The 115,343-nt window shown below is 62.2% G+C and carries 89 protein-coding genes, 1 tRNA gene and 1 pseudogene (2 of these 91 only partly in view); 48 read left to right on the forward strand and 43 right to left on the reverse strand.

Going from position 1 to position 115,343, the window contains the following annotated elements; all coding sequences use genetic code 11:
- The 10 genes from IRI77_RS15760 to IRI77_RS15805 all read right to left on the reverse strand — a co-directional run.
- On the reverse strand, window positions 1-3,057 hold the 5' portion of the coding sequence (locus tag IRI77_RS15760; protein WP_194452999.1) for an efflux RND transporter permease subunit. It extends 66 nt beyond the left edge of the window; the window shows 3,057 of its 3,123 coding nt (coding positions 1-3,057); its start codon is at window positions 3,055-3,057; its stop codon lies beyond the left edge, outside the window.
- Window positions 3,057-4,271 carry an efflux RND transporter periplasmic adaptor subunit gene (locus IRI77_RS15765; protein WP_194453000.1) on the reverse strand — a complete coding sequence of 405 codons (1,215 nt, stop codon included), beginning with the start codon at window positions 4,269-4,271 and terminating at the stop codon, window positions 3,057-3,059. Before IRI77_RS15765 ends, IRI77_RS15760 begins: the two co-directional genes overlap by 1 nt.
- The gene (locus IRI77_RS15770) at window positions 4,268-4,978 is read right to left on the reverse strand and encodes an RraA family protein (RefSeq protein WP_194453001.1); all 711 of its coding nucleotides are present in this window, start codon (window positions 4,976-4,978) and stop codon (window positions 4,268-4,270) included. Before IRI77_RS15770 ends, IRI77_RS15765 begins: the two co-directional genes overlap by 4 nt.
- Window positions 4,979-5,052: 74 nt before the next feature.
- Window positions 5,053-5,703, reverse strand: a complete 651-nt coding sequence (locus IRI77_RS15775; protein ID WP_194453002.1) for a response regulator — start codon at window positions 5,701-5,703, stop codon at window positions 5,053-5,055.
- Complete coding sequence (locus IRI77_RS15780) at window positions 5,700-7,064, reverse strand: sensor histidine kinase (RefSeq protein ID WP_228486835.1); 1,365 nt, start codon at window positions 7,062-7,064, stop codon at window positions 5,700-5,702. The genes IRI77_RS15775 and IRI77_RS15780 overlap by 4 nt, the downstream gene beginning before the upstream one ends.
- A gap of 138 nt (window positions 7,065-7,202) precedes the next feature.
- A complete protein-coding gene (locus IRI77_RS15785; RefSeq protein WP_194453004.1) occupies window positions 7,203-8,012 on the reverse strand; it encodes a DUF4097 family beta strand repeat-containing protein in 810 nt (269 codons plus the stop codon).
- Window positions 8,013-8,022: 10 nt separating this feature from the next.
- Window positions 8,023-8,841: a DUF4097 family beta strand repeat-containing protein gene (locus tag IRI77_RS15790; protein ID WP_194453005.1), complete on the reverse strand. Its 819-nt coding sequence runs from the start codon at window positions 8,839-8,841 to the stop codon at window positions 8,023-8,025.
- 64 nt (window positions 8,842-8,905) lie between these two features.
- On the reverse strand, window positions 8,906-9,715 hold the full coding sequence (locus IRI77_RS15795; RefSeq protein ID WP_194453675.1) for a HEAT repeat domain-containing protein: 810 nt from the start codon (window positions 9,713-9,715) through the stop codon (window positions 8,906-8,908).
- Window positions 9,699-10,304, reverse strand: coding sequence for an RNA polymerase sigma factor (locus IRI77_RS15800; RefSeq protein ID WP_194453006.1), 606 nt, complete (start codon window positions 10,302-10,304; stop codon window positions 9,699-9,701). The genes IRI77_RS15795 and IRI77_RS15800 overlap by 17 nt, the downstream gene beginning before the upstream one ends.
- A gap of 187 nt (window positions 10,305-10,491) precedes the next feature.
- Window positions 10,492-10,878, reverse strand: a complete 387-nt coding sequence (locus IRI77_RS15805) for an OmpA family protein (RefSeq protein ID WP_194453007.1) — start codon at window positions 10,876-10,878, stop codon at window positions 10,492-10,494.
- Window positions 10,879-11,276: 398 nt separating this feature from the next.
- Here IRI77_RS15805 and IRI77_RS15810 point away from each other — a divergent pair, with 398 nt between their 5' ends.
- The 3 genes from IRI77_RS15810 (at window position 11,277) to IRI77_RS15820 (ending at window position 14,202) form a co-directional block, all read left to right on the forward strand.
- Entirely contained in the window at window positions 11,277-11,927 is a 651-nt protein-coding gene (locus tag IRI77_RS15810) for a response regulator (RefSeq protein WP_194453008.1), read from the forward strand.
- Between the two features lie 220 nt (window positions 11,928-12,147).
- Entirely contained in the window at window positions 12,148-13,497 is a 1,350-nt protein-coding gene (locus tag IRI77_RS15815) for a glycosyltransferase family protein (protein WP_194453009.1), read from the forward strand.
- A gap of 3 nt (window positions 13,498-13,500) precedes the next feature.
- Window positions 13,501-14,202: a mechanosensitive ion channel family protein gene (locus tag IRI77_RS15820; RefSeq protein ID WP_194453010.1), complete on the forward strand. Its 702-nt coding sequence runs from the start codon at window positions 13,501-13,503 to the stop codon at window positions 14,200-14,202.
- On the opposite strand, the gene IRI77_RS15825 is transcribed toward IRI77_RS15820, so the two are convergent.
- The gene (locus tag IRI77_RS15825; protein ID WP_194453011.1) at window positions 14,199-14,981 is read right to left on the reverse strand and encodes an HAD-IIB family hydrolase; all 783 of its coding nucleotides are present in this window, start codon (window positions 14,979-14,981) and stop codon (window positions 14,199-14,201) included. The genes IRI77_RS15820 and IRI77_RS15825 overlap by 4 nt on opposite strands.
- Window positions 14,982-15,093: 112 nt before the next feature.
- Between IRI77_RS15825 and IRI77_RS15830 the strand changes: the two genes are divergently transcribed.
- The gene (locus IRI77_RS15830; protein WP_194453012.1) at window positions 15,094-15,375 is read left to right on the forward strand and encodes a hypothetical protein; all 282 of its coding nucleotides are present in this window, start codon (window positions 15,094-15,096) and stop codon (window positions 15,373-15,375) included.
- Between the two features lie 6 nt (window positions 15,376-15,381).
- Here IRI77_RS15830 and IRI77_RS15835 read toward each other — a convergent pair whose 3' ends face one another.
- The 10 genes from IRI77_RS15835 to IRI77_RS15880 form a co-directional block, all read right to left on the reverse strand.
- The gene (locus IRI77_RS15835; RefSeq protein WP_194453013.1) at window positions 15,382-15,825 is read right to left on the reverse strand and encodes a thioredoxin family protein; all 444 of its coding nucleotides are present in this window, start codon (window positions 15,823-15,825) and stop codon (window positions 15,382-15,384) included.
- Window positions 15,826-15,838: 13 nt separating this feature from the next.
- Window positions 15,839-17,251 (reverse strand): M23 family metallopeptidase, encoded by a 1,413-nt coding sequence (locus IRI77_RS15840; RefSeq protein WP_194453014.1) that lies wholly within the window; start codon window positions 17,249-17,251, stop codon window positions 15,839-15,841.
- A 141-nt stretch (window positions 17,252-17,392) separates the two neighbouring features.
- A complete protein-coding gene (locus IRI77_RS15845; RefSeq protein WP_194453015.1) occupies window positions 17,393-18,763 on the reverse strand; it encodes a mandelate racemase/muconate lactonizing enzyme family protein in 1,371 nt (456 codons plus the stop codon).
- A 1-nt stretch (window position 18,764) separates the two neighbouring features.
- Complete coding sequence (locus tag IRI77_RS15850; protein WP_194453016.1) at window positions 18,765-19,676, reverse strand: RraA family protein; 912 nt, start codon at window positions 19,674-19,676, stop codon at window positions 18,765-18,767.
- Window positions 19,677-19,731: 55 nt separating this feature from the next.
- The gene (locus tag IRI77_RS15855) at window positions 19,732-21,378 is read right to left on the reverse strand and encodes an L-lactate permease (RefSeq protein WP_194453017.1); all 1,647 of its coding nucleotides are present in this window, start codon (window positions 21,376-21,378) and stop codon (window positions 19,732-19,734) included.
- Between the two features lie 998 nt (window positions 21,379-22,376).
- Window positions 22,377-23,084 carry a hypothetical protein gene (locus tag IRI77_RS15860; protein WP_194453018.1) on the reverse strand — a complete coding sequence of 236 codons (708 nt, stop codon included), beginning with the start codon at window positions 23,082-23,084 and terminating at the stop codon, window positions 22,377-22,379.
- Window positions 23,085-23,936: 852 nt separating this feature from the next.
- Window positions 23,937-24,335 carry a hypothetical protein gene (locus IRI77_RS15865; RefSeq protein WP_194451262.1) on the reverse strand — a complete coding sequence of 133 codons (399 nt, stop codon included), beginning with the start codon at window positions 24,333-24,335 and terminating at the stop codon, window positions 23,937-23,939.
- A gap of 343 nt (window positions 24,336-24,678) precedes the next feature.
- On the reverse strand, window positions 24,679-25,227 hold the full coding sequence (locus IRI77_RS15870) for an L-lactate permease (protein ID WP_194453019.1): 549 nt from the start codon (window positions 25,225-25,227) through the stop codon (window positions 24,679-24,681).
- Window positions 25,228-26,064: 837 nt separating this feature from the next.
- Complete coding sequence (locus IRI77_RS15875) at window positions 26,065-26,772, reverse strand: hypothetical protein (RefSeq protein ID WP_194453020.1); 708 nt, start codon at window positions 26,770-26,772, stop codon at window positions 26,065-26,067.
- Between the two features lie 782 nt (window positions 26,773-27,554).
- Entirely contained in the window at window positions 27,555-28,028 is a 474-nt protein-coding gene (locus IRI77_RS15880; protein WP_194453021.1) for a hypothetical protein, read from the reverse strand.
- 458 nt (window positions 28,029-28,486) lie between these two features.
- On the opposite strand from IRI77_RS15880, the gene IRI77_RS15885 reads away from it, so the two are divergent.
- From IRI77_RS15885 to IRI77_RS15935, 11 genes and pseudogenes are all read left to right on the forward strand, one after another.
- Entirely contained in the window at window positions 28,487-30,763 is a 2,277-nt protein-coding gene (locus IRI77_RS15885) for an RHS repeat-associated core domain-containing protein (protein WP_194453022.1), read from the forward strand.
- An 894-nt stretch (window positions 30,764-31,657) separates the two neighbouring features.
- A complete protein-coding gene (locus tag IRI77_RS15890) occupies window positions 31,658-32,077 on the forward strand; it encodes a hypothetical protein (RefSeq protein ID WP_194453023.1) in 420 nt (139 codons plus the stop codon).
- A 133-nt stretch (window positions 32,078-32,210) separates the two neighbouring features.
- Entirely contained in the window at window positions 32,211-34,367 is a 2,157-nt protein-coding gene (locus IRI77_RS15895) for an RHS repeat-associated core domain-containing protein (RefSeq protein WP_194453024.1), read from the forward strand.
- Window positions 34,368-34,395: 28 nt separating this feature from the next.
- Entirely contained in the window at window positions 34,396-35,016 is a 621-nt protein-coding gene (locus tag IRI77_RS15900) for a carboxypeptidase-like regulatory domain-containing protein (RefSeq protein WP_194453025.1), read from the forward strand.
- Between the two features lie 442 nt (window positions 35,017-35,458).
- Entirely contained in the window at window positions 35,459-37,597 is a 2,139-nt protein-coding gene (locus IRI77_RS15905) for an RHS repeat-associated core domain-containing protein (RefSeq protein WP_194453026.1), read from the forward strand.
- Between the two features lie 847 nt (window positions 37,598-38,444).
- On the forward strand, window positions 38,445-38,909 hold the full coding sequence (locus tag IRI77_RS15910; RefSeq protein WP_194453027.1) for a hypothetical protein: 465 nt from the start codon (window positions 38,445-38,447) through the stop codon (window positions 38,907-38,909).
- Between the two features lie 367 nt (window positions 38,910-39,276).
- Window positions 39,277-41,409 carry an RHS repeat-associated core domain-containing protein gene (locus IRI77_RS15915; RefSeq protein ID WP_194453028.1) on the forward strand — a complete coding sequence of 711 codons (2,133 nt, stop codon included), beginning with the start codon at window positions 39,277-39,279 and terminating at the stop codon, window positions 41,407-41,409.
- Entirely contained in the window at window positions 41,396-42,241 is an 846-nt protein-coding gene (locus tag IRI77_RS15920) for a hypothetical protein (RefSeq protein ID WP_194453029.1), read from the forward strand. The genes IRI77_RS15915 and IRI77_RS15920 overlap by 14 nt, the downstream gene beginning before the upstream one ends.
- A 179-nt stretch (window positions 42,242-42,420) precedes the next feature.
- Window positions 42,421-43,158, forward strand: a pseudogene (locus IRI77_RS15925) (IS256 family transposase); the annotation flags it as partial.
- Between the two features lie 509 nt (window positions 43,159-43,667).
- Complete coding sequence (locus tag IRI77_RS15930) at window positions 43,668-45,335, forward strand: RHS repeat protein (protein ID WP_194453031.1); 1,668 nt, start codon at window positions 43,668-43,670, stop codon at window positions 45,333-45,335.
- Window positions 45,336-46,199: 864 nt separating this feature from the next.
- Window positions 46,200-46,778 (forward strand): LOG family protein, encoded by a 579-nt coding sequence (locus IRI77_RS15935; protein WP_194453032.1) that lies wholly within the window; start codon window positions 46,200-46,202, stop codon window positions 46,776-46,778.
- Between the two features lie 278 nt (window positions 46,779-47,056).
- On the opposite strand, the gene IRI77_RS15940 is transcribed toward IRI77_RS15935, so the two are convergent.
- From IRI77_RS15940 to add, 3 genes are read right to left on the reverse strand one after another with little or no spacing between them, the layout of a single operon-like run.
- Entirely contained in the window at window positions 47,057-49,288 is a 2,232-nt protein-coding gene (locus IRI77_RS15940) for a hypothetical protein (RefSeq protein ID WP_194453033.1), read from the reverse strand.
- A complete protein-coding gene (locus IRI77_RS15945; protein ID WP_194453034.1) occupies window positions 49,285-50,025 on the reverse strand; it encodes a DUF3142 domain-containing protein in 741 nt (246 codons plus the stop codon). The genes IRI77_RS15940 and IRI77_RS15945 overlap by 4 nt, the downstream gene beginning before the upstream one ends.
- Before the next feature lie 20 nt (window positions 50,026-50,045).
- Window positions 50,046-50,981 (reverse strand): adenosine deaminase, encoded by a 936-nt coding sequence (gene add / locus IRI77_RS15950; protein ID WP_194453035.1) that lies wholly within the window; start codon window positions 50,979-50,981, stop codon window positions 50,046-50,048.
- A 19-nt stretch (window positions 50,982-51,000) separates the two neighbouring features.
- Between add and glgB the strand changes: the two genes are divergently transcribed.
- The 4 genes from glgB (at window position 51,001) to IRI77_RS15970 (ending at window position 56,913) form a co-directional block, all read left to right on the forward strand.
- On the forward strand, window positions 51,001-53,166 hold the full coding sequence (gene glgB / locus IRI77_RS15955; RefSeq protein ID WP_194453036.1) for a 1,4-alpha-glucan branching protein GlgB: 2,166 nt from the start codon (window positions 51,001-51,003) through the stop codon (window positions 53,164-53,166).
- 97 nt (window positions 53,167-53,263) lie between these two features.
- Entirely contained in the window at window positions 53,264-54,196 is a 933-nt protein-coding gene (locus IRI77_RS15960) for a hypothetical protein (RefSeq protein WP_194453037.1), read from the forward strand.
- Between the two features lie 162 nt (window positions 54,197-54,358).
- The gene (locus tag IRI77_RS15965; protein ID WP_194453038.1) at window positions 54,359-55,990 is read left to right on the forward strand and encodes an alkaline phosphatase family protein; all 1,632 of its coding nucleotides are present in this window, start codon (window positions 54,359-54,361) and stop codon (window positions 55,988-55,990) included.
- A 44-nt stretch (window positions 55,991-56,034) separates the two neighbouring features.
- Window positions 56,035-56,913, forward strand: coding sequence for a sugar phosphate isomerase/epimerase family protein (locus IRI77_RS15970; RefSeq protein ID WP_194453039.1), 879 nt, complete (start codon window positions 56,035-56,037; stop codon window positions 56,911-56,913).
- A gap of 40 nt (window positions 56,914-56,953) precedes the next feature.
- On the opposite strand, the gene IRI77_RS15975 is transcribed toward IRI77_RS15970, so the two are convergent.
- Window positions 56,954-57,595: a hypothetical protein gene (locus IRI77_RS15975; protein ID WP_194453040.1), complete on the reverse strand. Its 642-nt coding sequence runs from the start codon at window positions 57,593-57,595 to the stop codon at window positions 56,954-56,956.
- Between the two features lie 72 nt (window positions 57,596-57,667).
- On the opposite strand from IRI77_RS15975, the gene IRI77_RS15980 reads away from it, so the two are divergent.
- Window positions 57,668-58,594 carry a DUF6807 domain-containing protein gene (locus IRI77_RS15980; protein ID WP_194453041.1) on the forward strand — a complete coding sequence of 309 codons (927 nt, stop codon included), beginning with the start codon at window positions 57,668-57,670 and terminating at the stop codon, window positions 58,592-58,594.
- Between the two features lie 347 nt (window positions 58,595-58,941).
- Here IRI77_RS15980 and IRI77_RS15985 read toward each other — a convergent pair whose 3' ends face one another.
- Window positions 58,942-59,841, reverse strand: coding sequence for a PEP-CTERM sorting domain-containing protein (locus IRI77_RS15985; RefSeq protein ID WP_194453042.1), 900 nt, complete (start codon window positions 59,839-59,841; stop codon window positions 58,942-58,944).
- 881 nt (window positions 59,842-60,722) lie between these two features.
- Here IRI77_RS15985 and IRI77_RS15990 point away from each other — a divergent pair.
- A complete protein-coding gene (locus tag IRI77_RS15990) occupies window positions 60,723-62,921 on the forward strand; it encodes a hypothetical protein (protein ID WP_194453043.1) in 2,199 nt (732 codons plus the stop codon).
- Window positions 62,922-62,987: 66 nt separating this feature from the next.
- Here IRI77_RS15990 and IRI77_RS15995 read toward each other — a convergent pair whose 3' ends face one another.
- From IRI77_RS15995 to IRI77_RS16005, 3 genes are read right to left on the reverse strand one after another with little or no spacing between them, the layout of a single operon-like run.
- Window positions 62,988-65,048, reverse strand: coding sequence for an NHL domain-containing protein (locus IRI77_RS15995; protein WP_194453044.1), 2,061 nt, complete (start codon window positions 65,046-65,048; stop codon window positions 62,988-62,990).
- 11 nt (window positions 65,049-65,059) lie between these two features.
- The gene (locus tag IRI77_RS16000) at window positions 65,060-65,923 is read right to left on the reverse strand and encodes an outer membrane beta-barrel protein (protein WP_194453045.1); all 864 of its coding nucleotides are present in this window, start codon (window positions 65,921-65,923) and stop codon (window positions 65,060-65,062) included.
- A gap of 15 nt (window positions 65,924-65,938) precedes the next feature.
- The gene (locus IRI77_RS16005; RefSeq protein WP_194453046.1) at window positions 65,939-69,049 is read right to left on the reverse strand and encodes a TonB-dependent receptor; all 3,111 of its coding nucleotides are present in this window, start codon (window positions 69,047-69,049) and stop codon (window positions 65,939-65,941) included.
- A 613-nt stretch (window positions 69,050-69,662) separates the two neighbouring features.
- Between IRI77_RS16005 and IRI77_RS16010 the strand changes: the two genes are divergently transcribed.
- From IRI77_RS16010 to IRI77_RS16060, 11 genes are all read left to right on the forward strand, one after another.
- A complete protein-coding gene (locus IRI77_RS16010; RefSeq protein WP_194453047.1) occupies window positions 69,663-70,688 on the forward strand; it encodes a phosphotransferase family protein in 1,026 nt (341 codons plus the stop codon).
- 21 nt (window positions 70,689-70,709) lie between these two features.
- Entirely contained in the window at window positions 70,710-71,429 is a 720-nt protein-coding gene (locus tag IRI77_RS16015; protein WP_194453048.1) for a histidine phosphatase family protein, read from the forward strand.
- 11 nt (window positions 71,430-71,440) lie between these two features.
- The gene (locus tag IRI77_RS16020; RefSeq protein WP_194453049.1) at window positions 71,441-72,637 is read left to right on the forward strand and encodes an acyl-CoA dehydrogenase family protein; all 1,197 of its coding nucleotides are present in this window, start codon (window positions 71,441-71,443) and stop codon (window positions 72,635-72,637) included.
- A 10-nt stretch (window positions 72,638-72,647) separates the two neighbouring features.
- Window positions 72,648-73,457 carry an NAD-dependent epimerase/dehydratase family protein gene (locus IRI77_RS16025; protein ID WP_194453050.1) on the forward strand — a complete coding sequence of 270 codons (810 nt, stop codon included), beginning with the start codon at window positions 72,648-72,650 and terminating at the stop codon, window positions 73,455-73,457.
- Between the two features lie 247 nt (window positions 73,458-73,704).
- Window positions 73,705-76,749: a TonB-dependent receptor gene (locus tag IRI77_RS16030; protein ID WP_194453051.1), complete on the forward strand. Its 3,045-nt coding sequence runs from the start codon at window positions 73,705-73,707 to the stop codon at window positions 76,747-76,749.
- 285 nt (window positions 76,750-77,034) lie between these two features.
- Window positions 77,035-78,780 carry a hypothetical protein gene (locus IRI77_RS16035; RefSeq protein WP_194453052.1) on the forward strand — a complete coding sequence of 582 codons (1,746 nt, stop codon included), beginning with the start codon at window positions 77,035-77,037 and terminating at the stop codon, window positions 78,778-78,780.
- Window positions 78,781-79,788 (forward strand): tetratricopeptide repeat protein, encoded by a 1,008-nt coding sequence (locus tag IRI77_RS16040; protein ID WP_194453053.1) that lies wholly within the window; start codon window positions 78,781-78,783, stop codon window positions 79,786-79,788.
- The gene (locus tag IRI77_RS16045) at window positions 79,785-80,672 is read left to right on the forward strand and encodes a pseudouridine synthase (RefSeq protein WP_194453054.1); all 888 of its coding nucleotides are present in this window, start codon (window positions 79,785-79,787) and stop codon (window positions 80,670-80,672) included. Before IRI77_RS16040 ends, IRI77_RS16045 begins: the two co-directional genes overlap by 4 nt.
- A 34-nt stretch (window positions 80,673-80,706) precedes the next feature.
- Window positions 80,707-81,471: a c-type cytochrome gene (locus tag IRI77_RS16050; protein ID WP_194453055.1), complete on the forward strand. Its 765-nt coding sequence runs from the start codon at window positions 80,707-80,709 to the stop codon at window positions 81,469-81,471.
- A complete protein-coding gene (locus IRI77_RS16055) occupies window positions 81,468-83,057 on the forward strand; it encodes a PQQ-dependent dehydrogenase, methanol/ethanol family (protein ID WP_194453056.1) in 1,590 nt (529 codons plus the stop codon). Before IRI77_RS16050 ends, IRI77_RS16055 begins: the two co-directional genes overlap by 4 nt.
- Window positions 83,058-83,171: 114 nt before the next feature.
- Window positions 83,172-83,699 (forward strand): DUF2199 domain-containing protein, encoded by a 528-nt coding sequence (locus IRI77_RS16060; protein WP_228486758.1) that lies wholly within the window; start codon window positions 83,172-83,174, stop codon window positions 83,697-83,699.
- A 58-nt stretch (window positions 83,700-83,757) separates the two neighbouring features.
- On the opposite strand, the gene IRI77_RS16065 is transcribed toward IRI77_RS16060, so the two are convergent.
- The gene (locus IRI77_RS16065; protein ID WP_194453058.1) at window positions 83,758-84,480 is read right to left on the reverse strand and encodes a YciI family protein; all 723 of its coding nucleotides are present in this window, start codon (window positions 84,478-84,480) and stop codon (window positions 83,758-83,760) included.
- Window positions 84,481-84,626: 146 nt separating this feature from the next.
- Between IRI77_RS16065 and IRI77_RS16070 the strand changes: the two genes are divergently transcribed.
- The 3 genes from IRI77_RS16070 to IRI77_RS16080 are packed head-to-tail and all read left to right on the forward strand — an operon-like array spanning window position 84,627 to window position 87,883.
- A complete protein-coding gene (locus IRI77_RS16070; protein WP_194453059.1) occupies window positions 84,627-85,016 on the forward strand; it encodes a BlaI/MecI/CopY family transcriptional regulator in 390 nt (129 codons plus the stop codon).
- 1 nt (window position 85,017) lies between these two features.
- Window positions 85,018-86,796: a M56 family metallopeptidase gene (locus tag IRI77_RS16075; RefSeq protein ID WP_194453060.1), complete on the forward strand. Its 1,779-nt coding sequence runs from the start codon at window positions 85,018-85,020 to the stop codon at window positions 86,794-86,796.
- A 40-nt stretch (window positions 86,797-86,836) separates the two neighbouring features.
- Window positions 86,837-87,883, forward strand: coding sequence for a hypothetical protein (locus IRI77_RS16080; protein ID WP_194453061.1), 1,047 nt, complete (start codon window positions 86,837-86,839; stop codon window positions 87,881-87,883).
- Between the two features lie 49 nt (window positions 87,884-87,932).
- On the opposite strand, the gene IRI77_RS16085 is transcribed toward IRI77_RS16080, so the two are convergent.
- On the reverse strand, window positions 87,933-88,976 hold the full coding sequence (locus IRI77_RS16085; RefSeq protein WP_228486759.1) for an alpha/beta hydrolase family protein: 1,044 nt from the start codon (window positions 88,974-88,976) through the stop codon (window positions 87,933-87,935).
- A gap of 63 nt (window positions 88,977-89,039) precedes the next feature.
- Here IRI77_RS16085 and IRI77_RS16090 point away from each other — a divergent pair.
- A tRNA-Cys gene (locus IRI77_RS16090) sits at window positions 89,040-89,132 on the forward strand.
- A gap of 6 nt (window positions 89,133-89,138) precedes the next feature.
- On the opposite strand, the gene IRI77_RS16095 is transcribed toward IRI77_RS16090, so the two are convergent.
- A complete protein-coding gene (locus tag IRI77_RS16095; RefSeq protein ID WP_194453062.1) occupies window positions 89,139-89,729 on the reverse strand; it encodes a TetR/AcrR family transcriptional regulator in 591 nt (196 codons plus the stop codon).
- A gap of 115 nt (window positions 89,730-89,844) precedes the next feature.
- On the opposite strand from IRI77_RS16095, the gene IRI77_RS16100 reads away from it, so the two are divergent.
- From IRI77_RS16100 to IRI77_RS16110, 3 genes are all read left to right on the forward strand, one after another.
- Window positions 89,845-90,231 (forward strand): hypothetical protein, encoded by a 387-nt coding sequence (locus tag IRI77_RS16100; RefSeq protein ID WP_194453063.1) that lies wholly within the window; start codon window positions 89,845-89,847, stop codon window positions 90,229-90,231.
- Window positions 90,232-90,305: 74 nt separating this feature from the next.
- Window positions 90,306-90,647, forward strand: a complete 342-nt coding sequence (locus tag IRI77_RS16105) for a PadR family transcriptional regulator (RefSeq protein WP_194453064.1) — start codon at window positions 90,306-90,308, stop codon at window positions 90,645-90,647.
- A complete protein-coding gene (locus IRI77_RS16110) occupies window positions 90,644-93,232 on the forward strand; it encodes an ADOP family duplicated permease (protein WP_194453065.1) in 2,589 nt (862 codons plus the stop codon). Before IRI77_RS16105 ends, IRI77_RS16110 begins: the two co-directional genes overlap by 4 nt.
- Before the next feature lie 3 nt (window positions 93,233-93,235).
- On the opposite strand, the gene IRI77_RS16115 is transcribed toward IRI77_RS16110, so the two are convergent.
- The 3 genes from IRI77_RS16115 to IRI77_RS16125 form a co-directional block, all read right to left on the reverse strand.
- Window positions 93,236-94,006 carry an SDR family NAD(P)-dependent oxidoreductase gene (locus IRI77_RS16115; protein WP_194453066.1) on the reverse strand — a complete coding sequence of 257 codons (771 nt, stop codon included), beginning with the start codon at window positions 94,004-94,006 and terminating at the stop codon, window positions 93,236-93,238.
- 65 nt (window positions 94,007-94,071) lie between these two features.
- Complete coding sequence (locus IRI77_RS16120) at window positions 94,072-94,473, reverse strand: GtrA family protein (RefSeq protein ID WP_194453067.1); 402 nt, start codon at window positions 94,471-94,473, stop codon at window positions 94,072-94,074.
- A complete protein-coding gene (locus IRI77_RS16125) occupies window positions 94,470-95,171 on the reverse strand; it encodes a CDP-alcohol phosphatidyltransferase family protein (protein WP_194453068.1) in 702 nt (233 codons plus the stop codon). The genes IRI77_RS16120 and IRI77_RS16125 overlap by 4 nt, the downstream gene beginning before the upstream one ends.
- Before the next feature lie 127 nt (window positions 95,172-95,298).
- Here IRI77_RS16125 and IRI77_RS16130 point away from each other — a divergent pair, with 127 nt between their 5' ends.
- The 4 genes from IRI77_RS16130 to IRI77_RS16145 all read left to right on the forward strand — a co-directional run bounded on the left by IRI77_RS16130 (window position 95,299) and on the right by IRI77_RS16145 (window position 99,187).
- Window positions 95,299-96,060, forward strand: coding sequence for an energy transducer TonB (locus IRI77_RS16130; RefSeq protein WP_194453069.1), 762 nt, complete (start codon window positions 95,299-95,301; stop codon window positions 96,058-96,060).
- 126 nt (window positions 96,061-96,186) lie between these two features.
- Window positions 96,187-97,182 carry a ThuA domain-containing protein gene (locus tag IRI77_RS16135; protein WP_228486760.1) on the forward strand — a complete coding sequence of 332 codons (996 nt, stop codon included), beginning with the start codon at window positions 96,187-96,189 and terminating at the stop codon, window positions 97,180-97,182.
- Window positions 97,179-98,171, forward strand: coding sequence for a 3-hydroxyacyl-CoA dehydrogenase family protein (locus IRI77_RS16140; RefSeq protein ID WP_194453071.1), 993 nt, complete (start codon window positions 97,179-97,181; stop codon window positions 98,169-98,171). Before IRI77_RS16135 ends, IRI77_RS16140 begins: the two co-directional genes overlap by 4 nt.
- A gap of 65 nt (window positions 98,172-98,236) precedes the next feature.
- Window positions 98,237-99,187 (forward strand): DUF6807 domain-containing protein, encoded by a 951-nt coding sequence (locus IRI77_RS16145; RefSeq protein WP_194453072.1) that lies wholly within the window; start codon window positions 98,237-98,239, stop codon window positions 99,185-99,187.
- A 98-nt stretch (window positions 99,188-99,285) separates the two neighbouring features.
- Here the strand turns inward: IRI77_RS16145 and IRI77_RS16150 are convergent, their stop codons facing one another.
- Both IRI77_RS16150 and IRI77_RS16155 read right to left on the reverse strand, forming a co-directional pair.
- Complete coding sequence (locus tag IRI77_RS16150; protein ID WP_194453073.1) at window positions 99,286-100,269, reverse strand: M20/M25/M40 family metallo-hydrolase; 984 nt, start codon at window positions 100,267-100,269, stop codon at window positions 99,286-99,288.
- A 93-nt stretch (window positions 100,270-100,362) separates the two neighbouring features.
- Window positions 100,363-101,337: an alpha/beta fold hydrolase gene (locus tag IRI77_RS16155; RefSeq protein ID WP_194453074.1), complete on the reverse strand. Its 975-nt coding sequence runs from the start codon at window positions 101,335-101,337 to the stop codon at window positions 100,363-100,365.
- 122 nt (window positions 101,338-101,459) lie between these two features.
- On the opposite strand from IRI77_RS16155, the gene IRI77_RS16160 reads away from it, so the two are divergent.
- Window positions 101,460-102,380, forward strand: coding sequence for a helix-turn-helix domain-containing protein (locus IRI77_RS16160; protein ID WP_194453075.1), 921 nt, complete (start codon window positions 101,460-101,462; stop codon window positions 102,378-102,380).
- A gap of 218 nt (window positions 102,381-102,598) precedes the next feature.
- On the opposite strand, the gene IRI77_RS16165 is transcribed toward IRI77_RS16160, so the two are convergent.
- The gene (locus tag IRI77_RS16165; protein ID WP_194453076.1) at window positions 102,599-103,054 is read right to left on the reverse strand and encodes an ester cyclase; all 456 of its coding nucleotides are present in this window, start codon (window positions 103,052-103,054) and stop codon (window positions 102,599-102,601) included.
- A 68-nt stretch (window positions 103,055-103,122) separates the two neighbouring features.
- A complete protein-coding gene (locus IRI77_RS16170) occupies window positions 103,123-104,853 on the reverse strand; it encodes an ankyrin repeat domain-containing protein (protein WP_194453077.1) in 1,731 nt (576 codons plus the stop codon).
- 265 nt (window positions 104,854-105,118) lie between these two features.
- Between IRI77_RS16170 and IRI77_RS16175 the strand changes: the two genes are divergently transcribed.
- Window positions 105,119-105,970: an aldo/keto reductase gene (locus IRI77_RS16175; RefSeq protein ID WP_194453078.1), complete on the forward strand. Its 852-nt coding sequence runs from the start codon at window positions 105,119-105,121 to the stop codon at window positions 105,968-105,970.
- 26 nt (window positions 105,971-105,996) lie between these two features.
- Here IRI77_RS16175 and IRI77_RS16180 read toward each other — a convergent pair whose 3' ends face one another.
- From IRI77_RS16180 to IRI77_RS38485, 3 genes are all read right to left on the reverse strand, one after another.
- Window positions 105,997-106,377, reverse strand: a complete 381-nt coding sequence (locus tag IRI77_RS16180) for an RNA-binding S4 domain-containing protein (protein WP_194453079.1) — start codon at window positions 106,375-106,377, stop codon at window positions 105,997-105,999.
- 54 nt (window positions 106,378-106,431) lie between these two features.
- On the reverse strand, window positions 106,432-109,101 hold the full coding sequence (locus IRI77_RS16185; RefSeq protein WP_194453080.1) for an ABC transporter permease: 2,670 nt from the start codon (window positions 109,099-109,101) through the stop codon (window positions 106,432-106,434).
- A gap of 131 nt (window positions 109,102-109,232) precedes the next feature.
- The gene (locus IRI77_RS38485) at window positions 109,233-109,436 is read right to left on the reverse strand and encodes a helix-turn-helix transcriptional regulator (protein ID WP_323745363.1); all 204 of its coding nucleotides are present in this window, start codon (window positions 109,434-109,436) and stop codon (window positions 109,233-109,235) included.
- A gap of 140 nt (window positions 109,437-109,576) precedes the next feature.
- On the opposite strand from IRI77_RS38485, the gene IRI77_RS16195 reads away from it, so the two are divergent.
- On the forward strand, window positions 109,577-111,076 hold the full coding sequence (locus tag IRI77_RS16195; protein ID WP_194453081.1) for an alkaline phosphatase D family protein: 1,500 nt from the start codon (window positions 109,577-109,579) through the stop codon (window positions 111,074-111,076).
- Between the two features lie 54 nt (window positions 111,077-111,130).
- Here IRI77_RS16195 and IRI77_RS16200 read toward each other — a convergent pair whose 3' ends face one another.
- Window positions 111,131-111,505: a nuclear transport factor 2 family protein gene (locus IRI77_RS16200; RefSeq protein ID WP_194453082.1), complete on the reverse strand. Its 375-nt coding sequence runs from the start codon at window positions 111,503-111,505 to the stop codon at window positions 111,131-111,133.
- Between the two features lie 104 nt (window positions 111,506-111,609).
- Here IRI77_RS16200 and IRI77_RS16205 point away from each other — a divergent pair, with 104 nt between their 5' ends.
- Together IRI77_RS16205 and IRI77_RS16210 are read left to right on the forward strand one after the other, a co-directional pair.
- Entirely contained in the window at window positions 111,610-112,395 is a 786-nt protein-coding gene (locus IRI77_RS16205; protein ID WP_194453083.1) for a helix-turn-helix domain-containing protein, read from the forward strand.
- Window positions 112,396-112,457: 62 nt separating this feature from the next.
- A protein-coding gene (locus IRI77_RS16210; RefSeq protein ID WP_194453084.1) for an outer membrane beta-barrel protein crosses the window boundary here: on the forward strand, window positions 112,458-115,343 show its 5' portion. The gene runs 372 nt beyond the window's last position; only the first 2,886 of its 3,258 coding nucleotides appear in the window; its start codon is at window positions 112,458-112,460; its stop codon lies off the right edge, out of view.

Below are 115,343 nucleotides of genomic sequence, written 5' to 3' on the forward strand. Positions count from 1 at the left end.
GAATACTGTCAACACCACGGAAAGAGTAAGACCTCCTATGATGGCCCGCGCCAGCGGCGCATAGGCCTCACTACCGGCACCCAACTTCAGGGCCATCGGCATCAAGCCGATGATCGTTGCGAGGGACGTCATCAGAACCGGCCGCAGCCTGACGCGGCAGGCCAAAGCCACTGCGGAACGCACATCCATTCCTTCATGCCGCAAGTGACGCGTGAACTCGACGATCAGGATACTGTTCGAGACCGCGATGCCCACCAGCATCACTACCCCCATCAGCGACATCACATTGAGCGTCGTGCCCGTCGCGACCAGCGTGATCAACACGCCGGCCAGGCCAGGGGGTACGGCCAGCAGAATGATGAGCGGATCGACGAACGACTGGAACTGCGCCACCAGGATCAGGTAGAGCAGCATCACCGCCAGCACGAGTCCAATCGAGAAACTTCGGAACGAAGCGCGCATGCCCTGCACCATGCCGCGCAGAGTCACCGCAACGCCTTTCGGAATCGGGGTGCCGGCAATGATCCCGTCGATCGAATTAGCCAGCTTGCCCAGGTCCTCATTCAACGGCCGGACGTAGACATCGATAACACGGCGCAACTGGAAGTGATCCACCTCCGTGGGCGAATCCACTCGCCTCGTCGTACTGATGGATTCCAACCGGGCCGGATTCTTCTGGCCCGGTCCGCGCAGCGGGATCGCCTTCAGATCCGCCAGCGACTTCACCTGATTCTCGCCATACTGGACTGTGAGCAGGTAGTCGTTGCCCGACTTCGGGTCGATCCAGAATGTCGGAGCGATCATCGCATTCGAGGTCAGCGCCGTAATCACATTACCCACTACTTCGCGCTGATCCAGCCCCATCTGCGCCGCGCGCACGCGGTCCACGTCTAGCTGCAGCGCCGGATAATCCAGATCCTGCGGGATGTAGAGGTCGGCCACGCCCGGCAGTTTCCGGATCTTCGCGGCCAACTGGGCAGCTGTCGAGTAGGAGTGCTCTAAATTCGAGCCATCCACCTGCACGTCGATCGGCGCCGGCAAACCCATATTCAACACCGCGTCCACCAGTCCGCCGGACTGGAAATAGGCGGTGACATCCGGCATCTCCTCGGCCAGTTTCGCCTTCACCCGAGCCATGTACTCAAAGCTGTTGACCTTGTGGTCTTCCTTCAGGCTCACCTGCACAAAGGCCGTGTGCATACCCGCGTTGGGAGTGTAGACAGCCGAGAAGTCGTAGTTGATACCGATGTTCGAAACGATGAGCTCCAACTCCTCGGGGGGAACGACCTGGCGCACAATCTGCTCGACGGCGGCGATGCGGGATTCCGTCCGTTGGATCCGTGTGCCCGACGGCAGTTTGATGTTCATCATGAACTGGCCCGCGTCTGTACGCGGGAAGAACGACATGCCCATCAGCGGCCACAATGCCAGGCTGATGGCGAACAGCGCCCCGAAACCCGCCAGCACGCGGATGGGGCGGTCGAGCACACGCGACACCGCTCCGTCATAAGAGACGAGCATCTTCTCAAACCGGGTATTGAAGCCCGCATTGAACCTCGCGAAGAACCCCGTCCCGGTGGACTGGGAATGCCCGTGAATGAAGCGCGCGCAGAAGAGCGGCACCACTGTCAGCGCCACCACATACGACGCCAGCAGGGAGATCACCACGGTCAGTGCGAGCGCCGAGAACAGGAACTTGCTGACGCCGTAAAGCAGCGTCACGGGGAAGAACACAATGGCTGTCGTCAAAGTCGCGGCCAGCACAGGCAATGCCACCTCGCGCCCGCCCTTCTCCGCCGCCACCTCCGGACTCTCACCCAACTCCAGGTGCCGGTAGATGTTCTCCAACACCACAACTGAGTTGTCAATCAGCCGGGAGAAGGCCAGCGCCAGGCCGCCCAGCACCATGCTGTTCACCGAACTCCCGCCCAGGGCGAGAATCACGAAGGTCGCCAGTGCGGAAAGCGGAATCGAGAAGAAGACCGCCGTCGTCGCCCGCATACTACCCAGGAAGAGCAGAATCATCAGGGAGGTCAGAAACAGGCCGATCGCACCTTCGTGCAGCAGCGTCTCAATGGCCGTCTTCACGAATACCGATTGATCGAACACCACCTTGCTGGTCAACTGCGCGGGAACGTCCACCAACTTCTTCAGCGCTTCGCGCATGCCGTCAACCACGGCGATCGTGTTCGTATCGCCGCCCTGCTTCAGCACGGGCACGTAAACCGACCTCTGCCCGTCCACGCGCACCACGTTCGTCTGGATCTGCTGCGCATCCTTGGCCGTGCCGATGTCCACGACGCGAACCGGCGTCAACCCCTCCATCTTTACAGGTAGCTGGTTGATGTCTTCCAGCGAGCGCAATTGGGAGTTCGTATAGATGTTGTAGTCCAGGTGGCCTACCTGAACGTCGCCGGCCGGCAGAATCAGGTTGCCCAGGTTGATGGCCCGCACAACATCCATCAGGCTGAGCTGGTGCGCCTCCAGGCGGTAGGGATCGGCGTACACCATGATCTGCCGCAAGCTGCCTCCGAAAGGCTGCGGCACCGACGCGCCAGGCACATTGGCAATCTGGTTGCGCACCTGGAACTGGGCCAGGTCGCGCATGGCCGTCTCCTGGATGCCCTCGCCCTTGAAGGTCACCAGGCACACCGGCAGGCTCGACGCGTCGAACTTCAGCACGATCGGCGGCAATGTGCCCGGCGGCAGGCGTCGCAGGTTCGCCATGGCCAGGTTACTGATGGAGGTCACGGCGGAGTCGGGATTCGAGCCCGGCTGGAAGTAGATCTTGATGATGCTGACGCCGGGCAGCGACCGCGACTCGATATGCTCCAGACCGCTCGCCAGGGTGAAGAACCGTTCGAAGCGGCTCGTGATGTCGGTTTCAATCTGCTCCGGCGGCATGCCCGAGTAGTAGGTCGCCACCACCACCACGGGAATGTTCATCGAAGGGAACATGTCCACCGGCATCTTGGACAGCGTATTAATGCCGAGGATCAGAATCGTCAGGCAGACAACGACAATGAAGTACGGCGTCTTGATCGCAAATCGGGACACTACTCGGCGCCCCCTTCCACCTTCGGCTTCACCGTCTGGCCCGGCATCAACTGTCCAGGGTTGCTCGTGATAACCATGTCTCCGGGCTCCAGCCCGTTCCGAACTTCAGCCAGCAGTGCTGTCTCTATTCCCGTCTGAACCTTGCGGATGGCCACCTTCCCGCCAGAGTCGACCACATAGACCGTACGCCCGCCGTCCTTCTCCTTGAGCGCCGACACCGGCACCGCCAGTGCGTCCTTGCTCGCCGCGAGGGTCAGGTCCACTTCGGCGAACATGCCCGGGATCAGTTCGCCCGCGGGATTGGGCACGTCCACTTCCGTTTCCATGGTTCTGGTAGCGGAATCGACCTTGTCCGAAGTGCGCGCGATCACTCCGCGGAAGGCCCTTTGCAGCGTGGGGATGCGGACATCCAGCGTGGCGCCCCGGCGCATCAGCCCGGCAGCCGACTCAGGTACCGGCATCACCAGCCTCAACAACTGGTTCTGCGAAAGCCGCACAATCGGCATGGCCTGCAAATGGCTGGCCGTGCCCGCCTGGATCATCGAGCCGTTGTCGGCGAAACGCTTGGTCACCACACCTGTGAAGGGCGCCGATACCCGCGCATAGCTCATTAACGTCCTCAGTTTTGTCTGTTCGGCCTCAGAGACACTGATCTGCTCCTGCGACGCAACCAGCGCGGATTTCGCCGCTGCCACCTGCGCCGCCGCCATAAGGTCGCGCCCCTGGGCGTCATCGATCTCCTGCTGTGCCACCAGGCCCGGCTGCGACTTCAGGACCTCCGCCAGGCGTGTGTACGCGAGATGAGTCATCTGGTTGGCCGACTCCGCCCTGCGCAACTCGTCCTTAGCCTTGGCGAGTTCGGCCCGGTTGCGCTGGATGGAGGCCGCCGCCCTTACCAGGTCATCCTGCATCTCAGGCACTTCCAGCACCGCCAGCAGTTGGCCCTGCGTCACATGATCACCGACATCGACGTACATCTTCTGCACATAGCCGGCCACCTTGGCCATCACTTCCACTTCCTGGAACGGGATCAGTTCCGCCGTTACCGTCATGGTCTTCGCCAAGTCATGGCGCGAGACCCTGGCAACACCCACGGTGGTGACCTTCTCCGGCTCCACAGAGGCCGCTACGGCCCGCGGACGTAGCGCCAGATAGCCCACCAGACAGCCGCCCGCCACCACCGCGGCGAGCAAGGGAAACAGTCGTCGCTTCATTGCACATTCTCCAATTCCTGGATCTCAGCCTTCAGCCGGTCGAACGAGAACCGCCCGTCTCGGCAGAGATCGATGATCCTGACCAGCCGTTGCTCCCGCTCCCGCGCCACGCGCAGGATGTCCGCGATGTGCTCCGCCGGGACAGATAGCATCCCGTGAACATCGGCAAAAATAAGATCCCCCGGACTCACCCGCAGCCCCAGAATCTCCACCTCGACGCCGTACTCCACCATGTGTGCGTAGGCGTGCGACATAGTCACATGGCACGAGAACGCGGGGAAGCTCATGGCGGCTAACGAGGGAATGTTGCGCACCGCGCCGTTTGTCACGACGCCGCAGCACCGCAGGGAGCGCAAGACCTCGGCGTGCATCTGGCTCAGCACTGCACCCTGGCCCGGTTCCGGATCGATGTCTTCAATCACCGCGATGCGGGGCACCGGCCGCTCCTGCAGTTTCCTCCACCAGTCCGTCAGTTCCAGATGCGAGGTGCCGCGAATGGGCGGATCGGCGCACCGCACCTTGCTCGTCACGGCATAGCCGGCAATGGCGGGGAAGCCTCCGGTCACACAGCGCAATCCTGGCCGTGTGTAGCCTTCGTTCCGGAGCCGAAGCTTCAGTACTTCAATGGCATTGGCGATCTTGCAGGTATCGAACCCTTGAAGCTCGAGGAAGGGGGACGCCGCATCATTTGGCAGGAGATGAACCACATCTTCAAGCCTACGGAGATGCTCCTGATAGAACGATCCGGCTGCGGCTGTATTTTAGTCCGCTCGCGGACAGGTCAGGTGACGATCCCCTTGCGCACCGCATAGAGGATCAACTCCGGCACGGAGTGCAGGTTGAGCTTCTGCAGAATGCGCGTCCGGTGCGTCTCCACCGTATGCAGGCTCAGGTTCAGCAGCGAAGAGATCTCCTTGTTTGCCTTCCCTTCGGCGATCAGCTGGAGAACCTCCCGCTCGCGGTTGGTCAACAACTCGTAGCTGTCGTCAGTCCCCTTCACTCGCATCTGCCGGACATAGTCTTCCAGCAACACCCGGCCCACTGACGGACTGAAGAACGACTCGCCCGCGTGGACAGACCGTACCGCCCGGATCAGGTCGACCTCGGCCGAATCCTTCAACAGGTAGGCCTTGGCCCCCACCTGCAGCGCCCGCATCACGTAACCCTCGTCCGAATGCATACTCAGGATCACGACAGCCACTTTAGGGTTCCGCGCCACAATCTGGCGCGAGGCGTCGATCCCGTTCAATTGCGGCATCGCGATGTCCAGCACGGCCACATCGGGCACCAGTTGCTCCGCCAAGTCCACGGCCTGCCGTCCGTTCTCTGCTTCGCCCACCACCTCCAGATCGGGCTGCCGCTCCAGCAGCAGCTTCAATCCGGAACGGATCACCGTATGGTCATCGGCCAATATGATTCGAATCTTGCTCATGCAGCCTTCCCCGCCGGCACCGGCGGCAACTCGATCCGCAACACAACACCCTGCCCGACACCGGACTCCACTTCCATCTGACCGTTGAGGTGCGCGATGCGCTCCTGCATTCCCAACAATCCCATGCCCTTGGTCGTGTCGGGGTCAAATCCCTTCCCGTCGTCCTGAATCAGCACCAGCAGGCGCCGCGCCTCGGCCCTGACCAGAATGGAAACATTCTTCGCCCCGGAGTGCCGCGCTGCATTGTTCAGCGCCTCCTGGACGACCCGGTAAATGGTCGTGCGGTATTCGTCGGGCAGCTCCAGATTGTAGTCCTCCGCCAGCACGGCCACCTCCATGCCGCTGCGCCGCGCCGTCTCCCGCGCCTGCCAGCGCAGGGCGGCAATGAGCCCCAGGTCGTCGAGCATGGAAGGCCGCAGCAAAAGGCTCAGGTTGCGGATGGAGGAAAGCGTGGATTCAGCCGACCTCTTGATCGAGGCCATACGTTCCTTCAGGGAAGGCTGGTCATTCTGGATCTCCGCCGAGGCGTTCGCGACATCCACCAGCAGGCCGGAGAGCGCCTGCCCCGCCTCGTCATGCAGCTCACGCGAGATCCGCCGGCGCTCCTCCTCCTGGATCTCCAGCAGGCGGGTGGACAGCGCTTCCAGTTGCGCTCGATCCGCGATGGAGGCTTCATACCGCTGGGAGGCCGCCCGCTCCAGCCGCATGAAGTAATGCAGGGTGATGCCGGCCAGCGCGGAGCCGATCAGCAGGGCCAGCACCACCACCATCGCCAGCCGTTGCTGCAGCAGGCTGATGAGCGACGCGGAGTGGTCAATCGCCGCCCGCAGGTCCAGTTCGTTCGCCCGCCGCAGTTCGTCGCACAAATGCAGGAATTCGTCGCGGCGCGGTGTCAACTGCTCTGCCAGCAGATCGTAGCCGTCCACTTCGCGCTTCGTGTCGTGCCAGCTCAGGGCAGGCTCGGCTACACGCCAGTAGGCTTCCATGGACAATCTGAGTTGCTGGAAGGCGGGCCGCTGAGCCTCGGGACTCACCAGGCTGTACGCCTTGACGGCGCTCAGCGCCCGGTTCCAGGCCGCCACCGCATCCTGCCGGTGGACCTGCGGCGCCTTCGGTTCGCGGTCCAGCAGGAAATCGCGGACCCGGCTCGTCGAAGTGTACGCATTCTGCCGGATCACTTCCAGCGCGTCGCTTCGCTTCACGAACTCACGGGTGCTCTCATCGTCCGTGCGGGCCACTTTCCGCAGCGCATGCAGCGAGTAAAACCCCGCAAAACCCAAAAGGCACAGGAGCCCCAGAAAGCCCGCCATCAACACCAGGCGGACGCCGGATAGCAGCGGTGGTTTTGAGCGGAGGTTCATCGGCAATAGCAGGAAAACTCCTCCAGGCCCTCCCCTCTATTCAAGCATCCCGGGCCGCCGCTCGCGCTGTCTATACAGTCGAAACCGTATAGGCTGGCCCCTGATGATTGTATAGGGTTGAGCCCGGAGGAGTTATCGTTACTTGCCGGCCTTGCGGATGTAGATCGACCCGTTGAAATTGCTGAACTGGATCTCCGGGCCGCCGCCATTGATCGTGCCGTACATCGACTGGTCCAGCTTCACCCGGTACTTGCCCTTCTCAGTCCGTCCCCCCTCAGTCGTCGCCTTGGGAGCCGCCGTCATCGCCACGTCGAAATCGCTGTACACCTCGCCTCGCTGGGTCTTCAGTTTCACGTTCGCCTTCAGGCTCGCGGGAAACGTCACGTCGATATCGCCATTCAGCGAGCTGAAGGACATCTGTTTCTGCGGATCCACCTGGTTGAAAACAACCTTGACCTTCTCGTTCAGGGAATGCGCCACAACCGAGCCCGAGATCCCCGTCAGCGTCACCGGGCCATTGATGTTGCTCACTTCCACGTCCCCTTGCACGCCCTCCACCGTGATTTCGCCATCGTTGGTGGACTTCAGCTTCAGGGAAGTCCGCATCGGCACCTGGATCTCAATATCGATCGCCCTGTGCATGGAGGATGCACCAATGCGGACGACATTGTTGTCTTCTTCCGCCTCCAGCCCGGTGGAGTTGATGGTGATGCGGCGCATCCCATCCTTCCTGGCCGTGTCTGATGCCCTCTCCTGCCGGGACTTGGCCTCCACGATGATCTCCTTGCCGGAGTAGCCCTTCACATGAATACTCCCCGTCAACAGCGAGGCCTGCAACGTCGCCGGCCGTGACGGGTCGCTCAATGGCACCGTCAGCTTGTCCTGTCCCCGAGCCGGCAGGGTCATCGCCGCTACCGTGAATGCACACACCCACATGGTCTTCGTCATTGCCATATACCTACTTGCCTTCCAGAATTCTAATCTCGCTGTTAAAACCATCCACCAGAAGCTCCGGACCGCCGCCGCCGATACGGCCTCCGGAATACCTGTCCGCACGGAACACCCGCTTGCCGTTCCGCTTCTCTTCCGTCACCGGCCGGGCCGGCAACATCGTCATCTCAAAGTCCGAGTAAATCTTCCCGTTGAAGGTCTTCAGCCGCACATCCGCCGACAGGCCGGGCCGGAAGTAGAGCTCGATGGGGCCATTGATCGTCTTGAACGAGGTCTGGCCCTTGGGATTGCGGGCGAACTCGGCCTTTACGTGTCCGTTCACCGTCCTCACGGCGCCCGAGCCCATAAGCCCGCTCAAATCCACAATCCCGTTCACGTTGTGGATCTCGAAGTCGCCGCCGACGCCGCTCATCGAAATCTCCCCTTCGTTTACGGTCGAGAGGCTCACGGCCATGCTGCGCGGCACTTGCAGCTCAAAGTCATACCGGACCACATACCTCCGCCGTTGCCGGTCGCCGGACCACTGGCCATCTTCACAATGGCAGCGGAACGGCCCATCCACATAGATCCGGGCCGTATCGCCCTGCTGGCCCACATCGAGCCGCACTTCCTTGCGAGCCAGCTCCAGATCCGCCCGTGAATCAGCCCGCACCGTCTCCGTCGCCACCATCTTCACTTCGTGCCCGTCGTAGCCGGTCACCCGGATGCCGCCCCATACCGTATCCACTTCCAGCCGCGCCGCCTCCGGCAGGCTCTTCCGGATGGTCTGCTTCTCTTCCAGCCCCTCCGCCATCAGCAGGGGCGCCAGCCACAATAGTGCGAACACACGTATCGCCATTGCTTTCGTACCTCACCTTGAATCGAGACTTGCGAGACCCGTCGGGAAATCTCTAGAACCGGCCGATGGCCCAGTTCGCGCGCTGCCGGACAGACTCGTTCACCGCCTGGTCCGCGCTCAGCTTCTTCAGCACCGTGACCGACCGCCGGTCCCTCATATCCACCAGCGCGTCGATCAGCGCAATCTGCACCAGCGGGGAATCCGACCGTCCTAACGCGGTTACCATGCCTTGGCCCACCTCGGGCACATTCGCGTACTTGCGCAGCGCATCCGCCGCCGCCAGCCGCACATCGACACTGGGATCCTGGTCCACCGCCGCCAGCAGGGCGCCCAGCACCTCTTCGTCCGGCCGGTTCAATCTGGTGCTCCAGCTCACACCACGCAGCCGGTCGCTGGCCGATTGCTGCCGCATCAGCGAAACCGCTACCATCTCCCGCGTCCCGCGCAGCTCGTCGTGCAGTTTGGCGAACTCCTTGGCCGAAGGGGCGTTCGAGCTGGCCACCACTCCGATCGCCACACCCACCGCCAGGCAGGCCGCGGCAATCGATACCTGCAGCTCCAGCTTCGCCGGCCACCAGCCGTATAACCACTGTGAAATCGAGAAACTCTTCTTCGGCTTCGGCGCCTCCGCCTGCTCCAGACCGTGGCGGTAGGCCGCCAGCATGGTGCGAAACCGCACCGCCACTTCGGGGCCCGGCTTCTCGTCCGGCAGTTCACCCAGCATCGACCAGAGCTGTGACGACTCCCGGCACTCCGCGCACTCCGCCAGGTGGCTCTTCACCAGCTCGCGGCCCTGCGCATTGGCCGACCCGGCCCAATACTCCGGCAGCAACTCCTGAATCTCTTCACACCGCATTGCCATGTCCCTCGTCTGCAACAGCCCACGCGCCACGGCCCGTCCGTTTGTGTTCCGACAAAAGGCCCTGGTAGATCTTCTTCAACTCCTGCACCGCCCGGAAAACCCTTACCTTCACGGTGCTTACCTCACAGTGCAGCAACTCCGCAATCTGGTCGTGCGGCAGGTTCTGATACCGGCTCAACACCAGCAGCTCCCGTTTCTCCTCAGGCAGCAGCGACATCGAGCGGCGCAGAAGCTCTTCCTGCTGGGTAGACTCCGCCCGGTCAGCCGGCGTTGGCCGCGCATCCGCTGGTGAGAGCGTCTCCAGTTCCACCCCGACCTCCGGCCGTTTCTTTCTCAAGGCATCCACCCGTGCATTCCGTGCGATCTGGTACATCCAGGTCGTGAACGACGTCCCATCCCGGTAGGTCTGGCGGTAGCGCAGAATCCGGAAGAAAACATCCTGGACCAGATCCTCGCTGTGCGCCCGGTCTCCGGTCAGCCGGAGCAGAAAATTGAACAAATGAACGTGGTGGCGTTCAAACAAGGGGCCCAGCGCGCGCAGGTCACCCTGCCGCACTCCGGACATTAGATCTTCGTCTGTCTGCGCCATCCGTCCTGTACTCTGAGTCGCCCGGCTGGAACATCAATGTCCCTGCCTTCAGTCATATATACAGCCGAAGCTTGGGTTGGTTACGGGAATTTGCGGGAATCGCGGGGAGGGAGGGAAGAGGAGGATCGGACCCGCCGGCCGGTTCAGCGCGGCCGGCGGATCCTCTCAGAGGGGTAAACTCAACAAACTACTGAGCTTGCGTCAGGTGCGCGCGGCGGTTCTTCTGCCAGCAGTCTTCGTCATGCTCGGTGCAGACCTGCTTCTCTTTGCCGTAGCTCACGGTCTTCAGTTGGCCACCCGGCAGGCCGAGCGACACCAGGTAGTCCTTTGCCTGCTTCGCGCGGGCATCGCCCAGCGCCATGTTGAATTCATCGGAACCACGCTCGTCGCAGTAGCCTTCCACCGTCAGCCGGAAATCGGGGTATTGCTGGATGATCTCGCTCAGGGTCTTGGAATTGGCGCGGAGGGCGGTCTCGGCATCGGGACGGAGGGTGTGACGCGCGAAATCGAAGTAGGCGTCCTGGATCTTGTTCAACAGTTCCTGAATCTGGAGTTTGGTCGCGGCATCCGGCATACGGCTGGCTTCCTTGGCCACCGCTCGGGGTTGCTCAACCGGCGCAGGGGCGGGGGCAGCCGCACGAGTCGGGGCGGCGGGGGCAGGGGCAACGGTCGGCGGAGGCGGCGTAGCTACCGCAGTCTTCTTGGTACAGGCGCCGAGGGACAGGCAGAGGGCTGCTCCAGCGAGGCAAGTGGCAACGTTTAACTTCATGTAAGGCTCCTTCGGGAGAGGATGTTCTGATTCTATTAAAGCGAATCTTTTGGCCATTGGCCATACCGCGGGGACACTATTGGTCCTGCCTGCAAGATACTTTGCCGAAGGGATGGTATGCCGCGGCCCTAAGCCGTATTCTGACTGTGGAACCGCACCCTGCGCCGAGGCATGGGCCCTCCGGCCGATTGAGAGTTCAAGCTATGGATTCGATCCGCATTCTGCTGGCTGACGACCACAACGTCCTGCGCGACGGTCTGCGACTCCTGCTGGAGCGCCAACCCGGCTTTGTCGTGGTGGGCGAAGCCGCCGACGGCATCGCAGCCGTCCAGATGGCCGCCGACCTGAAGCCCGACGTCGTCGTCACCGACATCGCCATGCCCACCCTCAACGGTATCGAGGCGACCCGCCGCATCGTGGAGAAGAATCCGCACACCGGCGTCGTGATTCTAAGCATGCACTACGACGAGAGCTACGTTCTTCGAGCCCTCAAAGCCGGCGCCCGCGGCTACCTCCTGAAAGACTCCGTCAAATCCGACCTCCTCGACGCCATCCAGGCCGTCGCCAAAGGCCGCTCGTTCTTCAGTCACAAAGTGAGCCAGATCCTCCAGGAGGATTACGTCCGGACGCTGCAGCGAATGAACGCCGAAGACAGCTATGACCTCCTGACCGACCGCGAACGCGAGATCCTGCACCTCGTGGCCGAGGGCCGCACCAGCAAGGAGATCGCTACCTTCCTGAACCTCTCTGTTTACACTGTGGACACCCACCGCGGACACATCCTGGAAAAACTGAACCTCCACAGCGTCCCGGAACTGATTCTCTATGCGGTCAGGAAGCAGTTGATTGCCTGAATGAGTAGGTATCCCCTGCCCAGCGGCGTAGCGATCCTTCGCCGCTTCTTCCTCCACTTCTTTCCCTATCCCTGCGCCATACAGCCTTTCCTGGCAGCATCTACTCCCTAACCGGGATTCCCGTCGTCTTCTCAAACGCCAAAACTGGGAGTAGTCCAGCTCAGCCGGGACCATAGCCGTGTCACATCCACGGCGGCGGCTCGCTGACTCAAATGAAGCCATGGCGAAAATCGTAATACCCGATTCCGCGCAGGCGGCGTTGAAGGAGCTCCGTACCGCCGACATTGTGGTGGGCATCCCCAGCTACAACAACGCACGCACCATCGGCCATGTAGTGCAGGCCGCCCACGCCGGACTTCTCAAGTACTTTCCCCAGTTCACGGCCGTGATCGTGAACTCCGACGGCGGCTCCAGCGACGGCACCCGTGACGTGGTGCTTTCCTCATCCATGCAGGATTCACGCCTGCTGATGCTGTCCACACCGGTGAAACCGGTCAACCGCCTCTCCTTGCCATATCACGGCATTCCGGGCAAAGGCTCGGCCTTTCGCCTCATTTTCCAGATCGCTTCCACCCTGGGCGCCAAGGCCTGTGCCGTCGTGGATTCCGATCTGCGTTCGATCACCCCGGAATGGATCGACCTCCTCCTGCGGCCCGTCGTCCATGCCGAGTACGACTTCGTCGCCCCGTACTACCACCGCCACAAGTACGACGGCACGATCACCAACAGCATCGTCTATCCGCTCACCCGTGCCCTCTACGGCCACCGGCTCCGCCAACCGATCGGTGGCGATTTCGGTGTTTCCCTGCCCCTGCTGCGCCGCTACCTGGAGCGCGACGACTGGGAAACGGATGTCGCCCGCTACGGCATCGACATCTGGATGACCACCGTCGCCGTAGCTGAGGGCTTTCGCGTCTGCCAGAGCTTTCTCGGGGCGAAACTGCACGACGCCAAGGATCCGGGCTCCGACCTCAGCGCCATGCTGATGCAGGTGGTGGGCAGCGTTTTCACGCTGATGCAGGAATATGAGTCGGCCTGGACCCGCATCTCCGGCAGCCAGGACATCGACCTCTTCGGCTTCCGCTACGATGTCGGACTCGACCCCATTGAGGTCAACCTGGACCGCATGCTCGTCAGCTTCCGCCGCGGTTGCGAGGAGCTGAAGGAAGTCTGGCAGTTGGCACTCTCCCCCGAGACGCTGGAAGAGATTGATGCTCTGGCCGCCGCCACTGCGGTCCCGTCCACATTCCACATCGCAGATGAGCTCTGGGTCCGCCTCATCTTCGAATTTGCCTGTGCGCACCACAAACGCCGCCTGGACCGCGGCACGCTGTTGCGCTCACTGACGCCTTTGTACCTCGGCCGCGTAGCTTCGTTTGTCATTGAAACCCGGGATTTGACGGCGCCTGAAGTGGACCAGCGCGTCGAGAATCTGTGCCTCACTTTCGAAGCGCTGAAGCCTCGGCTGGTCGCCCAGTGGTCCGGAATCCCCAGCCCGGCGCCCAAGTCCGCACCGGAGGCGGCGCTCGCGCAACATGTTGCCGCCGGTCAGAAGGAATTGGAGGTTTAACTCATGATCCGTACGCTACAGGAAGTCCTGGAAAGGGTCATCGCCCGCTTCTACAACCAGATCACCACCTACCTGCCGCCCCTCATCGTGGCCGCGGCCATTCTTGTCCTCACCTTCCTGCTCGCCAAGTTCTGCCAGTGGTTGCTCACCCGCCTGTTCAAGGGCGTCGCGTTCGACCGCTTCCTCCGCGAGACCGGCATCAGCTCAGTTGTCGACGACTCCGGGCATCTCCACGGGGTCTCCATCGCCGCCCAATGCGTCTTCTGGCTAGTTTTGGCCGGAGGAGTCCTCTCCGCGTTGAGCGTCTTTGACACAAAGCTCACCACTCAATTCGTGGAAACCGCCATTTTCCTCTTCCCGAAGGTGGTCACAGCAGGAGTCATCGTCTTCGCCGGCATCTGGCTGGGCCGCTATTTCGGCCGCGCCATTCTCGTGTGGGCCCACAATGAAGCGCTACCGCACGCGCGCCGCATCGCCGCCGGCGTCCGCGCGCTCGTTGTCTGCATCGCCATCGTCGCGGCTTCCGACACACTCGGTTTCGCGCCCAACGTCTTCTTAGCCGCCTTCATCATCGTCGTCGGCGGAGCCGCGCTGGCCGCCAGCCTGGCTGTAGGACTCGGCGGACGCCAAACCGTGCAGCGTTTCATGGAAGAGGACACGCGCCATGCGGCCGAGCCCGAGGAACCGCTCTGGCGGCACCTTTAGGCCTCGTCCGCGAACCACTCCAGAATGGCCTCGTTCCACCCCGCAGGGCCAGTCTTCGCGGTGACACGGCCGTTCGGTACCGCGGCGCGGAGCGTCTCCACGCGCGGCGACCGGATCAGCACCGGGTGATCCACCAGCTTCAGGAACTCGACATCGTTGAGGCCGTCGCCCAGCCCGATGGTCTCAACAGGCCCGTAGTGAGCCCGATATAGCTCCAGCAGGCGCCGGACCGCCGCAGCTTTGTCGTTCTCGCCGAGAATGTGGTGGAAACGCCCGCCCCGGGTGGTGCGGAACCCGCGGGCCCCGATGGCCTGGATGAGTTGCCGTTCCCGCGCCGCGTCCACGACGACAAAGGGCTCGTCGTACTCGCGATGTTTCGCCAGGGCCGCCCGCTCCAGCGGCATCTCACAGACCTCAGCGACCCTCTCCACGCTCCAGTCCGAGAAGCCCTCCACCCGGCAACCGCTCTCCAGGCTCGCCGCCTTCAGGGCTTCGACCAATGCCCGATACGGGGTTCCCAGAACCACCACCTGGCCGCTTTCACCCGCGCCCAATTGACCGGGCGGGATGAAGGCGGCTCCGCCGTTTTCGACGACATACGGGTGATCGAGCCCCATCTGCAGCCGCCAGTCCCTGGTTTCCGCGGCAGTCTTGCTGGTGCAGAGGATGACCGGAACCGCCTTCGCTTTCAACAGATCCAGCGCTTCCGCGGCGTCTGACCAAGCGTACGTGTCGTGGTCCAGCAGAGTCCCGTCCAGGTCGCTGATCACAAGCTTCATCTCTTTACAGTAGGAGCCTGCATTGCCGATTGTCGAATTCACAAAATGGTCAAGCTTGCCAAGCTGGCCATCATCGGATATGCTCAGCATGTCCGGAGGATAGGTACTTTTGATGGATCCGGCTAACGGCATCACCCAGCCCGACCGCGACAAGCTACGGCAGCGGCTGCAGGCGGCTTTCCCCCGCATCCACCTGGAGTTCAATCCGGAGAGACAGAAGTGGTTTCCAAAGAGCGGCCTCCACGGATCCCGGTTCCTGGGGCATGCCGGCCTGAGTGATAGCCAGGCGGACTGGCTACTGGAGAACCGCAGCCGGGTTTCGGAAATGGATATCCTTCTCGAACGCTACCCGAAAACGACGGACGAACCGGCCACGGAAGGCCGCTCGGCCTGACCGGCTTTACCGCTTGGGCGCCCATTCCCGCAGGAATGCACTCACCCGCTGCAGGTTATAGCCCTTGCCTTCTTCCAGGACGTCCGTCTCCTGGGATCGCAACATCTTTCCGCCGGAATCCAGAACGATCAGGTGCGGATAGCCTTCAATCTTCGGGTACTGCGCAAGGAATTCCTTGTTCTCGTTTTCAGGGCTGAAGTTCACCTTCAGGAACACGAAGTTCTTCTCCCGCTCCTCGAGCAACCCGGCATTGGAAGCAAAAAGCTGGTCCAGGCGATGGCACCAACTGCACCATTCGCCTCCGACCTCGAGTAGGATGTTCTTCTTCTCCTTGCGCGCCTGCTCTACCGCCCGCTTCAAATCCGATGCCGGATTGGCTTTGGCATCATACGCACGTTCGGCTCCCAACAGGCAGGTGGCGAGAAAGAACAGAACAAAACGGAGCTTCATACCTGGAAGTCTATCACCGCCGCTTAGGATGCTTCCTGGCCGTGTGCCCGACCTTTTTGGGCTCCGCCTCCGGTTCGTCCTTGGATGCCGTGGCTGTCTTGGCTCCGCCCGGCGCCGGACCGTTCAGTTTGCTCATGACACGATCCTTGATCCAGTGCGCATCCCACCACTCGATGGGGTTGACCTGCACGCCGTCGATTTGCATGGAGAAGTGCAGATGGTCGCCCCCAGCCAGTCCCGTGGCGCCGCTGCGGCCCAATTCGCCGCCGCGCTCCACCATCTGGCCCTTGGTGACTTCGATCTTGCTGAGATGCCCGTAGATCGACTGCAGGCCGTAGCCGTGATCCACCACGACGCAATTCCCGTAAATGCCCAGCCTGTCGGCCCACACGACCTTGCCGGAGTTGGAGGCCACCACCGGCGCCTGTTTCACCTTGGACAGATCAAAGCCCAGGTGAACCTGCTCGTCTACCTTCTTCCCGTTGTACTTGTATGTCCGCACATCCGCGAAGAAGGCTTCGACCTTTGAGTTCGACAACTGCTGGAACGGCGGCGTCCAGAGCATCCGTTTCTCAGACTGGTCGCGCAGGTCGGCCAGTGTCTTGTTGTTCTGCTTCCGGGTCTCGCCGTTGATGCGCAGGAACCGATCCAGCTTGTCGCCGGTCCCACTCGGATCGATGTCACTCACCGCCTTCTGAAGGAACTCATCGGACAGGTCCAGTTCGCGCTTCCGGAACTTCTTGGGGTGCATCTTCACCCGGAACGGCGCGGTCACTTCCTGCCCGCCCGGGTTGCGGGCGAATACCAGCGGGCGAGTGTCGGCGGAGACATCCCAGGGGAAGGCGAAAAGGCAGAACCGATCGTTCTCGTTCTTGCCGCCCGGCATCGGGAAGCTGCGGAACCGGTAGTTGCCCACCATCACGCCTGACTCGGTGTAGTAGCCGGCGACGGTGAAGGTCACCAACTCGGCGCCGCCCTGGTTGATGATGTGCTCCAGGTCGTCCACGCTGAGCCTGGGCGGCTCCATGCTGATGAACACGTCGTAGGTCTTGGTATCGCTGGACGAGCGGAGGTCGTTGGCGGCCGCCTCCACCACCAGCTTGGCCGGCCCGCCCTGGAAGCCCTGCTCCTTTTTCGCCGTCAGGTGCAGGGTCTGCGTAGAGGGAGCCATGTGTTTCTTCCAGAACATCCAGCGCTCAGCGGGCTGTTCCTGGGAGGCCACGCTTCGGGCCTGGCCTTGTGTCAGGACCGCCGTCACGAAGCGCACCCCATGCGGGCTGGTTACTTTCACCGGAAGCTGGTTGTCCACTCCGAGCCCTTTGGGCGCCGGAGTCACCTCCACGATGGGGGCGGTCGACAGAAAGAACAGGGTCGCCGGCGCGGCCAGCAGAAGCACGACGAAAACGATGAGGAGGACGTATTTCACACTTCCAGCTTACTCATGGCTGGAGGCGCAAGGAATGCGAAGGGAAATGGGGCTGTGGTAGCAGGGCGAAAGATATGGCAAATGAAAGGAGTGGAACCCTTCGCTCAAAGGGGCAAAAAGCTCCACTCGATTGGCGCAGATCTAGCTATACAGACGGTCCCAGCTTCGCTCGTTGTTCCAGTTCTCAGTGGGCTCGAAGTAGCCGGTGCCCGGCGCCAGGTGCTTCTTCACCTCATCCGGATTCGGCTCGACACCCAGGCCCGGCTTGTCCGGGACCACCGCCCAGCCCTTCTCGTACACCGGTTGGTCATTGCCCGTCACCAGGTTCTTCCACCAGGGGACATCGACTGAGTGGTTCTCCAGGGCGATGAAGTTTTCCGTCGCCGCCGCGCAATGGACGTTGGCCATGAACGAAATCGGCGTGCCGGCGAAGTGCATGGCCATCGCATGCCCCAGTTCCATCGCCGCGTCGCCGATCTTCTTCGTCTCCAGCAGCCCGCCGGAGGTCGCCAGGTCGGGCTGGATCATATCCACCGCATGATTCCGGCAGAGCTCGATGAACGGCTCCTTGAGGTAGATGTCCTCGCCCGTCAGGATCGGGATATCCACGGCGTTGGTGATCTGCTTCAAGAGTTCCGTCTGGGTCCAGGGAACCATGTCTTCGAGCCAGGCCATGTTGTACTTGGTCAGGCCTTTGCCCAGCCGGATACAGGAATTCACACCAAGGTGTCCGAAATGGTCCGCAGCGAGAGGAATATCCCAGCCGACCATCTCGCGGATCTGCCCGACGTAGTCGCACATCAGGCCGATACCTTTTTCCGTGATCTCCATGCCGGTGAACATATGCGGCACCAGCGTCGCGGAACGTTGATTCGTACCCAGAGGAGCTGAGACGCAGCCCGGGATGTTCTCCACGAGATCCACGCCCAGATCCATTTTGAGGAACGTGAAGCCCTCGTCGCGGCGCTTCTTCAGCCGCTCGCCATAGACTTTGGGATCGTGCGATTCCGTTGTGTCGCAGTAGAGGCGGATCTTGTCGCGGAACTTGCCGCCCAGCAACTGATAGGCCGGCACGTTGTAGGCCTTGCCCGCCAGGTCCCACAGGGCCATCTCCACGCCGCAGACACCGCCGGCCTGCCGCGCGTGGAAGCCGAACTGTTTGATCTCGCGAAAAATCCTGTCCACGTTGCAGGGATTCTTGCCCAGCAGCCGCGACTTCAGCATCAGGGCGTAGGTGACACTGGCGCCGTCGCGCACCTCACCATAACCTGAGATGCCCTGATTGGTATCGATCCGGATAATCGGCGCGCGCATCGGCGCACCGATGACATGGGCAAACCGCAGGTCCGTGATCTTCAGGTCCGACGGCTTGCCGGCCGTCTTGACGTTGTTCTGATAGGCCTCAATCGTGTCATTCGCCCAGAATGTGCCCAGGGCGGCCGTTCCGGCGGCACTCCCCAGGAATCCGCGGCGGCTGAGACCGCGCCGGTTCTTCCACCATTTTCGAGTCATCTCAATTCCCTCGCGGTTTCATCCGCATCTTCGAACCCTTCGACTCGGCGAATTTGTTGAATTCGTCAATCATCTTCTGCGACCACCCGGCATCGACTTCGCCCGGCGTGTACTTCTGCTCGCGCAGCATCTGGTGGCCCCAGTTGTCGCGCAGTTGCGTTAGTTCGCTCTCATCCGCCACCTTCTCGGCCAGATGTGCGGGGATGAACGTGATGCCGTCGGGATCGCTCACCACGATATCGCCGGGCAGCACCGTCACTTCGCCGATCCGGATGGGCACGTTGATGCCGGTCAGCATGGCCTCGGCGATGGCGCTGGGATGGAAGTCGCGCGTGTAGACCTGGAAGCCCGGGATCTCCAGGATGCCGGTTGGGTCGCGTACCGCGCCGTTGACCACGAGGCCGGTGCCGGTCTTCGTCATGATCGAGGTCGCCAGGTTGTCGCCGATGATGGTGCCGTCCTTGATTTTGCCGTAGAGGTCGACCACCATCACGTCATCTTTCACCAGGGTGTCGATCACCCAGGAGTTCTGCCCTCGCCCGACACGGCCTTCCTGCTTGCCATGATCGTTGATGAAGTTGTTGACGTCGGGCCGCAAGGGCATGAACTGAGCCGTCACCACGCGGCCCACCAGCCGCTTGCCGGGTGTCACATTGAGCGTCTTCCAGCCGCCCTCAAACTGCAGATGGTAGCCCGCCCCGCGCAGCGTGCCCCAAGCCTCTTCCGCGCTGGCGGTCTTCAGCCGCTGCACTACCTCATCCGGGACCTTGGGCCGGCCGTCGGGGAAGCGCTCCCCTTTCCATTCCCGCGTCAGGTCGACGCGTTGTTCCTTGCTGAACATGCCCAACTGCGCGAACAGCGGACATGCGAGCATAGCCGCTAGCGCGGCGGCAAGCGGTGCGAGTCGTTTCATACTTGCCTGTTCTCCTGTCTGTAATTTCAAAGAAGCAAGGCCGGAGGCCGGCCGATTACCAGAAATGATGATTGTGAGCGACCATGCCGGGCAGGACGTAGGCGTACAACGTCACGATGAGCCCTATCAGTGCCGCCAGGACCAGTCCGTGCTTGAAGACGGCCCGGAAGAGGTCGCCCTCCCTGCCCTCGATGCCCGCCGCGACGCAGGCGATGATCAGCGACTGCGCGCCCACCATCTTGCCCATCACGCCGCCCGTGGAGTTGGCCGCGGCCATCAGTACGGGGCTCAGCCCCAGCTTATTCGCAGTCACTACCTGCAGGTTGCCGAAGAGGGCATTCGAGCCCGCATCCGTGCCGCTGAGTGCCACGCCCATCCAGCCGATGAGCGTGCCGAATATGGGATAGAACACACCTGTCTTTGTCATGGCCAGTCCCATGACGGCGTCCATGCCGCAGTACCTCACGACATAGGCCAGGCAGATCATGGCCATGATGGCCAGGAATCCGGTGCGCATTCGATAGCAGGTCTTACGGAAGACCCGGAACGTGACGGGGATCGACAGGCCCAGGACAGGGCCCGCCACTACGCCGGCCAGGAAGGTGGCGGTGCCTACGGAGGCAAGCCACGCGAAGTCGAAGATTGCCGGCTCGTTTACGTCCGTGGTCACCACAGGCGCGGTCCTGGTCACCAGCAGATGCAGGCCCGGGACCGGCATCTTGACGCTCGTTTCGCTGATCATCTTCTTGACCGGCGGCAGGCCCCATAGGACGACGAACGCCGCGATCAGCAGGAATGGTGACCAGGCATGAAAGACCTGGGCGGTGGTGTACTTTTTCCAGACGATCTTGGCCTGGCTTCGCTCCTCGGCGAAGCGGAAGACCTCTTTCGGCTGCCATATCTTGAAGAAGACCGCGCAGATCAGCAGGGCGCCCATGCCGCTGACGATATCGACCAGCGAGGCGTCGATGAAGTTCGACCAGAAGAACTGCAGGCCGGCGAAGCCGACGCCCGCGGCCAGGCAGCCCGGCCACACCTTCCAGGTATCCTTCCAGCTCACCTGCGTCTTTACCATCCAGAAGGGGAGAATCAGTGCGACTGGCGGCAGGATGCGTCCCATGGTGGCGCTGAGATCCGATTCCGGCAGGCCCGTCACCGCGGCCAGCGTGCGCACGGGATTGCCCATGCCGCCCCAGGCCACCGGAGCCGTGTTGGCCATCAGGCAAACCACTGCCGTTTCGAATGGCCGGAAGCCGAGTCCGATCATCATGGACGCCGTCACGGCCACAGGCGCTCCGCCTCCGCCCGCCCCTTCCAGCACGGCGCCGAACGCGAAGGCAATCAAGAGCAGTTGCAGGCGCCGGTCATCCGTGAGCCCGCCGATGGAGCCCTTGATGGTCTCGAAATGGCCGCTCTCCACGGTCAGGTCATAGACAAAGACCGCGCCGACGACTACCCAGGCGATCCAGAAGGCAGCGTACACCGCACCATGCGCTGTCGCGCCCAGCACCATCGTGGGCGGCATGCGGAAGACCAAAAGCGCCACCAGAACCGCAGTTACGAGGCCCGAGATCGCTGCCCAGTGGCCGGCGATCTTTTTGATGGCGAGGAGGTAAAAGAGCACTAGTACGGGAAGCGCCGAGACGATCGTGGAGAGCGCTTCGTTGTTGAGTGGATTATAATTTTGAACCCAAGTCTGCATGGTGGGAGTAGCCCGAACGAAGCGGAATCTTATCACATGCCATCCCTGGGGATAACCGGTGAGCAGCGGTGGGCACGGGTAGCCGGGTTTGTTTCGAAAGCACGTTTGACGGCGGGTGTGGCCGGTGGCTTCGTTTCGTGGAGTTCCGGAAGCTGTTGGTTGCTGGGGGCTGGGTGGCCCGGCGCTGCCGGGACTGGGCGAGACGGATTGGGGCCGGGCTGCCGGATCGGACGACTGGTGGGGACCGGCTTGGGGTATCGGTCCTTCGTCTGGATGAGAAGTGGGCCGGTCAGGGGACCGGCTGCCGACGAGGGCGTCCGCCGTCCTGACGGGGTGGGCTCGACGGGGCGGGTGGGCTGGTGGCTTCGTTTCGTTGACGGGCTCGCTTAGTTGAGGCGGCGGCGGCCTTTCCGTTCCGCAGAGAGAAAAGAGCCGGTCAGGGGACCGGCTGCGGACGAGGGCGTCCGCCCTCCCGACGGGGTGGCTCGATGGTTCGGGGGCTGGTGGCTTCGTTTCGTTGACGGGCTCGCTAGTTGAGGCAGCGGCCTCCTTTCCATTCCGAAGAGAGAAGAGAGCCGGTCAGGGGACCGGCTGCGGACGAGGGCGTCCGCCCTCCTGGCGGGGGGGCTCGGCGGTTCGGGTGGGCTGGTGGCTTCGTTTCGTTGACGGGCTCGCTTAGTTGAGGCGGCGGCCTCCTTTCCGTTCCGAAGAGAGAAGTGGGCCGGTCAGGGGACCGGCTGCGGACGAGGGCGTCCGCCCTCCCGGCGGGGTGAGCTCGGGGGGCGAGCACACGGAGGGCTCGGCGGTTGCTGGCTGCGGCTCCCCGGAGGGGATTTACAGGTGAGGTTGTCAAGGAGCAGGGCCAGATGGGCTCCGACTGGTGATGCGACCGGCTGCGGAGTCTGCAGACGGCTTCGTTTCGTTGATGCTCCGCGGTTTCGTTGATGCCCGGCGACTTCGTTTCGCCAACAGGGCGCGACTTGGTGCTGGGGTGGTCTTCAGCGCTTCGAGACGTTGTAGAAGTTGGCCGGCAGTCCGTCTTCGCGGATCGGGTTGGTTTCGTTTCGTGGAATGCGGATCGGCTGGAGGTCGGCGAGCGGGTCCTGGTTGTCGGGATGGTTTGTCTCGATGCCGGTGGTGAGGTGTTCGAGGGCACGGCGCGGGCGGCCAAACCCTTCATAGAAGAAAAGTTCGTCGGTGTTGCTGGTCAGCCGGGTGACCTCGGCCAAGGGGACGTTTTCGCGGACGCCTTTGACGACATCGGGGTGCTGCTGGGCTAGAGCGGCGCGTTCGGTCTGGAGTTTGCCGAGCTCCCTGATGGCACGATAGAGGCCTCGTTCGAGGTCGCGGCGGTAACGGGCATAGCGGTCGAGTTGGGCGCCGTGCGGGTCGGTTTCGGCCAATGGGTCCGTTTCGGCGAGGATCAAGCATTCGAAGGATTCGATGCGGCGGAGGTTCCAGGTGTGAGTGAGGATGCGGTGGAAGATCTCCTCCTCGAGGCAGTTCGCGGGCCGGGTATCGAGGCGCAGGGACGCTTCGAGGGCGGTGAACGAGGCGCGGTCTTCGGGCGTGATGCTGAGGTGCTGGGCGGTGAAGCCGTGGCGACGGGCGTTCTGGGATGAGCGGGCCTTGCCTTGGATGGAGACGGGTCCGGTGGACTGTTTTGCGTTGGCCTGATTGGCGGTGATCTGAGCGGCGGTAGCCATGATGTCAAACTCCTTGTAAATGAAAATGGCCGGCGTAGGGGCCGGCGCGATTCCAGGGTAACTGGGAGTGTCAAGGGAAATTGGCCCATTTCTGGAAGCTTTTGTTGAAAAGAAACGAAATAAAGAGTTTCGGATGCGGTGACGGCCAATCGCTCAATACCGGAATTGGGGGAAAAGTGCGTTGGCTTGGAGGTGCCGGACGGCTGCCTGAGGGACTGCAGGGGTGCGACCGACTCCGCGCTTGCCAGGTTTGCGTCACAGGCTGGTTGGCGGCCTTTGGCTTCGTTTGGAGCGGCCAGGGTGATGGGGCGGCTGGAGCCGGCCGCTGCGGCGAGGACGGCCGGAATGCTGGCGGCCTGGCGGGCGCGCTCCTGGGCGTGGAAGGGGCGGAGGGCCTTCTGGACGGCGGTGATTCGGGCACAGATCCAGGCGTGGTAGCGGCCCAGGATTTGGAGGACCTCGGCGTGGTTCTGGTGAATCCAGAGCACGGCTTGGCGACGGGCTCCGTTGCTGACGCGGAGGGCTTCGGCCCAGAGTTTGGCTTCGAGTTGGAACAGGCGGCGCTCGTGGCCTCGGAGCATCAGGCGTTGGACGAACAGGGTGCGGAAGCGCGGGTCGGCGATGTCCTCCGTCTGCTCCAACGACTGTTGGTAGAGGCTGGCTTCGATGCCGGCAGGCAGGAGGTAGAGGCTGTCCTGTCGTCTCGGCCGGCTGGTGGCGCGTGGCGTGCGGCGGTGGCAACGGGTTCGTTTCGTCATGGCGTTGGATTTCAGTTTCAGGCGTCAGCGGGGTTTCGTCCTGGAGGTGCGGAGGGTGGCGAGATCGGCGCGGCTGCGGCGCCAGGAGCGGGTTTCAAAGTCCTGGCTCATGCGGATACAAGCGGCATCGCGGGCGCTCCGGTCTCGAATGGCGACGTAGGTAAGCGGGATCGGCGTTGGGGCACTCCTTCGTCACCGAATCCCAATCGCGCTCGATGGCCACGCAGAGGGCCGTCGTCTCGATGAGCGAGTACCGGGAGTTGCGCCAAAGTTCCTCGGCAATGGAGTCGGCCATGTGCTGTTCGAGGCGGGTGGTGGGGGCGACGTGCTGGTGGACGTCGTCGCGGAGGGCTTTGAAGAGGCCCTGGTCCTCGATGCAGGTGATGACGCTGGTCGAGTCGTCGCCCATGAGGAGAGCGTTCTCGGCGCTGGTGGTTGGCAGAAAGTGGCGCGAGGGCGTGAAGCCGTCGGCCGCCGGTTTGAAGATTTCCATGTGGTTGCTCCTTGGCGGAAGTTGTACTCCATAAGAGAAAGCGATTCTGGGGGCTGCGGCTGTAAGCGATTGGATGGAAAGCGAAGATAAATCCCGAGCGGCGGGCAATGAAGCTCGCTTAATGCTGGAATTGGGGGAGAAGTGGGGTAAGTGGAGGTAGATTCGCCTGGGCGAGGGTTGCCTTTGGAAGGCCGGGATTGGCCTTGGCCGGGCGTTGCCCTGCGACGTATTTGGAGATGGCCGGCGTGGCGGGCGATGCTGAGGACTGCTGGGGCGATGGTGAGAAAGTTGGGGACAGTTGCACCCGTCCCAAAGGGGTTTTCCTTGTGCTGATTGCAGACTCTCAGGTACTTTTTGTGGGATATGGCGCAGAGTTCGGCCTTCTGAGCGGATTGGGGGTGCCGTCGTGGGCTCGGCGACTGGCGGAGCAGTGGAAATGCGGAGGAGATCTGTCGGTGTTGAGCGAGTTCCTGAGTGATTTGCCCCAACTGGAGGCCGGGTTTTGCGGATTCGCGGTGGGACGGGTCAGGCTGTCGACGGCTCGCAGGCGCCGGTCATCCGTGAGCCCGCCGATGGAGCCCTTGATGGTCTCGAAATGGCCGCTCTCCACGGTCAGGTCATAGACAAAGACCGCGCCGACGACTACCCAGGCGATCCAGAAGGCAGCGTACACCGCACCATGCGCTGTCGCGCCCAGCACCATCGTGGGCGGCATGCGGAAGACCAAAAGCGCCACCAGAACCGCAGTCACGAGGCCCGAGATCGCTGCCCAGTGGCCGGCGATCTTTTTGATGGCGAGGAGGTAAAAGAGCACTAGTACGGGAAGCGCCGAGACGATCGTGGAGAGCGCTTCGTTGTTGAGTGGATTATAATTTTGAACCCAAGTCTGCATGGTGGGAGTAGCCCGAACGAAGCGGAATCTTATCACATGCCATCCCTGGGGATAACCGGTGAGCACCGGTGAGCACGGGTTGCCGTATTTGTTGCGAGAGCACGATTGACGGCGGGTATGGCTGGTGGCTTCGTTTCGTGGAGTTCCGGAGGCTGTTGGTTGCTGGGGCTGGGTAGCCGGGCGCTGCCGGGACTGGGTGAGACGAGTTGGGGCCGGGCTGCCGGATCGGACAACTGGTGGGGACCGGCTTGGGGTATCGGTCCTTCGTCTGGATGAGAAGAGGGCCGGTCAAGGGACCGGCTGCGGACGCGGGCGTCCGCCCTCCTGGCGGGGTGGGCTCGACGGTTTGAGGGGGGATGGTGGCTTCGTTTCGTTGGGTTGCGGCCACGCTTGGAACTTGAAAAGTGAAGAGAGCCGGTCAGGGGACCGGCTGCGGACGAGGGCGTCCGCCCTCCTGGCGGGGGGGCTCGGCGGTTCGGGTGGGCTGGTGGCTTCGTTTCGTTGACGGGCTCGCTTAGTTGAGGCGGCGGCCTCCTTTCCGTTCCGAAGAGAGGAGAGGGCCGGTCAGGGGACCGGCTGCGGACCAGGGCGTCCGCCCTCCCGGCGGGGTGAGCTCGGGGGGCGAGCACACGGAGGGCTCGGCGGTTGCTGGCTGCGGCTTCCCGGAGGGCATTTACAGGTGAGGTTGTCAAAGAGCAGGGCCAGATGGGCTCCGGTTGGTGATGCGACCAGCAGATGAGTCGGATGACGGCTTCGTTTCGTTGATGCTCCGCGGTTTCGTTGATGCCCGGCGACTTCGTTTCGCCAACAGGGCGCGACCTGGTGCTGGGGTGGTCTTCAGCGCTTCGAGACGTTGTAGAAGTTGGCCGGCAGTCCGTCTTCGCGCATCGGGTTGGTTTCGTTTCGTGGAACGCGGATGGGTTGGAGGTCGGCCAGCGGGTCCTGGTTGTCGGGGTGGTTCGTTTCGATACCGGTGGTGAGGTGTTCGAGGGCGCGCCTTGGGCGGCCATAGCCTTCGTAGAAGAAGAGTTCGTCGGTGTTGCTGGTCAGGCGGGTGACTTCAGCCAATGGGACGTTTTCGCGGACGCCTTTGACGACATCGGGATGTTGCTGGGCGAGGGCGGCGCGCTCGGTTTGGAGTTTGCTGAGTTCCTTGATGGCGCGATAGAGGCCGCGTTCGAGGTCGCGGCGGTAACGGGCATAGCGGTCGAGTTGGGCGCCGTGCGGGTCGGTTTCGGCCAATGGGTCCGTTTCGGCGAGAATGATGCATTCGAAGGATTCGATGCGGCGGAGGTTCCAGGTGTGGGTGAGGATGCGATGGAAGATCTCTTCTTCGAGGCTGTTCGCGGGCCGGGTATCGAGGCGGAGGGAAGCTTCGAGGGCTGTGAACGCGATACGGTCTTCGGGCGTGATGCTAAGGTGCTGAGCGGTGAAGCCGTGGCGGCGGGCGTTCTGGGATGAGCGGGCCTTGCCCTCGATGGTGACGGGTCCGGTGGACTGTTTTGCGTTGGCCTGGTTGGCGGTGATCTGAGCGGCGGTAGCCATGATGAGAATCTCCTTGTAAACGAAAATGGCCGGCGTAGGTGCCGGCGCGATTCCAGGGTAACGGGGGGAGTCAAGGGAAATTGGCCCATTTCTGGGGGCTTGTGTTGAAAAGAAACGAAATAAAGAGTTTCGGATGCGGTGACGGCCAATCGCTCAATACCGGAATTGGGGGAGAAGTGCGTTGGGCGGCAGACGCAGGGTGGCTTCCTGGGAGACTGCGGGGGGTCGGCAGGCTCCGCGCTTGCCAGGTTTGCGTCAAGGACTGGGTGGCGGCCGTTGGCTTCGTTTGGAGCGGCCAGGGTGATGGGTCGGCCGGAGCCGGCCGCGGCCGCGAACACCGCAGGGGTGCTGGCGGCCTGGCGGGCGTGCTCCTGGGCGAGGTAGGGGCGGAGGGCCTTCTGGACGGCGGTGATGCGGGCACAGATCCAGACGTGGTAGCGGCCCAGGATCCGGATGACTTCGGCGTGGTTCTGGTGAATCCAGAGCACGGCTTGTCGGCGGACTCCGTTGGTGGCACGAAGGGCTTCGGCCCAGAGTTTGGCTTCGAATTGGAAGAGGCGGCGCTCGTGGCCTCGGAGCATCAGGCGGTCGATGAAGAGGGCGCGGAAACGCGGGTCGGGGATGTCCGCCGTCTGCTCCAACGACTGTTGGTAGAGGCTGGCTTCGATGCCGTCAGGCAGGCGGTAGAGGCTGTCGTGGAGGCTGGGCGGGCGGGCGGGGCGGGCGGCGCGGCGGTGGCAACGGGTTCGTTTCGTCATGGCGCTGGTCTCCGGTTTGGGACGTTAGCGGGACTTCGTCCTGTAGGTGCGGAGGGTGGCGAGGTCGGCGCGGCTGCGGCGCCAGGAGCGGGCTTCGAAGTCCTGGCTACTGCGGATGCAGGAAGTGTCGCGGGCGCTCCGGTCGCGCACGGCGACGTAGGTCCGGTAGGCGGGATCAGCGCTGGGGCACTCCTGGGTCACCGATTCCCAATCGCGCTCGATGGCGACGCAGAGGGCCGTCGTCTCGATGAGCGAGTACCGGGAGTTGCGCCAAAGTTCCTCGGCAATGGAGTCGGCCATGTGCTGTTCGAGGCGGGTGGCGGGGGCGACGTGTTGGTGGACGTCATCGCGGAGGGCTTTATAGAGACCCTGGTCCTCGATGCAGGTGATGACGCTGGTCGAGTCGTCGCCCATGAGGAGAGCGTTCTCGGCGCTGGTGGTTTGCAGAAAGTGGCGCGAGGGTGTGAAGCCGTCGGTCGCCGGTTTGAAGATATCCATGTGGTCGCTCCTTGGCCGAAGTTGTACTCCATGGGGGCAAGCGATTCAGGGGGGAACGGCCGTAAACGATTGGATGGAAAGAGAAGATAAATCCTGAGCGATGGGCAATGAAGGTGGTTTAATGCCGGAATTGGGGGAGAAGTGGGGTAAGTGGACGTGGATTCGCCTGGGCGAAGGTTGCCTCTGGGAGGCCGGGATTGGCCTGGGCCGCACGCTTCCCGGCGAAGGACTTGGAGATGGCCTGCGTGGCGGGTCATGCTGAGAACGCCTGGGGCCATGGTGAGAAAGTTGGGGACAGTTGCACCCGTCCCAACGGGGTTTTCCGTGTGCCAATTGCAGACTCCCAGGTACTCTTTGTGGGATATGGCGCAGAGTTCGGCCTTCAGACCGGATTGGGGCTGCCGTCGTAGGCTCGGCGTCTGGCGGAGCAGTGGAATTGCGGAGGAGATCTGTCGGTGTTGAGCGAGTTCCTGAGTGATTTGCCCCAACTGGAGGCCGGGTTTTGCGGATTCGCGGTGGGACGGGTCAGGCTGTCGACGGCTCACCCCGAGACGGGGACGACGACTTTCACGTATGACGCGCAGGGCCGCGTCTCGACCAAGGTAGACGCCAAGAACCAAAAAGTCGAGAATGTCTATGATGCGTATGGACGCGTGACGATGGTGAAACGCTATCCGGTGTCGACTGGGGCCGAAGACGTGAACCAACGGACGACGAACACCTACGACTACGACGGGTCGAACTCCTCCACCCGCAATCTGTGGGGGCGGCTGGCGGCCGTGACGGTCCCGAACTCCGTGACGGAGCACTACAGCTACACCTCGGCCGGGTTGTTGACCAGCAAGGCGTCCGACTTCGGCGGCGGCATCTACATGGTGCCCACCGTCGATTACTCCTACGACACCGAGGGCCGGATGACGCAGATGGTGTACCCGCAATATGGGCACCTGGTGCCGCCGTCCTCCTACGCGATGTACTCGCAACGGCTGACTTTGAACTACAGCTATGACTCGGTGGGGCAGTTGCAGGGGATGACGGCGGGCAGCGGCTCGGGGACCAATCTGGTGACTTCGGCCACCTACAACGCCGCCGGCCAATTGCTTTCGCTCAACCGGCCGAACTCCGTAACCGTGGATACGGCGACGGAGTTGCCCTCGGGCAGCGGCGGACTCTCGGCGGAGACGTTCCAATACAACGGCCGGAATCAGCTCACGAGGCAGACCTTCCTGTACTCGGACATCGAGTACCGGTTTTCGGCGACAGCGAACGACGGGCGGCTGACGCAGAAGAAGAACTGGATCAGCACGGAGGAAGAAAACTACACCTACGACTCGCTCGGCCGGTTGGCGACAGCCTACACGACGGGTCCGGAGTGGGGTTTGTCCTGGGTGTATGACGGATTCGGCAACAGGCTGCAGCAGAATGTGACGAAGGGGACGGCCCCGTCGACGGTGCAGACGGTGAACGCGGCGACGAACCGGCTGAACGGCGCAGGGTTCGCCTACGACTCGAATGGGAACATGACGGACTGGTCGACGCCGTCCGGGTCGGTGACGGCTTCGTACGACATCGACAACCGCATGACGCAGATCACGACGCCGAGTGTCTCGGAAACGTACAAATACGGCCCAGGAAACCTGCGAGTGAAAAAGTATCAGGGCGGAACGTGGACGTACACGGTGTATGGGCAGGGCGGCGAGGTGCTGGGGACCTACACGCTGTGCACGGCAGCCGGGACATCGTTTCTGTGCGATGCGCGGCTGCGGGTGTACTTCGGCGGCCGGCCGATACTGAATGGGTGGACGGGGGTGAAGCCGGATCGATTGGGGAGCCCGGATGGGACGCATGGCCGGGTGTATCCGTATGGAGAGGTATCGGGGTCGGTGTCGGTGGATCAGGACGAGACGTTCACGACCTACAAACGGGACGTCTCGACTGGGCTGGATTATGCTCAGAACCGGTATTATGCGGCGGCTTGGGGGAGGTTTACTGGTGCTGATCCGGGGCCCTCTGCCATCACAAATCCTGACTCCTGGAATAGGTACACCTACAGCTGGGGTGATCCAATTAACATGAATGACCCGAATGGGCGACTACCGATTTGGATTGGCATTCCTTATCCGATACTTGATCCAACTGCTGTTCCCGCACTCACTGAAGTCATGATGAATTACATTTCTCTCGAAAGAACAACAAACAATCTTCGTAATATAGCGCGGACATACGGCATAGACAAGTTGGCACCCACTTGCGTTAGCGCATTTAAAGACATTGAAGTAACATCGGCCGGACTAGCAGCGCTAAACATAAAAACCAAATACTACAACATTGAAGCTGATGAAGGCGCGATATCAATTCAGGAAGCAACGGGGCTCACCGTGGAAGGATTCACAACACTGAGCGAGTACACCGAGATCGCAGATGGCCTTGAATTGCGGGCCTTTTCCTTCGTCGGACAAACGACAAATGCGGTATTCATAGCACATCGGTTTTGGGATAACGAGAATCAATACGGACAAAGCTTATCAACGTTGCTTAAGCAGGGAAAAACGCTAATTCACGAATTGCTTCATTTGATTACGGGGCTAGACGATGTTCCATTAGCAAAGCGGCTACGCATTTCTGGCGCACAAGACCTTAAGGATACAGAAGCACATAAAGCTATCGCCTCGGAGCTAATTAAAAACTACTTAACTGGAGATTGTGACCCGTTCTTTCTTGACCCAAAGCAATAACGCGAAAGCAAGTACGTTAAGATAGCCTTTGAGTCAACAATATGAATATATCGACACCTCTCCATTTGCCGAGTCGAGCATGTCCACAAGTGGCGCGCCGTCCGGCTATTTTAAAACACTTGACACTGGTTATGCTAATTCTCGGCGTCCACGTTATTGCTGCGCCGGCCCGAACCACAGCGACGATCATATCTACTACCAATGTGTGCGCAAAGGTTGAGAATGTCTCATGGAGTGGTCTCGCCGAGCGAGAAGTCATTCAGATCGCAATGGCTTTCATTGCGGATTGCGGAAACAGACAGTTTCGGTATCTTCGATCATCCAGCTTTACGAAGTCACAACACCAGTCCGGCCCTGCAAGACCGGGCACTCTTGAGCATTTTGTCCAAGATGTAAACGATTTGACAGCTCAACGTGGGTGCCAATTGGAGGTACTTGCGATTGAAGCAGACGCCGCCGTACGCTGGGTTTGCTCCGACAGAAGCAACGGTAGGCGTATTATTCATGGCATGGATCCATTTCAGATAGCAGGGGGGGACTTATTGTTTACCATGGTTGCAGGGAAAGGGGAATTGCCTAATAATATCTTCACCGCCTATGTTTTAAGACCTGCACCCGAACTTATTGCATGCAGGAGAGCAGTAGAGCGCTTAAGAACTCTCGACGATACGATCGATTGGCGAATATATATAGTAACTCAACCTTGGCAATTTCAAGATGTCATCGCCGCATCACGGAATCCTAACCTATTGCTATTTAAACCTCCACTGACCCCTCCGGAAATTGCGAGTTCGGTCATGTCTGCTTTTTATTTCTCCACTACGAAAACAATCGACACGTGGGTGTCAAATGACTTTCGTAGCAGAACAAGAGGAGATAGATAGAAATAAGTAGATGGAAATGAGGCTGGAGCCCCTATTGCCAAGTGTTCGATCGTTCCTGGCGGCTGTATCGGTTCCGGGTGCGGTGACGGAGCACTACAGCTACATGGCTGCGGGACTGCTGACGAGCAAGGCTTCCGACTTCGGCGGCAGCTCCTATATGATTCCGACAGTCGATTACTCGTATGACAACGAGGGCAAGGTGACCCAGATGGTCTATCCGCAGCACGGGCGCCAGAACACCCCCACGACTTACGACATTTTCCCGCGGCTGACGCTTAATTACGGAAACGGGACAGCCTGGCGTGCACCTTTTGTAAGCCACAGTAACAGAAGGAGTTACTGTGGCAATCTACTCACCGAACGACGCCAGAACGCCCGAAGTCCAGTAGCCTCCAACCTCTTTCTTGTCGAGGAACTTACATCGATGTAATAACATACAGGAGTTCATCACGCTCTCCCTCCGCACGCGGCGTACTCCGAAGTACATAATCAATCCTTCCAAATTGCCGCTGGGACGGGTCGCGCTCTCATAGGCAGACGAGTTCGGAGAGCGGAAGTCGCACATGCCGGAACTGAGCCCCCAGCGCGTCTCGACCAAGGTAGACGCCAAGAACCAAAAAGTCGAGAATGTCTATGATGCGTATGGACGCGTGACGATGGTGAAACGCTATCCGGTGTCGACTGGGGCGGAAGACGTGAACCAACGGACGACGAACACCTACGACTACGACGGGTCGAACTCTTCCACCCGCAATCTGTGGGGGCGACTGGCGGCCGTGACGGTGCCGAACTCCGTGACGGAGCACTACAGCTACACCTCGGCCGGGTTGTTGACCAGCAAGGCGTCCGACTTCGGTGGCGGCATCTACATGGTGCCCACCGTCGATTACTCCTACGACACCGAGGGCCGGATGACGCAGATGGTGTACCCGCAATATGGGCACCTGGTGCCGCCGTCCTCCTATGCGATGTACTCGCAACGGCTGACTTTGAACTACAGCTATGACTCGGTGGGGCAGTTGCAAGGGATGACGGCGGGCAGCGGGTCGGGGACCAATCTGGTGACATCAGCCACCTACAACGCCGCCGGGCAATTGCTCTCTCTCAACCGGCCGAACTCCGTGACGGTGGACCCGGCGACGGAGCTGCCTTCCGGCATGGTGGGTCTCTCAGCGGAAACGTTCCAGTACAATGGGCGGAATCAGTTAACGGAGCAGACGGGCCTGGGCACGGACATCAATTGCCGGTATTCGTCGACAGCGAACGACGGGAGGCTGACACAGAAAAAGAACTGGGTGAGCACGGAGGAGGAAAACTACACCTACGACTCGCTCGGCCGTTTGGCGACAGCCTACACGACGGGTCCGGAGTGGGGTTTGTCCTGGGTGTATGACGGATTCGGCAACAGGCTGCAGCAGAATGTGACGAAGGGGACGGCCCCGTCGACGGTGCAGACGGTGAACGCGGCGACGAACCGGCTGAACGGCGCAGGGTTCGCCTACGACTCGAATGGGAACATGACGGACTGGTCGACGCCGTCCGGGTCGGTGACGGCTTCGTACGACATCGACAACCGCATGACGCAGATCACGACGCCGAGTGTCTCGGAAACGTACAAATACGGCCCAGGAAACCTGCGAGTGAAAAAGTATCAGGGCGGAACGTGGACGTACACGGTGTATGGGCAGGGCGGCGAGGTGCTGGGGACCTACACGCTGTGCACGGCAGCCGGGACGTCGTTTCTGTGCGATGCGCGGCTGCGGGTGTACTTCGGCGGGCGGCTGATACTGAATGGGTGGACGGGCGTGAAACCGGACCGTCTGGGGAGTCCGGATGGGACGCATGGCCGGGTGTATCCGTATGGAGAGGTTTCGGGGTCGGTGTCTGTGGATCAGGACGAGACCTTCACTACCTATAAACGAGACGTCTCGACCGGGCTGGATTATGCTCAGAACCGGTATTATGCGAGTTCATGGGGGAGGTTTACCACGGCGGATCCGTACCGGGCTAGCGGGGGGGCGGGGAATCCGGGGTCTTGGAATCGGTACGCGTATGTGGAGGGAGACCCAGTAAATCACATCGACCCGAAGGGACTTCAAGCAATGAACCCCGGATATGTATGTCCATACTTTGACCCAGAACATTGGCTTACCTGCTACTTTACAGATCCCAGTCCGGGAGGTGAGCCTGGGGTTGGGCCCGGCCCTGCGCCTCCACCAGAATCTCCGGATCCAGTCCCAGCTGATCCCAACTACATAAACAATCAAATCGTTGCAGGAGTTCGGGCGCAGTCATCTTCACTCTTAAGATCAAATACGGACTGTGCCGGCCTATTCGGTGCTTTCAGTGATTCTGCAGCTCAGTTCATGGACCAAGTCCCCATCGTCCTAATCTCTTCTGCGGCAGTCCCCGATGCAAAACCAGGGACTGGCGGGTTTACGAGTCATGATAGTGGTGGTGCTATATTTTTATTTACAAATCGTTATTTCTTTACTAATTTACTGGAAAACGGAACGCCGGCAACGTCTGCACCAGTATTCAATGGTCTGAGCATGAATGAGATGCAGCAGACAATTTTGATACACGAACTACTGCATTGGATCGGAGTCGTAGGGGCAGATGCCGACCCCAATCAGCAAATAACTCTTCCCAGCGGTGAGACGGTTTCTGGCTCAGAAGGAGTAACCATGGCCGTAAAATCGCACTGTTTTGGCAAATGAAACAAGCATTCGAGAAGGTGGAGATTGCATGACGTTTAACTTACCACTCCTCAGACTAGCGAGTGCGCTGATAGCGTTCGGCCTTGGAGCTGAAGCGAGCCAACTTCAGCCGGCGCAATTCACGTTCGCCGGAAAGGTATCTGACTTAGCAGGTTCTCCCGTAGCTGGAGCAGTTATTAAGATCGAGCCAATTGATCATCAATTTGAAAACATAACTATTCACGCGAAGAACGGGCGATATGTATCGCCCCCCTTGCCTGATGGCGCATATGCACTAACAGCAACTGCTCCCGGTTTCTTGACTGTTAGCTATTCCCAGCTGAAGGTCGCCTTTCCCCGGACCATTGAATTTGATATAACCCTGCGAACAGGCCCCGTGCTAGAAGGCGAAATAGGCGCTGAAGACCCTAGTCGGCGCTTTTTCGGCGTGCTTCAGAGGGACAAATTGACCATCTCTGGTGCCAAAGTGTGCCTCCGCCGGGGAGAAAGTGTGAGTTGTTCACTGACCAACTCGCTAGGGCAGTACTTCCTGAAGGTGTCGCCCGGCGTCTATAGTGGAACCGTTGAGGTGAATGGCGAAGTTGTCTTCTCCTCTCAATTAGACTTAGGCGCACCTGGACAATATCAAAACCGGATTCGGCTCAAGTGATTGCGGCTTGTTCCTTCGTATCGTTCCACAATTAAGGCCTCCAGGAATGAGGACACTGATAATTCCTCGGGAAACGGGACAGCCTGGCGTGCACCTTTTTGTAAGCCACAGCAACAGAAAGAGTTACAGTGGCACTGTGCTCACCGATGACGCCAGGAAGCCCTAAGTCCAGTAGCCCGCCAGCCTCCTTCTTGTCGAGCAACTTACTTCGATGTAATAACATACAGGAATTCTTCACGCTCACCCTCCGCACGCGGCGCACTCCGAAGTACACATTCAATCCTTCCAAATTGCCGCTGGGACGGGTCGCGCTCTCACAGGCAGACGAGTTCGGAGAGCCGAAGTCGCCCATGCCGGAACTGAGCCCCCGCGCGTTTCGACCAAGGTAGACGCCAAGAACCAAAAAGTCGAGAATGTCTATGATGCGTATGGACGCGTGACGATGGTGAAACGCTATCCGGTGTCGACTGGGGCCGAAGACGTGAACCAACGGACGACGAACACCTACGACTACGACGGGTCGAACTCCTCCACCCGCAATCTGTGGGGGCGGCTGGCGGCCGTGACGGTCCCGAACTCCGTGACGGAGCACTACAGCTACACCTCGGCCGGGTTGTTGACCAGCAAGGCGTCCGACTTCGGCGGCGGCATCTACATGGTGCCCACCGTCGATTACTCCTACGACACCGAGGGCCGGATGACGCAGATGGTGTACCCGCAGTACGGGCACCTGGTGCCGCCCTCGTCCTATGCGATGTACTCGCAACGGCTGACCTTGAACTACAGCTATGACTCGCTGGGGCAGTTGCAGGGGATGACGGCGGGTAGCGGCCCGGGTACTCAATTGGTTAGCTCTGCCACGTATAACGCGGCGGGGCAATTGCTTTCGCTCAACCGGCCGAACTCCGTGACCGTGGACCCGGCGACGGAGTTGCCCTCGGGCAGCGCCGGACTCTCGGCGGAGACGTTCCAATACAACGGCCGGAATCAGCTCACGAGGCAGACCTTTCTCTACTCGGACATCGAGTACCGGTTTTCGGCGACAGCGAACGATGGGCGGCTGACGCAGAAGAAGAACTGGAACAGCACCGAAGAAGAGAACTACACCTATGATTCGTTGGGGCGGGTGGCGACGGCGTACACGACGGGTCCGGAGTGGGGCTTGTCCTGGGTGTATGACGGATTCGGCAACCGGCTGCAGCAGAATGTGACGAAGGGGACGGCTCCGTCGACGGTGCAGACGGTGAATGCGGCGACGAACCGGCTGAACGGGGCGGGCTTTGGCTACGACTCGAATGGGAACATGACGGACTGGACGACGCCGTCGGGGTCGGTGACGGCTTCGTACGACATCGACAACCGGATGACGCAGATTGTGACTCCGAGCTTGACGGAGACTTACAAGTACGGGCCGGGGAACTTGCGGGTGAGGAAGTCGCAGGGCGGGACGACGGTGTACACGGTGTATGGGCAGGGCGGCGCGGTGCTGGGGACCTACACGATGTGCACGGCAGCCGGGACTTCGTTTCTGTGCGATGCGCGGCTGCGGGTGTACTTCGGCGGGCGGCTGATTCTAAATGGGTGGACGGGGGTGAAGCCGGACCGGTTGGGGAGTCCGGATTTCGTTCATGGGCGAGTGTATCCGTACGGGGAGGTTTCGGGGTCGGTGACGGAGGATCAGGACGAGACGTTCACGACTTATAAACGAGACGTCTATACGGGGTTGGATTATGCCCAGAATCGGTATTATGCGAGTGGCTGGGGGAGGTTTGCCACGGCGGATCCGTACCGGGCTAGCGGGGGGCCGGCGAGTCCTCAAAGCTGGAACCGGTATGCGTATGTGGAGGGTGACCCAGTGAATTTTGGGGATCCGGCAGGAACGAACAAAGCTGCTCCCGATTCACCGGATGTGATCAACGGATGCATAAAGTCAGCGACCACTTGGGACGAGCTCGCGTGCAGGCAGAATGGAGGCCAGCAGGAGTCTGGCGGCGGGGGCTGGTCCTTTGATCCAATGACCGGAATGCCCGCCGCACTGCAAGCAGCGTATGACTCATATTCCGCGATGGTTACCGAGGCATTTATTGATAGAGCTGCCAAGGGATTTAAAATTACCTCTACGATTATTTTTGACGACGACACTACCTCGGAGCATTCACACGAAGGACAGTTCGATCAAGTCAAAACTAATCTCCTCAGTCTATTCCAGGCGGGACTTGATGTCGCTGGTTTAGTCCCTGGCATCGGCGAAGTTGCCGATGGGCTCAACGGGGCTATCTACTTAGCGCAGGGGGACTGGGGAAATGCCGCTCTCTCGGCGGCTTCAATGATTCCAATTGGTGGGCAATTGGCGGGAGGAACTCGCATTGCAAAGCGCTTTGTTTCACATGAATCGGCGCTAATCGACCTGGCTAAGCAATTCAAAAGAAGAGGCCTCAATTCGCAAGAAGTGGACATAATGAGAGACTGGGCGAAGGAGTATGGGGTATACTTCAGGGGGCCAGAGGCTCACCCCAATCGCAATTTCACGATCCCTCATGTCCACATTGGCCCGATTGACCATATACCAGTGAGGCCATAATTCCTGACGGCTTACCGCCTGCTCATTGCTGAATGTGTGGGTTCGCATATGCTTGGCATGCTCAGTACACGCGGCATTGCAGACCGATAATGATAGGATATAATGGACTGCCTTAGAGGCGGTACTCAAAGTAATGAATATAGCTAGATCGCTCTCGTCCGACAGGTGGAGCGCCGTATGCACATTGATTTGTCTTGGTGCAGCCTCGATCAATTTGCAGGCCAGGATCATCCAATCCCAAGATGCAATGGGCGAACACAGCGCACGCCTTCCTATGGTGAGTAAAGGTGAGGTGTGCTAGAGTGAGCAATCAGCGTCGCTACTCGTAGCTCGCTGGTGTGGCGTCCGCAAAATGAGATATGTAATTGCGATCATCGATGTGTCTCCCGGACCATCACAAGTTCGCGCAAATGGTGCGTCACCGCCCTGAATTGGTTTCGCGGCCGACAGAACTACCGCCAAGCTAACGAAGAGAAGTTCGCACGTACTTTGATGAAGAAAACCGCTCGATCCGCTTTCACGCGACTAGCCGGGTTGACATGCGATTGACACCAGACAAGAAACCTGATTCGATGACCACTCTGGCGGGCTCCAACTCTGGCAAGATGGGAGATGTGATGTCTTCACGTCTGGATCACAGATCGGAAAGCTCTTTTGCCGGCCAGGACACGTGGGTGTCAGTCGTTGCCCGCGGCAAGATGACGCTGGCGCCCATCAATGGCCTTCACGGCGAATTATGCTATGTGCGGCGGCAGTTGTTCCCTGCAGTTGTGACTTTGGGATGGTGGGCAATTTGGGGTAGACATGGCGATAGCACGACGGATTACACGGAGGCCATGAGTAAGAGATGAATCGTAACCTTATAGCACTCTCGAATGGCAAAGAAACATTTATTCAAACAGTGAAAGCCATTTGGGGCGACGCAAACCGCTTCAGCCTCACAGTCCAATTGCAGCTAGGAACATCGGAACACCTCGATGCCTTTTTGGACAGTCTTGTCCCATGGTTAATATGTGAGACGGAAACCAATCATTGGCCTGGAACGGTTCTATATGGCGCAAAGGCAAATGTGAGGTTTTATCGATGCACGCCCCACTCACTCTCAGCGATCGTCGAGCAGGCAGGCAGATGGTTTTGGCTTCAACCAGAGATGCCAGAAGATCTGGCCATTTACAGGAACGATGGCAGTGTTATATTTGAGTCAATATGTCACGAAGAAGACGTGTTACTTCACTTCACAGAGGAAGAGTTCATCGGTCTCCCTTTGTCTATAAGAGAGAAAATGGTTCAAACGGGGCGACAATCAGGATGAGAACCGCTCTCAAAGTGGGCTTCCACTATTAGTGGAACAGAAGCGGGGAATCGGAAACGGGACAGCCTGGCGTGCACCTTTTGTAAGCCACAGTAACAGAAGGAGTTACTGTGGCAATCTACTCACCGAACGACGCCAGAACGCCCGAAGTCCAGTAGCCTCCAACCTCCTTCCTGTCGAGCAACTTACATCGATGTAATAACATACAGGAGCTCATCACGCTCTCCCTCCGCACGCGGCGTACTCCGAAGTACATATTCAATCCTTCCAAATTGCCGCTGGGACGGGTCGCGCTCTCATAGGCAGACGAGTTCGGAGAGCGGAAGTCGCCCATGCCGGAACTGAGCCCCCGCGCGTTTCGACCAAGGTGGACGCCAAGAACCAAAAAGTCGAGAATGTCTATGATGCGTATGGACGCGTGACGATGGTGAAGCGCTATCCGGTGTCGACTGGGGCGGAAGACGTGAACCAGCGGACGACGAACACCTACGACTACGATGGGTCGAACTCCTCCACCCGCAATCTGTGGGGCCGGCTGGCGGCGGTGACGGTCCCGAACTCCGTGACGGAGCGCTACAGCTACACCTCGGCCGGGTTGTTGACCAGCAAGGTCTCCGACTTTGGCGGCGGCATTTACATGCTGCCCACGGTGGATTACTCCTACGACAACGAGGGCAAGGTGACACAAATGGTGTACCCGCAGTACGGGCACCTGGTGCCGCCCTCGTCCTATGCGATGTACTCGCAACGGCTGACCTTGAACTACAGCTATGACTCGCTGGGGCAGTTGCAGGGGATAACGGCGGGCAGCGGTTCGGGGACCAATCTGGTGACTTCGGCCACCTACAACGCCGCCGGTCAATTGCTCACCCTCAACCGGCCGAACTCGGTGACGGTCGACCCGGCGACGGAGTTGCCCTCGGGCAGCGTCGGACTCTCGGCGGAGACGTTCCAGTACAACGGTCGGAACCAACTCACGAGGCAGACCTTCCTGTACTCGGACATCGAGTACCGGTTTTCGACGACAGCGAACGACGGGCGGCTGACGCAGAAGAAGAACTGGGTGAGCGGGGAGGAAGAAAACTACACCTACGACTCACTCGGCCGGTTGGCGACGGCCTACACGACGGGTCCGGAGTGGGGCTTGTCCTGGGTGTGTGACGGATTCGGCAACAGGCTGCAGCAGAATGTGAAGAAGGGAGCGGCTCCGTCGACGGTACAGACGGTGAACGTGGCGGGCTTTGGCTACGACTCGAATGGGAACATGACGGACTGGTCGACTCCGTCGGGCTCGGTGACGGCTTCGTACGACATCGATAACCGGATGACGCAGATTGTGACTCCGAGTGTGACGGAGACCTACAAGTACGGGCCGGGGAATTTGCGGGTGAGGAAGTATCAGGGCGGAACGTGGACGTACACGGTGTATGGGCAGGGCGGTGAGGTGCTGGGGACCTACACGATGTGCACGGCAGCCGGGACGTCGTTTCTGTGCGATGCGCGGCTGCGGGTGTACTTCGGCGGGCGGCTGATCCTGAATGGATGGACGGGCGTGAAGCCGGACCGGCTGGGGAGCCCGGATGGGACGCATGGCCGGGTGTATCCGTATGGAGAGGTTTCGGGGTCGGTGACGGTGGATCAGGACGAGACGTTCACTACCTATAAACGAGATGTCTCGACCGGGTTGGATTACGCCCAGAATCGGTATTACGCGAGTTCGTGGGGCAGGTTCACGAGTGCGGATCCGTACCGAGCGAGCGGGGGGGTAGAGGATCCACAATCATGGAATCGCTATACTTATGTTGAAAATGATCCAGTTAACCTCCTTGACCCCAGCGGGCTAGTCAGTTGCCGTGCAAGTGAGAATTGGGTAGTTGTTTGCACAACGGCGTATGGAAGAACGTATGAGAATGTCATGTGGAGATCATTTCTCGGTTTTCCTGGCTTCGACCTTGCCGCCACGGCGGAGGCAACCTGGGGAAGATTCTTTGAGCAACGAGACTTCGAAGTTGAGAAAAGAGCACAGGCAAAGAACGCAATTGACCGGTTATCTCGCAATTGTCGGGATGTGCTCGGGTCCCATTGGACTCTCGCGGAGATGACAGCCAAGGTCGACAAAACTGGGTTTCTCGATGCAAATCAATTTTACATTTACGAGAAGCGCTTGGAGGACTTTGGGCTAAACCGCTCCGGCACTGTTGCAGACTACTTCAAGCAATTTCCACTGATGTCTGGATTCGTGTCCGAATTTAACTCAAGGCCTTCAAATACCATCATTCTCGGAGGGATTTTTAGTTCCCTCAATGGCAGAGGCCAAAACGGAACACTTGTTCATGAGATGCTTCATGTCTACACGGGCTTGGATGATATCGGGCTCGCCAAAGAGCTGTTGAACCGGGACTTCAATTCAGGTAGCGACGCGAGTACCGCCGTGTCTGCATTCCTGCTTGATTCGGACTGTGACATACGCAAATGGAGAGCCAAGTATGGCGAGCAGTAGGTCACTTTCACTGGCTATCCTGGCAGCACTCTTAATTTTTGGTGCGAATAGTTGCCGGCTTGCTTCCAAGAGCGAAATCCTGATCGATTCGCGAGCCCTGGGTACGGCGGAGCGAATCGTACTTACCGAGGAAGGCGGAGTTACGCCCGGTCGCATCGAGAAGGAGTTTGCCAGGTTTGCTGCGGAACTGCCACCTGGTACTACCTTTGCGCATCTACTCATGGGAAGTCCACGAAGTCATTTACAACTTGGTATGAACACAACCGGCCTCGCGGACTCGAGGCCCGGTTTTGATGAGATTCAGGGCTGGTCGACGAGAGAGCTGGGAGAGGTATTCCGTAGTGGTCAAGACGCGACCGTCCGAATCATGAAAGGACACCGAGTTTCCATTTACAACATTGCTGGAAATCATGACGCCCGTATGCTCAATGTGGCCGGAGAGGAATTGCAAATCATTGGGCTGCGAGGATTACCAACAGCCTGGACGAAGAAAGAAATGGAGAAGTCTCGTACGGGTACTGAAAATCTGCGGCTCTTCCTTCGAGCGAAGAAGCTTCCCGAAAATAGCAAAGCCCTGGAGATTGTCACAACCATAAGAGCGACGGCCGGACTAGACGTAATAACCATTATTCGCACCGATGCCTTTTTCAGTGCTTATTCAGGTCCGTCCACAGATATATTTAGCGCTCAAGACGAGGCAAAAAGCATTGAAGAGATCAGGCAGGGCAAGTATCTAGCCTGCGTGGCCGCCGGTCAGCTCGTCAGGTGCCGATCTGACTCGTTGGCCTATCCAAACCGTAAGCCATTGTACTTCGATGAGGAGACTAAATGACCGATTCTTGTGCAAAGCTGGAAACCCATCGAAAAAAAAGGGGAAGGAAGGGGAGAGCCTGGCGTGCACCTTTCTGTAAGTCGCAGTAACAGAGAGAGTTACTGTGGCAGCCTGCTCACCGAGCGAGAGGGTGTCCTGAAATCTGTGTAAACGTTCTCCGGGCACAATAGGAGAACGGCATGAAGCGACAGAAGCAGGATAGGGCGATCAGCGACGAGCTGATCGATGAGATGTTGAAGCACGGTCGAACGGCAGACGACGTAAACGGCCTGCTGAAGCAACTCACCAAGGCGGTGCTGGAGCGGGCACTGCAGGGCGAGTTAACTGAGCATCTGGGCTACGGCAAGCATGACCCGGCCGGCGCCAACAGCGGGAACAGCAGGAATGGATCCTCGCTTAAGACGCTGAAGGGCGATTTCGGCGAGGTGGAGCTGGAGACTCCGCGTGATCGAGCCGGTGCCTTCGAGCCGAAGATCATCAAGAAGAACCAGACTCGCTGGACAGGATTCGACGAGAAGGTTCTTTCCATGTACGCCCGTGGCATGACGACGCGCGAGATCCAGGGACATCTGGAAGAGATGTACCAGGTCGAGGTCAGCGCGAGCCTGATCAGCGAGATTACGGATGGCATCATGGATCAGGCTCGGGCCTGGCAGAATCGGCCCCTGGAGGCGTTCTACCCGATCGTGTTTCTCGACGCGCTTTACGTGAAGATGAGGCATGAAGGCCGGGTAGAAAATCGAGCCGTTTATGTGGCGCTGGGCATTAACTTAAATGGCCGAAAGGATGTTCTAGGAATGTGGACCTCCGCCGCGGAAGGCGCCAAGTTCTGGCTGAACGTGCTGACGGAGCTGAAGAATCGTGGGGTCAAGGACATCTTCCTGGCTTGTGTGGATGGGCTGAAGGGCTTCCCGAAAAAGGGACTGCCTGACCCGTCCCACCGCGATCAACCCCAATCCGCCCTGCGATTGGGGCTCCTCACCCATAGAACGGTAGCCCGGCTCCCGTCATCCATCCCTCTCGGGACGATCTCGGGCCCCCGCGCCCGAATTGATCGCATCAGACGCCTCAGATCGCCCAATCCTGTGCCATATCCCACATAAAATACAAAATAGTCTGCATTCATCACGAACAAAATGCCATCGGGAACCGGGACAGCCTGGCGTGCACCTTTCCGTAAGCCACAGTAACAGAAAGAGTTACAGTGGCACTGTGCTCACCGATGACGCCAGGACGCCCTAAGTCCAGTAGCCCGCCAGCCTCCTTCTTGTCGAGCAACTTACTTCGATGTAATGCCATACAGGAGTTCATCACGCTCACCCTCCGCACGCGACGTACTCCGAAGTACACATTAAATCCTTCCAACTTGCCGCTGGGACGGGTCGCGCTTTCATAGGCAGACGAGTTCAGAGAACGGAAGTCGCACATGTGGAAACTGAACCCCCGGCGCGTTTCGACCAAGGTAGACGCCAAGAACCAAAAAGTCGAGAATGTCTATGATGCGTATGGACGGGTGACGATGGTGAAACGCTATCCGGTGTCGACTGGGGCCGAAGACGTGAACCAGCGGACGACGAACACTTACGACTACGATGGGTCGAACTCTTCCACCCGCAATCTGTGGGGGCGGCTGGCGGCGGTGACGGTCCCGAACTCGGTGGCGGAGCACTACAGTTACACCTCGGCCGGACTGTTGACCAGCAAGGTCTCTGACTTCGGCGGCGGCATCTACATGCTGCCCACGGTGGATTACTCCTACGACACCGAGGGCCGGATGACGCAGATGGTGTACCCGCAGTATGGGCACCTGGTGCCGCCCTCGTCTTACGCGATGTACTCGCAACGGCTGACCTTGAACTACAGCTATGACTCGCTCGGGCAATTGCAGGGGATGACGGCGGGCAGCGACTCGGGTACTCAACTGGTCAGTTCTGCCACGTATAACGCGGCGGGGCAATTGCTTTCGCTCAACCGGCCGAACTCCGTAACCGTGGATACGGCGACGGAGTTGCCCTCGGGCAGCGGCGGACTCTCGGCGGAGACGTTCCAATACAACGGCCGGAATCAGCTCACGAGGCAGACCTTTCTCTACTCGGACATCGAGTACCGGTTTTCGGCGACAGCGAACGACGGGCGGCTGACGCAGAAGAAGAACTGGAACAGCACCGAAGAGGAAAACTACACCTATGATTCGTTGGGCCGGTTGGCGACGGCGTACACGACGGGTCCGGAGTGGGGCTTGTCCTGGGTGTATGACGGATTCGGCAACCGGCTGCAGCAGAATGTGACGAAGGGGACGGCCCCGTCGACGGTGCAGACGGTGAACGCGGCGACGAACCGGCTGAACGGGACGGGCTTTGGCTACGACTCGAATGGGAACATGACGGACTGGTCGACGCCGTCGGGCTCGGTGACGGCTTCCTACGATATCGACAACCGGATGACGCAGATTGTGACGCCGAGTGTGACGGAGACGTACAAATACGGCCCAGGCAACCTGCGAGTGAAGAAGTATCAGGGCGGAACGTGGACGTACACGGTGTATGGGCAGGGCGGCGAGGTGCTGGGGACCTACACGCTGTGCACGGCAGCCGGGACGTCGTTTCTGTGCGATGCCCGCCTGCGCGTCTACTTCCGCGGGCGGCTGATTCTGAATGGGTGGACAGGGGTGAAGCCGGATCGATTGGGAAGTCCGGACGGGACTCATGGGCGGGTGTATCCGTATGGAGAGGTATCGGGGTCGGTGTCGGTGGATCAGGACGAGACGTTTACGACCTATAAACGGGATGTCTCGACCGGTCTGGATTATGCCCAGAACCGGTATTCTGTGCCGCAGGAGGAGACTGCGGCGTCGGCCTTCCGGGATTGCAATATCCCTTTGGCGATCAGGCAGTTGACGCTGAGTCGATTCAGAAGGGATTCGATTACGAACAGAAAAAAGAAAAAGGCTGCAAGTGAAATTCGCGATCTTATCCATGATAGCCAACTGGGGCGTCTCGACATGGAGACGGGCGTGCCCGGGGGTAAGCGTTGGCATTTTGCACGCCGCGCTCTTCCTCAGCGGGTGTTCCGTCGGAAGCCACCACATGACTGATGTGGTGCTCGGCAAGAGATTCGTCGAGAACGAAGTGCTATTCGAGTATCTTCGTTCGAGAATTGCGGCGAATAGTGACATTGAAATGATTGCGCCAGATGAGTTTCGCTGTTCCGGGCATAGCTTCACTTCCGCCTCCGGCACTGACCGTTTTGCTCGGTCAGGCTGCACTCTCGAGCTATGGAGTCAATGTCGGCGTGCAATGCGCGAACTAGGACTGGTGCAAGTATTCCGAGGAAGGGACTCGGTCAGCTTCAGAATAGATATGCCGTCGATCAGCAATGGAGCATCCTCCAAAGGATACTATTACAGTAGGACTCCCCCTAAGAGGATTCTTCCGAATCTTGATTTCTATAGGGTCGCCATTGCAGATCGCGACACACATGGAAACTACCTTTTGTACTCTCCTCTGAAGGGCGACTGGTACCTTTCGTTGGTTATTGACGGAAGCTGAGTGAATTGAAAATGGCGACAAAAGGGCGACATCCATGATAAGTAGTTGTCAAGGGAAAACATACTCTTCCCTGCGCTCCCTTTGGTGGAACTTCCTTCGCCCTGCCGATCTCCCTGGCGACGTCCCCAGCCTCAGGTTGGACCATCGCCGAATGCCGGCGTGGCCAGACATCCATTTGCCGCATCCGTGCCCTTCCCGGGCCTTCGCGGAAGTTTGAGTTTGGACTACCGGCCGGCCTCAAACGGCCTGCATGGCGCATCCAGAGCTTGCGGCCCTTTGCGCAGTCCCCAGTTTCGGGAGGGGAAATCCAATCAGCCTGTCCTCCTCTCCGTGTTTCCCTCCGTTGAACACCCTGGTGGGCACCCTGCCCTGATTCGGCCCACTGCGCCATGGCATCCTGGGCATAGGCAATGATTCAATCTGTTTGTGTCTACTGCGGCTCCAGCGCCCGCGCCTCCGAAAGCTACTTCACCGCCGCCCGGCTCACGGGACGAGTGCTGGCCGAGCGCGGCCACACGCTCGTCTATGGGGGCGCCCAAGTCGGGCTGATGGGCGCGCTGGCCGATACCGCCCTGGCCCTCAATGGGCGGGTGGTGGGCGTGATCCCGCAGTCCCTGGTCGACAAAGAAGTCGCACACAAAGGACTGACGGAGCAGCACGTCGTCGAGTCCATGCATGTCCGGAAGGCGCTCATGAACGAACTCTCGGATGCGTTCCTCGCGCTGCCGGGCGGCTTTGGGACACTCGACGAGCTCTTCGAGACGCTCACCTGGGCGCAACTCAAGTTCCATGCCAAGCCCGTGGGCCTGCTGAACATCGACGGCTACTTCGACGGGCTGCTCACTTTCGCGCGGCGTGCCGTGGACGATGGATTCATCCATCCAGCGCATGTCGAGATGATTCACATAGGGACCGATCCGGGGGAGTTGCTGGACCGGATGGCCGGCTTCGTCGCGCCGGATGCCGGCAAGTGGTGGCGGCAGCCTTAGCGGCTAGCAGCCTGTGGCGGAAGTCGCGCAGCCGCGTTCGCACCGCCGCCCGTACCAGAATGGCAGCTAAAGTGCAATTTCGAAGCCGCTCCGAAGAGAGTCGCCTTTTTCTGGGAGGAGGGCCGGCGGCGGAGCGAACCCAAAGGGCGACAAGGGCTTGCGGCCCATGGCAGTGTCGAGCCGGCCTCCGAGTGGGCCGGCACTAGTTCGGTCGGCTCTTCGCGCCCTGGGCTCGCAAGCCCTTGCCGCGCGGCTAGCGGGACTTCCGCCACAGACTGCTAGTACTGCACCCAGATGGGCGTCTTCCGCGCCCACTCGCTGCGGCCAAAGTTCAAGTGGAGGAACTGGAACGCCGCCCGGGTGACCTTCCAGTCATCCTTGTCCGAACAGCCGTAGCGCGCCGCACGCACGGTGAGCGCCAGCGCTTCGGGCACTCGCGGGTCTTCCTTGTGGCTCTTCGCCCACTCCACGGCCGTGCTGCCCAGCGCCTTCAGCGCGCTGCCGGCGGTCCGCAGACGCGCCCGTTCCTCGGCCGCCTGCTGCAGGTCCGCGGCACTCAGGAAGGCCGGAGCGATCCAACGGGGCTGCGGTGGACCCTTGCGCTCCTCCGGGGAGGCGTACTCCGAGAAGCGGTCCCTGAGCAGAAAATTGCCGGCCTGATAATCCGCGGCGTCGGGACACCACCAGTTGTCGCGGTAGTTGTCGAGGCGACGGTCCTGGGCGGTTCGCTCGGAGCCGGCGCGGGCATAGGTTTTCGCCTCGGGGGTATGCAGCAGCAGGAAGGCCGCCGCGAATTTCTTCTCTCGTTCGTCATGTGCCGCTTGGACGCCAGCCAGAAGATCCTTGAGGTCCGGCCGGACCCCTTCCAGCAGAGAGGCCGCCGAATCCAGTTCCTTCCACTGCGAGGCGAAGGCCGCCCTGGCGAACATCGTGAGCACCAGCCGTTTCCGCATCTCTCCAGGCAGCCGCTGTCCTTGCAACGCAGTAGCCCAATGACGTAACGGGACGGCCTCGTTCAATGCGTTCGCGCCGCCGGTGTCGATGAGCGGATTCAGCCTCTTCGGCGCTTCCCTCGGCCACTCCGCGTCGTCCATGTTGTCGGTTTCGAGCACGGGTACCCGGGCCACGAACAGGAAGAATTCGTCCAGCGTCGGCGCCACTGTCATCCTGAGCGGTTGAAACAGGTTCCTGGCGCTGGCCGGCAGTTTCACCGGCCGCCCAGCCAGCAACCCGTCCAACTCCGCCCGGCTCTGCGCCTTCTGTCCCGCCGCGACACTCAAGCGCAGGCGGTGGTAGGCCACCGTGACGAAGGCCGGCGACTTCGGACTCACGCCGCGCGCGTCTTCCATTAACTGTTGGATCCCGGCATCGCGCGAGTTGGCCTTCTCCAGCGCGGCCACCAGCCACGGCAGCGACTTCCGCTCGCGCCACCGCGCCCATGCGTGCAGCGTTGCCTGCGGCGTGTCCTGCTGGAACGTATGGATCCAATCCGTCAGGTCTTCCTCCTCCGCTTCGGGCGTGCCGGCCAGAGTGTCGAACATGCCGGTGTAATCCCACAGGTCTTCGCGAATACTGCCATCTTCGTTGGGGCCGGCCAGCGACCTGGCCATTTCACGGAATGTCTCGGCTCGCTTCGCACCCACGTCGGCCCGGCGTAGGAGGGTACGAGTCATCCCGTGGATCCGCACCAGCTTTGGCTCGTTCAGGATGCCCAGGCTCTCGTCACGCACTTTGGCCAGATCGCCTTCGCTTTCGGCCCCGCGCAGACGAGCCCGAACCGCCAGGTACGCACTGATCTCGCTCCACGGCGACGCCGCGTCGGCCGCAATCGATTTGAATCCCTGGATCGCCGCCTGCGCGTGCCCAGCATAGAGATGAGCCGCGGCAATCTGGTAAGCCCGATCCTGCTTGAACACCTCGGGCAGCTCCGCCTCCGCCGGCGCAGGCATGACGGAGTCTTCCATCTCGCAGTTCTCGAATACCTTCTGCTGCGCGACCATCCACGACCGGACGCCCTGGCTCTGCGCCCCAAACTGCCTGCTGCGCGACTCGTACGTCCTCACTGCTGTCTTGAACGCGTCTTCCGCGCAGTTGATGACCCAGGAATGCAGCCGCGGTTGGTAGGCCAAAGGAGCCTCCCCAGTCGTCTCCGCGGTCTTCGGAGCCGGCTGTCCTCCGTTCACGCGGCCCACCAGATCGGTCCAGTTCCGATACCAGTCGGTCTCGTCGTGGTCTGCCCGGCCCGTCGCCCGGTCCCGCCAGTAATCGCGGACGCCTTCCCGCTCCCGTGCGGTGAGCCCCACGCCCGACATATACCGGTAAGCCACCACCAGGTACGATTGCGCGTAGGCCGGCCGCAGGACCCCCAAATCACCCTGCAGGAATCGGGTTCGCGGCAAATCGGGATGCCGGGCATAGGAGAACACCGCCACCGGCAGGAACGGCCCGCAGTTCCAAGCCACGCCCACGGCCGCCAGCAGGCCTGCCACCGTCCAGATCGCCGCCTTCATTGCTTCTGCTCCAGCTTCTGAATCAGCTCGTCCAGCCGGGTCTCCGGCTGGTTCCAGCCCGTGAAGATGTAAGTGCGCTGCCGCGGGGGGATCGTGGGCATTTTCTCGTCCAGCGTCACGCCCAGGCTATCCCGGCAAACTGGAGCAGCGAAATCCCGCCCTGCCGCCAGCATGTTGCGCCACACCGGATCTTCCGACCCCATGCGGAACGCCATCGGCACCACTTCGTCCACCGGCAGATCCTTCATCCACGAATCCGCGCCGCACCACGACACCAGCGCGGTCATCGACAGGAAGACATCCGGCCCCAGCCGCGTTCGCAGCTCCCGCAGCAATCCCCGGTAATTCTCCAGCTCCGACACCGGGGCGTCGTAGTCGACCTGCACGGCTCGGGCCTTGGTCGTCTGGACGATCTTCACTACCGCTGCCGCCGCGCTCGCCATTTGCCGGGCGCCCATCCCGTAGGAGGCGAGCCGCACCACCGGCATCTCGTACACGCCGAACGCGGTCCGCAGGCTCTGCCGCCTCAGGTCGACACTGACTTGCCCGTCCCGCCCTGGTCCCAGAATCGCGGCGTAGAATGCCACGCCCACGCGGGCTTTGTCCAGCCTCCGCAGATCCATCGGCTGCTCCCAAGCCCAAACCATCACGGCCGGCGGTTTCTGTCCCGCCTGCGCGCACACCATCAGCATGACCGCGCAGATGATCCGCGGCCACCATTCGCTTCTGGAAGGCATTTTCCTCAAATTAGCTCAGATTATGAATTGAAGGGGAAACCCGGCACAGGGCCGAAGGCGAACCGGAAGCCATTTTCCGCCACCGTCCGCAGATCCGCCTCGCCAAATCCGAACTCGTCCCGAGCGATCTCATACTCTTTGATAAGCGTCGTATGGAACATCGGCGGATCATCGGTGTTCAAAATAATCGGGACACCGGCGTCATAAAGCCGCCGCACCGGGTGCTCCTTCAACGAACCCACCGCGCCGGTACACACGTTACTGGAGATCGACACCTCCAGCGGGATATTCCGGTCTCGCAGGTGCGCCACCAGCACCGGATCCTCTATCGACCGGATGCCGTGCCCGATCCGCTCCGCTCCGCACTCGAGCGCCGCCCAGACACTTGCCGGACCCACGGTCTCGCCCGCATGCGGAGCCAACCTCAGGCCATTCGCCCGGGCATAGTCGAACACTTCGCGGAACTGCTCCACCGGGCCGCCCGCCTCGTCGCCTCCCACGCCAAAGCCGACCACACCCCGGTCCTTCAACCCAACGGCCGCACGGGCCACGGACCACACATGCTCCAGTCCAAACTGACGCACCGCGTCGAAGATGAACCGCACCGGGATCGGGCCCTCCTGCGCGGCCAGGGCAATCGCGTCAAACACCGGACCCAACTCCATGCCCCGCCACAGCACTACGCCCGCGCTCACGTTGACCTCGGCATAGCGCACGCCTTGCCGGGCCAGGTCTTCGAGCAGCCGCCGCGTGATCAGGCCGAAGTGTTCCGGGGCTTTCAGATGAAGGTTCACCCACTTGTAGCTCTGCAGGAACCCCAGGAAGTTCTCGTAACGATAATGCGACCGAATCTCCTCCAGCGAGAGCTTCGGTTCGATCTCCTGCAGAGTCTCCGGGGTCACCGATCCTTCCAGGTGAACGTGCAGTTCCGCTTTGTCCAGTGAAGAAAGCTCCATGAACTGACATAATAGCCGCATGAAGCCAGGTGAGTTGGATGCCCTCGTCGGCGGCTACCACGGTGATCCGTTCTCCGTTCTCGGTCCTCATCAGGACGAAGACGGTTGGATCATCCGAGCTCTCCTGCCTCAGGCGGCCAGCGCGTCCGTTCGCCTGCCCGACGACTCCACCATCCCGATGGAGCGTGTTCACGACACAGGCGTGTATGCCGCCCGAATGAAGGAGGACCCGGGCGCCTACCGGATCCACATCGAGCAGCAGCGCGGCGGCTCAGTCGAACTTGAGGATCCTTACCGCTTCGCCCCGCTCCTCAGCAGCTTCGACCTCCATCTGCACGCCGAAGGGACCAACTACCAGTCCTGGCACAGTATGGGCGCCCACATGACCGAGGTCGACGGCATCCCCGGCGTGCGCTTCGCTGTCTGGGCCCCGAACGCAGAAATGGTCAGCGTCGCAGGCGACTTCAACCAGTGGGACACCGCCCGCCACCCCATGCGCCGCCGCGACAGCGGCATCTGGGAACTCTTCATTCCCAAGATCGGCGAAGGCGAGGTCTACAAGTATTTCGTCCGCTCGCGCATCTACGGCGTCTCCGGCCTCAAGTGCGATCCTTACGGCTTCGCCAGCGAGAAGCCGCCCAAGCAGGCGTCCATCGTCTGGAACCTCGAGCGCTACCAGTGGTCGGACCAGCAGTGGATGGACCAACGCTCACGCACGCAATGGCTGGAGCGCCCCATCAGCGTCTACGAGCTCCACCTCGAATCCTGGATGCGCAATCCAGACGGCGAGCCCCTCTCTTACCGCGAACTCGCCGCTCACCTGATTCCGTACGTCAAGCGCATGGGCTTCACGCACCTCGAGCTCATGCCCATCGCCGAACACCCTTACTCCGGCTCCTGGGGCTATCAGGTCGTCGGTTACTTCGCGCCCACGGCCCGCTTCGGCAATCCGGACGATTTCCGCTACTTCGTCGACCAGTGCCACCAGAACGGCATCGCCATTATCGTCGACTGGGTTCCTGCTCATTTCCCCAAGGACGCTCACGGACTCGCCCGTTTCGACGGTACCGCCTGCTACGAGCACGACGACCCGCGCATGGGCGAGCACAAGGACTGGGGCACGCTGATCTTCAACTTCGGCCGCAACGAGGTCCGCAATTTCCTCATCTCCAACGCCTTGTTCTGGCTGAAGGAGTACCACATCGACGGCCTGCGCGTGGACGCTGTCGCCTCCATGCTCTATCTCGACTACTCTCGAGAAGCCGGCGAGTGGATCCCCAATAAGTACGGCGGGCGCGAGAATCTCGAGGCCATCGATTTCCTCCGCAAGTTCAACGAAGAGGCCCATACCGTGCCGGGCGCCGTGACCATCGCCGAGGAGTCCACCTCATACGCCGGCGTCTCCCACCCGGTTTACTCCGGCGGCCTCGGCTTCACCATGAAGTGGAACATGGGCTGGATGCACGACATGTTCGCTTACTTCAAGAGCGATCCCGTCTACCGGCGCTTCAACCACAACCACATCACGTTCAGCCTGCTCTACGCCTTTACGGAGAACTTTGTCCTGCCCATTTCGCATGACGAAGTGGTTCACGGCAAGGGCTCGCTCATCGGCAAGATGCCCGGCGACGAGTGGCAGCGCTTCGCCAACGTCCGCGTCTTTCTCGCCTACATGTTTGCCCACCCCGGCAAGAAGCTCCTGTTCATGGGTTGTGAGCTGGGCCAGTATGAGGAGTGGAACTGGCAAAGCCAGATCCGCTGGGACCTGCTGCAATACCCGCTGCACCGCGGCCTCAGCGACTTCCTGCGCGAACTGAACTTCCTCTACCAGAACGAACCCAGCCTGTACGAGGTCGATTACCACTGGCAGGGCTTCGAGTGGATCGACTTCCGCGATGTCGACAACAGCGTGATCAGCTTCATCCGTCGCGCGAAGAACCACGAGAACTTCCTGGTGGTGGTGTGCAACTTTACGCCGGTCGTCCGCTACAACTACAACGTCGGTGTTCCCGCCGGCGGTGTCTACCAGGAAGTGATGAATAGCGATTGGCAGCACTTCGGCGGCAGCGGCGTCTGCAATTCCGGAGACCTCCGGACCAATTCCGGAAAAGTGCAGGGCCGCGACAACTTCATCAGCCTCACCCTGCCCCCGCTGTCCGTCACCATCTACCGGCGCGTCGGCTAAGCGGCCGCCAGGCGTCTTATCTCTACCCGTCGCGCCAGGAACTTCGCGCGGGCCATCGGCGTCTATCTTCGTGACCAAAACGGAGAAAGGAGGCCGTATGAGCCCGCCAGAGCAAGCTGCACCGCCCATTGCCTATCGCATCCTCCTTCGCTTGGCGAGCTTTCTGTGCCCTTCACACGCCCGCCCCGCCTGGCGCAAACAGTGGGAGTCCGGTCTTCGCGACTGGTGGATCCTGGCCGAACGCGGCGAACTCACCAACGAAGCCTCCGCCCTGGCCGCCCGCTACTGCCGTGGAGCCTGGGCCGATGCCTTTGAACTCCGTTTCCGGCGCGAGCAGATCCTCCACGCCCAGCGCGGGCCCTGGTTCCCCATCGTGTGCGCCGTAGCCACCATCACCCTTACGGGATTGCTTTCCCACGGCTTCCAGGTGGTGCGCCGCGTGGCCGATCTCGTCCAGCACGCAAAACCCCTGCCAGTGACGCTCCGCCCGCACATCCATTACGACCCGCGCGGAGACATGGTCGCGGCCTACCTCGCGCCCCTCGGCCTGGCCCTTCTCATCGCCTTGATGCTACTGGTGATCAGCCGCCTCCCCGTACGGCAAGCCGGCTGGCGTTATTGGCTCCATCTCATCATCAAGACCCTCGCCGTCCAGGCGGCCATTGTCGGCCTCTGGTTCGAGGGCGGCTCCGCTCTACGCTCAATCATCCAATCGGAGGCGCTGCGGATTCTCGGCGGCGGCCTGGTGCTGGGCATCGTCTTTATTGCAGTTTTCGGAGCCGCCACCCGCTGGAGCATCAACGATCAGCGCCGCCGGTGCCCCGTCTGCTTGCGCCTGCTCGACATGCCGGTCTCCGTCGGCTCCTGGGGCAGTGTCTTTGAGCCCGCTACCACTGAACTCCTGTGTGCCGGTGGTCACGGCTCCCTGTCGCTTTCCGAACGGGATAACACCGGGCCAGACCGCTGGACCGCCCTCGATGCCTCGTGGCGGGAACTCTTCGAGAACGCCTCGTCGCCCGAAGCCCGCTAGCCCTTTCAGGCTCGGCCGCTTCCATGGAGGCTACCGCCCCAGCTATCGTAGGGGAGGTAGCGCAAAACGGTTGTTGGCATGGTTTATTACGTACGGCATAGTCTGATTTCACTCGCTCTTTTCTGCACGGCCCCATTCGCCCTTCACGCCCAACGCGTCGTGATGGTCTCCCTTGACGGACTCGGTCACCAGGCCCTCACAACCGACCCTGTCGCCCAGGAACTGACCGTCCTGCGTGACTCGATGGCCCGCGGAGCCAGCGCCGCCGGCATGCAGGCGGCCTTCCCCTCCACTACCGCCAACTCGCATGCCGCCCTGTGGACAGGGTGCTACGGCGACGTCAACCACATCACCACCAACAACCCGCCCCTGCTGCCCCGTTCGGCGCACACCATCCTGGAACGCGGCAACGGCTTCCTGGCAACCCAGCTTGACGCGGAGGCCATCTGGGTCGCCGCCGCCCGCCAGGGGCGGTCCTCTGTCGCGCATCAGCCCACGCAAGGCTACCCGTTCACACCCATGAACTCGGGCCACGGCGCCATCGTCCTGAACGGCTACCAGACCCGCCTGCTGGCACCGCACGGCCTCTTCACTCTCAAGAACACGGAGGCGCAACCCGACGGCTCCATTCGCATCCAGCACGGCCCGCTCTCGCTCCGCGCTGAACGCCGCAACGGCACGCTGCGTATCTCCGTTTCCGGATCGAAGGAGTTCGTGGACGTCCGGCCTGCCGCCGTCGAAAAAGAACTGCCCCGCCAGCGGCCGCTCGCCCGCTACTTCAGCGCCGGCCTCGCCATCACGCAACCCGTCCCCGGGGTCCTGTACTTCCGGCTCTTCGAGCTCACGCCAGCCTCCTTCCGCCTCTACGTCTCGCCCCTGCAGGAACTGGCCATGACGCAACCGCTGCCCGCGCTCTTCCGCGACGCCGGCGGTTTTATCGGCAACGGACCCGAGGCGCTGATGCAGCAGGGCACGCTGAGCGAGCCCGAGTACCTGGAGGCTGTCGAACTCGTCATTCGCCAGATGACCCGTCATGCCGCATGGCTGCACGCCCGCTACCAGCCGCGCTTCTTCCAAAGTTACCTGCCCTTCCCCGATGAATTTGAACACTCCTGGCTCGGGTATTCGCGCAATGGCCAGAAGTCGATCGACCAGTTCCGCCGCTGGGGCTACATCGCCGTCAATCGCGGAGCCGCCGAGTTCGCCAAGCTTGCCCGCAAATCCGACCATCTGTTGTGGGTCTCCGATCACGGCATGGCTCCGGTCACACGTTATGTCTCTGTCCACGAGGTGCTTCGCCGCGCCGGCCTGGGCGAGAAGGCGTCGTATCTCTACAACTCGATCCTCGTGAACACGACGGACTGGAAGGGCGGAGTTGTGCCAACGGCGGAGCGCGCCAAGGTCGTCGAACAGGCGCGTCAGGCGCTGGCCGCGATCCAGGAAAATGGCAAACCGGTCTTCACAGCCTTCTTCACACCGGAGCGGGATGGAGCAAAGTACGGCATCGGAGGACCCGCGGGAGGCGACCTCTACTTCGACCTGGCGCCAGGCTACGCCGCCTCCGGCCGCCCGAACCCGGCTTTATTCGATGCGAATACCAAACCCAGGGGCGTCCATGGCTTCTTCCCCGGCCGTCCCGACATGCAGGCCATTTGCATCCTGCGGGGCCCGCGCGTCAAGCCGGGAACCACGTGGCCGCAGCTCCGCTCGATCCAGGTGGCCCCGCTGGTCGTCGACCTGTTGGGGATGGACCCGCCGTCCGGCGCGAAGGCCGCCTCGCCCCTGCACCGATAAACCCGAGGCCCTTCCTGCCTCCCCCTGCGATACCATCGATACCGATGAACCGTCGAGCCTTCCTCTCCTCCACATCCGCCGCGGCCGCCGCGGCCCTGGCCCCGCAACTCTCCCAGGCCGCTCCATCCTCCCCGGCCCGCATGAAGCCCGCCATCTGCGCCTACTCCTTCCGCAAAGAGCTGCAGGACAAGTCGATGACGTATGAGGATCTCATCACCAAGTGCGTGGAGTGGAACATTGACGGCATCGACATGACCGTCTACTGGTTCCCCAATACCAGCGCGGAATGGCTCCACAACCTGCGCCGGCTGGCCTACCGCAACGGCGTCTCCATCTACTCCATCGCCGTGCGCACGGAGCTCACGAAACCCAACCAGGCCGATCGTGATGCGGAAGTCGCCTCCATCGCCCGCTGGGTGGATGTGGCCGACATGCTCGGCGCGACTCACATCCGCGTCTTCGGAGGCACGGTCCCCAAGACCACGACGGAAGAGCAAGCGGTGCCTTGGGTGGTGGAATGCCTGAAGCGCGGAGCCGACATCGCCGCGGCCAAGGGTATCATCCTTGGACTCGAGAACCACGGCGGCATCTGCACCAGGGCCGATCGCATTCTAGAAATGGTGACGAAGGTGAACTCGCCCTGGGTCGGCATCAACCTCGACACCGGCAATTTCAAGGACCACGCCTTTGAGCAGATGCAGCAGTGCCTGCCCCATGCGGTCAATGTTCAGATGAAGGCGGAGATGACCTACGACGACGGCAAGACCGGCCCGCAGGACTGGGACCGTGTCGTTAAGCTGATCGGGGGCGGAGGCTACAAAGGCTACCTCTCCCTCGAGTACGAAGCGAAGGAGCCCAGCGCCGTCGCCGTCCCTAAGGGCTTGGCCGAGATCCGCAAGCTCACCCACAAATACTCGGTCTGATTGCGATGAAGTCCGGGGGCGTGTCCCGAACCGCCCCCGGCTACTGCCCGCCCTGGAGTTTCTTCTCGTCGGCCCGCAACGAGGCCAGAACCGCTGTCACTGAACCCGTCTCCAACGCAGCCGCCGCCGACCCGATCCGTCCTTTCACCGCCGCCGCCACAATGCCTTCCTGCTTCGCCCGGTTCGCCCGCGTCGGCCCGGCGATGGACTCGTCCCACTTCTTCAGCTCGGCTGCCGCCATCGTGCCGCTCTGCCCCGCCGTCCCGGCCTTCGATAGCCGCGCAATCAGCTCCTTCACCGTGGCCAGAATCTGCTTGCGCCGCTCCACCAGCACCGGGACCCTCTCGGGCACGCCGGCAGTCGACCCGTCCGCGAACACGGCGGCCTGCATCTTCACATACTCCGGAGCCGCGCCCACTGTCATGTTAGTGATCGGAATGCGCCGCTCTTCGCCCGGTTTGATCGGCTCCGCTGTAGTCTCGTCCTGCCAGAACGCGAACCAACTGCCCGGATAGTTCACCAGTTCGATCATGTACGCGACAACCGGTTGCGAAGCCGTGTTGCGCACCCGCAACACTGAGCCCCCATCGGAGGCGTCCACTTTCAACTCCGGCAAATTCGATTGAGCCGAGCACACCGTCAGGGTGACCAGCAAAGACGCGGCCAGTGTTTTGGGTGACATCGGTAGCTATTATCTACACATTCCGGCTGACATGCCAGTTCGCAAGCGATACACTGTCTGGGGTTCCAGACAATGCGCACTTCTCTCCTTCTCGCCTTGGCCGCGGCCACGTGCCTCTCCGCCCAGGTCCGCTTCGCCCCCGATGCCATCTCCGTAAACATCGACGGGAAGCCCTTCACCACCTTCCACTACGGCGACAACGCCGGAAAGCCGTTCCTCGCGCCGCTCTATTCCGCCTCCGGTAAAATCGTCACCCGGGGCTTCCCGATGCAGATGCTCCCCGGCGAGAGCCGCGACCATCTGCACCACCGCGGCCTTTGGTTCACCTATGACGACGTCAATGGCGTGAAGTTCTGGGAGAACGACCCCACCTACACCAAGGGCCGCATTGGCCGCGTGGTGGTCCGCGACGCCAAGTGGAAGGATGCTACCGCCAAAGGCCCTGGAACACTCACCGCAGTCATGGAATGGCGCGATCCCGACGGCAAGGTCCTGCTCAATGAGAACCGCGAGATGCTGTTCTATTCGGATCCGACCCTGCGCATCATTGACTTCAACATCACACTCACAGCCGCCACCGAAGTGACCCTTGGCGACACCAAGGAAGGCGCGTTCGCCATCCGCCTCGCCGAGAACTTCACGGAACGCAAAGGCGGCAGGATGGTGAACTCCAACGGGCAGGCCGGCATGGCCAACGTGTGGGGCAAGCGTGCGGCCTGGGTCGACTACACCGCGGAAGTGGACGGCGAGCGCCTGGGCGTCGCGATCTTCGATCACCCGAAGAACCCGAACTCACCCACCTACTGGCACGCCCGCGACTACGGGCTCTTCTCCCTGAACCCCTTCGGCCAGAACGCCTTCGACCCAGCCATGGAGGAGCGTAAGACCAAACTGGCGCCCGGCCAGAAGCTTCAACTCCGCTGGCGCGTCGTGATCCACCCCGGGGATGCCGAATCCGGTCACGTGGCGGACCTGTTCAAGCAGTACGCGGCACGCTGATATGCGGAGGTTACGGCGGGCCTGGATCCGGGCCCGCCTGCTTGCTTGAGCTGCCGGTGAGAAGATTGTGAGTCATTCCTTGTCCACCAGTTCGAGTCACTGCTCGTGCCAGATGCCTTCAACAGCTTCCAGGGAATTGGACACACCGGACTTTCGCACGGAATCCGATGGGCGCTTCGCATTGCTCGTTGAAGTACGAGATAGCCGGAACCCCAGGTCCCCTATCCAGTAGACAGTCGATCCGTGAGGTGGGCCGAGGAAAAACCGCCGGGCTGGTGAGGCGGCCAAACACGAGAAAGGGGCATCTCACGGGAGATGCCCCTTGGAACTCAGGCTGTCTAGTGCGGCTACCCCCGGCGGCGGCGCACGTAGGCGAGTGAAGCCAAACCCGCACCCAGGAGGGCGAAGGTGGAAGGCTCAGGAATCTGAGAGGTACCCGCGGCTACCGTGACGCCCCAGACAAAGGCCCGGCTGGCGTTCGGATCGTACCCGGACCCGGAGTTCTGTCCGATGTCGCGAATGATAATCCCGGTCAGGGTATCCATCGCGTAGGCGGGGTCGATGAAGAGCCCAACCACGTCGCGGTAATCGCGGAATGGCTTCGACTGGTAAGACATGTCGTACGTCTGATCGTTCACAGACGCGGTCTGCCCGCCTGTAGAGTTGGAGATCAGGTTCGTATTGATCGAGTTCGGCCAAAGCAGCAGATTCGTATTCACCTGCGAATCGTTGCTGTCTCTGATCTGCGTGCCGCCACTCAGGGTGTACGTAACATCAGGGCCGTTTTTGAACTGCAGGACGATCTCCACCGATGGCGAGTTCCGCCCCCAAGTCGTGTTCATCATGAGGAATACGACTTGCGCGTTATTGACGTTGGTGTCCAGTTGAAGGGAAACGGGGGCGTCGGAGGCAAGACCCTGGTCGATCACCGCCCGGCGGGCACTCCAGGATTGATTGCCTGAGGTGGCGATGCTGAACGGAACCGAGTCTAGACGCGAATCACTCTGCAGAGCAGGATCGCTGGTCTTCGACGCGGAATTGAAGGCCACGTTCACGTTGCCCTTGGAAAAGAGGTTCCCACCCCAAATACCGGTCCAGGCGCCCGGGTTGCTCGGATCGTATTGATTCCCTGCGTCCGCGTTCGCCGCACCAAGAGCCCCAAGATTGTACTGGTAGTAGACGGGCACCGCGTAGCTCGGCACCCCAACCAGAAACGAGAATACTAGCCCAACGATTGACCTTCTCATGATCCTCCTCCAAAAGCCTGCGAGTGCGGAATGTTGTTATTCTTGACCTTTGTGGGGAGGGTACCCCCCCACCCGCTATGAAGATTAAACCACAGTCCTAGAACCGTGCCAAGTGCATCTTTGCCCTTAGGCTAGTCTTGCTAGGACTCTGGAGTGAGTTCACCCTAGTGGGGGGGGATGCCCGCACGGTTGCGCGGTTGAACATCAACCGGATTCTCGGATTGCGGCAAGGCACGTCTGGGCACCGCCCTCCATTCGTAGTCGAAGGATAGCCACATCAAACCGCGGAGAATGGCAGATCCTGAGTAGAATCTAGCGTTTTCCCGTAGCGGTAACTTGTCAGCCAGCGGCAGCACCCCTCTACTCGTTGTCGAATTCGGAAGGGCGAATGGAAAAGGCAGCAGGCAGGACAACGCAGCGCCGAACGGCGGCCACCGGCGGTCCGGCGTAGACGGGAATTGGGCAACTCAGCTCGTATTCCGCAGTGTAATCTGCCCATATTGAGCCACAACCGCCTTTGTAATTAATGTTAATTCTGATTCATTCTACAGATTGCCAACAGGACCTAAACGTCCTTTAATCCGGTTCAGCCCTCCTCCGAATTGGCAACCCGCCGATGCCCTCCAGGTCCTGATGAAACCGATTCGGCGCGCTGGGGACGCCGCACCGGCAAGCTCATCTTCGTCGCGGCCAACCGCCGTTCAGCCGCCGCGGCCAGGTATCTGAAACAAATGCCTGGCCAAAGCAGGGGAAACCCGGTAGCGTGTTATGAAGAGCGGCGACTCAAGGGCTGGGTATGGGGTGTTCAGCGCCCGATGGAGGCTTTCCAGTTCCCGGCCCACCGGGTGCGCCGCCAGCATGCAGTTGGACAGGATCCCATCGTGCCTACCATCAAGATTCTCGACAACTTGAGCGCCGACCTCGCGGTCATCGCGCCTACCCCTGCCTCGGCATTCGCCAAGTACCTCAAAGGCGACTTAGCCATTCTTTTGGCCGCACCGGAGCTGGTGAAAGCATTCCCCAAGCCGCTTGCGCCTGGCAAGAACTTCGCGCTCAACTTCGGCCTGAACTTCAAGGATGCACTGGAGTTCGGCGCCGCCCACACGGAGTGGACAGTTGGCGCTTCGTTCCAGGCTCAAGTGGGCGTCACGGCGGAAACACCCTCGGCGCTTTTCGAACAGGAGCACTTCGGGGAACCGATTATGGTGCCGGACGGAATGGCGTACGTCTGGTGCTCTTTCCAACCCGGCCTGAAGCTGGGCATCGCCGCCGGGGAAGGCGATCTCAGTTTCGGCTTCAACGCCGGTACCGCGATTGACGTCCGATGCTGCCATCTATTCCCGGCCGGACCGGCCGCCAAAACGCTGGCGGAGGGTGTCACGGAGGTGCTGCGGGATTTCACTATTCCCGGTGACGTGCAGGATCTGGTCCATATGCCGGAAGGGGCGGTTTCGGCAGTCACGGGCACGGGCTCGTTCCAAATCTCGGGGAGCTTCGACCTGGCCGCCGCGGTGAATCCCCTGGCAACTCCGAAATTGCCGCTGGTCGGAGCGCCATTGAGTCTCAAGGCCGGCGCCTCGCTAGATGTAGGAGCGCGGATCCGCGTCTCAGGCGAGTACCAGATCCGCGCTCAGAAAACCTCCGCAAACAAGGTTCGGCTGGGGCTTTACAAGCGGGCCGGTTCGCAGTTCACCTTTGATGTGAATGCTAGCGCGGGCGTCTCCGCCGATGCGATGGGCAAAGACCTCTTCTCCGCCCTGATGAAGAAGATCAGCAGCGATCCCGCCGCCGACGCCCAACAACTGTCTGACGCCGGCCTTTCAGGCTCGCAGATCGCCTCAATTCAGGATGCAGTCGTGGCCGGCATTAACCGCAGCCTCTCCGTTGCGCTCGACTTTCAGTTCTCCGCATTACGCTCCGACGAGGCGGCGTTTCTCTACGAGATTGCACTGGATCAACTCAGCGACGAATCCGCAGTTGCCGTCCACCACGCCCTGGACGGCGACTTCTCCGTCCTCACCGGACTGCAGGACCTCAGCATGCCGGGCGTCACTCCGGTCCGCAACATCACGAACGATCTACGGAAGCGAGGCATTTCGCTGCGCATCAATCTTCTGGGGATCGTCAACGTAATCTCGATCAGCGAACTGGTTCGATCGGGCAGCGTGACGTTCGAACCCATTTCCGGTGCACTGGTGATTGCCGACAAAGTGAGCAGCGAGAAAATCAGCGTGACTTCGCGGCCCCTCGAGGCCGACGGCCAGAAGCTACGCAAGGCTGTCTTCGAATCGCTGCTGGTCACCGCGGCCTACAGCGCCTCACGGCTGACGCAGTCCCACGAATTCACGGCGTCCCAGAGTTACTTTGAGTTCCATCAGAAGACGAACGCAAGAACCATGGCCGACAATCTGGATGCAATCGTCGCACTGGGCCTGATGACTGCGGATGAGCGTGGCCGGATCCTGGCAGGAGCCACACAATTTGGCAACTCCACGATGCTGCTGGAGACGGAGTTCGACCCGGCAGCCTTCCGCGCCCTGTTTGTCAGCGCCGGCGGGCAACCTCGTCCGATGGAAGACTACGAGAGGATCGGCCGCGACGCCATGCTGGCGTTGGTGGCCGGCGATCCGGACGACTTCCGCCATATTCCGTTGGGAGATGACAAGCTCTGGGCCAAGCTGCGGGCATCCGGGCAACCCGGCTTCCCGTTCGTGCTGCCGGCTCCCTTGAACCAGGGCGTGCAGTTGGGTGTCATCCGGTCAGACTACACGCTCATCGTGTGGTGGGCTGGGAGCATGGCGTTGGCGGCGAGGTCGTTGGTGGAGATGGAGAACTTCCTGAAAACAGTGGATCCAGCCGGGCTTCACGAAAACAATGAATTCAAGAAGCGCCGCCGGAACCTCATCGACGCGCTTGGCGATGCCGTGGCCGGAAACCAGTCGACGTTCGGAGACCCATGGGGCTTACTCGCCATGGATGCCGCGGCTGGACGCCTGGCCGATGCGCGGGCCGTGGTGGTCTCGCCCCAACTGGCACGTGCCTCAATGCGTCCACAGAAGGCCGTGGCGGCCAATGGTTGAAATAGCGAAGGGCAACCTCCCTGGGAAGGTTGCCCTCGTTCTGCTCGCGGAAGACTGTCCGCTGGTCTATTTGGGTGTGGCCGAGAAGATCCGGCCTTCGCGTCGCACGGCAATCAGCAACTTGCCCGATGCATCGACGATCAAGCCATCGGCGCCGTTCAAGGGGCCATCGAGGTACGAGCTGACACCGTTGTCGTCTTCTCCCAGGAAGCCCGTAATCACGCGGACACTACCGTCCTTGTTGATTACGTCCACCCGGACAGACTCGGACAGGTAGATCCGGTCGTCCGGCCCGATGATCATCCCATCCATCGACCCGAAGCCCGTCTTCTTCGCCTGCAGCCCGGTGATATCGGCGTAGCTCAAGCCGAGGCCGGAGCCGGCGATCGTCTCGATTGTCCCGTCCGGATTCAGGCTCCGGATCCGGTGGTTGCCACGGTCCGCGATCAGCAGGTTGCCTTTGGAATCGTAGGCAATGTCGGTTGGAGAATTCAGCCTGGCTGAAGTGGCGGCACCGCCATCCCCCAACCAGCCCGCAACCCCGGTGCCGGCGATTACCGTCGCGGTGTTCGAATTGAGGTCGTACTGCACAACCCGATGGCTGCCTGTCTCGGCGTATACCAACCGGCCCAGGGAATCGAAAGCCAGGCCGCTGGGATTGCTCAAGCCGGACTTCAGCGTGCGAATCACCCCGTTCGGATCGATCACACGAATACGGGTCGCTTCGCTGAAGTAGATCCTTCCGTCCGCCGCCTGCAGGACCCGGTTGGGCTGATCGAGGACGGCATCCGACGCCGCGGCGCCGTCACCCCTGGTATAGCCCGCCGGAAAGGACTTGCCGGCCACACCCGCAATCGCATCAGGATCGCTGCAGCGCAGCAGCATCCCGGCACCCGAGTCGGAGATCAGAAGCGACCCGTCGGACACGCGGAACAGGCCGCGCGGCCGCATGAACTTCGCGGAAGTGCAGTTCGGCCCCAGGTCAGGACGCGCCCAGTTGCCGGCAAAGCGCGAAACCACACCCGACTGGACCTTGTACACCTGGTAGGAATCCTGGGAGGAAACCAGCACGCCCTGCCGCGCCGAAACGAGGACAGTGCTGGGCGCGTTGAGCGAAAGACTCAGTGGCTGCGAAGCTTCGGCCGAGCCGAGCACGCCGTTGCCCAGGTAGAGGCCAATGCGCGCGGCGTCGATATCCATCCGGACAACGCGGTAAGCACGCGGCATGGCGATATACATCGCCCTGTTGACGCTGTCGTAGGCGATCGAACTAACTCGCTCCAACGGCGTGGAAGAACTGCCAACATAGGTATCCGAGGCCACAGCGCAACGGCCCGCACCCGCGAAGGGCCAGATGTCGCCAGCGGTGTCGAGACGGCGGATACGGCAGCTGAAACCGTCAGCTATGTAGATGTTGCCCGCGGGGTCCTTCGCCAGGCCGGCCGGTGCATTCAGAGTGGCTGAGGTGGCCTCGTGGGAATCACCCGTCGAACCGGCGTCCCCCGTGCCGACAATCACGCGGACATAGCCATCGGTGTCCACACGGCGCACGACATTGCGGTCGGACTCGCTGAACACAAGACGCCCCTGGCTATCGACCACCATGCCGCCAATGGAGCCGATGTCGGTCTCAAGCGCCTTGCGCTCGCGGTAGCTGCCGGAAATGCCCTGCAAGCTAGTGCCGCAACGTCCAGTCCCGGCGATATCCTTGACCGTTCCATCGGTCTGTACTTTCCTGATCCTGCAGTATTGGGCCTCGTAGAAGATCAGCCCGCCATCATTGTCGAGCAGCAGCACGGTTGGGCTGTACAGGTTCGTCGACAGGGCCGACTGGCCCGCGGCGCCGTAGCCGAGAATGCCAGTGCCGGCGAAGCGTTCAATGGACCCGTCCGGTTTCACCCGCCGGATAATGCCGGCGTTCTGCTCGGAGATGTAGATGTTGCCGGCCGAATCTTCGGCCATACCTGACGGGCCGTCAAGCAGTGCATCGACGGCAGGTCCGCCGTCTCCCTTCCAACCGGCGCCATACACCGATTGGACCGTGTATGCCGTATTCGGCAAAGTCTGCGCTACGGACGTAAGGGCCGTCAGCGCTGCCACTAACAGCAGGTTCCGCTTGATTCTCATGACATTCATTCTCAAAATGTGAGCGACAGTACGAACTCCACCTGGTTCGTCTGCATCCGTGTCGATTGAGTGTCGAAAGTCCGGCGCGCCCAGCGCGTGTATCGAATCTCCGGTACAAACCGAATTCCGAACTCATCGATCATTTGTAATCCGGCACCCACCACGTATCCGGGGATGATCCGGTTGGTCGGTTTCAGGGGCTGTTCGTCGCAGCAATCCACGGTGCTATCGGTCTGGGTGGTCTGCCCGATGGAGTGAATTCCGGTAATCTGACGGAACGCTCCGCCGGCTTCATAGAACCAGCGGCGCCCCGCCGTACGGTGATTCTTCGTGTAATAGCGGAGCAGAACCGGGTAATCGAGGATGGTTGCCCTGGTGCCCCGCTCCACGATCATCTTGGTCCGCTCGTCGGTTGTAGTCGTGGTGTCGTCCACACCGTAGTAGGTTGTGTCCGTCGTGGCAAACCGCACGCGCCGCATCATGACGCCCACATTGATCGCGAAGCGATTGGTCAGCGTGGCCTGGAAGTCCACACCACCGCCCACTCGTTTGTTGGTTGTGTCGGTCTTTGAGTTGACGCTCAACCCGGTGTTGATGGTGACATCCTTCGTCTTGGCCGGCACAACCGGGAATCCGATAACACTAATCGAGCCACCCACCGAGAACCGTCTCACATAGGAGCCGTCAGCGGCCTGCAGCCCGGACTTGGATTTCACCGGCGCCTTGGACTTCTCAGTCCCTTCCGCAGGTTTCGCCGGCTCAGCCTTCGCCGGTTGCTGATCGGTCTCGTCCGCAGCCGCCGAGTTGGCCAGACAGAGCGCCAGGCTCAAGGCCAACACAGGCCCGCGAACAGAATTGTATTTGAGGCTCTTCATACTCAGGCAAATTCCCTAAAACTGGTACCGCAGCACAAACTCGAGCGACCGCGGACCGCCGCTCTGATAGAGAGAACCAAACCCGCCGCCGGCCTGCGTCCGCGTCGAAATACCGAAGTTGACGCTGGTCATGTTCGCCCCTTCATTCCGTGAGGGATTCGCGAAGCTCGGATGGTTCAGAAGGTTCATGGCCGCCACGGAGAGGTGCAGCGCGCCGTGCTCCCCGATGTCCACACGCCGCCTGATCGAAAGATCCAACTGCGTCAGGCCGAGCCCGCGCAAGGCGTTGCGTCCAAGATTGCCCTGCGCATAGCCAGAGGCACTGTCGAAGGCTCCCTTGTTGAGGCGCTGTCCGCCTGGCACGGTGTCATCCACGAGCCAAACGATTTTGCCGTTATAGTCCGGCCTCACCTGGGCGAAGAGTCCCTGGCCCCCTCCGCCAATGCCCGCGCTGGAGGTGGAACTGACACCCACGATGTCGAATGAGGTGCCCGCCCGCGCCGCGAACATGAAGTCGGTGTACCAGTTTCTAAATGCCGTGCTCAGGAACGAATCCTTGGGCGACGGCAGCAGGTAGGACCCGCTCACGTTCAGGTTATGCCTGACGTCGTAGTCGGAGTTGCCGCGCTCGCTGTCGTACAGCGTGGCGAAACCGCCCATGCCCAGATCGTTCGAGGCCGTGTCGATCGAGTGCGACCATGTGTAGCTCACCTGGGTTTGCAGGTTCTTCACATACCGGCGGCGGTACTGCACCTGCAACGCGTGGTAGGAAGATTCCGCGCCGTTAGTCGCCAGGGTCAGCAGGTCATAGTCGCCTGAGAATGACGGCTGGCTCTCTGTACGCATCAACTTCTGGCCGCGCGTACCCGCGTAGCCTACGCTGAGCACCTGGCCCGGTCCGTACGACCGCTCCACCGTCAGGTTCCATTGCCAGATGGAAGGAGACTGCAGGGACCTGTCCGCCGCGCCCAACCGGCCGAAAGGCTTGGTCGCCGGCAGGCCCGGCACCACCAGGTCACTCGCAAAGAGCGGGAACGCCGCAAGGGTCAGAGTGCGGACGTTGGAGTACGGCGCGCCCGAGAACGCACCCAGGCTGGTTCCATATCCGATGTCGTGGAAGACACCGAACCCGCCTCGCAACATCCACTCCTTGCCCGGGGTCGAGCGAATCTGCCGGGCGAAGCCCACACGGGGTGAGAAGTCGGCCCAACGGGTGTTATACAAAGGTTCACCTTGCGTCACGCGGTTGGAGAGGAACGAGGAGATCGCGAAAGGCCGTTCGCCTTGCGAGACCGACGGGGCGGGATTCACGTCCCAGCGCACACCGTAGGTGATCGTCGTCGCCGCGCTGACATGCCAGGTGTCCTGGATGTAGGCGGAGTAGTTCACCGTCTGTGGGTAAACCGCCGCCACATTCGAACTCACAGAGACATTCGTCGCGGTGCCGGAGAGCAACGAGCCCTCATCCGGGCCAAGGCCGTTGAAGGTTGCATTCACGTTATAAGGAACGTTATGGTTCGTGACGCTCGAGCGCCGGTAGTCAAAGCCCACTTTGTAAGAGTGGGAACCAGCGGTGATGCTGAGCCCGTCCACGACGTTCAACTGCTTCTGGTCGTTGCCGCCGCGAGCCCCGAACGTGTAGCTGGACAGTCCCAGCACGCTGAGGTTGAATGAGCCGTTGGTCGTGTCCACGCCCGAGGGGAAGACCACCGCGGACCGGAGAGGAATCGCGCCGCCAAAGGTATCCATCACACCCGAAGACGACAGCGTATTCGACGTGTAGTTGATCCGCAGATCATTCACGGTGCGGGCACTCACAGACTTGATCCAGGCGCCGGTCACGCTGTGCGACTTGGAATCCTGTGATGTCATGACGCTGGGCGACTGGAATTCGGAACCACGCTGGTCGCTGTTCGAAGGCGTAAAGCTGTAGCGCGCAAACACCACATTGCCGGGGCTGATCGTGTGGTCAAGCCGGCCGGCATACGACTTTCGGTTCTGTGGATTCGTTGTGACCGCTGTGAAACGCGCCGCGCCGTTGTCCAGATCCGGACCGTTGGCCAGGGGGAACGCCCGCAGGTACGGACGCAACACGGCAGGCGCCGCGTTGCGTGCCAGCAGTGACGGAACGTTGGCCACCACGGTTTGCGGCACATCGCGCAATGCCAGATCCGCTGAACCAAACAGGAAGGTCTTGTTCTTGACGAGCGCCCCGCCCAATGTGCCACCGAACTGGTTCTGATGCATTGCGCCCCGGTCCAGCCCGGCCGCATTGGCGAACCAGTCGTTGGCGTTGAACTTGTCGTTCCGGAAATAGTCATACGCCGAGCCGTGCAGGGCATTCGTGCCGCCGCGGCTCGTCATCGAGATCTGCGCGCCCGGCGTGCGTCCAAACTCCGGGGCGAAAGTGGAAGTCTGAATCCGCACTTCCTCCAGGCTGTCCAGACTCGGGCTGTTCAGCCCGGTCGCACCGCCGGCCCCCATAGCCAGGGCTGGTCCCATCATGGGGCCGCCGCCGCCCCCCGGTCCGCCCAGCAAGCCTGCGCCGCCGCTATAGCTGACGCCGTCCAGAATGTAGTAGTTGGTGTTGGACCGGAGTCCATTCGAATTCAATTCCCCGCCCGGCCCGACGCCGCTCACAATCCCGGGCGCCATCTGCGTCAACGCATTCACCGTACGGCCGTTCACCGGCAGGTGGCGCAGGTAGTTTTCCTCGACCGCGACGCCGACCGAAACATCGGACGAAATGCCGAGGGTCTCGCCTTCCACCGTCACGGAACTCCGCGTCGACTCCAGCACCAGCTCAGACTTGAGCGACTTCCGGTCTCGAACCTTCAGTTCAATCAGGTTCAGAGTGAGCTCCGCAAACCCCTTGGCCTGAATCTGAAGCGAATACTGGCCAGGCTCGACCGGCTCGAAAATGTAGATGCCCGAATCGTTCGAAGTGGTCGTCCGCTGCGACCCGTGCTGCAAGTCCGTTAGAGTCACCTTTGCGCCAACGATGTTCGCCTTGCTCGGATCAACGATTTGCCCGGACAGCGCCGCGCTCGACTGCGCCTGAACGGCTGAACTCACCAGCACCAACGCACACACTGCCGCCGTAGGCGCGATACACCTGAAGCGCATGAGACTCCTTAATATCTGATCTCGTGCCATCCCGTCCTGAAGGACCAAGGGGCCGGCACGGATTCCAATGCCGTCAGACGGACGTAGGTTCGCACACTTGTACGCGCGCCTTCGACCGTTAACATAACTTTACCTTACGAACCGCACAAATTCCGTGGATGCACTAAGTCTTACACACAAATTACCACTGCCGCGCGGACGCAGCCTAACACCCGCCGCCATTCGATGGCCATGCCTTGTCGCGGCCATCTCCTCCACACGCTAGCCCAGCGGCCAGTACCAGAAGTCCTGTCCCGCCTGCATTGGGCGGACAAGTCACTCTCAGTTCGCCGGCCAGTCCAAACAGCAAAAACGGCCACATGCACCGTACTCGACAGGCCCAAACCTGGAGGCCTGAAGACATCTGGCCTCAAGTACCATTGAACGCGCTCCAGGGGCGCTGCGTTGCGGAAAAGATCCGGCCACTACGGCCGCGCCTGGACGCATCTCCCCATTATGAACTTGTTGCGGGCGGCTGGGAACATCATTCGTTCCTATTTGATAGGGGAGTTCACGGGCCGTAAGCGAGCACTCGCTTTACAGGTGGCACCCCACCGACTACTCTCTTTTGGGTATGCACGATGATGCGGCCCAACCCAGAACCGGGGAGGAATTGGATGTCGACGCCCTATCCCGTTGGCTCGGCGTGCCCGTGGCAGTCCGGCAGTATCCCGGCGGTCACTCCAATCTGACCTATCTAGTCCACGTTCTCGAGCCTCCAGGCACCTACTCACGACCGGATGACGCGCTTCCCCAGGAAATGGTGTTGCGGCGTCCCCCCAAAGGCCCCGTAGCACCCAAGGCCCACGACATGGCGCGGGAGTTCCACGTTCTCGAGGCCGTCCACCCCAGGTTCCCGCTCGCACCCCGGCCGCTCAGACTCTGCCAGGATTCCTCCGTCCTGGGCTGCGATTTCTTCCTGATGGAGCTCAAGCCCGGGCGTATCCTTCGCAACTCGGCCCCACCGCTCCAGGAACGAGTTCCGCTGAGCCGGGCTTCCATCGAAACTCTGGCCTTGCTGCACTCCGTCGATACCAGCCAGCCGCCCATTGCCGGTTTGGGCAAACCGGAGGGCTTTCTCGAACGCCAGGTTTCGGGCTGGGGCGGACGCTGGGGCAAGGTGGAATTAGAGCCTGTCCGGGAGATCCGCCGGGTCCTCCCCTGGCTTGAACAGAATGTCCCGGCACCCTCCGGCACCACCCTGGTTCACAACGACTTCAAACTGGACAACCTCGTACTAGCGGAGGATACCGCTACCGTCACTGCGGTACTGGACTGGGAAATGGCGACCATCGGTGACCCTCTGTTCGACCTCGGCGTTGCGCTCACTTATTGGTGCCATGCGCCCCGCCTGAGCCGAATTACGGCGGAGCCGGGCTTCTGGGACCGCGATACCCTCATCCAGGCCTACGCCCACTCCACCGGACGCGACGTCTCACGCCTGCCCTGGTACGAAGTGTTCGGGATCTTCAAACTCGCCGTCATTGCCCAGCAGATCTTTTTCCGGTGGCGCCAGGGTCAAACAGCCGACGCGAGGTTCGCACACTTTGATGAAATGGTAAGAGAGTTGGGCGCCACGGCGGCGCGCTTGCTGCCCTAGCCCCTTGAAGAGAGCAAATCATTGAGCACTATCTACCTGTTCCGCCACGGCCAGGCCGGGCTGCGCGACGACTACGACCGTTTATCCGAACTGGGCCACGAACAGGCCCGCCGTCTCGGTGCCTGGGTGAGCGGTGAAGGCCTGAAATTCGACAAAGTGATCATCGGCGGACTGCGCCGCCAGCGCGAGACCGCCGAAGCTGTGCTGGCCGCCCTGAATGAGGCGGGACTGCAGCCCACCGAGATCCAGCACAACCTGAACTGGAATGAATTCGACCTGGATGTCGTCTATGAGGGCATCGCGCCCCAGATCGCGGCGGCCGATCAAGAGTTCCGGGCGGAGTTCGAAGAACAGCAGCGGATGGTGCAAGCCGGTGACGGAGCCATCCATCGCAGGTGGACCCGCGCCGATACGGCCGTGATGCGGGCCTGGATCGAAGGTGCCTATCCCTGCTCCGGCGAATCCTGGAACGGCTTTGTCGATCGCATTCGCGCCGCCGGCGAGGAGCTCCGCCACCTGCCCCCCGACGCCCGCGTGGCCGTCTTCACCTCCGCCACCCCCATCTCCATCTGCGGTGCTGCCGCTTTCGACAGCCGCAATCCCACGCACATCATGAAACTGGCCGCCTCGGCCGTGAACTCCAGCATCACGGTCATGCACTGGCGCCAGGATGAGCTCTTTCTGGCGCTGTTCAATGCCGCTCCGCATCTGACTGAACCGCGTCTGCGTACGTTCCGGTAAACTGGCCTGCGATGCCGATCGTCCGCTCCGACCGTTCCCTCGACCTTGAACGGCGCCTCACGGCGTTCATGGACGAACACGTGTACCCCAATGAGAAGCGCTTCTTCGACGAGAAGCGGCAACCGGACCGCTGGTGCCCCTCGGCGGTGATCGAGGAACTGAAACCCAAGGCGCGCGCGGCCGGCCTGTGGAACCTCTTCATGGACCTGCCGAACCTCGACTACGCGCCGCTCTGCGAGGTGATGGGCCGGTCGTTCCTCGCGCCGGAACTTTTCAATTGCTCGGCGCCCGACACCGGCAACATGGAAGTGCTCGCGCGTTACGGCAACGAGGATCAAAAGCGCGAATGGCTGGCTCCGTTGCTCGCGGGAGAGATCCGCTCCTGCTTCGCCATGACGGAACCGGCCGTGGCCTCCTCCGACGCAACCAATATTCAAGCCTCTATTCAGGCCGGCGACTCCTCTTACGTCATCAACGGGCGGAAGTGGTGGACCTCCGGAGCCGGAGATTCGCGCTGCCGCATCGCCATCGTCATGGGCTGCACCAATGCTGAGGCACCGCGCCATCTCAGGCAATCCATGATTCTCGTGCCCATGGACACGCCCGGCGTGCGCGTGGAGCGCATGCTCAACGTCTTCGGCTACGACGACGCGCCGCACGGCCACGGGGAATTGTCGTTCGAGAACGTGCGCGTGCCCGCCTCCAACATTCTGCTCGGAGAAGGCCGCGGCTTCGAGATCGCGCAGGGCCGCCTTGGTCCAGGCCGCATCCACCATTGCATGCGCAGCATCGGCATGGCCGAACGCGCGCTGGAACTCATGTGCCGCCGCACGCTCGCCCGCCAGGCCTTCGGCAAACCCATCGCGGAGCAAGGCGTCGTCCGCCAATGGATCGCCGACTCCCGTATCGAGATCGAACAGGCCCGCCTGCTGGTCATTGCCGCGGCGGCCCGCATGGATGAGGCCGGCAACAAGGCCGCGCGCCGCGAGATCGCCATGATCAAGGTAGTCGCCCCCAACATGGCATTGCGTGTCATCGATCGCGCCATTCAGGCGCATGGCGGAGCCGGAGTCTGCGACGACTTCCCGCTCGCCTACGCCTGGGCCCAGATTCGCACTCTCCGCCTGGCCGACGGACCTGACGAAGTGCACCGCGAGTCCATCGCGAAACTCGAGCTGAAGCGCTATCAGGACGGCGCGGCCCAATGAGGGCGTGCGGGTGACCGCCGGCCCCTTCCTGATTCTCGGCTGCGGCTACACGGGCCGGCGCGTCGCGCAGCGTCTCACGGCACAAGGCTGTGACGTCTGGGCCACTTCGCGGAGCGGTGTGGACCTTCCCGGAGTCCACAGCGTGCGCCTGGACTCGGAGGACCCCGCCACGGTAGACACGCTCGCCCAGCAGTTGCCTGACGGCCTGACCGTCCTCCATTCGCTGCCTGTTCCGCACAATCTCGCTGATCCTACTCCGCGAATTCTGGGCGTTCTCGGAAACAAACCCCGGAGAATTGTTTACCTTTCCACCACCGGTGTGTATGGCGCCCAACACGAGGTGGACGAGCACACCCCGGCCGCCCCGCTCTCTCCGTCCTCCCTGCTGCGCGTAAACACGGAGAAACTGGTACTCAACGGCCCCTGGTCCGGCATGGTGCTGCGCCCGGCAGCCATCTACGGACCCGGCCGCGGAGCACACGTCTCTATCCCGCGAGGGACGTTTCACCTGGCCGGAGACGGTATGAATTATGTTTCACGAATTCATGTGGACGATCTCGCGGCGTTAACCGGAGCCGCACTGTTTGCAAATGCTACAGGCGCCTGGCCCGTGGCGGATGAAGAGCCCGCGCGCTCCCGCGACCTCGCGGCTTTCGTCTGCGCCCTGCTGGACTGCCCCATGCCGCAATCCGTTTCAAAAGAACAACTTCACGAAACCAGACGGGCCGATCGCCGTGTCGACGGCAGGGCCGTATGCGGTCTGCTTGCCGTGCGCTTACACTATCCTTCTTACCGCCAGGGCATCCCCGCCAGCCTGTAACAACGATCACATCGCGTTACAACTGCAAGCGAACATTCCCTGTAATGCGGCCAAGATTTGATACTTATTCAACGAAAAACCTGTGACAATACGATTGCGTTTCAGGGTCGTCCGATTCCCATCCTATGCCTGTGGTCCCTGTTGAAACGGGCTCGTCCGTCTGGGATCTCCCCTGAAAAAGTATTTCGATTACAGGTCAACAATGAGAATACACTCACATCCGTTTCATCAAATCGCGCGAGGCGCAATGGCGCTCGCCGTTCTGATGGGAACGCTGATGATGGCGCAGGAGCGCTTCAGCACCATTCGTGGTGTTGTGAAGGACGCATCCGGATCAGTCATCCCCGGTGTTTCTGTTACTTTGTTAAACTCCGAAACCGGTCGTCCCAACTCGGTAGAGACTAACGACACGGGCATCTACATTGCCCGCAATCTCGAGCCCGGCCGCTATGAGATCCGTTTCGAGAAGACGGGCTTTGCCCGCGTCGACCTCAAGGAAGTCTCGCTCTCCCTGGGCCGCGAAACCACGGCTGATGCGGTGCTGGAAATCGGTGCGACGCAGCAGGCGGTGCAGGTCACGGAAGCTGCTCCGCTCATCGACACCGGCGGCGTCACCATCTCCTCCAACGTGACCGCCGAAGAGTTCAACCTGCTGCCCAAGGCCCGCAGCTTCCAGTCGGTTGTCCTGCTCTCGCCCGGCGTGAATTCGGGCCAGATTGAGGGCGGCTTCCAGATCAATGGCGCCAGCGGCGCCGAGAATCAGTTCTTTGTGGACGGCGTGTCCACGAACAGCCTGGTGGATGGCCGGTCGCGCCAGAACGGCGCTTTTGAGTTCCTGCAGGAAGTGCAGGTGAAGACCGGCGGCATCGACGCCGAATACGGCGGCGCCCTGGGCGGTGTGGTCAGCGCCATCACGAAGTCGGGCGGCAACCAGTTCCATGGCGAGGCTCACTACTTCTACGGCGGCAGCGGCATCGCCGCGGGCCCTGTCGAGCGCCTCCTGCTGCTCAACCCCTATTCCAACGCCGGCGTCAATCCTTCCTACCAGCAGGACTCGAAGAACCCCAACAACCAGCATGAATTCGGCGGATCACTGGGTGGCTACCTGGTGAAGGACCGCCTGTGGTTCTTCTCCTCCTACTCCCCGCAGTTTGTGCGCCGCGAGAACACCTACCTCTTCAGCAGCGGCACAGAGCGCGACACCATCGAGAACAAGGTGACCAGCCAGCAGCTCTTCAATAAGGCAAGCTGGAATGCGGCCAAGAACGTTCGCGTCACCGCCAGTTGGTTGTGGACGCCCACCAAGAACACGGGCATCCTGCCCGCCTACAACGGCTACGGTAACGCGGTCATCTCCTCCAAGGCGGCCAACGCGCCCCTGAAGACGCAGGGCTGGACGCAGCCGCAGAGCAACTACAGCGGCCAGGTGGACTGGACCATCTCCAGCACCTCGCTGCTCAGCTTCCGCGGCGGGCGTTTCTGGGACAACTTCCGCACCTGGGGCATTCCCACGACAGCGAGCGTCACCTACCAGACCTCCAGCGTCGGGATCCCCGACGTTCCGGCCAACCTGCAGCAGGCCGCGGGCTATCTCAACACCCCGCGCACGCAGCAGACCTTCTACGACATCACCACGCGCACCTACTTCCAGGGCGACTTCAGCAAGTTCCTCACCGGCTTCCTGGGCAGCCATGACATCAAGATCGGCGCCGGCGTTCAGAAGAACGTCAACTCCGTCGACGTCTCCTATCCGGGCGGCGGCTATGTCTGGGTCTACTGGGGCACTCCCCTCAATATCCCTGGCGGCGGCACCGACGGCGGCAAGTATGGCTACTACGAGGTGGACAACACCGGCACGCGCGGCGGCACCGGCGGACGCATGGTGAACATGTACATCCAGGATCACTGGCGTCTGACACCCCGCCTCAGCCTCACTCTCGGCCTGCGCACTGAGAACGAGCACGTCCCCTCCTTCAATCGCGCGGTCCGCGACGACGCCTTCTCGTTTGGCTTCTCGCAGAAGCTGTCGCCCCGCCTCGGACTTAGCTGGGATGTCACCGGCAAAGGCAAGCTCAAGGTGTACGCCAGCTACGGCCGTTACTACGACTGGGTGAAGTATGAGACCTCGCGCGGCACCTTCGGCGGCGACTTCTGGACCGTCAAATACCGCGCGCTCGACACCACCGACGTCTTCTCGCTCAGCGGCGTCAATATGCCCGGCCGCAACATCTGGCCCTTCGGCGACTATGAAGACCGCCGCCTGGCCAGCTTCGATGCCGTGGCGAAAGACCTGAAGCCGATGTCCACCGACATCTACAACGCCGGCGTCGAGTACATGCTCTCCAATTCGCTGGTTGTCCGCGCCGGTTACGTCCGCAACCACCTCGTCCGCACCATCGAAGACATGGGCGCCCTGGTGAACGGCAGCGAAACCTACATCTTCGCCAACCCCGGCGAAGGCGACGCGAAGAAGTTCGCCACCAGCACCGCCACCCCGGTGTTCGACACCCCCAAGCCGCAGCGCGATTACGACGCCCTGGAACTCTCCATCAACAAGCGCTTCTCCAATCGCTTCTTCGCTTCGGCCAACTACGTCTACAGCCGCCTCTACGGCAACTACGCCGGCCTGGGCAATTCGGATGAAATCCGCACCCCCACCACCGGCACCTCCTCGGCCACCACCCAGCAGTCCGGCGGCAGCATCGCCCGTCCGGGCAGCACCGGCAGCCGCGCCTGGGATCTCGACCAGTACCTGTTCGACGCGCACGGCAACTTCGTGACCGGCCGCCTGGCCACCGACCGCCCGCACGTGTTCAAGGCCTACGGCAGCTATAAGTTCAAGTGGGGCACCGACGTCGGCGGGTTCTTCTATGGCGGCAGCGGCACCCCGATGAGCACCGTGGTCATGCAGCGCCAGCGCATTCCGCTGTTCGTCGAAGGCCGCGGCTCCATGGGCCGCAGCCCGCTCCTCACCCAGACCGACCTAGTCGTAGGACACGAGCTCAAGTTCGGCGAAACCAAGCGCCTCCGCTTCGAGTTCAATGCGCAGAACGTATTCAACCAGAAGACCTCCCGCCACACCTTCAACCAGCTGAACCGCGGCAACGCCAGTGGCGACCCCGCCTCGGCCCTGGATCTGACGAACACCAATCTTTTCAACGGCTATGACTACCTGGGCATGTTGAAGTCCATCGCCTCCACGGGCAAGGATCCCTACGATCCGCGCTACGGGATGGCCGACCTCTTCAACCCCGGTTTCACCGGCCGCGTGATGGTCAAGTTCGTCTTCTAGGTCAGACCAACGTAGTACCTAAGGCCCTGAGGCTCCTACTGGAGTCCCAGGGCCTTTTTGCGTAGGACCCGACGCCCCGCCGTACCACCTACGGAAGATCTCACCAGAACTGACCTAATTGGGACGTCCATGTCTAAAGTGCTAAAGCTATCCGCCGATTTACACCAGTAGACACTGCTGTTCAAATAGCAGTACGGGACGCGGTGCGGATCCTCTTCTCAGATCTCACATTGAGCCGGAGGACCCCAAAGAAAGGTCATCCAGGCTACCGCGCAGGCTAAACCGATGAAATGTAGATTCTGTGGAGCACGGATCGGGATTCTGGAGCGTTGGCGCTTCGGTGACTTCTGTTCTAAGGAACACAAGGACGAGTTCGCCGTCGACCTCGTTCGCCTCAACGAGCAGATTGTCAAAGACCTCCGCCGCATCCCCACGCTCTACAAGTCATCCACGCCGGAAGCCGAAACCGCCGCCGGCCAGCCGCCCGCGATCGAACAACCAGATCCGCCTGAGGCCATCTTCGTTTTCGAGGCCGATCCGGACCCGCTGGTTGAGATTCCCCAGCCCAAGCCCGCCGAAGACGCCCCGGAAAAGAAGACCAAGTCCCAGCAGTGGCGCATTTTCAGCAAGATGGCCGACATCGAAGGCCTTCCGCCCAGCGCCCTGGCAGCCAGCAAGGAAAAGGAAGATAGCGATAAGTACCTCTGGGTACAGCTTGGAGAACAGCCTCAGCAAGGCCCTCAGGGCGTATTGCTGGCCACGTCATTCCCGGCCATTCTCCCCCAGCATGTTCTGCGGCGCCTGCAGGGCCACATGCCCATGTCGTCCATCCGGGTGCCTGTGGATCCCCTCCGCACCGCCGCCGAAGATGCGCGGCGCTATGCCGTGGGCAAGACGACTCAACAGTGGATTCAGGAGCACGCCTGGGGCTGGATGGCCGAGGCGCTGGCGGCCACAGTGCCGGATCTGGCCCCAGTCCTCTCCGCTTACCCCATCAGCGCACCCTGGGCGAATTGGGCCATAGTTCCTCCGTCACGCCAGATGACCCACCAACCGCAGAACGCCATGCCCATGGGCGGCGCTGCCGGTCAGGCTGGGCCCATGCCGCCACCTGACTCCATGGGTGGCATGATGGCGCAGCCTCCACCCGCTGGCGGGCCTTCTGGACAACCGATGCCGCCCGGCGGCATGCCTCCTGGGCAGACCATGCCCCCCAGTGGAATGTTCGGGCAACCCATGGCGCCCGGTGGCATGATGGCGCAGCCCATCCCGCCCGGCAACCTGCCCCTGACAGCCCCGCAGCCGACAGTCATGCAGATGCCGGCGCCCTCCATGGCCGGAGTCCCGCTGCCGCAACCCGTCGGGCTGAACCTCGCGGCGCCGCCCATGGCGGGTATGCCCTACCTGACCAGCGCGCCCGCCGGTGTCCCCGGCGTCGTTTCCCAACCGCCGGCCGGCCGGCCCGCTTCCCTCCCTTCCGGCGCCATGCCCGCATGGCCGATGGCCGCACAGGGCTTGACACCGCTCGGGCTCGCCCCGACAGGCGCGGTTCCAGCCTCCGTAGCCCAGACCTACGCCTACGCCGCACCGCGAATCGTCGAATCCGGACTCACCTGGCGGGAATTACCGCCGCCTCTCTTCAGCGCTCTCGTCGACCTGGGCGGGCTGCTGAAGGTGTCCTCTATCCCCAGCGTCCAACTCGTTCCTGAATACTCTAGCCTGCGCCCGACCCTACTGATCGCCGGCAACCAGCCGCGGTTTCAGGCCGAACTCTCCTGTGGAATGCCCTTCGTCGATTGTCAGGGCGATCCCTCCGAAGACCTGGTCCCGGCCGCACCGCACAAGTTCCGCGCCCGCTGCCATCCCAGAACCCTGTGGCGCCGGTTCCTGGTTCTCCCGCAAGCCTATGGAGACGTGGGCTATACCCGGATTCCAGACATTCCCGGCCCCGCCTTCGTCTTCGCCCTACGCACTTCGATCCCGGCTCCGGCAGCCCGGCCCCAACTCCAGATCGGGAGGTGGCAAGCCTAAATGTCCGCGCAATCCGCCCGCGTCATCCCGTTGAATCAGAAGTCCGCCTCGGCCGGCTCCACGCCCGGCACCCGCTACCTCACGCCTCTCGCCCCAGGCTCCTTCCAACTGGAAGGCGTGGCCCCCACGACCGCCCCCGAACGCACGACTACGGCTGTCGAATCCCTGCTCGCCGAAGCGCTGGATGCCCTCGAGAAGGGCAATTCACCGGAAGCCATCCGCTTGCTGGAGCAGAGCCTCCGCAACTCGCCAGACCACACCGAAACCCTGCTGGCCCTGGGCTACCTCCGGCACCAGGAAGGCCTGCTCGACGACGCCTCCGACCTCTACCGCCGCGCCGCCCTCTCCGACACCGCCGCCTGGCAACCCCGCTACAACCAAGCCCTCATCCTCGAATCGCAGGGCGAAACCGCCGAGGCCATCGCCATGCTCACGCATGCCTGCGCCATCAGCCCCAGCGAGCCCGCTCCGCTCTACCGCCTCGCCTGGCTGCTGGAAGCCTCCGGCTGCGACTCAGAGGCCGTCTACTGGTACAAACGCGCCACTTCCGCCTCGCCGAACCTCTTTGAAGCCTGGCTGCGGCTCGGCCTGCTCCAGCTGCGTATGGGCGCCTGCGCCGAAGCAATCGAAAGCCTTGACCGCGCCATGGGCGACGACGCCAACCGCCCCCTCGCCGCCTACCACATGGGTCTCTGCCACCTGAATCTGGCCCAGCCGGAACTGGCCCAACAGGCCTTTGAAGCCTCATCCAGCGCCGAACCCACCGGCACAGACTCCCTGCTCGCCCTGGCCGCCCTCGCCCTCGCGCAGGGCGACCTGGACGCCGCCGAACGCCACGACCGTGCCGTCCGAGCCCTGGGCCAGGTCTCCGCCCCGCTCTCCCTCCGCCTCGCCCAAGCCTGGCAGGCTTGCGGCGAAATTGAGCTCGCCCGGCTGCACTTCCGCAGAGCCGTCCAGGCCGATCCTTCATTGGCTGTGGGCTACTTCGGGGTACAATCTCATTCTTGAGGCATCGTAAGCCCGAAAAACGGCCGGTCGTTCCGGCTCCGCCGAAATCCGCTACCAAAAAGCAGTCCACGCTGAAGACTTTGGACCGCGTCCTGTCCAAGGCTGGCATCTGCTCGCGCACCGAAGCCGCCGACTGGATCGTTCGCGGCCGCGTCAAAGTCAACGGCAAACCCATCAAGGATCCCGACCACTGGGTCTCCATCGATCACGACAAGATCAGCCTCGACGGCCGCCCCCTGCGCACCGAGAAGCGCCTGCATCTTCTCCTCTACAAACCCAAGGGCTTCCTCACCACCTATCGCGACCCCGATGGCCGCCCCACGGTCTATAACCTGTTGACAGACCTCGACCAGTGGGTCTTCCCCGTCGGCCGCCTCGACCAGGACACCTCCGGCCTGCTCATCCTCACCAACGACACCGACTTCGCCGAGTACATCACCAACCCCGACCACCACGTCCCGAAGACCTATCTGGTGAAGTCCTCCACGCTCCTCACCGACGAGCAGTTGGACCAGCTCCGCAACGGCCTGGAGCTGAAGGACGGTCCCACGCGCCCCGCTAAGGTGAAGCGCATCCGCGACTCCGAGACCCGCACCTTCTTCGAGATCACCATCACCGAGGGCCGCAACCGCCAGGTGCGCCGCATGGTGGAGGCGCTCGACAGCAAGGTTCTCAAGCTGGTCCGCGTCGCCATCGGCGCCGTCCGCATCATGGACCTCAACATCGGCAGTTGGCGCCACCTGACACCCGACGAGATCCGCCAGCTGCGCAAAGCCGGCGGAGGCCGCACCGAGCGCCCGCCCAACAAGGGCGAAGCCCGCGAACGCGCCGGCCAACATTCGGTAGTCCCGGAAGAGCCCATTCAGGAAGAACCCCAGGAATAAGTCCGCGAACCATTAGAAAGAGGACGAGATCGGTATGCGTCTCTTGCTGTTGTGGATGGCTGCCGGCGCCCTCTGGGCGCAATCCGGTGACTTGGCGGCAGGCCGGGCCGCCTTCGTCTCAAACTGTGCGTTCTGCCATGGCACCACCGGCGAGGGCGGCCGCGGACCCAACCTCACCACCGCGCAATCCGTCCACGGCCGCGACGAGGCCAGTCTCCGCCGCGTCATCACCAAAGGCGTCCCTGGCTCGCAGATGCCCGGCTTCGGCAACTTCGAGGAGCCGTCCCTCACTGACCTTGTCCTCTACGTGAAGTCGCTCTCCAGCCGCTCGGCCGGAGGCCAGGCCATGCCCGGCGATCGCGCCCGCGGCGCCGTCCTCTACCAGGCCAACAAATGCGCCATGTGCCACCGCCTCGGCAGTGAAGGCAGCGTCTTTGGACCCGACCTCAGCCGCGTCGGCGCCGGCCGCTCCGCCGCTTACCTCCGCGAATCCCTCACCAAACCCGCCGCCGACATCATGCCCGAGTACCAGGGCGTCATCGTCACCCTGCGCGACGGCACGCGCGTCTCCGGCATCCGCATCAACGAGGACACCTTCAGCGTCCAACTCCGCGACCTCACCCAGAAGTTCCGCCTCTTCCAGAAGGACGAGGTCCAAACCGTCCAGGACGCGCCCCGCTCCCTCATGCCGCCCTACAACCTGCCGCCGAAAGACCTCGACGACCTCGTCGCCTATCTCGCCTCCCTGCACGGCGGCCCCGCCGGCAATCAGACCAAGCAAGCGGAGGGCATCCGATGAGACCCGTCTGCCCCGCCCTGTTCCTGGCGGCCGCCGCGCTGGCCCAGAACTCGCCTTACCCCGTCGACGTCCCCGCCGCCCGCATCGTCAAGGCCCTGGACGAGCCGCAGAACTGGCTCACCTACTTCGGCGACTACAAGGGCGTGCGCCACCGTGCCCTGAACCAGGTCAACACGGTCAACGTCAGGAATCTCCGCGTCGACTGGATCTTCCAGATCCCCACCACCGGCCGCTTCGAAACCGTCCCGCTGGTCGTCGACGGAGTCATGTTCTTCACCGCCCAGAACGGCCACGCCTTTTCGGTGGACGCCCGCAGCGGACGCCAGCTCTGGCACTACCAATACAAGCCGGCGGAAGGCACGGCCGACGGCCTGAACCGCGGCCTGGCGATCCTCAACGACAAGCTCTACATGGGCACGGTCGACGGCCATCTGGTCTGCCTCGACAGCAGGAACGGGCAGCTCCTCTGGAACACGGAAGTGGCCTCGGCCAAGGCGGGCTACAGCATCACGCTCGCGCCGCTGGCCGTCAAGGACAGGATAATCGTCGGGGTCGGCGGCGGCGAATTCGGCATCCGGGGCTTCATCGACGCCTACGACGCCAAGTCCGGCCAGCGCGCCTGGCGCCTCTACACGATCCCCGAAAAAGGCGAACCCGGCGGCGACTCCTGGCAAGCGGACTCCTGGAAACGCGGCGGCGCGCCCACCTGGATGACCGGCACCTACGACCCCGATCTCGACACAGTCTACTGGGGGGTCGGCAACCCTGGACCCGACCTCTACGGCGGCGATCGCCTGGGCGACAACCTGTATTCGTGCTCCGTCGTGGCCATCGATCCCAATACGGGCAAGATGAAATGGCACTACCAGTTCTCTCCGCACGACACGCACGACTGGGACGCCAACGAGACCCCGATGCTGCTGGACCTCCCCTGGAAGGGCCAGATGCGCAAGCTCCTCGTGCAGGCCAACCGCAACGCGTTCTTCTACGTGCTGGACCGCACCACCGGCGAATTCCTGATGGCCAAATCCTACGCCCGCCAGACCTGGCTGAAGGAGTTCGACGCCAAGGGCCGCCCCACGCCGCTCCCCAACACCGAACCCAGCGAGCAGGGCACCCGTCTCTGCCCCGGCCTGGCCGGAGGAGCCAACTGGATGGCGCCCTCCTACAACCCGGACTTGCAGCTCTTCTACGTGCCATACCGTGAGCAATGCGACATCTACTTCAGCAGCCCGCCGAAGTTCGTGGAAGGCAAAGCCTACTGGGGCACGGCGACGCGAGGCGTGAGCGACGAGAAGGAATGGGGCGTGGTGAAGGCGCTGGATCCGTTGACCGGCGAAGGCAAATGGGAGTTCAAGTTCTACCATGCCGGCTGGGGCGGCACGATGTCGACCACGGGCGGCCTGGTCTTTGCGGGAGACGCCGACGGTTACCTGGTAGCACTGGACGCGAAATCGGGCCAGTTGCTATGGAGACTTCAGACGGGTGCGGAGATCGCCACGGCTCCCATCACGTACATGGTGAACGGCAAGCAGTATGTGACCATCGCCTCAGGAGCCGCGCTGATCACACTGAGCCTGCCGTAGGCAGGACCAAGAAACCGGCTCCTTGGCTGGCAGTTTTCGATGGTTTGCAGCGACCGAACAGACATTACAGACCCCTGCCGCGCCGCCATTGTACATTGAGAACTGGGAGCCGTATTGGCCGAACCAGAACACCATCGATACCGGTGCCACACCTGCGGGCAGATTCACGACGAAGTACCGATGAGCTTCGCAGCCGATTCCCCAGACATGTACGCGAACATGAGCGAATCGGACAGGGAGACCAGGGCTGTGATCGGTTCGGATCAGTGCATTATCGATGGGAAATGGTTCTTCCTCCGAGGATGTCTGGAGATACCGCTAATTGGCTCGCGAGAGGTCTTTCTTTGGGGCCTGTGGGCCATCCTTCACGAAACGGATTTCGACGAGATCTCGGAAAGCTGGGAGGAAGTTGGTCGCCAACAACTTCATGGGCCATTCAAGGGACGGCTCGCCAATTCGCTTTCCGCTTGCTACGAGGACTGCCTCAATTTGAAGCTACGGATCGTCCTGCGACCTGTTGGAGAGCGCCCGCTGTTTGTGCTCGAGGAAACGGAGCACCCACTGTCCCTGGCGCAAGCGACAGGAATATCGGAACAAGCTGCCGTCGAACTGGCGGTGAAACTACTGCACTGTCCTTACTGACTTGACTGGAGTCGCTCTCGAAGCGGACTCGGGTCACGCGGGATAATACCGGTCCACCTCACTTCGGAAACACATGCGCCGCCGACCACCAGCGGTGCGCCTCCACCGTCAGCACTCCGCCGCTCACCGCCGGATCCTCCGCCACCAGCTTCGCCGCCTCGGCATCCGCAATCCGATCGAAGATCACCAGCCCCACCGCCGAAACATCCCCATCCACGGCGCCGGCCGCCAACACTTTCCCGGAGCCCCGCAGCCCGGCCCAATAGGCCGAGTGCTTCGCCATCACCGCCGTGTCCAGCCCTTGCCCAGCCCGCCGCAGGATCACGAACGGATGCACGCCCATGTCCTCCGGAGTCGCCGGATTCTCCTTGTGCAGCCGCTTGTATTCCTCGCCCAGGCCCGCCGGACCATGCCACGAAAACACCTCCACCGTATTGCGATGCTCCACCACGGTCGGATCCGCCTCCGCGATCTTCCTCGCCTCCTCCATCGTCGGTGTGTTGAAGAAGAACACGCCGCTGATCACGGAAGGCTTGTCCTCGAACGGACCCGCCGACACCAGCACACCCCGGTCGGCCATGGCGTGGATATTGGCCATGTGGGCAGCCTGGATCCGCTCGCCCTCTTCTTTACTCAACGTAGTCCGGGCGGGATTCCGCTTCAGGAAGACCACCTGATAGACCCGGCCCGAATGGGCGGCAGAACTCGATTGACCCGAGACGAAGGAACCCAGTCCGAGCCCCAGGCCCAGCACGGCGAGAGCGGTACGGCGGTAAAGCATAGAGCCCATTATCACCGGACACCGCCACTTCAGAAATCAACTTTTCGCACACTGCGCTTCCATCCTCCGGCCCGCCCGCACGCCCAGTCGATTTTGTTACGAATAACTTCGTTGACACACGAAAGTATTCGTAATAACCTCAACTCATGCCACGACCCAGCAGCTCCCGCCCCACAGACTCCGAACTCGAAATCCTCGGCGTCCTCTGGGACAAAGGCGCCGCCACTGTTCGCGAAGTTCACGAAGAGCTCTCTCTCAGGAAACCAACGGGCTACACCACCGTATTGAAGTTCATGCAGATCATGATGGACAAAGGACTGATCACCCGCCGCGAACAGCACCGCGTCCACCTCTACGAATCGGCCGTCCCCCGCGAAGCCACCCAGAGCGAACTCGTCCGCGACCTCGCCCAGCGCGCCTTTGGCGGCTCGGCCCTGGAACTCGCCATGCGCGCCCTCGAAAGCAACCGCGCCACTCCCGGCGAGTTGGATCAGATCCGCCGTCTGCTCGATCAAGCTGAGAAAGGAAGGCGCTGACATGTTGAACACACTGGCCTGGACCCTCCTCCACTTCCTCTGGCAGGGAACCCTGCTCGCGCTCCTCTTCGCCCTGGCGCAGCGCTTCCTCGCCTCGTCATCCGCCCGAGCCCGCTATGCCGCCGCCGCAAGCGCGATGCTGGCCATGCCGCTGAGTGGACTCGTCACCTTCTTCTACCTGGCGCCCACCGCAACCGCGCCTGCCGCCATCTCCAGCACAGGCTCGTTCACGGCCGCTCTCGCGCCCACGGTGCACACAGCGCAAGCCTTAGCTGCCTCCAGCCGGGACTACCTCCCCTGGCTCGCCTACGCCTGGATGGCCGGCGTCCTCCTCCTCAGCCTCCGCATGCTGGGCCAGTGGACCATCCTCCAGCGCTACCGCCGCATCGCCATCCGCCCGGTCGAACAGCAGTGGCAGCGCAGCGTCCAGCTCCTCGCGCAACGCCTCCGTCTGCGCCGCCCCATCCGCCTCTACGAATCGGCCATCGCCGACGTGCCCGCCGTCGTCGGCTGGCTCCGGCCGGTGATCCTGATCCCGGTCAGCGCGCTCACCCAATTGACGCCCGGCCAAGTCGAAGCCCTTCTCGCCCACGAGCTGGCCCACATCCGCCGCCACGACTACCTCATCAACCTGCTCCAGACCTCCGTCGAAACCCTCTTCTTCTATCACCCCGCCGTCTGGTGGGTGGGCCGCTGCATGCGGCAGGAGCGCGAACACTGCTGCGACGACATCGCCGTGCAGGTCTGTGGCGACGCCGTCGTCTACGCCCGCGCCTTGGCTGACCTCGAACAGCTCCGCTTTCAGATGCCCGCGCTAGCCATGGCCGCCAATGGCGGCTCCCTGCTCAAGCGCATTGAACGCCTGATCCTGCCTCAGCCCGCCCGCACCGCACCGGCCGCGCTCTGGCTCACCGCCTGCGGCCTGATCGCGGCGACCCTGGTCGTCTGGGCCACCCCCTCTCTTCACGTCTCCGCCAAGGTCCTGCCCTTTGCCGCACAGGCCGCCCAGCCGGCGCCCAAGCCCACCGCTCAGCCGGCACCCAAGACCAGCGCTTCGCCAAAACAGTCTGGCGCGGACGGCGAAAGCTTCCTCGACAGCCTGGAACGCAACGGCGTCAAGGACCTCACCATCGACCAGATGGTTGCGTTCAAGATCCACGGCGTCACCGGAGACTTCATCCAGTCGATCCGCGCCGCCGGCTACCAGCCCGATCCCGATCAACTCGTCGCGCTGCGCATCCACGGGGTCACGCCCGAGTTCATCCGCGAGATGAAGAGTCTCGGCTGGTCCCCGTCGCTCGATCAACTCGTGTCTTTCAAAATCCACGGCGTTGATGCCGCCAGCCTCGACTCGATGAAACAACTCGGCTATGAGCTCGATCCCGACAATGCCGTCGCCATGAAGATCCATGGACTCACGCCCGACGTGGCCCGAGCCCTGAATGGCCTGGGCTACGGCAAGGCCACCTTTGATCAGTTGATCGCCATGCGCATCCATGGCATCGATCCCGAGTTCGCCGCCTCCTGGAAAAAGGCCGGCGTCCAGGATCTCGACCTCGACAAGCTGATCGCGCTCCGCATTCATAACGCCAACGTCGCGGATGTGAAGGCCATGGAGGCGCTCGGCTTCCACGGCCTCAACGCGGACCGGATCATCGCGATGCGCATCTTCGACATCACGCCCGAGTTCATCCGCCAGGCCCAGAAGCACGGCTTCAAGGACCTCGACTTCGACCGCATCGTGAAGTTGAAGCAGTTCGGCCTGCTCGACAAGGAATAGCGGCTCCCTTACACCACCCGGTCACGGAAAGGACAAACCAATGACTCCCAACAGGACACTCGCGATCAGTGTGTTCGCCGCCGCGCTCTTCTGCGCAGGCACGTTCCGGAATGCTTCAGCAGCACAAACCCTACAGGGCGGCTGGGCCATCAGCCCCTCCAACCAGGCCGGCGAAGTGGAGCTGATGCTCTTCCGCCGGACGGAGCACAGCAACATGAACAGCTCCAACTCCTGGAAGCTGGATCAACTCACCGGCCTGACGGCCGCCCAGCTCAAAGCCGCTTCCAGCCCGGTCCGCTTCGCCATCGCCCGCGAAGCCGGCCGCATCGAATGCACCGGCAACCTGCAGGCCGGCAGCGGCGGCGGAGCGTTCACCTTCACGCAAAACCCCGAGTTCCTGAAGAACATGCGCAGCCTGGGCTACGACGGCCTTTCCGACGACCTGGTCTTCGCCATGGCGCTCCACGACGTCTCCACCGCCTTCGTGAAGGAGCTGAAAGCCGAGGGAGTGCAGATCCCGAACAAGGACATGCTCCTCGCCCTCCGCATTCATAACGTCACCGGCCAGTATGTGCGTGAGATGAAGACCCTGGGCGCCAGCAACCTCTCGGCGGACAACCTGGTTGCCATGCGCATCCATGGCGTCACCGCCGAGTTCGCGAAGAGCCTCAAGGACATGGGTTACGACCCCAAGCCGGACAGCCTCGTCGCCCTGCGCATTCACGGAGTGACCCCCGAGTTCGCACGCGACCTGAAGAAGCAGGGCTACAACTCAGCGTCCCTGGATCAGATGGTGGCCATGCGGATCCACGGCGTCACGCCCGAGTTCATGAAGCAGGCTGCGGACCTCGGCTACGGCCGCCCCAGCATCGACCAGCTCGTGGCCATGCGCATCCACGGAGTGAACCCCGACTTCATGAAGCAGGTCTCCGACCTGGGCTATGGACATCCGTCTATCGACCAACTTGTGGCGATGCGCATCCATGGCGTCAGCCCGGAATTCATCCGCAAGGTCCAGGCCCGCGGCATCCGCAAAGCCTCGATCGACGATCTGGTGTCGATGAAGATCCACGGCATCATGGACTGACCCAAATAGAGGCGCGAGTGTCAACGAGCGGGCACAGCGGAATCTGCTCTTATAGATTCTTCAGGACAAAACTGATCAACTGGTAGCCGTCAATGAACTTGAACGGCGATTCGCCCAACGTGTAGTGCCCGCACGGCAGCACGACTTTCTTGAAGTCCAGCCCGTACTCGTCGCACATCTTGATCGTTTCCTTCGACAGCTCCGGCAGGAACGTCGTATCGTACTTGGCGTAGAGGAACAGTGACTTGTTCTTCTGCGCCTTAAACTTATCGAAGTACACGGTCGGGCTGATCGCCAGCCACAGGGCCCGCAGCGTCTCGCGATCCACCTGGCCTTCCAGCCCCTGCTTCACATGGATCGTGGAAAGGCCCGTCCAAACCACGTCGGCGAAGTACGTCGAGCAGTGGTTAAAGGCATTGACCCGGAACCGCGAGTCGTGCGCGCTGGCCAGGAACGCATAGCACGACCCCAGGCTCGTCCCGACGATGGCAATCTTCTCGGCCCCCTGGGACTCCAGCCAGTCCGCCGCGCAGCGGATATCCAGCACCGCCTGCCGCGTCGCATCGATCGTCCGCCCCACATTCGAACTCACGGCGTAATCCGCCCGTTGCAGTTCCGCCGGCATCCGGTAATCGTGATACGGCAGGCTCAGCCGCAGCGCGCTCGCCCCGAACTTCTGGAAGCCGCGTGCCAGCGCGTTATGCGCATCGTGCGGAGCGTTCCAGTGCGGCAGCACCAGCACCGCCTTCTTCGGATTCTTGCCCGGAAACCACTGGCCGTGCACGACATTGTTTTCCGGATAGCGAGTCTGCACGCACGAACTGAAGCGCAGCAGGTTGCCGCTCAGGTGGTAGTCGTTGGGCGTGCGGTGCCGGAAGAAGTCGTCGCTATGCTCGATCACCGCCCGGTTGATCTTCTTCAGGTACTCGACCGGCGAGTCGCCGTTTTGATGCACCCGGTCCGCAATGGGCCAGCGTTGGGACCAGTCGAGCCCCCATTCAAACGGCCGGACGACGCGGTTCGTCGCGGCAAAACAGAGGCGTTCTTCCCACTGGCTCATCCAGCGGCCGTACAAAGATCCCATCAGCGGCATGTCAGGTGTAGAAACTTCTAGGGTACCATCCCATCCAATGGGAGTACCTCGATTCCAGGGATTGGCCGGTAGAAGGGGCTGGGCTCCTCGCGGACTGCAAACCCGTTGGGCGCACCTCAGGCGCGCCGCTCGGTTCGATTCCGAGACCGGTCTCCAACCCACTCAATCGAGTGACTCCGGGTCGTAAACCAGCCGCAGCATCGGCGTCAGCAGGATCGCCACCGTGTCGGCCATCTCCTCGGGCTTGCCGCGGTCGGCCATGCGCCGCCATTCCTTCACCATGCCGTACAGCGACCAACTGGCCGCGGCCGCGATCATCTCCGTTGGCGCTTCCGTCGACGGCAGATGTTTCTTCAATCCATCCAATAAGATACGTCGGACCACCGCGATGATTGCCCGCTCCGTATGCGGCTCCAATGGCCGCTTGCCGTCCGGGCCTTGCAGCTTTGTCAGGTAATCATTCACCGCCAAAACCATGGCCTGCAGCGCCGAGGCACAGGTGTTGTCAAACCGCACATGGCGCTCGGCCAGGAGCTCCTGGAACCGGTCACCCACCAGGCTCTCCAGCAGGCAGTACTTGTCGCCATAGTGGTCGTAGAAAGTGGCCCGGTTCAGTTCCGCCTCTTCCGCGATGTCCTGTACCGTGATCTGCTCAAACTCCTTCTTTTGCAGCAACTTGTCCAGCGCCGTCTGCAGCATCTTGCGGCTGCGGCGGCTCCGGCGGTCCAGGCTCGATTCGGTTTCGTGCGTCATGGCAGTTGTCCCCAGGATAACAGACGCTTGAACACTTGTTGTTTAAACAACACATGTTGGTTTTTCCTGAATCGACAAATGTTGTTTAACCATCACATGTCGTGAAAGGGTTACCATGAAAATCACCTTCGTTGCCGCTCGCACCCTTCTGGGGCTCATCTTCACCGTCTTCGGGCTCAATGGATTCTTACAGTTCCTGCCCCTGCAGGCCCCGCCCGAGGCGTTGGCGCTGCAGTTCGTTACAGCGCTTGCCGCGTCGCATTACATGGTGGTGGTCTTTGCCCTCGAGTTGGGCACTGGTGTCCTGCTGCTGGCGAACCGGTTCGTGCCCCTGGCCCTCACGCTGCTGGCTCCAGTGATCGTCAATATCGTTTTGTTTCATCTACTTATGGCCCCGGCTGGCCTGCCGGTCGCCATCGTGGTGACGATCCTCTGGATGCTGACCGCCTATAGCGTCCGGCCCGCCTTCCAGGCCCTGTTCCACACCAGCGTCCACGCCTGACCGCCTGCGGGCATGGCTTCTCCTTGACAGCTTAGGAGAGTCCGGCTACCATTAAGTAGCTTAGGAGAGAAGCCATGCCATCGCCCGCCTCCATCCTGCCAGGAACACTGGACTTACTCGTTCTCAAAGCGATCTCGCTGGGCCCGCAGCATGGCTACGGGATCCTGCTGAGAATCGAGCAGACCTCCGGAGGAAACCTCCTGATCGAGCAGGGCGCTCTCTACCCTGCCCTCTATCGCCTGGAAACCAAGGGGCTGATCCACTCCGAGTGGGGCCAGTCTGAAAACAACCGGCGCGCCAAGTTCTACACGCTGACTCCTGAAGGGGAAAAGCAATTGAGTGAAGAACTTACGGCCTGGGACCGGCTGGTGGAAGGCATGAGCCTGGCCCTAGCCGCCAAAGTGAGCGGCCAGTGATCCCCACCAACTGGCTCATGCGGCTCTTCCGCCGTCGATCCATCGAGGCGGAAATGCACGAGGAGCTCGAGTTTCACCGCGATGCCCGCATTGCCCACCTCGTCGCCCAGGGCGCAACCCGGGCGGAAGCCGAACGCCGCGCCCGCCTCGAGTTCGGGGCCGCCGGTCACTACCAGGAAGAATGCCGGGCCGCCCTCGGCTACCGGCTGCTGGACGAATTGCGGTCGGATGTGCGGTATACCGTCCGCGGCTTGCGCAAAAGTCCCGGCTTCTTTGCCGCGTCCATCACCATCCTGGCGCTCGCCATCGGCGCGAACAGCGTCCTGTTCACCCTGTTCAATAGTTTTGTCGTGAAACCGCTCGCAGTGCCCGGCGCGGAGCGTCATTTCGACCTGAACGGCCGCAACTCGGAAGCACGCCGGATCTCAAGTTGGACCGTGCCGGAGATGCGCCTGCTCGCCAGCGGCGCCTCCGCCCAGGTCGAATCGCTGTACTCATACAGTACCTTTCAGGTCCTGATGGTGAAGCCGGTCCAGCGCCAGGTGCTGGTTTCCACGGTTTCAGCGGACTACTTTCAAGTCCTGGGCGCCAACGCCCGGCTGGGCCGGACCTTTGGAATCAAGGAAGATCGGCTGCCGCTGGTGGTGCTCAGCGACTCGGGCTGGCGCAAGCTCTTCGGCGGCGATCCCAACGTCATTGGTCAGTCCGTGCGCGTCCTCTCCACGGCATTTACGATTGCGGGTGTGATGGCGCCGGAGTTCACCGGCACCGAACCGGCCGTGCCGGAATTCTGGACGCCCACTGGAAGTTTCCCGCTGCTACGTCTCCGCGAACCCGGCTCCCCCGTGTCGCGCTTCGATGTCTCCGGCTTCCTGCGGCCGGGTGTCTCCCTGTCGCAGGCCCAATCCGCACTTTTGAGTGTTGCTTCTCATCTGGACCGCCCGGAAGAGGAGCGCGTCACCGCGCTCGAGCTCCAGCCGCGCCCGTCGCTTTTCCCGCGAAATGAGGACGTTTCCACCGCATCCGGGCTCGTTTTCGCGGCGTTTCTGATCGTGCTGCTCATCGCCTGCGCGAACCTCGCCAACCTGCATCTGGCCCGAGCCGCTTCACGGACCCACGAGATCGCCATGCGCCTATCGCTGGGCGCCTCCCGCTGGCGCATCATCCGGCAGTTGCTCACCGAGAGCGCCTGCATCGGCATTCTGGGGGCGCTGGCCGCCATCGCCCTGGCCGCCTTTGGAATACGACAAGTTCAGGACTATCTCTTCTCCAGCATGATGGGCATTGGGATCGCCCTGCTGCCAGTGACGCTGGATTGGCGTGTGTTTTCGTACACAGCCGCCCTGGGGCTCATCGCGGGTATCGCTTTTGGACTGCTGCCTGCGATCGAAGCCACGGCGCCCAGCCTGACGGCCTCAACGAAGCGCGAAGGCCGGATGCGCCCCCGGCGTCTGCGCGGACTTCTGATCGGCGGGCAGATCGCGGCCTCGCTGGTACTGCTGATCCTGGCAGGGGTGCTGGTCAGAAACATCCGTCAATTGGACTCCGTCGCTACTGGTTACAACCTCGACAACGTTCTCGACCTCAAGGTCGACCAACTGTCGCCTGGGCTGATCGACCGGCTCAGCCGTCTCGATTCCATCGCCAGCCTCTCGGCCGTCAGCCGGGTTCCGCTGTATGGCCGCCTGGACCTGCATGGAGCCATGGTCGACGGCAAATCGACATCTGTCGCCTTCAACCAGGTGGACCAACGCTACTTCGAAACGCTGGCGGTGCCGGTGATGGAGGGGCGCGGGTTCACGCGGAACGAAGCCGAAACCCGCGCCAGGGTGACGGTCATCAGTTCTGCCACGGCCCGGAAGCTGTGGCCCGGCGTGACGTCCGCCGTCGGCAAGAGCGTGGAACTGACGGCAGACCCGGGCGACGAGGGGGGGACGGCCGGACGCTACGAGGTGATCGGCGTCGTGCCCAATCTGGTCAGCGGCTGGCTGTTCGAAGGGGCCGATCCCACGGCGGTCTACCTGCCGGCGAGCGCCGGAGCGCGCGGTGTCTCCTCGATCATGGTCCGCGTGAACGGCAACCCGGTGGCCGCCGCGGCGGCTTTGCGTACGGCCTGCGCCGAGAGTACGCAGACGCCCGTGGGCTGTGAGCCGGCCAGCCTGCGCCAGGTGGCGTCGCTGCAGCGGTTTCCGTTCCAAGCGGCGGCCGCCGTGGCCGGCGTGCTGGGGCTGCTGGCCCTGCTGCTGACGGGCGTCGGGTTATACGGAGTGGTGAATTATGCGGTGATGCAGCGCCGCAAGGAGTTCGGCATCCATGTAGCGCTGGGCGCCTCGCCGCGGCAGGTGATGACCCGCACCGTCGCCGAGGCGGGCCGCTATGTCAGCGGCGGACTGCTGGCAGGGCTGCCCATCTGTCTCGTCCTCTCGAAGCTGGCTGCCTCGTCGGTGTTCGCGGTCAAGACTTTCGATCCGTGGGCGTATACGTCCGTGCCCGTGCTACTGATGCTGATCTCGCTGCTGGCCTGCCTGGGACCGGCCCGGCGCGCTGCGCGCCTGGATCCGATGCGTTCGCTGCGCGAGGACTAGAACTCAGATCCGGAAGTTCATGCGGGTGGTGGTGCCGCCATCGGAGACGATCACCTGTCCGGTGACGAAGCTCGACTCATCGGAGGCGAGAAAGGCGGCCAGGGCGCTGATGTCCGAGGGGAAGCCGACGCGGCCGATGGGCAGTGACTGGCCGACCACCTGGCGATCGTAGCCGGGGATGACGTGGATGCTGCGCTCGACTTCGATGAAGCCCGGAGCGATGGCGTTGACGGTGATGCCGTGCGGCGCGAGGTCCATCGCCAGAGCACGGGTCATTGCCTCCAATCCGCCTTTGGAGGAGACGTAGGCGCTGCGCCCGGCAAGCGTGACGCGGGCATGGATGGAACTGATGCTGATGATGCGGCCTGCTCCGCCCTGCTCCACCATCTGGCGGGCCGCGGCCTGGGCGCAGAAGAACGCGCCCTTCAGGTTCACGTTCATGACCTGGTCGAAGCGCTCTTCCGTGATGTCGAACAGGCCCATCAGCCCAGGGTCGAGTCCGGCGTTGTTGATGAGGACGTCGAGCCGGCCAAAGTGGGCGGCGGTGCGCTGGACGAGGCCGAGGCACTCGGGGACGCGGGCGAGGTCGGCTTGGAAGGCTTCCGCCTGACCGCCGGCGGCGCGGATGGCCTCACAGGTAGCCTGGGCGGCGGCGTCCTCGTTCAGATAGTGGACGCCAATGCGGGCGGCCTGGGCGCCGAGGTCGCGGGCCAATCCTTCGCCAATACCGCGGCCCGCGCCGGTGATGAGAATGACTTTGTCTCGCAGGCTCATGGGATCAGATCCAGGGTAACCGAACCGGAGCGCGCGGCGATTGTCAGGCCTGGCTGACAGTACTGTCAGACTTCGCCGCGGCGGCGCGGAGCGAAGACCCACCATTCACTGACAGCGAAGTTGGCCAGGGCGGCCAGGCCGATGCAGAGCAGGTTGGCGGGCATCAGAGGAATCCGCAGCGCGCCGGCGAACAGCCGCATGAGGCCGACGTTGGCGACCAGCGAGACGAGGCCGTTGCCGAGGTGAAAACGGAGCAACCGCCCCGCGATGGGCTGCGGCTCGCCCCGCCAGGTCCAAACGACGTGCCAGACGAAGTTATGGAGCACGGCGATTTCCACCGCAGCGGCCGTGGCGAGGAGGTAATTCCAGTGCAGCAGTCCGGCAAACAACTGAAGGGCGGCCAGTTGGACCGCGATGCCCAGCAACCCCACGGCGTTGAACTTGAGCCAGCGCGCGCCGACGCTCACCAGGTTGTCTCTTCCCGGTAGAGTTGGGCCGTGTGCTTCGCAATGGAGTGAACCACGATCACCAGCATACCCCCGATTCCGCAGGCGCCACCGACATCGAAGAGCAGAAACTGATGTCCAAAGAGGGTCACAACCGGCTTCCACAATAGCGCCGCATTGCCGATGACCAGCAGCAGGCGCAGTTCCGTGGGACTGAAGGCGCCAAAGCTGATCTGAAACTTGCCGACGGTATAAGTGGCCAGGAAAACTTCGATGCTGAGCAACAGATAGGCCACCAATAATGCAGCGGCAATTCCAGGACTCATATATCCGGAAATAGCGAGTCCGCCAAATAAGAAGATGGACCCGGCGGAATCGAGGATGTGGTCGAGGTAGAAGCCGTAGCGAGGCCGCTGCTGGTTGCGGACCCGGGCGAGGGTGCCGTCGAGGCTGTCGCCAAACCAGTTCAGGGCAAGGCATAGCGTGACCGCGGCCAAGCCAGCCGCCGGATTGCTGGCGGCCCAGTAATAGCAGGCTCCGGCGGCCACCATGGCCAGGAAGCCGAGGGCGGTGAGGTGATCGGAATTGACGGATCGTGGCAGATGTTGAGCGAAGTGGATGAGCGCGCGCTTTTCGAGAGACGACAGGAGGCTGGTCTGTTGCCGTGCAGCGGGCTGGAACTCTTTTTGGGTATCTGGTGTCACGCTGGAAATTGTCATATTGTAAGCGCTCCTTTGCATTTATGCGGAAAGATTTCGGGAACAAAGCACTGGGTCTGTTGTCCAATGGTGCAGAAGATTGGAATCGCAGGCGCCGGCGACGAACGAGAAAAAGAAAGGCACGTATATGTTCGAGCAAAGCTTCGTCGAGGGAACCGTCAAAACGAATCGGGGATGGCCTGTTGTCGTCTCCTCATGCCTGCAAGTCACCCTGATCAGCGTGGGTGTGCTTGTCCCGCTGATGAATCCGGAAATGCTGCCACGCAATGGAATACTGAGCACGTACCTGGCCACTCCGCCGCTGCCGCCGGCGCCGCCTCCGCCGGCTCAGCCAAGAGAGCAGATGGCGACTCGTAAAGCCGCGCCGCCGCAGTACCGAGACGGGCGGGTATTCGCATACAACCGGATACCCGCGAAGCCGGCCATGATCGAGGACCCCCCGGAGGTGAGCGACCGGGTGGGCGTTGTTGGTGGAATCGAAAACGGGGTTCCGAACGGGCTGAGCAACTCGCTCATCAACCAACTCGCAAATACTCCGCCCAAACCGGCGGATCCTCCTCCGGCGGCTAAGCCGGTCGTGCAGCAGCAGAAACCGATTGAGCGCACGAGGCTCGGCGGCAATGTGCTGGAGGCAAAGATCATCTCCCGCAAGATGCCTGTTTACCCGAAGATCGCACTCCAAGCGAGGCTGCAGGGCGTGGTCACCTTCACCGCCATCATCGCCAGAGATGGCACCATCCAGCAGTTGCAACTGGTCTCGGGCCATCCATTGTTCATTGAGGCCGCGACCGAAGCCGTCAGGCAGTGGCGCTACCGGCCGACCCTGTTGAACGGCGAACCGGTGGAAGTGGTGGCGCCCATCGAAGTGAAGTTCATCCTGAACAATTGACGAGTCTCCTTGCCGGGTCTTTGCCCGATTCTCCATCGAGGGCGAGCCTCCCCCTGCGGCTCCGCTCGTTACGGCAGGCCTCCGTACCCCCGGAGGCCTGCCATTTGTGTTATGCAGGTTACCGGCATGAATCGCCTCATCCTGCTCACTTCTCTACTCGCCGCCTCCGTGCTTGGCGGCCAATGGCTGGACTACACGGGAGGTAAGGGCCCCGGCAAGGGCAAGCACATTGTGCTGGTCGGCGGGGACGAAGAGTACCGGTCGGAGGAGGCGCTGCCGCAACTGGCGAAGATCCTCTCGACGCGGCACGGCTTCCATTGCACCGTGCTGTTCGCCATCGACCGCAAGGACGGCACGATCAACCCGGATCAGAACGACAACATCCCCGGGCTGGAGGCCCTGGACAAGGCCGACCTCATGATTCTGTTCACACGCTTCCGCGATCTGCCCGACGATCAGATGAAGCACGTGGTGGATTATGTGAACTCGGGCCGGCCGATTGTCGGACTGCGGACGGCCACCCATGCGTTCCTGCTCAAGACGAGTGCAACGTACAAGCGTTACAGTTATAACAGCAAGGAGTGGGATGGCGGCTTCGGCCGGCAGATTCTGGGAGAGACGTGGATCAACCACCACGGCAGGCATGCGATCGAGAGTACGCGCGGGATTTTCGCTCCAGGTCAAGAGCGGCATCCCATTCTCCGCGGCATTCGCAGCGGAGAGATCTGGGCGCCCAGCGACGTGTACACGACAAAGCAGCCCCTGTTTGGCGACAGCTTGCCGTTGGTTTTCGGCCAGGTATTGGCCGGCATGAAGCCGGACGATCCGGCGCTGCCCGGACCGAAGAACGATCCCATGATGCCGGTGGCGTGGACCAAAACCTACGTCTCGGAGAGTGGCAAGCGCGGCCGGGTTTTTACGACTACAATGGGCGCTGCCAACGATTTGCAGAACGAAGCGCTACGGCGCCTTGTAGTGAATGGTTGTTACTGGGCCATGGGCCTGGAAAAGAAGCTCCCCGCTAAGAGCAACGTTGATCTGATTGGAGACTACCGGCCTTCCCCGTTCAAGTTCGGTGGTTTCGTGAAGGGCATAAAGCCGTCGGACCTGGAGTCGAAATGAAGATTGAGAAAGCGGTCGTTATCGGGACCGGAATGATGGGGCCGGGGATTGCGGCGACGCTGGCGCTGGGGGGCGTCTCGTCGACCATCGCGAGCCGGACCGAGGCTGGGGCCCAGAAGGGGCTCGAGCAAGCCTGGAGACAATTGTCTCTGCTCGCGGAACATCAACTGATTCATGCCACGGATGTAACACGCGCCCGCCTGCTGCTGCAGGCGACCAGCAGCCTGGAAACGGCTGTGGCGGAGGCCGATCTGGTGATCGAGTCGGCTCCGGAGAACATGGAGTTCAAGCAGGAGCTGTTCGCGAAGCTGGACAAGCTGACGAGGCCGGATGCGATTCTGGCGTCGAACACGTCAGGGCTGAGCATTACAGCCATCGCATCACGCTGCCAGCATCCGGAGCGGGTGGTGACGACACACTTCTGGAATCCGCCGCATTTGATGCCGCTGGTGGAAGTAGTGCGCGGAGAGAAGAGCTCGGACGAGGTGGTGGAAACCGTCCGCGCGCTGCTGGCGCATTGCGGCAAGGTGCCGGTGGTTGTGAAGAAGGACCGGCCGGGCCAGCTCGGGAACCGCATGCAGATGGCGCTGGTGCGGGAAGCGGTGAACATCGTCCAGGAAGGCATCGCGGACGCGCGCGACGTGGATGTGGCGGCGAAGCTGGGCTTCGGGCTGCGGCTGCCGGTGTATGGAGTGCTGGAGCATCAGGATCTGGTGGGCCTGGAACTGGGCCGGCAGATCTGCGGCTATGTGGCGGCCGATTTGAATAACGACCCCAAGGCTCCGGCGCTGTTCGACAGGAAGATCGCGGCGGGCGAGACGGGCGCAACGGCGGGACGCGGCTTTCACGAATGGCCGGCGGGCACGGCAACCGAGGTCAAAGCCCGGCGGGACCGGTTCCTCATCGATTGCCTGCGGCGCGGCGTCGTGGCCAGCGCCAGCCCGGCGCGGGCCAAGGAAGAGCACAAGGAAGCGGTGCCGCTCTGGTAGCGCCGTCCCTGTAGTCCCGCTCTGAAATGCCAGTGGCGGTGAGTCGCGATAGAATCGAAGGGCTTATGAAGCCAGTACTTCGATTCCTGCTCCCGATACTCGCCCTTCTGCCCGTAGTGACCGCCCAGGTGAAGATCACCTCCGGCCCGGAGAAGGTCAGCGTCGAAATTGACGGCAAGCCGTTCACTGATTTCTTCGTCGCCGGCGCCGAGGTGACCAAGCCCTATCTGCATCCGTTGCGCGCCGCCTCCGGCACGTATGTGACGCGCATGTGGCCGATGGCCGAGGTGGCGGGTGAACCCACAGACCACAAGCACCAGCGCGGCCTTTGGTTCGCGCATGCGAAGGTCAACGAGCTGGACTTCTGGAACAACGAGGCGTCGTACACCACGAAGAATCGCGGCCGCATCGCGCTGAAGAAACTGGGCGCGGTGAAGAGCGGCAAGGACCAGGGCTCCATCCAGGCGACGTTTGAATGGATGGATATGGCCGGAGCGATCGTACTCACTGAATCGCGGCTGATGACGTTCCGCAAGGAAGGCGACCTGCGGATGGTGGACTTCGACATCACGCTGACGGCGGTGGTGCCCAGCACGTTCCACGACGAAAAAGACGGTGTCTTCGGCCTGCGCATCCGGCCTGATCTGCAGGAGCAGAAGCACAGCGGCAAGATCGTGAACGCCGAAGGGTTGGAGACGGAGAAGGCTGTGTGGGGCAAGCCCTCGAACTGGGTGGACTACTCGGGTGACGTGAGCGGCGAAAAGCTCGGCATCGCGATCTTCGATCATCCGGGCAATCCGCGGCATCCGGTGCGCTGGCACGTGCGCGGGTACGGGCTGTTCGCGGCCAATCCGTTCGGGCTGGCTGTGTTCACGGGCGACAAGACGAAGAGCGGCAGCATGACGCTGATGCCGAAGGATTCACTGCGGTTTCGCTACCGTGTGGTGATCCACCCGGGCGATGCGGCGGCCGCGCATCTGCCCGAGCTGTATACGAAGTACGAAGCAACGAAGTAAGCGCCGGAATGCCTCCGCGCCTGGATGTGGATTCGGGCGCGGGGGCGACGGATTGGGTCCCGGCGGCTTCCCCTCCCCAAATCCCTCTCCTTCTCCCCTCAATAATCTGGAGGATTCGCGAGTGCTTGCAGAACTACTTGCAGGCCGCGAGTCACGCGTGCGAGGCGGACATAGTCGAGACGGTCCGGTGTGTCCATCGGAGTGTGGTAGTTAGGATTGCGGTACGGAGCCGTGTCTGTCACTTCAATGGCGGGAAAGCCTTGCTGCCAGAACGACCAGTGATCGGACCAGCCTGCTCCGGGTACGGCATTCGGCAGGGACGCACCTACGGACGGCAAGGCAGCCGGCCCCCGGAACTCGCGCATCACGGCGTGGAGCAACGGGCGGGATTTCAGGTCGCCAACAAAGGCGAGAAAATCGCCCTTCGACGGGTAGATCAGCCCCAGGCCCACTGGGTAACGCTGGCTTGCGGCGGATTCCGAAAAGAAACCGACCGACTCAACGCTCAGCATGGCCACGACGTTGTCGCCCTGCTGCCGGCATCTCTTTGCATAGACCAGGCTGCCCATGTCATCGGTCCAAAAGTAGGGTGACTCCTCATTGGTGAAGCCCACGAACCGGACGGTGCGCCGGGGCTTCGTGGACGCGAACTCGCGAGCCAGCGCGAGCACGACGGCCACACCGCTGGCGTTATCGTCCGCTCCAGGACTATCGGCGACGCTGTCGTAATGCGCGCCCACGACTACAATCTCTCGCGGGATGAAGGAGCCCGTCACCACCGCTTCCACGTTTCGTGCAGAAGCGGCGCCGACCTTGTAACGCTGGGATTCGGAAGAGTACCCCGCGTTCTTTAGCGCGGTCTCGATAAAGGCCGCAGCCTGCTCCAGTTGCCGGGGCTTGAAGGACAGGTTCCGCTCCCCGATCTCGCCGGCAAGTACATTCACATCGCGGCGCAACTGAAGGGCGAGTGGCGCCAGGTTTGCATCGCTGGTCGTCCGAACGTCCGCGACGCCGCAACCGGGAGTCCAGAACATCCACCACGCGGCCACCGCGAGAATGAACCCGTAGAAAACCACGCGCATCAGAATGGCTCTGAGAATTCTGGACCGCCCGGCCCCTGGGAGCTGCACATCAGGTTGACGCTCCGCGCCGCCCCACTGTGGAGATCCGCCTCGTCAGACCGATCGCTCTCCCGTCCACAGCCGCAGCGCCTCTTCCGCGATCAGGTCCGGCCGCTCCTCGGGGAAGAAGAGCTTCGCGCCTTCCACACGCCTGACTCCTCTCGAATGCGGGAAGGTCCGATCCAGCCAGTCGGCCCATGTCGCGTCAAAGAACTGATCGGCCGTGCCCCAGACCATGCGTACCGGCAGGCCGCGCTTCCTCAATACCGGCCCGATCGCCGGCAGTGGATTGGGTTCGAACGCCAGCATGTAGCCGTGCAATTGCGCACGGCGCGCGTCGGAGCTTACCAAGGGCGTCAGGTAGGTATCGATAGCTTCGTCCGTCAGATTAGCCGGATTCGTGTAGCAGACCCCGCCCAGTCCGTCGCTGGATCGCGCGAACGCCTTGTCCGCAATCTGCCGCGCGAGCGCCGGCGCCAGTTCTCCCTTGCGGGCGGCTTCGAGGTGTGGAGCCATGGCCTTGGGCGGGCTGTTCGTGTCCACGTCGCAGTTGGTCAAGAGCAGCGTACGGACGCGCTTCGGGTACTTTGCGGTGAGCAACTGGGCCACTGCTCCGCCGCTGTCGTTCGCCACCACGTCGGCGGCCGGGATCGAGAGCGCTTCCAGGAATGCGTCGATCATCGCGGCCTGCGTGGCCGGGGCCAGGTCCTGACCGGGCCGGGTTTCGGTGTACCCGAGCCCCAGGAAGTCGGGCGCGATGCAGCGGCGATGCGGCGAGAGACGGGCGAGGGCTCCGCGCCACTGGAAGCCGTTCAAGGGGAGGCCGTGCAGGAAGACAGCGGCCGAGCCGTGGCCGCGCTCCACATAAGCGATGCGGCCGAAACGTGTCTCGACGAACCTGCGCGAGGAGTGGAATTCGCTGGCCGTCATTTCGCGGGCGGCTGGCCCCTCGTTGAGCGGCAGCGCGCGGGCGGCGGAGAGAAGACCCGCCACGCCGGCCGATTTCAGTAAATATGTTCTGCGTGTCATGAACCCACGGTAAGGCGGAACCGGCGGCCCGTCTGTCGTGAAACTGCGACAGAGGTAACGCGCGAGCTGGGCTATTCTGGGCAAAGGCGGCCGTGTCAGTCCCGTGCGGTGCACTGCACACGATGACGCAGATCCGCAGCTATCACGACTGGTACCGGGACGGCCCGCTCTCCACGGCTCCGCAACTGCACCGAACGCTTGTGCCGCAGGAGGACCGGGTCTTCCAGGCTGGCACGGTGCAGCTCATCAATGCCTCGCCTCCAGCGGGAGCCGTGGTGGAGCCGCCTGTGCCCGAATATGCGTTGCACTTGTTGCTGGGATCCGCGCCGCTGCTGCGCGTCGGGTTCAATCGACGGCCGCGGTGGGTGGCGGTGTCGCCTGGCGCGCTGCTGCTGGCACCGGCCGACACCTGCTGCGAGTTCGTGGCGGAGGCGCCGGCGCATGTGCTGACCGTTGCGATCCCAAAGGCCGTGGTGGAAGAGTTCTCGGACGATACAGGCCACCGCGTGCATGTGCGGCAGGAGGAGTCGATCCGGGATCCACGCCTGGCTGAGGTGGTCCTGACGCTATGGCAGGAGATGTCGGAAGACGCTCCGGGACAGCATTTGTTCGCTGATCAGGCGTTGCGCGAGATCCTTGCGGCCCTTGCAAGACGTGGCAGCAGACCCGAGCCCGCCCGGCGCGGCCGTGAACAACTGGCGAATCGCACGGTCCGCCGGTTGCGCGATTACGTGGAGAGCAGCCTGGCGGAGGAACTGGATGTGCCGGTGCTGGCGCAGGTGGCCGGCTTGAGTCCGGCGCACTTCGCACGGGCCTTCGCGGCCACGGTAGGCATGACGCCGTTCCGCTACGTGATGACGCGGCGGCTGGCGCATGCCTGTGAGATGCTGCAGCGGACGCGCCGCTCGGCTCTGGACATCGCGTTGGACGCGGGCTTCAAGACGCCCAGCCACTTTGCGGCGCGGTTCCGGCAGGAGTTCGGAGTGACGCCGCGGGAACTGCGCGCCGGCAGGCGGACTGCGAACGTCGGCCTGGAGTTCTAGAGGCGGGAACCGAGCGGGCGGGTTAGTGATACGGGCTGCCGACGGAGCGCCGACGGGGGGAGCGGCGAGGACCACCACACCAGACCTTGGTGCCGCATATTATCCTCTGCATTTTGAAGCATTGCGCGTTAGTGACGAACGCGTGTTCTCCCAATTCACCATGCCAGGCGGCAGCATCCGCCGCGACAAGCCGGATGCCCGGGGCTACTCGCGGGGCCCTAGCCGGCCGATCGCGCCGTCGCCTTCCACGACTCCGCGGCCTTCTCAGGAGGAGCATTGAGTTGATTCGTAAAGCTGGCGTTATCGAACATCGAGACGATTCTCACAATCCTGCCGTCGATGATTCGCGCAACGGCAACCCCGTGGATCACGACGGAGCGATTGGTGGGCGGGAGACCGCTAAAGACGCCCTTATGCGTGCCACTGGCGGTCCAGGTCAGGCACACGCGTTCGCCCTCGCCGAATGCATCCTCGACCTCGAAACGGATGTCGGGGAAACCCTCGATGAAGGAGTCGACCAATTGCTGGTAGGAGGCAGGCCCTACGGTGGGCTGCTCCACACCAGGCATGTAATGTTCATAGTCCGGCGCGAGAAGCTCGTTGGCAATCGATTTGTTCCGCGCGTTCCAGCACTCATCGATAAATCGGGCGAGGATTTCTGGGTTGGACGCCATGGAGTCAAATCATAGCCAAATTCAGCGGCAATCGCGAGCCTAAATATTGACTTTGCCAGACAACCGCATCAGGCGCGGCCTGGGCACGACCGCAACAGTTCTAGCAGTTCTGCGCGGCCTGCCTTCTCCGCCAGTTTCCTGGGCGTGTGTCCAAAGGCATTCGCTGTACCGGCATGCACGCCGGCACCGGAGTCCAACAGCAAGCGAATGGTTTCCAGATCCGCATTGTTCGCGACGGCGAGATGAAGCACGGTGGAGCCATTGCGGTTCTTCGCTGTAATGCTCGCTCCGTGCTGCAGAAGCAGCGAGACCACAGGCAGCCCCGAGGGCGCGGCGGCGTACATCAGGGGCGTGAGTCTATCCCGACCAGCCACGCCATCCACGGGTGCACCCGACTCAAGCAACCGCCGGCACAAGTCCAGGTGGCCCCCCTTGGCTGCGCCGGCCAGTGCGCTCGCCAGTGAATCGGAACCGGGTTTTTCGTCCAGTAGCCTCATCACCGCTGCCTCATCGCCCAGCAAGGCCGCTCCGTCAATTCGCGTGAGCAGGCGCGAGCGAAATACCTCGTCGATGCCGGCATCGCCCGTCGGATAGTTGAGCGCCTCCCACGGGGATCCGGCGTCCAACAAAGCCCGAACCACGTGGACAAAGTCGCCTTCGGGATGACGCTTTTCCACCAGGCAATCGTGCAGCGCAAAGCCAAGCGGTGTGGCATGGTAGCCGGGATCCTCAATGTCAACAGGATGCCCGCGTTCCAGCAGGAGGTCGACCAGCTCCGCACTGCCCGCCCAGGCCGCATTGTGTAGTGGAGTGTAGCCGTGGCTCCGCTCCGGATGTGTCAACGGGAATCCGACATCCAACATCAGCCGGACTGCCTCGATATTCAAGTTGGTCTCCCAGCAGTAGCGGGCCACCAACTCGTGCTCCTCCGGCGCCAGAGAAGCCACCAGGCCGGGATGAGCCGCGGCGAGCGCTTCCGCTTCACCGCGGCGGCCGAGCAGGCAGGACACGATCAGGCGAATTGACGTGCCACTGTGCTCGTACAGATATTCAAAGAGGGCCTGGTGCCCCTGTTTCCAAGCTATCTGGTGGGGATAGGAATTGAAGCCAAGCGTCCATTGGTAGATGGTCCCGCCCCGGCCATGGCCCAGCGGAGGGAAGTGCGGCAGGCGGCCAATGCGGTGCGCCACACAGTCTGGGTCTGAACGGATCAGCGACTCGGCCAGGTTCCGGTCCCCCAACGCAGCAGCCAGGAAAATATCGGGCGTCGCACCCTGCGTCAGCAGGAATCGCGACACCTCCGGCGCATCGCCGATCAGCCACTGGGCCGGAGTCGACGAGTGATCCTGGTCTCGCGCATCGATGCGCGCTCCGTGCGTCAACAGCAGTTGGGCTGTCTCCACATCGCGCGCGAAGTGGAGCGGTGTGCAGTTGTCCATGCCTTTTGCGTCGACCAGGGACGCATCCGCGTCCAACATCCGAGCCAGCGGATCCACCAGCCCGAGGCCGGCCGCCACATGGACGGTCAGTTGCGCGCCCTGATCCACCAGGAACCGGCCGACAGCCGGATCGATTTGCACCGTGCCCATTCCGCCTGCCCACCACTTGGAAACCGCATCCAACTCCGCCCCCAGGCGCAGCAACCTGTGGGCCGTGTTGAGGCTACGCGCCGCCATGAGAACAGGCCGGCAGTGCGGGGCATTCAAGAGCTCGGGATGCTCCTGAACAAGCGCCTCGAAACCAGGACAATCGTCGGCTGCCAGGGCACGATCCAGTTGATGGCGGGGTGATTCAGGCATGGTGGCAGATCGCAGGCAGTTTTCCCAGAAAGCGCTTCTGCGAGAGTAACACCGCCGGCGGGATCCGGGAAGGACTCTCCAACCGGATCCGGAATTCGCAGTTTTGGCACAAGCGGCGCAGAACCGGCCTCACCGGGCGGACCGGTCACCGGCAAGACTTATTTGCCACCCACCGGCGATCGGAGGAATCTGATAGCAGGTGATCGCGCTCTGGACATTGGATGCGGTGCGACTCAAGCCTTTCCCGACCCGATTGGAGTTCGAAATGAGCCAGTTCCCGAAGACTTTTCGTATTGGTGGAGACATGGAGGTCAACCGTCTTGGATTTGGCGCGATGCGCATCGTCGGCCCCGGAGTCTGGGGTCCGCCCGCCGATCCAGCCGAAGCGAAGCGCGTACTGAAGCGCGCGGTTGAGCTCGGTGTGAACTTCATTGACACGGCCGACAGCTACGGCCCGGCGGTGAGCGAACCCTTGATTGGAGAGGCCTTGGCGCCCTATCCCAAAGGTCTCGTCATCGCAACCAAGGCGGGCCTGACGCGCCAGGGCCCCGATCAGTGGCGGCCTGTCGCCCGGCCCGAGTACCTGCAGCAGCAGGTCGAGATGAGCCTGCGATTCCTGCGCACCGACGTGATCGATCTCTGGCAACTGCACCGCATCGACCCGAAGGTACCCGTGGAAGAGTCGCTGGCCGTGATCGTCAAACTGCAGAAGCAGGGCAAGATCCGGCATATCGGCCTGAGCGAAGTGAAGGTGCCTGAGATTGAGCAGGCCCGTCAGGTAGCGAAGATCGTTAGCGTCCAGAACATCTACAACCTGGGAGACCGGCGGCATGAGGACGTCGTGCAATACTGCCAGGCCCATGAGATCGCCTTCATCCCCTGGTTCCCTGTCGCGGCCGGCAAGCTGGCCCAACCGGGCGGCAAACTGGACGAGATGTCCAAGCGGCACGGCTCAACGGTGGCGCAGCTTTCGGTGTCCTGGCTGCTCCATCGCAGTCCGGTGATCCTCCCCATCCCCGGCACTTCCTCGGTCGCGCACCTGGAGGAGAACCTCAAGGCAGCGGATCTCGCCCTATCGGCGGAAGAGATGAAAGAGCTTGAGGACGCGGTGAAGTGACAGGTCCGAACCGGTAGGATCCGCTCTCAGGTCCGGCCGCGAAAGCGGCTGAGCTCGCGGCGGTCCCTCTTGGAAGGCTTGCCGTCGCGCATCGCTTCAAAGTGCGGCATCGACTTCCGCTCTTCGGCCACCTTCTGGCGCAGGGCGCGGCTCTCGTCCGTCTCCCGGTATAGAGTTTGCGCCACGGCGGCCGGACCACGCATCTCACTCAGCAGCAGGACCTCCACCTGGAAGTCGCCGCTGTCGTTGGTGATCTGGAGCATGTCGCCCACCTTCACGTCGCGAGCGGCCTTGGACGTCTGCCCGTTGGAGAGAATCCGGCCAAGCTCGCAAGCCTTCGAAGCCAGGGCACGCGTCTTGAAGAAGCGGGCAGCCCACAGCCATTTGTCCATCCTGACGCCGGTCATGCCTCCATTTTCGTATGAAGCGCAGGCGGAAGGAGACTATCAACAGAACCGGGTTCAATCCTCGCGCAGAACGCTCAGCGGATCGACGCCCAGCGCCCGGCGGATGGGAGTCACGGTCGCGGCGATCATCGCCAGGCCCAACACGCCCGCCACTCCCGCGAGGACCGTTGGATCCCCGGGGTGGACGTCATACAGAAAGCCCTGAAGCACCCGGCCGGCCGCAGCGGCACCCAACGCGCCTAAGAGCAAGCCGGCCACGGCCAAGGTGCCGGCTTCCCGAAGTACCAAGATCGCCACTGAGCCCGGCCCGGCGCCCAGCGCCATGCGCACTCCGATCTCGGCCGAGCGGCCGGCGACCATCGCGCTCACCGCGCCAAACAAGCCGATGGCGGCCAGGACCAGCGCCAGGACGCTGAACGAACCCAGGAGAAACGCGTTCAGTTTACGGCCCGCGATATTGCGGTCGACGAGTTGATCCATGGTCATCAGATCGGCCGCGGGCTGGCCGGGATCGACCTCCCTCAAGGCCAGGCGAAGCGAGGCGGCCAGCCCGGCCGGATCGTTGGCTGTCCGGACCACCAGCACGTTGAGACGGGAGGTCGCATTCTTCTGCGTCGCCTCGTCCATCTGATCATTGAGGGCGTAAATCGTCTCCTCCGGGGGCCGGTCCGCCCGCAAATGCCGGACGTCGCTCACCACGCCAACCACCGTGAACCAGTCGTTGCGTCCAGTCTCATCCAGGCGGATCCGGCGGCCCACGGCCCCACCCTGGGGCCAATACCGGCGCGAGACGGATTCACTGACAACCGCCACTCTCTCCGTCCCAGCCCGGTCGCCATCCGTAAAGTAGCGCCCCGCGCGCAGTGGGATGCCCATCGCACGGAGATAGTCGCCGCTGACTTTGCCGAGGCCGCAGTGCAGGCGGGGCTGCGCGGCGCGTCCTTCGATGTCGAAATCGGTGCCGGACGACAAAGTGCCCAGCGGAATCGCATCGACAGTCCCAACGGCCGTAATACCGGGCAACTGCGCTGCCTTGGCGAGGAGATCGCGCCGAAAGGCGAGGATCCCTGCGGCCGAGCCGTATTTCTGCTTCGGCAGCGTAACGCGCATGGTGAGCACGTGTTCCCGATCGAACCCGAAGCTCACACTCGAAACGCGCCGGAAACTCTCCGTCAACAGACCGCCGGTAGTCAGAAGCACCAGCGCCAGCCCCATCTCGGCCACAACCAACCCACGTGCCAGGCGGCTGCGCGGTGCAATTGTGCGAGCACTCTGGCGCAGGGCCTGCTCGATGGAAACGCGGCTGGCACGGAACGCAGGGGCGAGTCCGAAGAGCAGGCCGCAACCCAGGGAGCAGGCGGCGGAGAAGGCCAGGACCGCTGGATTCAGCCGCACTTCCGCCATGTGCGGCATGGAACGCGGCAGCAGGGCTTGCAGCAGAGGTAGGCAGACCCCGGCCACAATCAGGCCGGCCGCGCCGCCGAGCAGCCCGAGTAACGCCGATTCCGTCAGGACCTGACGCAACAGGCGGCCGCCGGAAACGCCCAACGCCTGCCGGATCGCAAATTCCCGGCGGCGCGCTGCTCCGCGCACCAGCAGCAGGTTTGCCACATTGGCACAGGCGATGAGCAGCACAAGGCACGCTCCGGCCATCAGCAACGCGAGGGCAGGCCGGACTTCGCGAGCCTGGCGGGTTTCGGAAAGAGGCGTGATCCAGGCGCCGTAACCGGAATTCTCCGGCGGGTAGGCGGCCGCCAACCGGGACACGATGGCTTCCATCTCAGCCTGGGCCTGACCGAGCGACACGCCGGGCCGCCTCCTTCCGACCACGCCCAGTGAATGACTCCCGCGCTGCGTGCGCTGTTCCGGCGTCAGATTCAATGAAAGCCAGAGGGGCGGCTGATAGGCAACGGGCCAACCGGGCGGAAACGCGAAGCCTTCCGGCATGACGCCCACGATCGTAAAAGCTTCCCCATCAACGGAGATGGAGCGGCCGAGCACGCCAGGGTTCCCGTCGAAATGCGTCCGCCAGTACCCGTGGCTGAGCACTGCGGAGCGGCCCCCTTCCGCGCGATCATCCATTTCAGCGAGGCCGCGTCCCAGGGCAGGGGCAACCCCTAGTAACGGGAATAGATTTGCGGAAACCCGCGCCAGGCTGACCTCTTCCGGTTCCCCGCCGCCGGTCAGGCTGGCCAGGTGCTGGATGCGGTAGGCGCCCAGGCCGGTGAATGCCTGATTGGCTGAACTCCAGTCAGCGAAGTTCGCCCAGGTCGTACCGCCGGTCTGCCAACCGTTCTGCAGGTTCTTCACGCTGGCATCAACCAGCGAGGAGGGATCCGCATAGCGCATCGGCGCAAGCCAGGCCGAGTAGAGCACGCTGAAGACGCTGGTGTTCACTCCGATCCCCAAGGCCATGGTCAGCAGCACCACGGTGGAGAAGCCGGGATTGGACCGAAGCGACCGTGCGGCGTGGCGGAGGTCGTGCCACAGGGATTCGACAAACGGGATGCCGTGCTGATCCTGATAAGCCTCTTTGATCTGCTGCTGGCCACCCAAAGCCAGGCGGGCAGCCCGCGCCGCCTCGGCTGGAGTCATGCCCTGCGCCGCATGCTCATCGGTGAGCATCGCCAGATGGGCAGAGAGTTCTTCGTCCAGATCGGTGTGTTCCGCACGCGAGCCAAGCGCACCGCGCAGGCGCTGCCACCACTCGCGCCAGACAATCATGCACCCGCCTCCAGCACGCGCTGCATCATGGCCACGGTCCGCTGCCACTCGCGCTCCTCGTGCTCGAGGTGTTTCTCGCCTGCCTCTGTCAGCGAGTAGAATTTCGCGCGCCTATTGTTCTCGCTGGTGGCCTAACGGCTGTCGATCCAGCCCCTCTGCTCCAACCGGAGCAGGGCCGGGTAGATGGTGCCCTGGTTCAGAAACAACGATCCTTCGGCCGCCTGCTCGATCCGCCGCGCAAGGCCGAAGCCATGCAGCGGACCCATCGATTGCAGGGTCTTCATGACCAGAAGATCCAAGGTGCCGTAGGGCACTTCCGTGCGCGGTGCATCCATTCCAAGCTCCTGTTGCCTGTTCGTGTTGTCTGTCAACAGAAGAATATCCCCGATTCGAATTCCTGGCAAGCCCCCAGTGCAAACGGCCGCTTCGCCCGGCTGTAACGCCGAATCAATACTCGCGTGGTATTCTTTCGCCCATGCGCCGTCGCACCTTCCTATCCGCACTGAGTTTCGCGCTGGCCGACGCACTGCCAGGCCAGGAGACGCCGAAGTTTGCGTCGAACCCTTTTCAACTGGGTGTAGCCTCGGGCGATCCCGCTCCTGACGGCGCTGTACTGTGGACCCGCCTGATGGGCGAGAACCTCAAGGCGCCGGTTCCTGTTCGCTGGGTGGTTGCCTCCGACGACAAATGCACGAAGGTCGTGAAGCAGGGCGTGACCTCGGCTGCGCCAGACCTGGCCCACTCGGTGCATGTCGAGGTGAGCGGCCTTGCTGCGAATCGCCCCTACTGGTATCGCTTCACCGCCGGCAAGGAGGAGTCGCCCATTGGCCGCACGCGCACGGCGCCATCCGCGGCTGCGGGCCTCGACCATCTGCGCTTCGCTTTCGCCTCCTGCCAGCACTATGAGACGGGTCTCTACACCGCCTATGACCACATGGTCCAGGAAGACCTCGACCTCATCGTCTTCCTCGGCGACTACATCTACGAAAACGGTCCGCGCGATGGGCAGGTGCGCCGCCACAACAGTCCGGAGATCATGAGCCTGTCCGACTATCGCAACCGCTACACGCTCTATCGCGGAGACGAGAAACTGCAGCGCGCGCACGCCTACGCGCCCTGGATCGTCACCTGGGACGACCACGAAGTAGACAACGATTATGCCAACGACCACCAGGAGAACGGCATGGACCGCACGACCTTCCTGGAGCGGCGCGCCGCCGCCTATCAGGCCTACTACGAACACATGCCCCTGCGCATCGGCCAGAAGCACCACGGCACCGCATTGCAGCTTTACCGTCGCCTGTCCTACGGCAACCTGGCGCAGTTCCATGTCCTCGACACTCGCCAGTTCCGCGACCCGCAACCCTGCGGCGGCTCAGGCACGCGCCCGGTCTGCGCCGAGTCGCAGGACCCGAAGCGCACAATCCTCGGAGCAGCGCAAACCAAGTGGCTGCTCGACGGACTGGATCAATCCAAGGCGCGCTGGAATGTCCTGGCCAACCAGGTGATCTTCGCGCCGGCGGACTTCAAGGTCGGCCCGGAGATCGGCTTCTCGATGGACAAGTGGAGCGGCTACGAAGCCTCCCGCAACACCGTCATGGATTTCCTGTCGAAGAGGAAGCCGCAGAATCCCGTCGTCATCACAGGCGATGTCCACTCCAATTGGGCTTTCGACCTCAAGCGGAACTGGCAGGATCCCAAGTCTGAAGCGCTGGGCGTCGAGTTTGTAGGCACCTCCATCACGTCCTCCGGCGACGGCATGGACGCCCGTCCGGACACGCCGAAACAGCTCGCCGAGAACCCGCACCTTCGCTTTTTCAACGCGCAGCGAGGCTATGTGAAGTGCACCGTGACGCCGAAGGAATGGCAAACGGAATACCGCGTCATGCCGTTCGTCACCAAACCGGGAGCGCCCATCTCGACCCGTGCGAAGTTTGTAGTCGAGGATGGCAGGAAAGTGCTGCAGCAGGCCTAGAACACAGGGAGCGAGGCGGCCTCGCCCGGGGAGACCGGCCAGGCCGCCCAACGACTACTGCGGCCTGGCCGCGACGGGCGCGAAGTCCAGGAAGCCCGTCACCGCGCGCAGACGCCCTTCCGCAATCGCCGCGAAATCGACGCCGCCGGCAATGGCCGTGTCGCCTTCCGGCTTCAGCTCCCAGGTAAACCGGGCACGATCATTGTGGCCATCGACCTGGCCAGCGCGGTGGAACCTGCAGCCCGCAAACTGCCGCTGGACCCCTTCCACCATGGCGTTGATGCCGTCGTGGCCCTGCGCCTGGACCAGCGGGTCGATATACGTCGCGTCCTCCGTCCAGGTGCGCGCGATGAGCGCCCGGCGCGCTTCGGCATCGGTTTCGTTCCAGATCGCAAAATACCGGTCAATCAGTTCAGTGAGGTGGTTCATGACCGCATTTTGCCGTGGCTCGAGCGGTTCTTCAATTACCTCGCAGGTAATGGAGCCGGGGCCCCGCCGTTCGCTATCTTGGGCACACGGAGCACACAGCCCACGTGGGCGCATTACTCCGCGAATGGCGACAGCGCCGCCGCATGAGCCAGCTCAACCTGGCCTGCGAAGCCGAGATCTCCAGCCGGCACCTGAGCTTCATCGAGACCGGCCGTTCGCAACCCAGCCGCGGCATGATCCTGCAGCTCGCCGATCATCTGCGGATCCCACCCCGGGAGAAGAACACGCTGCTGGCGGCCGGCGGTTTCGCCTCGGTATATCCAGAGAGAAACCTCGACGACCCGGCCCTCGCGGCGGGACTGAAAGCGGTGGAACTCGTGCTGAATGGCCACGAGCCCTATCCGGCCTTGGCCATCGATCGTCATTGGACACTGATGGCCGCGAACCGGGCCGTCGCCCCGCTGCTCGATGGGATCGATCCGTCCCTGCTGCAGCCGCCGGTGAACGTCTTGCGGCTGAGCCTGCACCCGGCAGGTCTCGCGCCGCGGATCGGAAATGCCGCGGAGTGGAAAGCCCACATCCTGCACCGGCTGCTGCAGCAGATCGATGCCACGGCCGACGAAGTCCTGATGGCGCTCTATAAGGAACTGAGCAATTACCCGCTGCCCGCCGGCGCCGTTCGCCGGACGCCCGCGAACGAGCATTATTCCGGCGTGGCCGTGCCGCTGCAGCTCGAAACGTCGAGCGGACTTGTCTCGCTGATCAGCACCACAATGGTCTTCGGCACACCGCTGGACATCACACTTTCTGAACTCGCCATCGAGAGCTTCTTCCCCGCCGATGATGCCTCGGCAGGGATCCTGCGTGCCCTGGCCGGTGCGAAGCCTTAGCGTCTCACCCGCCCCGCGCGCCATCGAATTGCGAAAACGACTCAAGCGCGAAAGAATGAGGCATGCAGATCCGGTCGTCCTCTTTGGTCCAGGCGTTTGCCCGCGCCTCCTCGACACAGCCAGGGAGTATCGCCGGCTGCGCGGACAGGACGAACCCTGGACCTGCCACTCGCTGGCTGACCCTCCTCGCGACCGCCCTCGTCGCGTTCAGCGCTTTCGGCCAGGATCAGAACAAGCCGGACAAGCCGCCAGTGGAAGCGAAGAAGGCGGCACAGGAACCCATCGCCGCGGGCGGCGAGCAACTCTCAGACAAGCAGGTCTCGGCGCTGCCTCTCAACAAGCGTGACTTCAGCCAGTTGCTGCTGCTCGCCGCCGGTACGCAGACCGACACCAACGGCGCCGCGAACTTCACACAACAATTCACCATCAACGGCCAGCGCGGCAGCGCTACGGTCTTCGCGATGGACGGCATCGACACAACCGACCCGGAGATGGGCGGCGCAACGTTCTCCAACTTCAACGTCGACGCGATCCAGGAGATCAAGTCCAGTGCCGGTGTGCTGCCGGCCGAGATCGGTCATGGCGCGGCCGGCTATACCGAGGTCCTCTCCAAGTCGGGCACAAACGACCTGCACGGCAGCGTGTTCGAGTTCCTCCGCAACGCGGTGCTCGATGCCCGCAACTTCTTCGACCGCCGAAATGTCGCCCAGCCCGGCCGCATCCCGCCTTTCGTCCGGAACGAATTCGGCTTCACCAACGGTGGTCCACTCGTCCTGCCCGGGCTCTACAACGGCCGCAACCGGACTTATTACTTCGGCCAGTACCAGGGCTTCCGACAAGTGTTGGGCACCACACAGATGCTGCCCGTGCCCACGGTGGACGAGCGCAGCGGCCTCAACACCACGGCCTTCCCGGGCGACACCCTGTATGTCCCGGTGGACCCGCAGATCGCCAAAGTCCTCGCGCGCTATCCACTGCCGAACGACCCACAGGGACCCTACGGCGCCCGCACCTACGCCACCTCGTCGAAGGTACGCACAGTGACCGACCAATTCTCCATCCGGCTCGACCACAGGCTCTCTGACAAGGCGCAGCTTTTCGGCCGCTTCAACCTGAATGACGTGGACGGTCCACAAACCAACCCGGGGCAGCTCGCCATCGATCCCAGCTTCGGGATCCGCTTCTTTGATCACCAGAGGAACGCCGGCATCTCGTACATCCGCACACAATCGCCCAATCTCATCTTCGAGACCTACCTGGGCTACGTGCGCTCCACGCCGAACTTCCCCACCTCGAACAGCACCCAGCCCGCGCTCGCCTTCGGCGACGGCCTCTATGAAGGGTTCAACTCCGCCGCGGGCTCCACCATCGGCTCTTACGGCAATCTGTTCCAGCTACGCCAGAACGTCGCCTGGACCCGCGGCAAGCACGCCTGGAAGGCGGGCGGCGAGATCCGGGTCAACCGTGACACCACGGTCTTCGGCTTGTCGCCCAATGGCACCTACATGTTCGGCGGCGGCACCGCTTACGCTCCGGCCGCCATTCGATCCAAGAGCGGTTCGCACGACATCGCGCCTGGCGATCCGCTGCCCGACTCGCTCACCGGCTTCCTCACCGCCACGCCCTTCTCCTACACCATCACCGCGGCGCCCGCGCTCTTCGGCCAAGGTCAGCGCATGGGGGTGGCCGCCATCCATCGGCAAGCCTACAACTTCTTCCTGCAGGATCGCTGGACCATCTCGTCGCGCTTCGCCGTCAGCTACGGTCTTCGCTACGAAGTGAACTCCACTGTCACCGAGGGCAAGCAGCAGGTCACCGGCTTCATCACGGAAAATGCGGCGGGAGTGAAGATCCACTCCATGAACCTGGGCGCGCGCGGGCGGCTGATTGTTCGCCCCGAGCCCTACTACCCGATCGACTGGACCGGCTGGGGTCCGCGTCTGGCCATCGACTGGAACCTTGATTCCAAGACCGTGTTCCGCGCCGGCGGGTCCATCACTTCACAGCTCATGAACCTCTGGCAGCTGAACATGGTCACGGCCAACCTGCCCATCGTGGTGGCGCCCTACGCCACGGCCGAACGCGGCCGGCCTCTGCCTTTCCAGAACGCCGTCACCCGGGTTACTTTGCCCGACGCCTATTCTGTCTCGGGGCAGAAGATCTTCGCCACCGGCCGTTCCACCGACGTCACGCCGAACACGGAGATGGACGTCCTGCGATTTGAACGCGATCTCGCCGCGCTGAGCCCGGACGGCCAGGTGCGCGCGCTGAGCGTACAGGGCATGTCGCCCGACTTCCGCAACGGCTACATCGGCACCTGGACCGCCGGGCTGGAACGGAAGATCCACGACATCACCGCCAGCCTGGGTTATGTCGCCACCACCGGCATTCGCCTCGGCTGCATCGAGAGCCCCAACGGCTACCCTGGCGCCACGCCCGGCTTCGCGCCGTTCACCCAGTTCGACTCGCAAGGCCGCGCGCAGGGTGGCTTCGGTCCCGTCTGGGCCGTCAGCAGCCACTCCCACTCGACCTACCATTCCCTGCAGGCTGCCGCCTCCAAGACCTCTCTCCGCGCCGGACTTGGCTTCCAGGCCAGCTACACCTACAGCAAGTCCATCGACGACACCAGTGCCGTGCTCGGAGGCTTCCTCGGCGGAGCGTCCGGCACGCAGTTGCAGACCTCTCCACAGAACCCGCGTGATCGCGCCGCCGAAAAAGGCCCATCCACCTTCGACATCGCGCACGCGTTTTCGCTGAGCGCCATCCAGGAACTGCCCCTCACCCGTCTTCTGCCTGCCCTGCCCCGCCGCGCCACCAGCGGCTGGCAGTTCCTCGGCATGACCAGTCACATGAGCGGCGCGCCGTTCAGCGTCTACTCAGGCATCCAGCAGACCGGCGTAGGCTCGAACAACGCCGACCGCCCCGACGCCGTGGGCTCACCCACCCTC

Origin of the sequence: Paludibaculum fermentans, assembly GCF_015277775.1 — a bacterium.
Lineage (GTDB): Bacteria > Acidobacteriota > Terriglobia > Bryobacterales > Bryobacteraceae > Paludibaculum > Paludibaculum fermentans.

Bases quoted from the DNA above. Each gene is read 5' to 3' on its own strand.
- IRI77_RS15765 (WP_194453000.1), bottom strand. From the start codon at position 4,271: ATGAAGCGACGACTGTTTCCCTTGCTCGCCGCGGTGGTGGCGGGCGGC.
- IRI77_RS15775 (WP_194453002.1), bottom strand. From the start codon at position 5,703: ATGAGCAAGATTCGAATCATATTGGCCGATGACCATACGGTGATCCGT.
- IRI77_RS15780 (WP_228486835.1), bottom strand. From the start codon at position 7,064: ATGAACCTCCGCTCAAAACCACCGCTGCTATCCGGCGTCCGCCTGGTG.
- IRI77_RS15785 (WP_194453004.1), bottom strand. From the start codon at position 8,012: ATGACGAAGACCATGTGGGTGTGTGCATTCACGGTAGCGGCGATGACC.
- IRI77_RS15795 (WP_194453675.1), bottom strand. From the start codon at position 9,715: ATGGCAATGCGGTGTGAAGAGATTCAGGAGTTGCTGCCGGAGTATTGG.
- IRI77_RS15800 (WP_194453006.1), bottom strand. From the start codon at position 10,304: ATGGCGCAGACAGACGAAGATCTAATGTCCGGAGTGCGGCAGGGTGAC.
- IRI77_RS15805 (WP_194453007.1), bottom strand. From the start codon at position 10,878: ATGCCGGATGCCGCGACCAAACTCCAGATTCAGGAACTGTTGAACAAG.
- IRI77_RS15810 (WP_194453008.1), top strand. From the start codon at position 11,277: ATGGATTCGATCCGCATTCTGCTGGCTGACGACCACAACGTCCTGCGC.
- IRI77_RS15815 (WP_194453009.1), top strand. From the start codon at position 12,148: ATGGCGAAAATCGTAATACCCGATTCCGCGCAGGCGGCGTTGAAGGAG.
- IRI77_RS15820 (WP_194453010.1), top strand. From the start codon at position 13,501: ATGATCCGTACGCTACAGGAAGTCCTGGAAAGGGTCATCGCCCGCTTC.
- IRI77_RS15825 (WP_194453011.1), bottom strand. From the start codon at position 14,981: ATGAAGCTTGTGATCAGCGACCTGGACGGGACTCTGCTGGACCACGAC.
- IRI77_RS15830 (WP_194453012.1), top strand. From the start codon at position 15,094: ATGGATCCGGCTAACGGCATCACCCAGCCCGACCGCGACAAGCTACGG.
- IRI77_RS15835 (WP_194453013.1), bottom strand. From the start codon at position 15,825: ATGAAGCTCCGTTTTGTTCTGTTCTTTCTCGCCACCTGCCTGTTGGGA.
- IRI77_RS15845 (WP_194453015.1), bottom strand. From the start codon at position 18,763: ATGACTCGAAAATGGTGGAAGAACCGGCGCGGTCTCAGCCGCCGCGGA.
- IRI77_RS15850 (WP_194453016.1), bottom strand. From the start codon at position 19,676: ATGAAACGACTCGCACCGCTTGCCGCCGCGCTAGCGGCTATGCTCGCA.
- IRI77_RS15855 (WP_194453017.1), bottom strand. From the start codon at position 21,378: ATGCAGACTTGGGTTCAAAATTATAATCCACTCAACAACGAAGCGCTC.
- IRI77_RS15860 (WP_194453018.1), bottom strand. From the start codon at position 23,084: ATGGCTACCGCCGCTCAGATCACCGCCAATCAGGCCAACGCAAAACAG.
- IRI77_RS15865 (WP_194451262.1), bottom strand. From the start codon at position 24,335: ATGGAAATCTTCAAACCGGCGGCCGACGGCTTCACGCCCTCGCGCCAC.
- IRI77_RS15870 (WP_194453019.1), bottom strand. From the start codon at position 25,227: ATGCAGACTTGGGTTCAAAATTATAATCCACTCAACAACGAAGCGCTC.
- IRI77_RS15875 (WP_194453020.1), bottom strand. From the start codon at position 26,772: ATGGCTACCGCCGCTCAGATCACCGCCAACCAGGCCAACGCAAAACAG.
- IRI77_RS15880 (WP_194453021.1), bottom strand. From the start codon at position 28,028: ATGGATATCTTCAAACCGGCGACCGACGGCTTCACACCCTCGCGCCAC.
- IRI77_RS15890 (WP_194453023.1), top strand. From the start codon at position 31,658: ATGGAAATGAGGCTGGAGCCCCTATTGCCAAGTGTTCGATCGTTCCTG.
- IRI77_RS15895 (WP_194453024.1), top strand. From the start codon at position 32,211: ATGCCGGAACTGAGCCCCCAGCGCGTCTCGACCAAGGTAGACGCCAAG.
- IRI77_RS15900 (WP_194453025.1), top strand. From the start codon at position 34,396: ATGACGTTTAACTTACCACTCCTCAGACTAGCGAGTGCGCTGATAGCG.
- IRI77_RS15905 (WP_194453026.1), top strand. From the start codon at position 35,459: ATGGTGAAACGCTATCCGGTGTCGACTGGGGCCGAAGACGTGAACCAA.
- IRI77_RS15910 (WP_194453027.1), top strand. From the start codon at position 38,445: ATGAATCGTAACCTTATAGCACTCTCGAATGGCAAAGAAACATTTATT.
- IRI77_RS15920 (WP_194453029.1), top strand. From the start codon at position 41,396: ATGGCGAGCAGTAGGTCACTTTCACTGGCTATCCTGGCAGCACTCTTA.
- IRI77_RS15930 (WP_194453031.1), top strand. From the start codon at position 43,668: ATGTGGAAACTGAACCCCCGGCGCGTTTCGACCAAGGTAGACGCCAAG.
- IRI77_RS15935 (WP_194453032.1), top strand. From the start codon at position 46,200: ATGATTCAATCTGTTTGTGTCTACTGCGGCTCCAGCGCCCGCGCCTCC.
- IRI77_RS15940 (WP_194453033.1), bottom strand. From the start codon at position 49,288: ATGAAGGCGGCGATCTGGACGGTGGCAGGCCTGCTGGCGGCCGTGGGC.
- IRI77_RS15945 (WP_194453034.1), bottom strand. From the start codon at position 50,025: ATGCCTTCCAGAAGCGAATGGTGGCCGCGGATCATCTGCGCGGTCATG.
- add (WP_194453035.1), bottom strand. From the start codon at position 50,981: ATGGAGCTTTCTTCACTGGACAAAGCGGAACTGCACGTTCACCTGGAA.
- glgB (WP_194453036.1), top strand. From the start codon at position 51,001: ATGAAGCCAGGTGAGTTGGATGCCCTCGTCGGCGGCTACCACGGTGAT.
- IRI77_RS15960 (WP_194453037.1), top strand. From the start codon at position 53,264: ATGAGCCCGCCAGAGCAAGCTGCACCGCCCATTGCCTATCGCATCCTC.
- IRI77_RS15965 (WP_194453038.1), top strand. From the start codon at position 54,359: ATGGTCTCCCTTGACGGACTCGGTCACCAGGCCCTCACAACCGACCCT.
- IRI77_RS15970 (WP_194453039.1), top strand. From the start codon at position 56,035: ATGAACCGTCGAGCCTTCCTCTCCTCCACATCCGCCGCGGCCGCCGCG.
- IRI77_RS15975 (WP_194453040.1), bottom strand. From the start codon at position 57,595: ATGTCACCCAAAACACTGGCCGCGTCTTTGCTGGTCACCCTGACGGTG.
- IRI77_RS15980 (WP_194453041.1), top strand. From the start codon at position 57,668: ATGCGCACTTCTCTCCTTCTCGCCTTGGCCGCGGCCACGTGCCTCTCC.
- IRI77_RS15985 (WP_194453042.1), bottom strand. From the start codon at position 59,841: ATGAGAAGGTCAATCGTTGGGCTAGTATTCTCGTTTCTGGTTGGGGTG.
- IRI77_RS15995 (WP_194453044.1), bottom strand. From the start codon at position 65,048: ATGAGAATCAAGCGGAACCTGCTGTTAGTGGCAGCGCTGACGGCCCTT.
- IRI77_RS16000 (WP_194453045.1), bottom strand. From the start codon at position 65,923: ATGAAGAGCCTCAAATACAATTCTGTTCGCGGGCCTGTGTTGGCCTTG.
- IRI77_RS16005 (WP_194453046.1), bottom strand. From the start codon at position 69,049: ATGCGCTTCAGGTGTATCGCGCCTACGGCGGCAGTGTGTGCGTTGGTG.
- IRI77_RS16010 (WP_194453047.1), top strand. From the start codon at position 69,663: ATGCACGATGATGCGGCCCAACCCAGAACCGGGGAGGAATTGGATGTC.
- IRI77_RS16020 (WP_194453049.1), top strand. From the start codon at position 71,441: ATGCCGATCGTCCGCTCCGACCGTTCCCTCGACCTTGAACGGCGCCTC.
- IRI77_RS16030 (WP_194453051.1), top strand. From the start codon at position 73,705: ATGGCGCTCGCCGTTCTGATGGGAACGCTGATGATGGCGCAGGAGCGC.
- IRI77_RS16035 (WP_194453052.1), top strand. From the start codon at position 77,035: ATGAAATGTAGATTCTGTGGAGCACGGATCGGGATTCTGGAGCGTTGG.
- IRI77_RS16040 (WP_194453053.1), top strand. From the start codon at position 78,781: ATGTCCGCGCAATCCGCCCGCGTCATCCCGTTGAATCAGAAGTCCGCC.
- IRI77_RS16050 (WP_194453055.1), top strand. From the start codon at position 80,707: ATGCGTCTCTTGCTGTTGTGGATGGCTGCCGGCGCCCTCTGGGCGCAA.
- IRI77_RS16055 (WP_194453056.1), top strand. From the start codon at position 81,468: ATGAGACCCGTCTGCCCCGCCCTGTTCCTGGCGGCCGCCGCGCTGGCC.
- IRI77_RS16065 (WP_194453058.1), bottom strand. From the start codon at position 84,480: ATGCTTTACCGCCGTACCGCTCTCGCCGTGCTGGGCCTGGGGCTCGGA.
- IRI77_RS16070 (WP_194453059.1), top strand. From the start codon at position 84,627: ATGCCACGACCCAGCAGCTCCCGCCCCACAGACTCCGAACTCGAAATC.
- IRI77_RS16075 (WP_194453060.1), top strand. From the start codon at position 85,018: ATGTTGAACACACTGGCCTGGACCCTCCTCCACTTCCTCTGGCAGGGA.
- IRI77_RS16080 (WP_194453061.1), top strand. From the start codon at position 86,837: ATGACTCCCAACAGGACACTCGCGATCAGTGTGTTCGCCGCCGCGCTC.
- IRI77_RS16085 (WP_228486759.1), bottom strand. From the start codon at position 88,976: ATGCCGCTGATGGGATCTTTGTACGGCCGCTGGATGAGCCAGTGGGAA.
- IRI77_RS16095 (WP_194453062.1), bottom strand. From the start codon at position 89,729: ATGACGCACGAAACCGAATCGAGCCTGGACCGCCGGAGCCGCCGCAGC.
- IRI77_RS16100 (WP_194453063.1), top strand. From the start codon at position 89,845: ATGAAAATCACCTTCGTTGCCGCTCGCACCCTTCTGGGGCTCATCTTC.
- IRI77_RS16105 (WP_194453064.1), top strand. From the start codon at position 90,306: ATGCCATCGCCCGCCTCCATCCTGCCAGGAACACTGGACTTACTCGTT.
- IRI77_RS16115 (WP_194453066.1), bottom strand. From the start codon at position 94,006: ATGAGCCTGCGAGACAAAGTCATTCTCATCACCGGCGCGGGCCGCGGT.
- IRI77_RS16125 (WP_194453068.1), bottom strand. From the start codon at position 95,171: ATGACAATTTCCAGCGTGACACCAGATACCCAAAAAGAGTTCCAGCCC.
- IRI77_RS16130 (WP_194453069.1), top strand. From the start codon at position 95,299: ATGTTCGAGCAAAGCTTCGTCGAGGGAACCGTCAAAACGAATCGGGGA.
- IRI77_RS16135 (WP_228486760.1), top strand. From the start codon at position 96,187: ATGAATCGCCTCATCCTGCTCACTTCTCTACTCGCCGCCTCCGTGCTT.
- IRI77_RS16140 (WP_194453071.1), top strand. From the start codon at position 97,179: ATGAAGATTGAGAAAGCGGTCGTTATCGGGACCGGAATGATGGGGCCG.
- IRI77_RS16145 (WP_194453072.1), top strand. From the start codon at position 98,237: ATGAAGCCAGTACTTCGATTCCTGCTCCCGATACTCGCCCTTCTGCCC.
- IRI77_RS16150 (WP_194453073.1), bottom strand. From the start codon at position 100,269: ATGCGCGTGGTTTTCTACGGGTTCATTCTCGCGGTGGCCGCGTGGTGG.
- IRI77_RS16155 (WP_194453074.1), bottom strand. From the start codon at position 101,337: ATGACACGCAGAACATATTTACTGAAATCGGCCGGCGTGGCGGGTCTT.
- IRI77_RS16160 (WP_194453075.1), top strand. From the start codon at position 101,460: ATGACGCAGATCCGCAGCTATCACGACTGGTACCGGGACGGCCCGCTC.
- IRI77_RS16165 (WP_194453076.1), bottom strand. From the start codon at position 103,054: ATGGCGTCCAACCCAGAAATCCTCGCCCGATTTATCGATGAGTGCTGG.
- IRI77_RS16170 (WP_194453077.1), bottom strand. From the start codon at position 104,853: ATGCCTGAATCACCCCGCCATCAACTGGATCGTGCCCTGGCAGCCGAC.
- IRI77_RS16175 (WP_194453078.1), top strand. From the start codon at position 105,119: ATGAGCCAGTTCCCGAAGACTTTTCGTATTGGTGGAGACATGGAGGTC.
- IRI77_RS16180 (WP_194453079.1), bottom strand. From the start codon at position 106,377: ATGACCGGCGTCAGGATGGACAAATGGCTGTGGGCTGCCCGCTTCTTC.
- IRI77_RS16185 (WP_194453080.1), bottom strand. From the start codon at position 109,101: ATGATTGTCTGGCGCGAGTGGTGGCAGCGCCTGCGCGGTGCGCTTGGC.
- IRI77_RS38485 (WP_323745363.1), bottom strand. From the start codon at position 109,436: ATGGATGCACCGCGCACGGAAGTGCCCTACGGCACCTTGGATCTTCTG.
- IRI77_RS16195 (WP_194453081.1), top strand. From the start codon at position 109,577: ATGCGCCGTCGCACCTTCCTATCCGCACTGAGTTTCGCGCTGGCCGAC.
- IRI77_RS16200 (WP_194453082.1), bottom strand. From the start codon at position 111,505: ATGAACCACCTCACTGAACTGATTGACCGGTATTTTGCGATCTGGAAC.